This window comes from Candidatus Eisenbacteria bacterium, assembly GCA_016235265.1.
GTDB lineage: Bacteria > Eisenbacteria > RBG-16-71-46 > RBG-16-71-46 > JACRLI01 > JACRLI01.
The window spans coordinates 114,261-229,603 of record JACRLI010000004.1; the positions used below are offsets into that span (position 1 = coordinate 114,261).

Genomic DNA, 115,343 nt, shown 5'->3' on the forward strand with positions numbered 1-115,343 from the left:
CGCGCGCCGTAGGGCACATGCCCGCACCAGGCGTGAATTCGGTGCGGCGCAGCAGGCAGGACGGAGCGGAGGTGGAAGTTGGTGGCTGACTCGAAACTGGTGGAAACAATCGTGGCCGAAGTCCTGCGGCGCATCGGCCCCATGGCCTCGCAGAGCAGCTGCTCCGATTGCAGCGCCTGCGGCCAGTGCGTGCTCAAGCGCCCCGACGCCGTGCGCGGCATCGTGGACAGCGGCGCCAGCCGCATCGGGTGCGGCCCCGGCGTGACCTCGTGCGACATGGCCCCCACGCTGGCGTCCATGATCGACCACACGCTGCTCAAGCCCGACGCGGTGCAGTCCGACTTCGAGAAACTCTGCGCCGAGGCCCGCAAGTTCAGCTTCGCGTCGGTGTGTGTCAATCCCGGCTGGGTGCCTCTGTGCCGGCGCCTGCTGGACGGCGCCCCGGTGAAGGTGTGCACCGTGATCGGCTTCCCGCTGGGCGCCACCACCACGCAGACCAAGGCGTTCGAGTCCCGCCGCGCCATCCTGGACGGGGCCACCGAGCTGGACATGGTCATCAACGTGGGCCGCCTCAAGAGCGGCGACAATGAGTACGTGGAGAAGGACATCCGCGAGGTGGTGGAACAGGCGGGCCCGCGGGTGCTCACCAAGGTGATCCTCGAGACCAGCCTGCTCAGCGACGAGGAGAAGATCCGCGGCTGCCTGCTGTCCAAGGCCGCGGGCGCGGACTTCGTGAAGACCTCCACCGGCTTCAGCACCGGGGGCGCCACCGCCGCCGACATTCGCCTGATGCGCCAGGCCGTGGGCGGCAAGCTGGGAGTGAAGGCCTCCGGCGGCATCCGCGACCGCAAGGCCGCCCAGGAGATGGTGGAGGCCGGCGCGTCGCGCATCGGCGCATCGGCCAGCGTGAAGATCGTCACCGAAACGGTGGCCGCCCCGGCCAAGCCGGTCACGGAAAGCTCCCCGCCGAAGCCGTCCATGTACTGATCCGGGGGGGACTCCACCGCTCCGTCCCCCGGCCGGGAAGCGCCGGCCCCCCTCCCCGATTCCTGCGCCAGCAAGAATCCAGCCTGTTTCCTCCGAACGTGCTAGAGTGGGGTCGAGCCCGGAGTTCCTCGGGCTCGATTCCGCGAGGTGCCCCATGGGGGACAAGTCTCCGAAGTCCTTCGACCGCAAGAAGAAGCAGGACGAGGCCGCGAAGAAACAGAAGCAGATCGCCGCGAACGCCAAGGCACACCCCGTCCCGATCGCGCCACTCCAGCACTTCGGCCGGAAGGGTAAGTAGCATCTCCTTCCAGCGCGCAGCCCGTTGCGAAAGGACCCCCGGCTGATGGCCAGCACCCGGTCCGTGCCGTTCCGCGCCCGCCCGTCGAACGGGGCGGCCCGCAGGCTCATCGGCCTCGACTCGAGCCCCCTGCACGGGGAGCTCCTGGGTGTCGAGCGCCTCGAGGAGCGGGCCCGGGCGCTGGCCGCGGAGTTCACGCTGTCGCGAAACCCGCAGCGCGGCCCGCCCCGGCTGCTGCGCCGCCTGGCGGATGACGCCCGGGTGCTCCGCGTCGCCTACCGGGTCCTCGCCGGCGACGTGCGCCGCGGCGAGCCGGTTCCGCCCGCGGCCGAATGGCTCCTCGACAACTTCCACCTGGTCGAGGCCGAGATGCGCGAGATTCGCCGCCATCTCCCCACCCGCTACTACCGCGAACTTCCGAAGCTGACCACCCGCGAGCTCGCCGGCACCGCGCGCGTGTACGCCATGGCCGTGGAGCTCCTCCGCTACAGCGACGCCCGCCTGGACGCCCGGCGCCTGGAGCGCTTCGTCTACGCCTACCAGACGGTGGCGCCGCTGAGCATCGGCGAGCTGTGGGCCTGGCCGAGCATGCTCAAGCTCGCGCTGATTGATCACCTGCGCCGCCTGTCCGAAGAGCTCATCGAGAGCCGCACGGGCCGGCTGGAGGCGGACCGCCTGTTCGCGGAGTTCGAGGGCGGACCGGACCGGGAATCCCCGCCGGGCCTCCCACCGCGCCCCCACGTGGCCTTCGTGGACCAGCTGCTGCAGCGCATGCGTGAGTTCGGCGCCGGCGCGGCCGGGCTCAGGAAGCGGCTCGAGGAGCGGCTGGACGCCTCGGGGACCACGGTGGAGGAGGCCGTGCGCGCCGAGCACCAGCGGCAGGCGATGAATCACGTCTCGATGGGCAACTCCATCACCAGCCTGCGGCTGTGCTCCACGATCGACTGGAACGAGTACGTCGAGGATGTCAGCCTGATCGAGCGCATCCTCCGGCGCGACCCCTCGGGCGTGTATGGCCGCATGGAGTTCATGAGCCGCGACGGTTACCGCCACGCGGTGGAGGAGCTGGCCGATCCCACCGGGGAGGCCCAGGTCCGGGTCGCGCTGCGGGCCGTGGAAAGCGCCCGCCAGGCCGCCGAGGAACTGGGCGCCGATTCCAGGGAGGCGCACGTCGGCTACCACCTGGTCGGGGGCGGGCGTCGCGAGCTCGAGCACGACGTGGCCCACCACCCCCCGCTTCGGCGGCACGTGAAGCAGCTGATCTTCGAGCATGCCACGCCCATCTACCTGGGCTCGGTGGCGCTCCTCACCGGGCTCGGCGTGGCCGCGGCGTGCGCGGCGGCCGGGGCGGCGCACGCGACGGGCTGGACGCGGTTCTGGGTGGGCCTGCTCACGCTGGTCCCCGCCAGCGAGTTCGCGGTGGCGCTGCTGCACCGGGTGGTGCACCGGGTGGCGCGGCCGAAGCTGCTGCCGCGGCTCGACCTGCGCGGCGGCATTCCCGAGCCGGCGCGCACCATGGTGATCGTGCCCACGCTGATGTCCTCGGTGGAAGGGGCCCACACCCTGCTGGAGCACCTCGAGGTGCATGCCCTCGGCAACATGGATCCAAGGATCCACTTCGCCCTGCTCACCGATTTCCCGGACGCGGCGGCGGAGCACGTGCCCGGCGAGGAGGAGGTGCTGCAGGCGGCCCGCGAGGGGATCGAGGCGCTCAACGCGCGCTACGCGCCGGGCACGGGAGACCGCTTCCACCTGTTTCACCGCGGTCGCCGCTGGAACGCCAGCGAGGGCGCCTGGATGGGCTGGGAGCGCAAGCGCGGCAAGATCGAGGAGTTCAACCGCCTGCTTCGGGGCGCCACCGACACCAGCTTTACGGTGCGCGTGGGCGCCCCCGGGATCCTGCCGCAGGTGCGCTACTGCCTGACGCTCGACAGCGACACCCGGCTTCCGCGCGACGTGGCGCGCCAGCTGATCGGGGTGATCGAGCATCCGCTCAACCGGCCGCGCTTCGAGCCGCGGCTGGGCCGGGTCGTGGAGGGCTACGGGATCCTGCAGCCCCGCGTCAGCGTGACCATGGCCAGCGCGGCCGGCTCGCTGTTCGCCCGGGCGTACGCCGGCCACACCGGGGTGGATCCGTACACCACGGCGGTGTCCGACACCTACCAGGACCTGTTCGGCGAGGGCAGCTTCACCGGCAAGGGTCTCTACGACGTGGATGCCTTCACCGCCGCGCTGGAGGGCCGCGTGGCGGAGAACGCGATGCTCTCGCACGACCTGTTCGAGGGCCTGTTCGCGCGCTGCGCGCTGGTGTCGGACGTGGAGCTGGTGGACGACTTCCCCTCGAGCGTGCTGGCCCACGCCCGGCGCCAGCACCGCTGGGTGCGCGGCGACTGGCAGATCCTGCTGCACCTGCTGCCGCTGGTGCCCACGCGGCGCGGCCTGGAGCGCAGCCGGCTGCCGCTCATCAGCCGCTGGAAGATCCTCGACAACCTGCGCCGCAGCCTGGTGGCGCCCGCGCTGGTGGCCATGCTGGCGTCCGCGTGGACGTGGCTCCCCGGCTCGCCGCTGGGCTGGACCCTGGCCGCGCTCGCGGTGCTCGGCTTCCCGCTGCTCCCGCCGCTGGTGCACCTGGCCCGCGGCCCGGGCGCGCAGCAGCCGTTCGGCGTGTACCTGCGCGACGTGTGGTCGGAACTGGAGACCGCGGGCGCCCAGGTGCTGCTGCAGGTCATGCTGCTGGCCAGCCACGCCTACGAAATGGTGCACGCCATCATCCTGACCCTGGTCCGGATGGTGATCACGCAGCGACGGCTGCTGGAGTGGGAGACCGCCGCGGCCACGGCGGCGCGCTCGGCCGGCCTGCTGGCGCGCCAGGGCCCCCGGGTGTTCGTGGTCGAGATGTGGGCGGGCCCGGCCGCCGCCCTCGCGGTGCTGCTCGGGGTGCTGCCGCTGCGGGCCACCGCGCTGCCGCTGGCGCTCCCGTTCCTGGCCGCGTGGCTGGCCTCCCCGATGGTCGCGTGGTGGCTGAGCCGGCCGGTGGTCCCGCGGCGGCTGGCGCTGGGCGCCGCGGACGCGGCGCAGCTGCGCCGGATCGCGCGCCGCACCTGGCACTACTTCGAGCGGTTCGTCACGGAGCAGGATCACTGGCTGCCCCCCGACAACGCCCAGTTCGCGCCGGACCTCCGTGTGGCGCACCGGACCTCGCCGACCAACATCGGCATGGGGCTCCTCTCGACGCTCGCGGCGCACGACCTGGGCTACCTCGGCGACACGGAATTGGCGGACCGCGTGGGGAACACGCTCGCCACCGTGGAGGCGCTCGAGCGCCACGAGGGGCACCTCCTCAACTGGTATGACACGGAGAAGCTCGCGCCCCTCCTGCCGCGCTACGTCTCGACCGTGGACAGCGGCAACCTGGCCGGTGCGCTGATGGCGCTGTCGGCGGGGCTGCGCGAGATCGCGGACGGGGCGCAGGGGCGGGCGCCGGGCGGGGCCACGGACGGAGTGCCAGGCGGGGCCACGGACGGGGCGACGGCGCGGGCGCCAGGCGCCGACCGCAGGCGCGCGGGCGCCGCCGACGCCGCGGGCGTGCTCTCCGAGGCGCTGCTGGCGCTCGAGCACCGGGCGCACGCGGGCACGTCGCACCGCGAGCGCTGTCACCGCGCGCAGCGGGAACTGGACGCGCTGCGCGCGACGCTGGACCCGGTGGGTGCGGTCAGGGAAGGCGCCGGAGCCGATACCGTGGCAGAACGCGCCGGGCGCCTGCGCGCCGCCGTTGGGCAGGCCCTGCAGGGCGCACCTGCGGGCCCCGAGTCCGAGGCGGTCGAAGGGTGGGACCGGCTGCTCGCGGAGGAGCTGCTCCGACTGGCGGAGCCCGTGAGCGGATCCGGGTCGGTGTCGCCGCGGCTGCAAGAGCTCGCCCGCCGCTGCGAGTCCCTGGCCGACGCCATGGACTGGAAGTTCCTGTACGACCGCGCCCGCGGGGTCTTCTCGATCGGCTACCGCCTGGCCGACGCCGAAGGTCCCGGGCGCCTGGATGCGTCCTACTACGACCTGCTCGCTTCGGAGGCCCGGCTCGCGAGCTTCATCGCCGTCGCCCGCGGCGAGGTGCCGCAGGAGCACTGGTTCCGGCTCTCGCGGGCGCTGGTGGGCGTCGAGGGCTGCACCACGCTGGTGTCGTGGAGCGGCTCGATGTTCGAGTACCTGATGCCGCTGCTGCTGCTGCGCAGCCACCCCGAGACGCTGCTCGAGAACGCCTGCCGCGCGGCGGTGCGCGCGCAGATCCTGTACGGGCACCGGCAGCGGGTGCCCTGGGGCATCTCGGAGTCCGCCTACAACGTGGTGGACCCCCACGGCAGCTACCAGTACAAGGCCTTCGGTGTGCCGGGCCTGGGGCTGAAGCGCGGCCTGGCCGAGGACCTGGTGATCGCGCCGTATGCCACCGCGCTGGCCGCCCTGGTGGATCCCGGCGCCGCCGCCGCCAACATCCGCCGGCTGGGGCGCGCGGGCGCCCTGGGGCGCTACGGGTTCATCGAGGCGCTCGACTACACGCCGCGCAAGGCCGACGCGCCCGAGGGCGAGCCCGCGACCGGCCATGCCCGCGTCCGCGACGTCCGGGCCTTCTTCGCGCACCACCAGGGCATGAGCCTGATCGCGCTGACCAACGCGGTGCTCGGCGCCCCGATGGTGCGGCGCTTCCATTCGGATCCCCGGGTGCGGGCCACCGAGCCGCTGCTGCAGGAGCGGGTGCCGCGCTTCGTGCCGGTCACCCGGCCGCGCCCCGCCGAATCCACGCGCGTCGAGCCGCAGGTACCCGCGGCCGCGCCGCGCCGCTTCCGGTCGCCGCACACGCTGTATCCCAGCACCCATTTCCTCTCGAACGGCCAGTACACCGCGATCGTCACCAACGCCGGCGGGGGCGCCAGCACGTGGCGCGGGCACGCGGTCACGCGGCAGCGGGACGATCCGACGTGTGACCCGGGCAGTCAGTTCCTGTACCTGCGCGACGTGCGCAGCGGCCTGCTGTGGTCCGCCGCCCACCAGCCGGTGTGCCGCGAGTCGGAGCGCTACCGGGTGACCTTCCTCGCGGACCAGGCGCTGTTCGAACGCACCGACGACGGCATCGAGACGCGGCTGGACATCGTGGTGTCCCCCGAGGACGACGTGGAGGTGCGCCGCATCTCCCTGACCAACCACACCGGGGTGCTGCGCGAGATCGAGGTCACCAGCCTGGTCGAGATCGTGCTCGCGCCGCCCGGCGACGACCTCGCCCACCCGGCGTTCCTCAAGCTGTTCCTCGAAACGGAGTACCGTCCTGAGTGCACCGCCCTGCTGTGCGGACGCCGCCCGCGCTCTCCCGACGAGGTCACCCCGTGGGCGGTGCACGTCCTGAGCGCGGAGGACGGCGCCCAGGGCGCGGTGGAGTGGGAGACCGACCGGGCCCGGTTCCTGGGCCGGGGGCACACGGCCGAGAACCCCGTCGCACTCGATGGGCGGGCCCTCTCCGGCACCACCGGGGCGGTGCTGGACCCGGTCCTGAGCCTGCGCCGGCGCGTGCGTATCGCTCCCGGCGGGCAGGTGCGGCTGGCGTTCTCGACGGGTGTGGCCACCAGCCGCGCCGCCGCGATCGCGCTGGCGGAGAAGTACGACGATCCCGCCTCGGCCGCCCGCACCTTCGCGCTGGCCACCACCCAGACGCAGATGCGGCTGAGTCACCTCGGGATCTCCACCGCCGAGGCGCAGCTCTATGAACGGCTCGCCTCGCACGTGCTGTGGACCGACGCCACCCTGCGCGCCTCCCCCGGGTTCCTCGCCGGCAACACGCTCGGCCAGGCCGGCCTGTGGGCGCACGGCGTCTCCGGCGACCTGCCCATCCTGGTGGTCCGGGTGGTCCAGGACCGCGACGTGTCCCTGGTGCGCCAGGTGCTGCGCGCACAGGAATACTGGCGACTCAAGGGGCTCAGCGCCGACGTGGTGCTGTTGAACGAGTACCAGCGGAGTTACCTCGAGGAAATGCAGGAACAGCTCCTGGGCGTGCTCGAGAAGGGCACCTGGGCCGCCTGGCGCGACCGGCCCGGCGGGGTGTTCCTGCTGCGCGGGGATGGCATGCCGGAGGCCCACCGCGTGGTGCTGCTGGCGGCCGCGCGCGCGGTGCTGGGCGGCGAGCAGGGCGACCTGGAAGACCACCTCCGTCAGCCGTACCCGCAGCCGGCGTGGTCCCCCGCGCACGCGGGGCGCGCGGTGCAGGCGGCCGCGCACGCGGGCGAGGCCGCTCCCGAGACCCCGGCTCCGCCGCTCACGCACGCCAACGGGCTCGGGGGATTCGCCTGCGGCGGGCGCGAGTACGCGGTGGTGCTGCGGGGCGGAGCCGACACCCCCCAGCCCTGGGTGAACGTGATCGCCAACGAGCGCTTCGGCACGGTGGTGGGAGCCACCGGCGCGGCCTGGACCTGGGCCGGCAACAGCCGGGAGAACCGCCTCACCCCGTTCGGCAACGATCCGGTGAGCGAATTCAGCGGCGAGGCGCTGTACCTGCGCGACGAGGACCGCGGGGAAGTCTGGGGCGCCACGCCGGGCCCGCTGCCGCGCCACGGCGACGAAGGCCGCTGGGTCACGCGCCATGGCGCGGGCGTCACGCGCTACGCCCACGGCGCCCACGGCATCACCTGTGAGCTGGCGGTGTTCGTGCACACCGAGGAACCCGTGAAACTGTCCCGGGTGAGGCTCACCAACCACTCCAGGCTCCCCCGGCGCCTGAGCCTGTTCGCCTACAACGAGTGGGCGCTGTGCCCGCCGCGCGCCGGAGATCACCGCTTCGTCATCACCGAGCAGGACCCCGGGACCGGCGCGGTGCTGGCGCGCAATCCCTACAACACCGACTTTCCCGGACGGGTGGCGTTCGCCCACGCCAGCGTGAGGCCCAGCACGGCGACCGGGGACCGGCTGGAGTTCCTGGGGCGCAACGGCTCGCTGCGCCGTCCCGCGGCCCTGGCCCGGGAGAACCTCGGAGGGCGCTTCGGCGCCGGCCTCGACCCGTGCGCGGCGCTCCAGCTCCGCGTGGACCTGGAGCCCGGCGAGACGCGCGAGGTGGTGGTGCTGCTGGGCCAGGGCGACGACCACGCGCACGCGCTCGGCCTGGCCGCCCGATTCGCCAGCCCGGAGGCCGCCCGCGAGTCCCTGGAGCAGGTCGAGGCGCGCTGGGAGGCGATCCTCGGCACGGTGCAGGTGGAGACGCCGGACGATTCCTTCGACCTGGTCATGAACCGCTGGCTGCTGTACCAGTCGGTGAGCTCGCGGCTGTGGGGCCGCACCGGGTTCTTCCAGCCGGGCGGAGCCTACGGCTTCCGCGACCAGCTTCAGGACGTGATGGCGCTCACCTTCGCGCGGCCGGACCTGTTCCGTCTTCACCTGCTGCGCTGCGCCGCCCGCCAGTTCGTGGAGGGCGACGTGCAGCACTGGTGGCACGGGCACACCGGTCGCGGCGTGCGCGGCCGCTGCTCCGACGACCTGCTGTGGCTGCCGTACGCGGTGGCGCACTACGTGAAGTGCACCGGCGATCACGCGATCCTGGACCTGCCGGTGGAGTTCCTCGAGGCGCCCGCGCTCTCCGCCGGCGAGCTGGAGGCCTACGGCCAGCCAGCGATGTCGGGGCAGACAGGGACGCTCTACGAGCACTGCGTGCGGGCAGTCGAGCGCCGGCTGACCATGGGTCGCCACGGCCTGCCGCTGATCGGCGCCGGGGACTGGAACGACGGCCTGAACCGGGTGGGGCACCAGGGGCGCGGGGAGAGCGTGTGGCTGGGCTGGTTCCTCTCGAAGATCCTGCACGACTTCGCCGTGGTGGCGGAGACCCGCGGGGACGGGGAGCGCGCCGCGCGCTGGCGCGCCGAGCGGGAGCGCATGGGCACGATGCTCGAGCAGGCCTGGGACGGCAACTGGTATCGCCGCGCCTACTTCGACGACGGCACGCCGCTGGGCTCCGCGCAGGCGCAGGAATGCCGCATTGATTCCATATCGCAGAGCTGGGCGGTGCTGTCCGACGCCGCGCCCCGGGAGAGGGCCGAGCGCGCCCTGGACGCGGTCCGCGTGCAGCTCGTGCGCCGAGACGCGGGCGTGATCCAGCTGCTCGCGCCCCCCTTCGACCAGGCCCCGCTCGACCCCGGCTACATCCGCGGCTACGTGCCGGGCGTGCGCGAGAACGGCGGCCAGTACACCCACGCCGCGGTGTGGACGGTGATGGCCATCGCCCACCTGGGCAACGGGGACGAAGCCGTGGAGCTGTTCCACATGCTGAACCCGGTCAACCGCACCCGCACCGCCGCCGACGTGGAGCGATACAAGGTGGAGCCCTACGTGGTGGCGGCCGACGTCTACACGCACCCGGCGCACATGGGCCGCGGCGGCTGGACCTGGTACACCGGCTCGGCGGCCTGGATGTACCGCCTGGGGCTCGAGTCGATCCTGGGGCTCAAGCGCCGGGGCCGCCACTTCGCCGTCCAGCCCTGCATCCCCGGCTCGTGGAGCGGCTTCGTGGTGCGGTGGCGCCACGAGAAGGACCTCTACGAGATCCACGTGGAAAACCCCGGACGCAGGAACCGCGGCGTGTCGGAGGCGACGCTCGACGGCGTGCGAGTGGACCACCGGGCCATCCCGCTGTCGGGTGACGGCCGGACGCACCAGGTGCGCGTGGTGATGGGCGACCCCCCTCAGGGTCCCGCGCCCGCCGGGGTGGAGCTCGGCGTGGTCTCCCTTCCCCCCTCCCTTCCCCCTTGACGCTTCCCCCGCCGGGTGCCAGCCTTGCTCCGGCCGCTCCTACCCCCCACATCCGGACCTCCCTCCCCAGGACGGTCCGGGCTCCGTGACCCTCCCCGGACTCCCACCGGGTCGGAATTTCTCCTCAAGGACGCAGGAGGCTATCCATGCCGCAAGCGGCACGCATTTCCATTCGGCGCGCGGCGCCCGCCATGCCTGTCCCTGATCGGAGGGCCTTCAAGACCTCGATCGGGGCCATCGGCGCGCTCGCGCTCATCCTCGCAGCCGCGGCCGCTCACGCGGCGGGCACCACCACCGGGGCGTTCTCCGGCGGGGTGCAGCAGCACCCGGTGAACGGACCGATCATCTCCATGCCCCCGCTGATCCACCCCACCTCCGGAAACAAGTGGTGGGTGCTGTGCTTCACCATGTGCCCCGAGTACATCTGCTCCAGCGGCGCCGGCGGCGCCGGTTTCCGCACCATTCCGCGAACCCTGGCCGGGCCCATGGCCCCGGACAACGGCGTGGTGGTGGCCCTCACCCTGCCGGAGAACACGCACCTGCGCGGCCTGACTCTGCTGCCGCACGGCAGCGTGGTGAATCCCATGGACGATCCGGCCCCCTGGACGGCGGCCTACCCGCCGTCCACGGGGATGAGCCCGTTCGTGCCCGCTCCGGGCACGGAGTACGTGGAGACCTACGCCGACCTGGGGTCCAATTCCCAGGTCTTCGAGAGCGCCGGGCCGGCGGTGATTTCCGATAGTTTCTTCGATATCTTCTGCCTCGTGGAGACCTCGGACTCGCTCCAGCGGGCCAGTTTCGAGGTGCCCGGCCTGCTGGGGCTGTACGCGGTGGACTACGCGTTCCAGGCGCTGGCGCAGATCCACCTGTCCTCCAACCCGGCCGATCCGTGCACCGGGGGAGCCCCCCAGCTCCTGGCGTATCAGCTTCAGGTGTGCGGAGCTACGCCGGTTCAGCCGACCACGTGGGGCAGCTTGAAGCGGGCCTACGGCCCGGGTCGGGCCGCCACCAAGCCCCCTCCGGGACGCCCGGCGCGGCGGTAGGCGGCCCCGCGGCCGCTCCCCCCCGGCCGGCGCCGGAAGCACCCGGCGCCGGCCGCCCCGCGGGGCTCGAGAACTCGCCCGGCTGAGAACCGGCAATCGGGTGTCGTTTGGTTTGTTAGGCCTTCCCGCCAGGGGCGCTCCGGTCCCCCCGGGCGGGTGATCCACTCGCGCATTGCCACGGACCCGATCCATGGCCTACACTGCGGCGACCCTTCCTCACGAGAGTGCCATCACGCGTGAGCGAGTTCCCGAGCCAATCGGAAACGGCAGCGTGCAGAGCACCGGCAGCAGGGAGCCCCGCGAGCGCCCGCCAGTGAATCCGACGGAGATTTCCTATCCCCGAGCGTAGCCGCCGCCCGGAACCACGGCGGACCCTGCCCGGCGGAATCGTCCCGACGACCCGAACCCGAGGCAACCAGACTCGCATGAAGGTCCGCCGCTTCCTCGTCGCCGTGCTCGCCCTGCTCCCGTTCGTGGTGACCCCGCAGTCCGCGTCCGGCGCGGATGACCGCGGCACGCTGGTCGGCAAGATCACCGACCAGGACGGCCGCGCGATTCCCTTCGCCAGCGTGGGCGTGACCACGGCCCGCACCGGCGGCCTCTCGGACTCCGAGGGGCAGTACCGCATCACCGGCATCACCCCCGGCAAGCACTCCCTGAAGGTCAACTTCATCGGCTACGAACCGGTGACCGACGAGGTGACCATCGAGGCGGGCAGGAACACCACCCGCAACTTCCGCCTCAAGCAGATCGTGGTGCGCCGCGAGAAGGAGATCACGGTCACCGCGGAGCGGCCGCTGGTGGAGGTGCGCTCCTCCTCCACGGTGCGCGCGGTCAGCAGCGACGACATCCGCAAGATGCCGGTGCAGACGCTCGACCAGGTGCTGGAGCTGCAGACCGGGGTGAGCAAGACCAACGACGAGCTCCGGATCCGCGGCGGCCGGACCGACGAAGTGAGCTACATCGTGGACGGCGCCAAGACCCGCGACCTGGTCTCCGGCAAGGGCACCGCCGGCAAGCTGAGCGCCGGCTCGGTGGCGGAGGTGGGCGTGATCACCGGGGGCTTCGACGCCGAGTACGGCCAGGCTCTCTCCGGCGTGGTGCAGGTGCGCCTCAAGGAGGGCTCCGAGCGCTTCCACGGCCTGGTGGAGTTCCGCACCGACCATTTCCTGGGCTTCGAGGGCCCGTTCAACTTCCTGGGCAAGGACGGCAAGCTGCACGCGCGCTCGTTCAACACCGACGGCGCCACGGTGCAGGTGGACGGCCCCGAGCCCATCTCGAAGCTGCTGGGGCTCAACCACGATTCGAAGCTCACCTTCCTGGCGAACGTGAGCAGCGAGTTCAGCAGCACCTACCTCACCAACATCGACCAGAAGCGCGGGCCGGGAGGCGAGAAGCTGCAGCTCCGGCCGCGCTACCAGGACTCGTTCCTGGGCGCACTGTTCACCTACCCGGGGCTGTTCTCCCCGCGCCAGGACAACGGCTGGTCGGGGCTGTACAAGCTCTCGTACAAGCCGCGGCCCGGCGACAAGATCTTCGTCTCCATGAGCAAGTCGCTGCAGATTGACCAGGGCTTCGGCCGGCACCTGGCCAGCGACATCTCCGACGACCGCAACACCTACCCGTTCCAGTGGATCAACCGCATGGACCACGCCGCCGTGGACGTGGAGGACAACAACACGCTGGCGGCCAACTGGACGCACGTCTACGGCACGCAGATGGTCCAGCAGATCCAGGTGTCGCGAAACGTGAGCCTGCTTCGCGTCGGGGTGCAGGGCAAGAACGGGGTGGACGCCCCGTGGCGCGAGTACGAGCAGCCCAACGACGACATCTTCAAGACCATCGGCGCGGGCACCGCGGACACGCTGAAGGCCTACGACATCTTCCGCGACACCGGCGACGACTCGATCTTCGAGGACCGCTACAGCCGCGAGCTTTCGCTCTCCTACTCGATCAACCGCACCAGCCGGCACCACGACCTCAAGCTGGGCGGGGAGCTGAACCTCCAGGAGGTCCAGTTCATCGACATCGAGAATCCCTGGGACGCCGACCCCGACACGCTGGGCAGCAAGCACGACATCTTCCACGTGCGCCCGGCCTCCGCGGTGATGTTCCTGCGCGACAAGATCGACTACGAGGGCTTCGTGGCCGACGTGGGGCTGCGCTGGGACGTGTTCGTGCCCGGCTCGGAGGCCGACGCGTCCATTGACACCGCGCTGATGGACATCGACAGCATGGCGGTGAACTCCTCCTACCTGGCGCGGCGGCCCAACATCTCCGCCACGGTGGCCACCGGCTACCGCGACAACACCTTCAACTTCTTCGGGCGCCGGGCCAAGGGCCACCTCTCGCCGCGCATCTCGGTGTCGCACCCCATCACGGACCGCGACAACTTCTACTTCAACTACGGCGAGTTCACGCAGTGGCCGGCTTACTTCTACGTGTTCTCGAAGATGGGCTCGCTTTCCAGCGAGAACTTCCCGCAGATCGGCAATCTGAACCTGGACCCAACGGTTTCCATCCAGTACGAGCTGGGCGGGCGCCACCAGATCTCGGAGCACCTGGCCGCGAACGTGTCCTTCTACCAGAAGGACACCTACGGCTACCCCACGCTGGCGCGCTCGCAGCGGGTGCAGGGCACCTCGCTGGCGCCGTTCGCCATCTACCTGAACAGCGACTTCTCGCGCTCGCGCGGGATCGAGCTGGAGCTGGAGAAGCGCCGCTCGAAGTTCTTCTCGGCGCGGGCCACCTACGAGTACTCGACCATCCGCGCCAAGTCCTCCACGCCCAACCAGCTCAAGATCATCCAGGACCTGGGCGGCGACACGCGCGAGGCGCGCGTGGGCGAGGAGGTGGCGTACTGGCACCGCCCGCACCAGTTCCGCGCGCGGCTGGGCTGGTCCACCCGCGAGGAGCGGGAGCGGCCCTCGATCCTGGGCCTGGTGACGCTGCCCCGGAACTTCAACTTCTCGGTGAACATGGGCCTGCGCTCCGGCCGCGCCTACACCCCCAGCAAGGTGACGGTGGTGTTCGGCGACGTGAAGAAGGACAGCACCGTGATCGTCCGCGCCGACGCCATCGGCAAGGCCAACTCGGCCAACGCGCCGATGGAGTTCACGATGGACCTCAAGCTGGACCAGGAATTCAGGCTGTTCGGCAGGAGAATCCGCGCCTCGCTGACGGGGAGCAACGTCCTCAACAGCGGCCTGGCGAAGTTCATCGACCCCACCACGGGCCGCGGCTACGAGGACGGCTACGGGCTGTGGGGCAACTACGAGCGCACCGACGTGCAGAAGTTCCGCCACCAGCAGATCGTGAGCAACCCGTCGGTGAAGAACGCCCCGGCCAACTACCGCCTGAGCCTGTCCTATGACTTCTAGACGCAACGGCGCGCCACGCGCGTGGGCCCTCGCGGCCCTGCTCACCGCGGCCCTGGTCCCGGCCCTCGCCCTCGCCCAGCAGCAGGAGCTGGGAGGACAGCGCCGCGGCACGGCCTCCCTGGAGTTCCTCAAGATCGGCATCGGCGCCCGCGCCGAGGGCATGGGCCAGGCGTTCGTCTCGGTGGCGAACGACCCCAGCGCCGTGTACTGGAACCCGGCGGGCATCGGCGCCATCCTGCGCCGCGAGGTGCAGGTGAACACCGCCGACTATCCCGCCGACATCCGCTACAACCACATGGTGGTGGTGCTGCCCTCGCCGAAACTGGGCGGCTCGCTGGCGATCCAGCTGGGCGGCTTCGCGGCCGAGATGGCCGAGACCGACGAGTACCACCCGTTCGGCACCGGGCGCACCTTCACCTTCACCGACTTCGTGGCCGGCGCCACCTATGCCCGCCGCTTCACCGACAGGCTGCTGATCGGCTTCGGGGTGAAGTACGCGCGCGAGGACTTCGGCACCCAGATTGACGCGCCGTCCACCGGCGCGCTGCTCTTCGACATCGGCTCCATCTACTACCTGGGCTGGCGGAGCCTGCGGGTGGGCATGTCGCTCACCAACTTCGGCGGCGAGGCGGGCCCGCGCGGGCAGTTCGTGTCCGGCAACACCGGCGACACGCGCTCCTACGACGCCTTCTCGCCCCCGACGATGTTCCGCTACGGCATCGGGTTCGAGCCCATCGAGACCGACAAGTTCCGCTGGACCACCGCGCTGGAGGCCTCGCAGGCCTCCGACAACGCGATCGAGTACCGCGCCGGCACCGAGATGCTGATCGTGGGCCACCTCGCGCTGCGCTCCGGCTACCAGATCCGCAGCGACGCGTTCAAGTTCAGCGCGGGCGCGGGCTTCCGCGGCGAGATCGCGGGGCTCAGCGGCCAGGTTGACTACTCCTACACGGACGCGGGCCCGCTGGGCCACGTGAACCGCATCTCCCTGCAGGCGGCCTTCTGATGATCAAGTACACGAGGACTCTCACCATCCTGGCGCTCGCCGCAACCCTGGCGGCCGCCGCGACCGGCTGCAGCCGCCGCTTCACCGAGCCGGTGCAGTCGCCGCGCCAGCCGTACATCCCGCCGCCCGCGACATTCATCCAGGTGGCGGGCTGGACCCAGCCCGACTGGAACCCCACGTGCGTGCTGCTCACGCACAGCGGCATCCTGCTGGTGGCCGAGGACAGCGCGCGGGTGCAGAACTACGCGGCCCTGGGCGTGAACCGCCAGGCCTTCCGGGTGAACACCTACCGTTTCGACGGGCTGGTCCGCCCGGTGCAGGTCAGCGAGGGCGGCGGGCACATCTTCGTGGCCGACCTGGGCGACGGCACCCGCAACAACCCCGTGGCCATCAAGGGGTTCAACCCGGCCCTGGGCCTGGACGATCCCATGGCCGTCCAGTTCTCCGTGTCCGACACCGACTGGGTGCGCATCAAGGGCATCACCGCGGACCTGCAGCGCAACCTGTACGTGTCGTGCGACGCGAAGGTGACCGTGTTCCAGCCGCCCAACCCCGCCGAGGTGGACACCCAGGCGGTGATCTACCGCTACCGGGCGCCCGCCTACACGGTGCGCGACACGGTGGCCGAGCAGGGCACCGGCATCGGCACGGTGGAGGACGCCCACGCCATCGTGTTCGGCGGGGAGCGCATCTACGTTGCCGACACCGGCAAGGACTGGGCCCAGCAGCTGGACCCGATACGGAAGAACCTCGGCTACTTCAAGGTGGACGGCTCGGAGGCCGACACGGTGGGCACGCTGCGCGGCCCGCTGGGCGTGGCGGTGGACGAGGGCGGCTACTTCTACGTCGTGGACACCGGCAACCGTCGCGTCCTGCGCTACTTCCAGGACGGACGGTTCGACCAGGTCGTGAACCAGGTGGGCCCGGACGGCATGCTCGGCCCGGTGTCGGCATCCGCCGGGCTGGTCCAGGCGAACCTCTACATCTACGTGGCGGACCCGCTTTCCCACCGCGTCAACGTCTACAGGTTCCAGCGATGACCCTCAAGAAGACCGCGCTCTTCGCGCTGTGCCTGCTCGCCCTCGCGGCGGGCCCGGCGGCCCGCGCCGCCGACCACGACTTCCCGGTCTCCCCTCCGTGGCGGCCCGCGGCCACCGACCCCAACCTGGTCGGCCGGTACGGGTACCTGACCACGAGCAACAACCTGCTCAACATCACCTTCACCAACTACGGCTCGTGGGGCCTGGGCTACACCAGTTCCGTGACCCCGAACTTCACCTACCCGGCCGGATCCACCAACGAGCACATGGTGCGCGGCGGGATCTGGATCGGCGCCAAGACCGTGTGCGACACCTGCGCCGACCAGAGCCGCGTGGCGGTTTCGTTCGGCTCGCAGGACCAGAATGGCTCCATCGGCACGCCCTACAGCGAATTCACGCCCCTGCCCAACAAGAAGGGCGCGCTGCTGCAGGTGATGAGCAGCCTGGAGACCAGCGACATCTACAACCCCAGGGCGGTTTCGGAACAGGACATCATCGCGCGGTTCGGCGACAACCCGGGCACCCAGGTGGGCGACGAGTTGCACTTCCCGCTGAACGTGCAGGTGACCGAGTCGATCTACAGCTGGTCGTTCGGCTTCGCCGAGAACTTCATCATCCAGCACGTGGTGATCAAGAACACCGGCGACCTGCTGCGCAACGTGTTCGTGACCCACTACACCGAGATGCAGAGCCTCAACAAGGCCTCCTACCCGTACTACCCCTCGCTCACCGGCGCGGCCCCGTACAGCAAGAAGCTGATCACGTATACGCCCTCGCTGCGGCTGCTCACGGAGCGCTACTGCGAGTCCACCCAGGGCTGCAAGTACGACCGGGTGCCCGCGGTCGTGGGCGTGGCGGTGCTGGGCACGCACCCGGACACGCTGGGCACCCCGTACGCGCACGGCGACAGCCTGCGGGCGCGGTTCCTGACCCACAAGTACTCCGGCGGCCTGGGCTTCGACGACCCCGCGTACGCGCGCGGCAGCGACGACCAGAAGTACACCTTCATGCAGATCCCCACCGAGATCGAGCCGCAGGAGGCCGGCACCAGCGACCCCTCGCAGTGGATCACGGTGGGGCCGTTCCCGGTGCTGCAGCGCGGCGACTCGATCACCGTGGACTTCGCATTCGTGGGCGGCGCCTCGGGCGACCCGCAGCACGCGCAGGAGCTGGCCGAGCTGGCCACCCGCAACGCGCAGCTGGCGTTCAACCTGAACTACAACCTGCCCACGCCGCCGCCCTCGCCGCGGCTGTACGCGCGCCCGGGCAACAACGCGCTGGAACTGCTGTGGGAAGGCTCCGCGGACAACACCGTGGACCTCACCGGCCCGCCGGGCACGGAGCACGACTTCGAGGGCTACCGCGTGTACTTCGGGGAGTCCGCCAACAACATGCACCTCGTGGCCCAGTTCGACCGGGACGACACCACCGGCTTCAACACCGGGCTGGACTCGCTCCGGCTCCCGGACGGTTCGCCGGTCACCTTCGAGCGCGTCATCCGGCGCCCCACGGGCGACTCCACGGGCGTGGACACCATGAAGTACCACTACGTGATCCGTGGCCTGCGGGACGGCTTCAAGTACTTCGCCTCGGTGACCTCCTTCGACAGCGGCAACCCGCGGGTGGACCCGCTGGAGAGCGGCAAGACGCAGAACCGCATGATGGTGGTCCCCGGCCCGACCGGCGCGCAGACCACCAACCTGGGCGTCACGGTGTTTCCCAACCCGTACCGGGTGGAGGCGCGCTGGGACGCCAACCTGTTCGCCAAGGATCACTACCTGTGGTTCGCCAACCTGCCGGCCCGCTGCAAGGTGCGCATCTACACGCTGGCGGGCGACCTGGTGTACGAGTCGGACTTCGATTCCTCCACCTACCACGGCGCCAACGCCCGCGGGGTGTACTCCGAGGGGCGTGACTTCCCCATCAAGCCGCCGATCCTGTCGGGATCCATGTTCGCCTGGGACCTGATCTCGCGGTTCAACCAGGCGGTGGGCACCGGGCTGTACCTGTACTCGGTCGAGGATTCGAAGAGCGGGAAGCGGCAGGTGGGCAAGTTCGCAGTCATCAAGTCCGACCGGGAGGAGCAGTGAGCACGCACACGAGCCGCGCAATCCGGGCCCTCCTGGCCCTGGCCCTGCTCGCCGCGCTGGGCGCGGTGGGCTGTTCGAAGACCACCACCCCGCGCAAGCCCAACCAGCCGCCCCTGACGCAGGTCTTCCTGCAGGGCCCGATTGACACCATGAGCTACCGGGTGCGCCTGCACTGGTCGGGCAACGACCCGGACGGCGACGTGACGGGCTTCGAGATCCAGTTCACCACCAACGGGCTGGCCCCGGCGGACACGGCGTGGAGGTTCACCACCATGGTGGACAGCATCTTCGCGCTGCCCATCCCGGACCGGGCCGCCGAGTTCACATTCTGGGTCCGCGCGGTGGACAATGCCGGCGCGCGCGACCCGCACCCGGCCAGCCTGCACCTGGACCTCACCAACCATCCGCCGCAGGTGGACTTCTACAATCTGCCGCACCGTAGCCACGGCGGCATCTACCACTTCATGCCGGTGGTAACGCTGCAGTGGCGCGGCAGCGACCCCGAGGGCGAGCACACCATCCGGAACTATCACCTGTGGCTCGACGACGGCGCCGCGGGCGGCGGCTTCGACACCCTGCTCTCGCAGGCCGACACGGTGTTCACGCTGCGCATGGAGCACTTCGGCGACGTGTCCACCACGCGTCAGCACACGGTGCACCTGTCGGTGGTTGACGAGGCCCAGGCCCAGGGCAACACCGTGAGCTTCACCTGGCAGGTGGACGCCTACGTCACCAACGGCACCCGGGTGCTCCTGATCGACGACTACAACAAGAGCCCCAGCGTCATGGACAACACCAGCCCCATGGACAGCATGTACCGCAACACGGTGAACGAAATGACCGCGGGGCGGTACACGCTGTACGAGACCTTCGACCACGACAATTTCCGCTTCGCCGCGGACGCGGAGGAGTTGTTCCGGCACTACGACCTGATCGTGTGGTACAACGAGGCCACCGCGCTGCCCACCAACCTGAACGTGTGCGCCGACGCGGTGCGCCACTTCCTGGAGCGGGGCGGCCGACTGTTCTTCTCAGCCCTGTCGGTGGTGGGCCAGGACCGCATCCTCTCGGACGACTTCCACAAGTACTACCTGGGCGTGGGCCAGACCTACTGCGCGCACCCCAGCCCGCCGACCGACTGCAACTACACGCTGAGGAGCAACCAGGTGCTGAAGTCCGGCAACCCGGCAGTACCCGGCGACAGCCTGGCCATCCCCGCCAGTTTCCTGGGCTTCCTGGACTTCTTCGTGCCGGCCGACTCCACGGTGCAGGAGTTCTACCTGCCCTACCAGAAGGCCGGCGACGATACCCTGGAGACGGGCTACGTGAAGGGCAACCACGTGGGCGTGGCGACGCGCACCGTGGCCGGGGGCGGACGGACCACGTTCTCCTCGGTTGCCCTGCACAAGATGACCAGGTTCGGCAACCGCGACGCGGTGCTGCGCCGGCTGCTGCAGAATCTGCAGGCGGGCTACATCCGCCGCTGAGCCGGATGCAGGCGAAGATCCCCGCGCCGGCCGGGCCACCGGCCCCAGGCCGGCGACGAGAGGCTTGAAGGCCTGACCAGAGGTTCCTGACCTCGGCGCCCCACCCGGCGCCGGGGTCTTTCTTTCGCCCCATCGCTGCACCTCGATCGGTGATCTGTGCCTCTCAGAAGATGTAAACTTGTGTGAAATGCACCGTTACGTGCCACTTGACGTTTCTGCAATGGGTTACGGGATTTCGGGTGGGGAACCTAGTCAAACCCCTCACTTGACTATAAGTTGAAAATCGGCTAGTATTTATGCGGGTAAGCCACGTACAACGAGTGCCGGTGACACTCGGGGTTTTTTGAGGGTAGTCGTACCTCATCTGCACGGGGAGGTGCAGCGCGCGTACAGCCTACAGGTGACTCGCATCCTTCCGCGCTATCCGACGTCCGAATCCCGGCCGGGTATGTACCGGGCATCGGATCGCGGGCCGCAACCGATGGACATCCTTTGGAGGGACTTCGATGAAACGGCTTCTCGCTCTTGGCGCCCTGCTTGTCGCGCTGTGCAGCCTGTCCGCCCCCGCGTTCGCTGCGCATGGTTGGGGAACCGGTGGTGACAGCACCCTGGCCGCCACTACCGTGTACGACGTGCAGCAGTACGGCACTACCACCGGCAACGCGCTGATCACCGGTCACCCGGTGGCCGGCGACACGCTGCGCCTTTCCGGGCTCATCGTCACCGCGTTCGACCTCAAGCCCACCACCTACGGCTTCTGGGCGCAGGAGCCCGGCGGCGGCCCGTGGTCCGGCATCCTGTGCTACACCGGCGCGGACAACCCGACCGCTCCCCCGGTTCCGGCCAACGGCTATCCGCACGACGCCATCGCCCTGGGTGACATCGTCACCGTGCAGGGCGTGTACGCTGAGTTCGGCGCCGCGGGCGTGACCCTGTCCGAAATCAACATCGGCAAGGGCCTCAACGGGACCTTCCCCTACTACGTGCAGAAGACCGGCCACACCGCCGTGCCGAGCCCGGTGCGCCTGGTGACCGGCGCGTTCCGCTTCACCGACGCCACCTGCGCCGAGCAGTGGGAAGGCGTGCTGGTGGAGCTGGACTCGGTGCAGATCACGCAGGGCTACCCGTTCACCGAGGGCGGCCTGCAGCAGATGGAAGCCAACACGCCCCCGGCCTGCATGGGCGCGGGTGTGGACACCTGCCGCATCGACGACAAGATGATCCCGGGCACCCCGTCCAACTCCAGCACCTACTGGGTGGCGGGCACGCAGTACCGGACGGTGGTGGGCATCGCCAACCAGGAAAACGGCGGCTACAAGATCATCCCGCGCAGCCTGACCGGCGACCTGACCTACATCGGCGCCGAGCCGCCGCCGAACCTGCTCCGCGCCTACTCCATTGACGCGACGCACGTCGTGGCCCTGTTCGACAAGAAGATGGACCCGGTGACCGCCACCGACCCGAACAACTACGCCATGCTGAACACCAACCCGTCCGGCGCCGGCACGCTTTCCACCGACTCCACCAGCATCACGTTCCTGGTCTCGCCGGCGATGGTCGGTGGCTCTGCCGAGACGCTGTACGTGGCCGGTGTGAAGGGCGTTCCGCCGCTGGGCACCGCCATGGTCGGCACACAGAAGAAGGGCTTCCGCGGCGGCATCACGCCGATCACCATGATCCAGACCCCGGGCTCGCAGCACGACTCGTCGGCGATCATCAACGAGTGGGTGACGACGCAGGGTGTGGCCACGGTGGGCAGCAGTGAGTACCGCAGCGGCGGCGCGATCTTCATCCAGGACATGTCCCTGGCCTCCTACAGTGGCGTGGAGACCTACTCCCCGCCGATCCAGGTCACCCGCGGTGACAACGTCACCATGGCCGGCCAGGTGCAGGAGTTCAACGGCAAGACCGAGCTGGGGCTGATCTTCTACGCCGTGGTCAACAGCTCGGGCAACACGCTCCCGGCGCCGGTCGCCCTGACCGTGGCCCAGATGAACGGCAGCGCCCCGGCCACGGCCGAGTTGTACGAGGGCATGCTGGTCGCCACGACGGGCAAGGTCGCTTCGGACACGGTCGTTGACCCGACCCGGACCTGGCGCCTGCGCGCCGGTGCCGACACCATCAAGGTGGACCGGAACGCGCTGTACGCGTACACGCCGACTCCGGGCGATGACGTGGCCATGTGCGCCATCCTGGACTACTACAGTGGTCTGTGGACGCTCGCTCCGCGCGCCACGGACGACATGTACTGCGGCCCGTCCGGCCCGCTGGGCGTGGGCGACGGCAAGCTGGCGTTCGCGCTTCGCCAGAGCACCCCGAACCCGTTCAACCGCATGGCGAGCATCCGCTACAGCGTCGCCAAGTCGGCGCCGACGGCGCTCAAGATCTACAACGTCAACGGTCAGCTGGTGCGCTCGCTGTTCGATGGCGTCCGTGCCGCGGGCGACTACAGCGCCACGTGGGACGGCCGCAACGAGAGCGGCAAGTCGGTCAGCTCGGGCATCTACTACTACCGCCTGAGCTCCGGCAACCAGTCGCTGACGAAGAAGCTGGTCCTGTCGCGGTAGTTTCAGCCGCCCCGGAAGTTCGGGGCCGATAGGACAGTCGAACAACCAGGCGGGCGGGACCTTCGAGGTTCCGCCCGCCTTGGTTTTGTGACTCGACCTGCGTGCGTGCATGGCCCCCGCGGTGTGCTATGCTGTTCGTGTCGGCGGGGCCAAGCCCCGCGGCGGGCTCCGTCTCCATCGGGTCCCCTCCTGCCGTGCTCGAGTTCCCCTCCCTGGCTGTTCGCGTCCCGTTGCCCTGTCCCCTCCCTTGTTCCAGCCCCTCCTTGTTGTGGCCACCGGACCCCTCGGGAGAATGCCATGTCGGCTGTTGTCGCTCGGCTGGACGGGTATGGCGCCTCGGAATTGAAGGAGGCTGCGCGGCGGTTCATGACGGCGGGGGCGACGGGATCGGCGGCGGTGAGCCTGGCGCTGGTGCTGGCGGCCCTGGGGGCGCTGGAGCTGGCGCGAAGACTGACGCCGCCAACTCGGTCGCGGGTGATCGTCTACCCGCGCTGGTACGAGGCACCGCCGATCAGGGTTCAGAAGTACACGCCCGAGGTACCGTCCAGGCCGGCCAGCTTCACCAACGGGATCGCCGTGCCGGTCCCCGATGCCACGGCGCCGGCGGACCACACGCTGCCGAGTTCGGAGGAGATCCAGCGCGCGCTGGATGCCGTTCCGGGCGCGGTCGGCGCGTCGGACCGGATCGTGATCGCGCCGCCTCCCGAGGATGCATCCCAGCAGCGCACGGACACTCCGTACTACGACGAGCCGCCCATGGTGTCGCGCGCCGTCATGCCGCGCTACCCGCCGCTGGCGAAGGAAGCCGGCATCGAGGGCCTGGTGGTGCTCCGGGTGTACGTAGGCGCGGACGGGAAGCCGCAAAGGGTGGAGATCTTCAAGGGCGTGCCGGTGCTCAACGAGGCCGCCACGGAGGCGGTAATGCAGTATCGCTTCAAGCCCGCGCTGGTGAACGACCACCCGGTCGCGGCGTGGGTGGAGGTGCCGATCCGGTTCGTGATGAACGGGCCGTAGAATTCGGGCACCGCGCCGGCGCCGGCCGGCCGGCCGTTTGACCTGCCGGGTGCCCCCGGCTAGATTGGCATGGAGATCCGGGGGCCCCGCGCCCCCGGCTCCGGCCGCTCCTTCTCATTCCTGCTGAAGCCCCGACACCTTCCCGGGCCGGCCCTGACCCCCCACGTTCCAATGACCTCTCCGCGACCAAGCCTGCACTTCCAAAGGAGATGGCCGTGAAGAAATGGCAAGTGTGGCTGTTGATCTGCAGTCTCGGGTGCGCTGCTGCATCCTCCCCATGCCCCGGGGCAGAGGCCGGATTCACGGGAGAGATCGCCGGCCGCGTCGTCGGCGCGGAGGACCCCCTCACCGGACTGCGCGGCGCACTGATTGTGGCTAAGTGCCGGCTCGTCGGATGGGTGGACTCCACTCGCACCGATGCGAACGGCCGATTCCACCTTTCACGCGTGCCCCTGGAAGTCGTCGAACTGGAGGCGGTGCTCCCCGGGTGGCAGCAGGACCCGGATCGGACGTACCCGGTATCTCCCGACGCCGCACGCCTGCAGCCGGTCCTGGTGATGTCCCGACTGTGTTCCGTCCAGGGCCGGGTGGTCGATCCCGAAGGGCGCCCCATGCCGGGCGCGACAGTGGAGGGCGCGGCGGCGGGGACTGCGACCACAGACGCGGCGGGCCGTTTTACGATCTCGAACGTGCCCGCCAGCGTGGGCGAGCTGACGGTCCGTGCGGACGGCTTCCTGAGGCGCGGCGCCAGGATTCAGTGCCCGGAATTCGGCGGGTTGGTCGTGCTCCCGGACATCGTGCTCACCCGCGGCCGAACGGTTTCGGGGCGGGTCCTCGGGCCGGATGGTCACCCATTGCCGAACATCTGGGTGGATTTCACGGAGGTCAGGGCGACCACGGATGCGGACGGCAGATTCACCGCGCGCGGCGTGCGCCCCGGCGGCCAGGTCCGTGTGCACGCCTGGGGCATGATCGAAGTGTCGATCCCGCTGCCGGAGGACGCCGAGGACGTCACGGACCTGACGATCCGTCTGCACGGGAAGCCCCCGGAGGCCCCATACCACCGCCCCATTTCGCTGCGCGTGTCGCCCGACGCGGGAAGCCCTTCCGATAGCTTCGAAATCGCCGTCTTTTCGGAGCCCGAAGACACCGTGCGCGTGAGAGTGCTCGACCTGGAGGGACGCGCCGTATTCGACCGTCAGGCGAAAACTGGCGCCCGGTTCATTGACTACCGGGCCTGGGTCGGGCCACTGCCGGGGGGCCAGTACACGGTCAGCGCCGAGGGCAAGTGGGGTGCTGCCCCCCGACAGACGCTCCGGGTGAGTTCCATCGCGCTGGTGTGCGAACTGATGCCGGGCGCATATCGGATTCGCGCGGTCCGCATCGCGGACGGCAAGCCGGTGGCGAGACTGGATCTGCTGGATGGCGAGCGCAGGTTCCTGGGACGCACCGACTCCCATGGGGCGATCGAGACCAACCTGGTCCGAGGCAACGAAATCGTGGTCGCCGACTCGGCGCACGACGCAGTGTGCCTGCGAATCCCAATTCCCCCGCGCCCGCCTGTGATGCGGAGGCTGGCCACGCTGCTGGACCGGCCGATCGTCCGGCCCGGCGGGAAGGTGGGATTCAAGCTGGTCGCCCGCGAGGAGCGCCAGGGGCGTCTGGAGCCCTCGAGCGGCGCCAATGTGGCCGTGGGGCTGAGCGTGGAAGGAACCCCTTGCGGCACCTCGGAGGGGCGCTTCGACAGCACTGGCGTCTACGTGGACTCACTTCGCGCCACGGACAAGATCAGCCTGGGCGACGCAACACTGGCGGTGGGAATGCGCGACATTTCCCAGAAGCGGTCCCTTCCGATCACCGAACGGCCCACGCCCTCCCTTCGAATCGAGCTTTCCGCCGATGCAACACGCGTGTTCGCCGGAGACTCGGCCGTATTCCACGTGAAGCTCCACCGGTCGGACGGCTATCCGGCCTCCGGCGTCATGCTGGCGACGGCGTTGACGATGGACTCGGAAGCGCGCCACTGGGAGAAGCCCGGTCGAGTGCGCCGGCGCGCGTCGACGCCGACGGAGTACGACACGCTCTTCTCGAACGTGGACGGCACGGCGCTGGTGAGGAGGGCCACTCCGGGACTCCTGCCCCGCACGGCACGCGTCACGCTGCGGGTGACCGCCCAGGAGGGCGGCTCCGAACCGGTCACTGCCGAGTCCGCGACCTCGGTGGGTACCTCGGCCTTGACCCTCGAGCTGCTGCCTCACAAATCGGGCACGGCGGAAACCGGTCCGGCGGCGAGGATCCGCGTGACCTCGCCGGCCGGCCCCGCACGCGGCGCCCACGTGTGGGTCTGGCTGCTGCAGGGCGGCCGCCTGCTCGAGAGCGCCGAGCTGGTGGCCGATTCCAGCGGCATGGCGGAGTGGGCCGGCAGGGACACCACCTCCCGCGGGCGCAACTTCACCGTATGTGCCGGGGGGGTGGACGATGCGGGCCGGCCAGCGCTGGTGCGCAGCGAATTGCCCATCCGGGGACCCCTGGTCCCCCCGCCGGGGCAACCTGTGCCTGCTCCGGCCCCGACTCCGGCTCCCGTCACCCACGACGACCGGGTTCCTGGCACGCGGCCTACCCCAACCCCACAGCCGTCCACATTCGGCCTTGAGGCCTGCGCCGACACGGTGCAGGGCGATGGTCCGAAGGCGTGCTTCGCCATCGTGTCGGACCACGAAGGCGTGGCGCACGTCTTTCTCGCAGCAGCCGATCCGATCGAGAAGCTCTCTGACGTGGCCTTCGGCAGGGGGCGAACGCTCTTCACGGTTCCGTCTGCACGATTTGGCGCGGGGGGCTTGAGCGTTGCGGCATACACCTACTGGGAGCGGCGGGTGCTGGAGTCGCACGCGAGCACCGTAGTCAGGCGCCGTGACAAGGAACTCGACGTGCAGGTCCAGCCCGGCCGGACGACCCTGCATCCCGGGGACACTCTGGATCTCACGATCGCGGTGCGCGACTGGAAGGGTGCGGGAGTGCCCGCCGAGGTGCACGTGGCGGTCTATGACAGCGCGCTGGTCGCGTTCGCCCCGGATCGGAACCCGGACCTGCTCCGTAGTTTCTACACCCTGCCACCGATGCCGTTGGTCGTCGCGTATTCGCCACCTGTGCCACCGGCGAGAGGCTCGGGGAGCGCGGGAGGCCACGTGGCGTACAAGTCGCTGGACAACCTGGAACAGCTGATGAGCCCGATGGCCTCCGCGCGCCCGTCAATCGCCCTGGATTCCCCCCCGCGGGTCCGCGAGGACTTCCGCGACGAGGCCCTCTGGATTCCCAGGCTTCAAGCCGGCGCCGACGGCGTGGCGCATGTGGCCGTCCGCGTGCCCGACAACCTGACCGCATGGAGCATCACCGCCCACGCCGTCGGCCCGGGCACGATGCGGGTCACGGTGCGCGAAGCCCCCGGTCAGCCGGCGCGAAGGTTCGACGAGTGGCGCGCACAAGTGGATGGAGGAAGACTCGAGGCGCCGGTCTCGCCGGTCCAGGCCTCCCCGGCCCGTGCAGGCGAAGGCAGGGTCGTCGTGAAGGCAGGCGAGACAGGGTCGCTGCGTGTGGAGATCGCCACCCGGGCCGATTCGGTGGGGGATGCCCTGGCCCAAGTGTACCGTGTGGAGCCGCGGTTCCGGACGGTGTTCGGCCGCGGGCAAGAGCCGGGTGTAGCCTGGGACTCAGTCACCACGAGGCGCTGGGCCGCCCCGGCGTTTGCCGTGGCCATGCGCGATGGGTACGACCGAATCGCGCTTCGGAATGCGTCCGGATCGGTGCGCCTGGCCTCCGTGGCTGCGGTGGAGCGATTGGGTAGCGAGTGGACCGCGAGACTGCTTCCTCGCGGGTTGCTGAGCGCTGTCCGGGCTCTGCGCGAAGTTGCGGCGGACGGGTCGGAACTCTCGGCCACCGCGACGGTGCGTGCATTTCTGTGCGACTCCCTGGACAACCCGGCGCTCTTCACTCGGGCGGATGGCTCTCTTGACGTCCCCGCCGCATGCGACTTCCTGGTGGCGGTCACCGCGGGACGGGATTCGCTGGCGGCCGAAACGGCCTCGCGCCTGGACGCGCTCGCCATGAGGACCGCGCGGGCGGCGCGCGGGCCCCGGACGAGGACGGCCGACGTCGCCTCGGCCCGCCGGGCGCTCGCCGCGCTGTGGCGGCGGTTTGGAACCCCGTGCGATGCCTCCGGCTGGAGCCGGGAGCTGCCCCGGCTGTCGTCTGCGACACGCGTTGATTTCGCTGCGGGCTTCGAGGAGCCCGTGGAAGCTGCGGACCTGTGGGCCGCCGCCGACTCTGTGGTTCTGACTCGGGCGGCGCCCGAGCTTTCCGACACCAGCATCTGGCTCGCATTGCTCGGCGGCCGGGGCCGGGGGCCGCTCCGGACCTGGCCACTGGTGCTCATGTCGCACCTCCGGACCAGCGACACTGCACCGGCAAAGGGACTCGTATTCCCTCCGGGTTGGGCCGGCCGGATCGCGCTTCCGGAGGTGGCTGCCGGACTGCCCGAGCGCGCGACCCCGGGAGTATTGCGAACCGCGCTCCATCGAGGGCACGCCGCGACCTTCGAAGCTCCAGATTCCTCGACGGGCACGCTGACAGTGACCTTCCTCCGATGGGTGTCCGTGAAGAGCCGATGGGCACATGCGGCCCGGGAGCTGGAGGCGGTGCGTGGCCCGCTTCACCTCGGCGAGGTGGTGCGCATGGTGGTGCGCTCCAGCCGTGCGATCGAATGGGACGGGCTCCTCATCCGGGTCCCGATGTGCGGGGCCCTGGATTCCAGGCACGTGGTGGACCAGGCGCGGCGGGAGCAACACGCGGGCATGGGAGCGGCACTCCACGGTGCCGCGCAACTGGAGGGCATCGCGTTGCGGCCGGGATCTGCCGGGTCGGAGGTGTGGTCCGGTGACTTCCGGGTGACCCACGCGGGCCGCTTCACGCTCCTGCCCGTGGTGGTGTACAGCCCGATGAACCCGGATATCTACAGGGTGTCGCCGCCGATGATGCTGGAGGTCGTACAGTAGGAATCGGCCGCCGGGCCGGCGCCGCCCATGCGGGGCCCCGGGTTGGGTCGGGGCATCTGCGGTACGGCTAAGGCAGCAGCACCAGCTTCGAACGCGCCTCGACGGCACCGGCCCGGAAGCGCACCAGGTACACGCCTGCGGGCATGCGACTCGCGGGTTCCCACGTCACCTGCCCGGCCTCCTGTGGGTCCAGCGCGCGCAGGCCCACGCGACGCCCTGCGGCGTCGAAGATCTCGATGCTGCCGCGCTCCGCGTGCAGCGGCACGGCGAACCAGGCCCGGCCGTGCTGCGGGTTGCCCAGCACCTGGAAGCGCGCCGGCGGCGCAGGGCGCTCCAGCGCGGCGCGGTTGACCCTGCCGGCGCCGTCGGCCCACAACACTTCGGTCACGCCGCGCACACCGGAGGGCAGCCGCAGGAAGCGCTCCAAGCCCACCGCGGCCACACCCACCACCGAGCCGTCCACGGCGCGCCACGCGTGCGCGCCTCCGGATTCGCGGCTGGCGCCCCCGCCGGACGTGCCGGATCCGGTCCACTGCACCGCGCGGGCGCCCTCCGGCAGCCGCAGGCCGTGCGCCGCGGCGTCCCAGGTGGCCGAGCCCCGTTCCGCGGAGGCCACCACGGTCCCCGGCGCGGTGGCCCGGGCCGCGAGGTCCACCATGCATACCAGGTCCACCACGTCCACGGCGCCGCTGGTGTCGCAGTCGGAGGCGAACCGCTCGCGCGGGGTGAGCGCGCGGCGGCCCAGGATGGCATCCGCAGCCACGGCCACGTCGGCCAGGGTCACGTGTCCGTCCCCGGTCACGTCGCCCAGCCGGGGTGCGAGGACCTGGAAGAGAACCGGCGGGCTCCACGAGCCGAACGCGGACACGCGCAGCCCCTGCGCCCCCAGCGCCGCGTCGTCGGGAAGGATGAAGTGGGCGGTGAGCGAGTCACCCACGTTCAGCGCGCCGCGGGTCCCTCCCACGCTCACCGAGTCGGCCAGCGCCGAGCCGGGGTCCAAGCCCGTGCCCGTGACGGTGATGCTCACGCCGAACGCCGCGCTGTCCGGAGACACCGAAGCGATCGCCGGCCGCGGCATCACCACCAGCCCGGGGAAGCTGAACGGGATCCCGCGGGGGTTGGTGCCAGTCACCGGGTGCTCGCCCAGGATCGCCGTGGTGTCCACGCTCAGCGGGAAGGCTATGGAATCCGCCAGCGGGAGCGTGGGGGAAGTGGCGGGGCCGTGCACGTCCGCGCCGAAGTCGAAATTGGTTCCCGGCATGAGGTAGATGCCCGCGATGCTCGCGCTGCGGCCCTCCGCACCCCGCCCCAGGTGCCGCGGGCGGACCCGCGGCGTGGCGATCTGGAACGTGGTGTCGCTCACCGAAGCGTGGAACTGGGTCACGGTGACCGGCCGCCAGCCGTTGGACGCCAGCGGCGACACGTCGAACTTCGCCAGCAGCGTGTCGGGGCTCACGTACGTGACCTCGCTCACGGTCACGTCCGATTGCACGTGCACCTGCGCGCCCGGCTCGAAGAAGCGCCCCAGCACCCTCACCGATGACGACGCGCCCGGTCCCAGGAACGGCGGCTGCACCCCGAGGATCCGCGGGGTGGCGGCGTCCACCTGGAACGGGCCGGACTGCGAGGGCGTCAGCAGGTTGTAGCTGGCGGTCAGGCGGTCCGCGGGGGTGCCGCGGCCCACCGTCACCGTTCCGGTCCACGCGCCGGCGGTGAAGGGGCTGGTGGCGGCGCGATCCAGCGTCCCGGTGAGGTCCGTCAGCCCCACGACGCCGTTGAACGTGGGCACCATGTTGTTGTACGCGTCCACCGCGCGCATGGTGACCAGGAAGGGAACGCGCGCCTTCTGCGTGGCGATGGGGGCAAAATCGAAGCCCGCATGCGGGGCGGGCTGCACGGTGAAGGGGGCCGAGACTCCCGTGTGCTTGCTGGCCGGGGGCAGCAGGTCTTCAACATGAATCTTCGTGGTGGCGGCCATGGTGATGGTGCAGTTCACCGTCACCACGCCGGCGGTGAAGGCGCCCGAGTTGAGGGGCGCCAGGGTGCCGCTGTCGTCGGTCATGTTCACGGAACTGGTGAAGTAGGGCGTGGTGCCGCCCAGGTCGTCCAGCGCCCGGATGGTGACCGCGAAGGGGACGCCGGCCACGTACGCCCCGGCGGCCGGCGTGACCGAGAACAGGGCCAGCGACGGCGGGTTCACGTCAATGTAGGCGCTGCTGCCGTGGAACGCGCCGGAGGTGGCGGTCACCTGGTTGAACGCGGTGGTGTCGCTCACCACCACCGTGCCGCTCCACGAGCCGGCCGCGATCGCGCCCGTGGTGGGGGTGATGCGGTGCTTGCGGTCGTCCAGCGTGGCGGTGCCCGCGAAGGAGGAGGTGAGGTTGCCGTAGGCGTCCACGGCGGACACGGTGAGCGGGAACGCCCGGCTCACGACGCGCGCCAGCCGCCGCGACGGGTTCGCCACCTGCGCGGTGTCCGGCGGCGCGGTGACCATGAGCCGCAGCGTCGGGCCCGCCACCACGCTGAACGGCACGGAGAGCCCGGAGTAGCCCACGCCCAGTGCCGCGATCCGGTTCCCCACGCGCGCCCGGGTCACGCGCACGCTGTCCGACCAGATGCCCGCGGTGAAGCCGCCCGTGGCCGAGGGCACGATGGTGCCGGTGCTGTCGCCCAGCTGGACGGCGGTGGTGTAGCTGCCCACGGTGTAGCCGGAATCGTCCACGGCGCGAATCGAGAGCGGGAACTTCACGCCCGCGGTGACGGGGGCGCCGGACACGTTCACGGCGAAGCCGGCCATGTGCTGCGCCGCCACGTGGAAGAGGTTCGAGGAGCCCAGCTTGCCGCTGGCGAAGATCAGGATCGAGTCGGGATCCACGGCCACGGGCACGGTGAACGTCCCCGCCCACACGCCGGCGGTGAACGCCAGCGAGGATGGTGCCAGCAGCCCGCTCACGTCGGTGGCGGACGCGGGCCCCACGAAACCGTCGGCGATGTTGTTGTAGGTGTCGCGCGCCTCCACCCGGCCCGCGAACGGGTGGTTGGCCACCTGGTTCGCCGGAATGGCGCTGAAGACGAAGTGGTGCAGCGGCCCGCCCAGCACCGCGAACGATCCGGAGCGGCCGGTGTGCTGGCTGTCCTGCGCCCGGATGTAGTCGGTGGGCGCCGCGCGCGTGAGCACCGCCCCCAGGAAGATGCCCCGCCCCAGCGTCAGCGCGAGCGGCTGCGAGAGGGTGGCGGTGGAATCCGTGAGCACCACGGTGGTGGCGGTGTCCACGGCGTTCCCGAAGCGATCCACGGCGTCCACCACGAGGTCGAAGGGCGCCCCGGCGGTCTGCGTGCCGAGGACCGCCGGGGCGCTGCCCGACCACCCGCGGACCAGGAACGTGGACACCGCGGTGGAGCGCACCGTGAGGCGCAGCGTGGTGGGAAGCACCGTCGCCGGAACGGTCTTGAAGTTGAGCCCCTGGACCGTGGCGTTCACGTTGCCGGCGGTGGCCGCGCTGACGATGCCGTGCATGTAGAACGTGTCCACCTTGGTGGAGTCCCAGGTGGCCTGCGGCCGGTAGCGGATGCGGATGGTGGTGCCGTTCACTGGATCGCCGGTGATGGAATCGGAGAGGAAGGTGGCCCGGACGCCGGTGACGCTGTCCACCACGTGCGCGCCGGTGGTGGAGAAGCCGGGCAGCGAGGCGTTGCCGCTCCCGGGCAGGAACAGGTGGATCACCACGGTGTCGTTCACCCCCGCGCTGGGCCCCTGCGGCAGGCGCAGGACCAGCCTCCACGCGGCCGTTTCCCCGGCGCGGTTGTTGGTGGTGAGCACGGTGTCCATGGAGAACAGTCGCGCCGGGCCCTGGGCGCGCGCCACTCCGGCCGCGCCCAGCAGGCACGCGAGCGCAAGAAGTGCGGCGATCGCGGGACCGCGCGCGCGCGCCAGGCCCCGCCGCCGGGCGGGCGCCACGCCCCGGTGCGGCCCGCGTGCCGTCGTCCGCAGCATGAGCCGGATCACTTGAACACCACGCTGTCGCCCGCCGCGCTGACGGGCTGGGAGAGGCCGTGGACGCCCGCGGCGGACACGCCCTGCAGGCCCAGCGGCGTCCCGATCAGCGGGGGACAGTCGCCCCCCGGGCAGCTGGCGCGCCGCTCGAAGCGCAGCGTGCACAGGGTCACCGGGCCTCCCGGTCCCAGGCGCTCCCCCGGGGCGTTCCCGTAGAGCAGCACGCGCAGCCGGCCGGGGGCGTTCACCGACCAGTCGAACCCGGCCAGCGAGACGTCGCGGTCGACCACGTGGGCGAAGTCCACCACCACCGGGTTGAAGGTGAGGTCGGCCTGCACCCCGCGCAGCGGGGCGGAGCCGCGGTAGCGCAGCGCCACTTCGAAGGAATCCCCGTGGGCCACCGAGCGGGGCGTGGCCTCCAGGAAGAACTCCACCGAGGGGGCCAGCGTGACGCTCACGCCGATGCTGTCGGCCGGGCGCAGGGTGAAGTAGTCCGAGGTGCCGCGGTAGAACTCGTCGCCGCGGGCGAAGGCGTGCACGCGGATGCGGCGGCCCCCGCCGGCGTGCACGTCCAGGCGGCCGCGGAAGCTGCGGTCCGGGAGGAGTTCCAGGGAGACCGGGCCCGAGAGCACGCCCTCGGCGGCATCCAGGGCCTCCGCGGTGAGGCTGTCCACCATGGAATCGGCCGCGGCCGGCGCGGCCCAGCGCACCGCCAGCGCCACGCGCGCACGGCCCTGGGGCGCGCCCGGGTTGCGGGCGCAGCCGGAGAGTGCGGGCAGCGCGAGGAGCATGGGAATGACGAGGACAGCCAGCCGGGAGCGGATGGAGCGCATGGGACCTCCGGGCCGGATTCAACCCTGTCCCCCCGCCAGTGTCAAGGCGGCCACGGGTGCCGCTTGACGGCCGTGGCACCGGTGAGCAAACTGCCTGCGTACTCCGCGGGCCGACCGCGGGGATCGTCCCACTTCGAAGGAGCTCCCGATGCGCCTCCACCGCGTCCTCCTGTCCGCATGGCTGTGCGCCGCCGCGACAGTGTCCGCCGCGCCGGCAACCGCCGCGCCGGCCGCCACGAAGCCGGCGGGCGACGCCTACACCCGCGCGCGCGACGCCTTCGCCGCCGGACGGGACGCCGAGGTGCTGTCCATCCTCACCCCCGCCGTGGTGTCGAAGCTCAAGTACCGCTCGCACGCCGCGCTGTGGGCGGCCCTGGCTCGCGCGCGCTCCGGGCAGCGTGACGATGCGCTCGCCGGACTGGCCGAGTACCGGGTCACGGGCAAGGAGGGGCCGTTCATAGACCTGGTGGTGGACTTCTACCTCGGCAAGGTCCCGGAGGAGGAGGTGCTGGCCCGCGCGCGCACGGAGCGCACCCGGCTGGAGGCCGACTTCTACCTGGGCGCCTACCACATGTTCGTGGACCCGGTGCCCTCCCGGGCCACCGACCTGCTGTGCGGGGCGGCGATCTCGAAGGACACCCGCTCCAGCGAGGCGGTGCTGGCCCGCGCGCTGGCGAAGGCTCTGCCGGGCGGTCCCTGCGCGCCCGCGACTGCCGCGGCCCGCCGCGACACCACCGCGAAGGCCCCCGTCGCCGCCCTGGACCCCAGGGCTCCGAAGAGGGAGCCCGTGGCGAGACAGACGGCTCCCGCGGCCAAGCCCGCTTCTCCGCCCGAGGCGCCGAAGGAGGGAGCCTCCGAATCGGCAAAGGGCGCCGGGGAGCAGGACGCCGCTGGGACCGGGACACCGGTGGCGACGGAACGCGCGCCCCGGATCACCACGCTGCCCCAGGCAATCGAGGCTGATTCGCTCGTCCACCTCGAGGACGCCATCGCCGGTTACCGCGCCGCGGTCCGGGACGTGAAGGACCCAGAGCTGGCCGCGCTGGTGCGCTCGCGCATCTACGCGCTCACCCGCGACCTCTACGACGAGAGGGCCCGCGCCATGGTGGAGCACGAGGGGCTGCTGGCCCGCGACGCCGGCCCCGAGAACGCCGTCGCCGTGTCGCGGTTCGAGAACCTCTCCGACGAGTCGCGCTGGGCGCCGCTGGAGAAGGGTCTTCCCGCGCTGCTGGCCTCCGACCTGGCCCAGGTGCGCCGGCTCACGGTGCTGGACCGGGTGGAGCTCGAGACCGTGGTGGGCGAGATGAAGCTCTCCCGTGCCGATCTGTTCGACACCAGCAGCGCCCCCCGCATGGGCCGCCTCCTGCGCGCCGGGCGCGTGGTGCTGGGCGCCTACGTGTTCACCGACGACGACCGGGTGCAGATCGAAGCCCGCGTGGTCCGCGTGGCCACCGGCCGCGTGGAGGCCTCCGGGCGCGTGTCCGGGCGCAGCGCGGACTTCTTCAACGTGGAGAAGGAACTGCTGTTCATGCTGCTGGACCGCATGGGGGTGCGCGTGAGCGCCGTGGAGCACGGCACCATCGAGAAGCTGGCGCCCACGCTCGATCTCTCGGCGTTCCTGGCGTACGCCCGCGGGCTGGACCAGGAGGATCGCGGCAGCTGGTCCGGCGCGGCGAAGGCGTATGACGAGGCCGCGGGGCTGGACCCGAACTTCCGGGAGGCTGCCGCCGCGCGGGCCCTGATGAGCCGCGGCGTGGTCACGCGCGAGGACATCGTCGAGGCGATGTCCCGGGCGGCCGCGAAAAAGCCGGTGGCGCACACGGAACCGGACAGGCGCCTGCCCGGGAAAGTGCCCGCCGCACCGGAGACCCACGCGCGCGCCGCCGAGGGCGGGGGGCGCGCGGCCGAGACCGGGGAGCGCTCCGGCGCGGCCGGCGCCGTTTCGCGCGCGCTGGCGCGGGCGTTCGAGACCGACCGCGCCGCGGGATCGGGCCTGCTCCCCAGCCTGGAGACCGGCGAGACCCACGATCGCCGCGACGCCCGCCCCGCGGGCGAGGGAACGGTCATCGTCACCGGGAGGATTCCGTGATGCGCGGCGCGCTTCTTCCGAACTTCGTGGCGCTGGCGCTGGCCGGCGCGCTCCTCTCCCCGCTCCCGGCTGTCGCGCAGATCGCGGTGGAGTCCGCCGACCTGGCGCCGCGCGAGACGCCTTTCCAGGGCTGGGGCGTGTACCGGCAGGTCACGGTGGATTCGGGCGCCACGAAGCTCAGGCTGACCCAGCTCAGCACGCCGGTGAGCCTCAAGGTGCGCCTCGGCGCGCGAGCCTCGCTGGTGCTCTACGGCGCGTACGCGAAGACCGAGGTGGGGCCCGACAGCGGCGGCGCCGCGAAACAGAGTCTCTCCGGCATGACCGACGCGCGCGCGAAGCTGTTCGTCCACTCCGGCGGCACGGTGCTTTCCATAGGCGTGGGGCTGCCCACGGGCAGGCACGCGCTGACGCCAATCGAGGACTTCGTGGCCTCCGTGGCCGCCACCGACCTGTACGGGTTCCGGGTCCGGCGCATGGGCGAGGGCCTGGACGCACAGGCGGGGCTCACGCACGCACGGGAACTCGGACCGCGGGGCGCGGTGGCCCTGGGCGTGGCATTCCTGTATCGCGGCTCCTACAAGCCCTCCCGGGGCGCCGACACGAAGTACCGCCCCGGGGCGGAGGTCTCGGCCAGCGTGGGCTACGACTACAGCACGCCCTCCACCCTGCTGCGCTTCAACGCCACCGGCCGCGCCTACACCAAGGACCAGGTGGACGGTGTTCCGGTGTTCCGCCAGGGCGGCGCGGCGGTGTTCGAGGAGCGCTGGGTGGCGCGCTCCGCCGCCCGGCTGTCCAACGACTTCTCCATGCACCAGGTGCTGAAGGCGGTCAGCGACTTCTACGGGGACGGCGCGGGCAACCCGCTCTCCACCACGGCGGAGAACGGCAGCAGCTTCGGGGCGGCGGAGAGGCTGGAGTTCAACCTGGGCGGTGGCGCGCGCCTGGCGGCGCTGGCCGAGGGGACGATGTACGGGAAGAACGACGCGGGCTTCGAGTCCGCGCACCTGCTGAGCTTCGGTGGCGAGCTGTCCTACGCGCCGTCGGCCCACGCGCTGGCGCGGGTCATGGTGCGCGCGCTCACCGGCGCCGCGGACCCGGGTGACCTGAAGCTCTCGGGGATGGACATCTCGGGCTCGTTGAGAGTGGTGTTCTGACGCAGCACAGGCATCTCCGCCGCCTGCCGCACCTCCCGAAGCAGCGAGGGCCGGGCATCCGCCCGGCCCTCAAGCCATGTCCGCCTTCCCCGACTTCCTCACCCGCCGATGTCGCCGCCACCTCGAACCGGCCAGCACGAGCGCAATCACACCCAGGGCTCCGGCTCCCCAAACGCCTCCGGGGCGCAGCGGGAGTCAGTAGTCGCTGACGCTGAAGGTCCAGACCTTGTCGCCGCCGGGGGTCCCGTTGCCGTCGCCGTCCAGGGTGCGGCCGGAGGCGCTGCGCAGCGTGCCCAGTACCCGCGCGGTCACCGTTTCGCCGGCGGTGAACGGCACGTCCGGGGTGAATGTGAGGTAGCGCCCCACCGCGCTCAGCCGGCCCGCATGCGCGCCGGAAGTCGAGCCCGTCGCCTGCACCGTGTTCGTGCCTACCGAGGTCGGGTCCACGTTCTCGCTCACGTCCACCTTGATCAAGGTCCGCCGCGTGGCCACCGACAGGCTCCCGGGACTCACCGACATCACGCGGAACAGCGCCGACTTGTCGGTCACCGCGCCGGGCGGAGTGGTGTCCACGGGCGGCGGCGGAGGACTTCCCCCGCCGGGCAGCGAGACGCTCCCGACCAGGACCGCGCCCTCGATGTTGCGCAGCGCCACCTGCGTGACGCTGGACCCCAGCGTGCCGTCGTAATTGAGCCGCCGCAGCGCCACCGGCAGGTTCGCCGTGGTGATCGGCGATTCGTTGTCGCTGAACTTCGAGTTCCAGTAGGGCTTGGGCTTCACCAGCACCAGCGCGTTGGTGAAGTAGCGCGCATACACGGTGTACGGCTCGCCGTTCGAGTCCGTGCCGGTCTGGAAGGTGTAGACGCTGTCGTTCTGCGGCGTGCCGAAGTTGTAACCCACCGCCGGCCACCACTGCGTGGACTCCGCCGGGGTGATGCCCTCCACCGACATCCATCCGCAGTAGGCGTTGGGGTTGGCGATCATGCAGAAGTACGCCAGCCCGAACATCCGGTCCCGCTCCTTGGTGATCGTGGCGGGCCCGTAGTCGGCGTTGGCGTAGGACTGGCGGACCAGGAACTCGCCCATGCGCCCGTTGGACGTCTGCTCGCGCGCATAGCGGAACTGCGCGGACGCGCACACGGTGGGCGACTCCAGCCCCCCGCTGCTGATGGTGGTCTTGGGGATGGCCCACGTCTCGCGCTGCACCATGTGGTGCACCGAGTAGGCGAAGTAGCCGCCGCTGTCGCCGCGCACGATCCCGCGCACCGCCTGCGGGTCGAACTGCTGCAGGTGGCTGTCCCCGTAGAACTGCGAACTGTTGCCCTGCAGCCACTTCCCGGCCGACTTCAGGCGCGCGTACACGGTGGAATCGCACACCAGGTGGTCCTGGTGGAAGCGCCGCCCGGGGCCCGCACCGGGGTACTCCAGCACGCTCCCGCCGCTGGTGAAGCCGTAGCTGCCCACGAAGATGGAGTCGGCCAGGTTGCCCACGCCGCCCATCACCGTGATGGAACCGTCCGAGGGGATGCAGTTGTCCTCGTAGATGCCGTCGAGATACTGCCCGCCCGCCACCGGCGTGGTCACCTTCCAGTGGACCCAGTCGGCGCACAGCTGGCGGTACAGGGCGTCGCCCACGTTGGCCGCGTAGCGCTCCGAGACCCAGTAGAACGTGGGGATGCGCGCCTGGGACTTGAAGCGCGCCGAGGCCCCGGGCACCGGCCGCGCCGCGAACTCCGCGTCGCTCACCCAGCCGTCGCCGTTGGCGTCGTTGGCGGCCGCCCAGCCCGGCACGGTGAAGGTGTTGTCGGCGTTCTTCGGCGGGTAGAACTTCTCCTTGCGCAGGTAGCCCCAACGCGGCGCGGTGGCCGGCGTGCGCGTGTTCCGCAGCCGGAGCCAGTACTCGCGCGTGCCGTCCACCGAGAGGAAGCCCCAGTTGGTGGGCGGGGTGAAGCGCACGTGGCCGCTCTGGCGCATGCCGAAGGTGCTGTCATTGACCGAGAGTGCCGCCCACACGGAGTCGCTGCGCAGGTACTCCCACACGGCGGCGAAATCGGCGCTGGCGGCCTGCTTGAGTGAGACATCCACCATTGCGAAGCGGTCGAAGTAGCCCATGTACACGATGTCGCTGGCGCCCTGGAGGAACGCGACGTTGGTGCCCGGATCGCTGCCGTACGCCCAGTAGCTCTGGTCCGTGAGGTAGCCGCCCGAGAACATCACCACGCCCTCGCCCACCGCGCCGCCCAGGCGGTCGTCGAGCGGGGTGTCGTTGTTGAGCGCCACCTTGGTGTCGGTGGAGAAGTGCAGCCACATTCGCTCGAAGTCCTGCCCCAGCGCGGCGCAGGCGTTCTGCAGGGCGGTCCACTTGTCGCGCTGGCCGCCCCGGTTGTTGTTGGTGAAGTTGTCGTAGCGGACGAACTTGAAGTTCGGGTTGTACCTGCGGATGTACTGGGGCCAGTCCTCGTTGCCCGGCTCCACCTCCATGAAGTCGAACTTGGAGGCGAGGATCTGCGCGTCGGCGTCGTTGGCGTTGAACGGCGAGTAGACGATGGTCCAGTTCACGCTGGGGTTGGCGCCCGCCAGCACGGTGGGCGCGCCGGCGACGGCCAGCACCAGGAGCAGGAACAGCGCAAGCGTTCCCGCCATGCGGAAACAGTGGCGCGCTGCGGGCAGAGTGCGGGGCTGGAAGTCCTGGCTGGGTGCGGGAGACATTACACTCTCCATGACGCACATGGTATGCCAGTGTTCCCGCACTCGCAAGAGTCTCGCAAGATGTTGTACTGCAATGGATTATGGTCAGACGTTCGGGGCCAAAAACTGCTCCCTGCCGGCCCTCCGGATGCAAAATGCCCGGGACCGCTCAGGGCCTGATCTCGAAAAACCTCACGCCGGCCGCCTCGAACCCCACGCGAAGGGGATCCCGGGGCACCCGCAGCACCAGCTCCCGGCGCCGTTCCTCCGCGCCGTCCACCCGCAGGGCCTGCTCCTGGATGCCCTCGAGCAGCCGCTCCGAGACAAAGGTCCTCCCCATGCGGCCGCCGGAGGCAGTCCGCAATTCACCCGCGATCTCCGCCTCGCCGTGCGGGCGCGTCCAGATGTCCACCGCGCCGGCGCGGGTGAAGAATATCCACTGGAACGTCCACATGGTCTGCACCGTGCGGTTGAGCTGGCCCTCGTCCAGCTCCCCTCCGAGGTAGACGAGGTCGCCGGGCTGCAAGTGGGGTGCGGCCTCCCGAATCATGCGCATCTGCGGCCGATGGTCCACATTCCCGTTCGGACCGAAGCGGTCCAGGCCGCCCACCACGGGCACCAGCGCGAGCAACGCGGACGCGGCCCACGCGCGCGCGCGACCGCGCGAAGTCCCCAGCACCCACATCAGCGCCGCCGCGGTGAGCGGGACGGCGGCCGCCAGCCACCGCTCCGCATCGTTGCCCTTCCACACCAGCGCGAACAACACCGACGGTCCAGCCCACGCGCCCAGCAGCAGCCAGGTCACGCCCGTTCGCCGCAGCCCCGCGCCGATGCCCAGCGCCAGCAATGCCGCCACGACCAGGTAGGCCGCCACCGGCTTCCACAACCCGTACTCCCACCACACCCGCGCGCTCATCAACTGGTCCCAGCCCTTGCGCTCCGGATCCAGCGCCACGCGCTCCGGCTGCCACATCAGCCGCGTCCAGCCGTAGGCGGCGCGCGCCAGGTTCACCGACGAAACCTGCACCGGCTGCTCGTGCGGCGCCTCCGACATCCACGCGCGGAATCCGCCCGGCCGGGCCGGTTGTACCACCGGCCACGCCGACGCGTACGCCCCGGCGATCAGAGCTGCGCCGACGCCCGCGGCCAGGAGCGCACCCGGAACATGCAAGTGCGTGCGCCCCCCCTGCCGCCGCAGCCCCGCCGCCAGCACCACGGCGGGCGCGGTGAGGATGCCCGGAATCCAGAAGAGAGTCGCCAGCGCCTGCAGCGCCGCGGCGGCCGCGATGCGCGGAGCACGCGTGGGGCGATCCTCTTCGGGCCATGCCAGCAGCATCGCCGCGAGACCCAGCGCGGTGACCACGGTGTAGCCGCACGATCCGTTGGCGTACGACCACCACGCGTAACCCAGCCCGATGGCCGCCGCCCCGAACCCCGCGCCCAATCCGCCGACTCGCCGGCGCAGAAACACCGCCGCCAGCCCCACCCCCACCGCCGACATGAGAATGGTGAAGGTGCGCAGGGGCTGGAATGCCCGGGCCTCCGGGTCGAACAGCCGCGCGGCCTGCCACAGCACCCAGCCCAGCGGCCGCCACAGAAGGTGGCCGGACTCGAAGATCTTGTCCGCGCGGCCGGACTCGATGGCCAGGGCGTAGTGCAGGCTGTCGCCCCACTCTGTGATGGGTGAGAAGAAGTAGACGGCGAGGGCCCCGAGGAAGAAGGCGAGGAACCAGCGCAGGTCCGCGCGGCCGGGCGCCGCCGGGGCCACTTGCGGGCTCCTCGAGGCGCTCCCTCCGAGTACGCTCATCGAGACGTCCCCCCCGCGCGCATGAACACCGCGTAGTCCGGGATGTACTGCAGCCGCCGCGCGGGGCTGCGCATGGAGAGCCGCGTGGCCGGCGAGTCGTCGTGGAAGCCCCGCCGCAGCGCATAGTTCCCGCGGAACCACGGGTCGTCGAGGACCTCCCGGTAGTGCCGCCCGTACAGGCCGATCACGCACACGTCCGGCCGGCGCGCGCGCAGCCAGCCGGCCACGTCCCCGCGGCGGTTCCACGCGGCCGCGTCCGGGGAGACCAGTCCCACCGGGTCCAGGATGCGCCGACCGGAGAACCAGCCGATGTAGCCGATGTCGCCGATGTACACGGAGGCTCCCGCGGCAGTGCTGTCCGCGAGCCAGGTGCCTATGCTCCGGTGAACGCGGTCCAGCAGCTTCTGGCCACCGGCCGCCTCGGCGCGCTGCGCCTCGAGATTGCGGGGGCCGAACGCACACATCGCCCCGAGCACCGCCAGCGTGACGAGGGTCAGCGCGACCTCGCGCGGCCGCTGGCCGGGCGCGCCGAACAGTGCGCCCGCGGCGGTCACCCCCAGGTCGAGGCCCGCCCCCGCCAGCGCGTAAAGCGGCACGAAGTAGGGCGGCAGGTACCACGCATGCACCGGAACGCCGCTGGCCAGGAAGAAGACCAGGTACAGCAGCACCCACCAGGCAACCGGGCGCAGGCCCCGGAGCCAGCCGCCCGCGGCGATCCCCAGCAGGCCCAGCACACCCAGGATGGCGCGCGTGCGTCCCATGTGAAAGGCGCCGAAGATCTCTCCCGGCCCGGCGGCGCCGTACGCGCCGAAGAACGCCCGCTTGGCGGCCACCGAATTCGGAATCGGCGAGCCGAAGTAGATCCACGCGAACACGACCCACGGCAGCACGGTGAGCGTGAACGCCGCCAGCTCCCTCCACGGCACGCGGCCCCGTTCCACCGCGAGCGGCGCGGCCAGCGCAACCAGCAGCAGCGCGCCCTCCGGGTGCGTGAGCGCCGCCAGGCCGGCCACGACGGCCGCGAGCACCGTGCGCCCGCGCGCCTGCAGCAGGAACGCCCCCAGCACCAGGGCCACGTACACGGGCGTCTCCATGCCGCCGATCTCGGTGCCGTACACCTTTGAGAAGGCAAAGAGCTGCAGCACCATGGCGAACACGCCCGCCCACGGCCGGCCCTGGGATTCCAGCAGCGCGTAGAGCAGTGCCGCCGAAGCCAGGTAACCGAGCAGGTCCAGCGGGAAGGCCGCCTGCGGCGCGGGCACGCCGGCGCGCTCCGCCGCGGCCAGCGCCAGCGTGAAGAGCGGCGTGCTGGTGCCCAGCACGCGCTCGCCCGCGTTGTAGGTGAAGCCCTCGCCGGCCGCGATGCGGTGCGCGTAGCGGAAGGTGATGAACGCGTCGTCGTCGGTGAACCGGGGCTCCAGGCGCGAGAGCAACCCCAGGAGCAGCAGGAACATGGCGAGCAGGCGGGTGGATCGGTGCATGGCGCACCGAGGCTAGCACACGCCTCTCGGGGGGCGCCACGAGGGTTCGGTTAGCCGTCCCGGAGCCCGTGAATCCGGATCCGCCGCAGCACGCGCGTGCCTCCCTGCTCCTCGATGCGGTGGGTGGCGCGGGATCCCGGGGCGCGCACGCCCCCGGCCCGCTCCAGCCGGCCGTGGACTTCCAGATCCTCCACGAACGCCGCGGCTTCGGCCTCTCCGCCGGCGCCCGCCGCGAGCGCGAAGCAGGTGATTTCGCCGTCGGCGTGTCGGATGCAGACCTTGCGGAGGGCATGGCCCGTGGAGAGGTCGGCGGCAGCGAGCCTGGTGGCGTCACAGCCGGCCGCACCGGGCTCGGAGGCGCCAGGGTCACCGGAGCTGGTGCCGGCCCGGAGCAACCGGCGCTCCCGGAGCGTGGACTGCAGCGCACCCGCGAACGGTTCCACCCCTCCCAGCGCCGTGAGCCACTCGCGCGCCACCGAATGGAAGAACCGCGGGGCCAGCGGCGCGGTCACGGCCGCCTCCGCCAGTGCGCGCCCCAGCGCCTTCGAGGCGGCATCGAGCCCCGCCTCGCGCGAGACGCCGGTCCCGGCGGCTCGGCCCACGGCCTCGTGGAACGCCCCGGAGAAGATCCGCGCGAACGAGTGCGACTCGCGTGTGAGCTGCGAGGCGGGCCCGCCGGACGGGAGGTCCATCGGCGACAGGTACACGAACGAGTTGGCGGCGTCGCGCAGGCAATCCGGCTCGGAGGCACCCGGGCCGTACAGGTCGAGCGCGGCGCGTCCCAGCTGCTCGGCCAGGCGCGAGACATCGCTCGAGGCGCGGGGATCGCCCTTCTGCTGGGCGGCGGCGAGGGCGCGCAGTCCCGGATGGTCCAGTGCCACCAGGAGCGAGCCGATGTCCGCGAACGCCTCGTGGAAGGCGCCCGCCTCGAATGCGGCGGCGTCCCACAGGTCCGGGCGCAGCGCGTCGAGCACCGCGTGGGCTTCCTCGTGACACGCCACGTCCACGCTCTGCGAGGCGTACACATCCCCGCCGGCTCCGGCGTCGTGCACGTGGCAGAACACCAGCGCGGAGCGGTCGTACCAGGCGTTCAGTTCCTCCCCTCCGTCGGGCACCGCGGGCAGCTCCTCGCGCCCGCCCTGCCAGGCGCGGAAGCGCGGCGACAGCGCGCTCCAGAGGCGCGCACCGCGATGCAGCGCTTCGGCGAGTTGCCAGTAGCGGAAGCCGGGGGTGTCGAGCGGGTATTCCCGCGCGGGGGGCGCTGCGGCAGTCTCGGGGATCACCGAGGCGCGCGGCGCGAGCTTCGCGTCGTCGGGCGCGGGCGGGTGCTCCACCCCGAGCGCGGGCTGTAGCGGGTCGTTGGGGATGAAGCGGATGCGGGGCGCGGCGGCGTGCGCGGGACCATGCTTCGGGCCAGGCGCCGCAACGTGACGATGCGACCGGATCGCCATGCAACCCTCCGGGGTGCGGGCGGCCCGCGGAGCGCGGCCCGGCGCGGGCGATCCCGGGCCGGCCCCGTCCACTCGCGGCCTGGGGCCGTGCCCCGGGCCGTCCTTGGTGAACAGATACGAGGGAAGAGCGATCGGGGTTGCGCGGCGTTCACCGCGGCGGATCCCATGGCGCAGGCGCGCCCCGGGTCCCCGGGTTCCGAAGGCGGCTCGAGGCCTGTCCGGCTAGAACGCCTTCACCGGCGGTGCCTGCTCCGCCCCCACCCGCCCGGTGACGATTTCCGCCACGTAGTAGTTCTCGCCGCTGATGGGCGCGCCGCACATGCGGCGCAGGATGGCGAGCTGGCCCACGTGCGTGAGCGAGTCCGCGATGGGCCCGGCGAGCAGGCGGGGGATCTCCGCGTGGATCGGCGCGTCGGAGGCCAGGTATTCGTCGAGCGTGGCAAGCGCCGCGTGGAAACGCCGCGCCTCCTCGTCCCAGGTGCCCGGCTCGGCGCCTTTCCACTTGGTCTGTCCCTGGCACATCGTCAGGGCCCAATCGAACAGGTCCGAGATGTGGGCGAGGATCTTCAACGGAGTGCTCCCGCCGCCGGTGTCGTGGTTCGCGAAGGAAGCAGGCGCCCCGCGCAGCGTCTTGCCGCCGCGGTAGGCGATCACCGCGAGCGCGTGTCGAAGTAGTTCACGGTCGGTCATGTGGTGCTCCCCGCGGCCCGAAATACCTTCTCGATCTCCGCAATCTCGGCGGGCGCCAGCGGCAGCAGCGGCAGCCGCGGATCGCCCGCGTCGCGGCCCTGCAGCTTCAGCGCGGCCTTGAGACCCGGCACCCCGAAGCGCGACGTGACCATGGTGCCCACCGGCAGCAGGCTCGCCTGGAGCACCGACGCCTCGTCCCACTTCCCAGCGCGGCACAACTCGAAGAGCCGCACGCACTCCCGCGGCGCCACGTTGGCCAGCGCCAGGATGCCGCCGGCGCCGCCCATCAGCAGGCCCGCCGCGAGCACCTTGTCGGAGCCCACCAGCAGCGCGAAGTCCTTCGCGGCTGCGGAAGCGATCTGTGTCAGGTAGGTGACGTTGCCGGAGCTGTCCTTCATCCCGTGCACGTTGGGGTGCTTCGAGAGCCGGGCGACCACGTCCACGTCCAGCGTCACGCCGGTGAACTGCGGGATGTTGTAGAGGTAGATGGGCAGCTTCGCGTCGTCGGCCAGCTCGGAGAAGTGGCGGAAGAAGCCTTCGGGGCGCATGCAGGAACGCAGGTAGTGCGGGGTGAGCACCAGCGCAGCGTCGGCGCCGGCGTCGGCGGCCTGCGCCACGCGGTCCTGTGCGACCCGCGTGGACTCCGCGCCGCAGCCGGCGAGGAACACCTTGTCGCGCGGAATCGCGCGCCGGGCGGCCTTCAGCACCTCCCCGCGCTCCGCGTCGGTGAGCGAGAAGGCCTCGCCGTTGGAGCCCAGGACCAGGAAGCCGGCCAGCCCGGTGGGGACCAACCCTTCGATCAGCCGTTCCAGCAGGTCGAGGCCCGGCTCGCCGCCCCGGAACGGAGTGGGCACGGCCGGGAGAATGCCCTGGATGCGTCGCATGGGGTGTTTCTACCACCGCGCGCGGCCGCGCACAAGGACGTCGCGCCGGTGGTTTGACCCCCGTGAAATGCGGGTGATACTCTCGCCGCATGAGCCCGAAGAAGCCGGAACTCGTGATGTACGCCACGCAGTGGTGCCTGGATTGCACCCGCGCGCGCCGGTTCCTCAAGGCCCGCGGGGTGGAATGGCGCGAGGTGGACGTGGATGAGGACGAGGAGGCGGACGCGCGGGCGCTGGCGCACAACGGGGGGGCCCGGCTGTTGCCGGTGTTCGAGTTCGGCGCGGGCCGCGTCACGGTGGCGCCGTTCGACAAGGCGAAGCTGGCGGCGTGGCTGATCGAGGCCGGCGCGGCCGACCCCGCGAAGCTCAGTGGCGCAGGACCATCTGCCCCAGCGCCGTGATCACCACGATGATGGCCCCGAGGATGTAGATCACCTGGACCAGCGTGAGGTCCGCCACGAACGCCCCGGTGGCCTCCGGGAAGTAGAACTCGATGGCCTTGCCCACCACCAGCGTGGCCAGGCTCATCACGATCAGGAACCAACGCTTGAAGTAGGCCATCAGGCCCACAGCCGCGGCGACCAGCAGCACATTCGGCGCGCGCCAGTCGAGGTCCTGCACGTAGCTACCCAGAAAGTTGAGGAAGTCCATGCCGCCCTCCAGGAGTCCGAAGTCTGTCAGAGGATTATCGGCAGGCCGCCGACGCGACTTCAGCCCCCCGGGGCATGCCCGCACCTGCGCCGAGAGCCGCGTGGACATGGTGGAGTTCGTGCTCCCCAACGACACCAACACCCACGGCAACGTGCTGGGGGGACGGGTGATGCACTGGATCGACCTGGCCGCCGCGCTCTCCGCGATGCGCTTTTCGGGATGCGCGATGGTGACCGCCTCGGTGGATGAACTGCACTTCCTGGGGCCCGTGCATCTCGGTGAGACTGCCGTGCTGCAGGCGGAGGTGACGCAGGCCTGGCACACCTCCGTGGAGGTCCAGGTGCACGTGCACGCGGAGGACATGCGCACCGGGGTGCGGCGCCCCACCACCACCGCCTATCTCACGTTCGCGGCTCTCGATGAGAAGGGCCGGCCCACGCCGGTGCCGCCCATCAAGCTGCGCACGCCGGCGGAGGAACGCCGTTCCCGCGAGGCCGACGTGCGGCGCGCCCGGCGGCAGGAGTCCCGGCGGCGGGTGCTGAAGGAAGCGGGGATCGGGAAGTAGCAGGCGCGCACCGGCGCCAGCGAACGCACACGGCCCGCGGCATCCATGGGACGCCGCGGGCCGCCACGTTTTCAAAGGGGAGTCCCGGGAAAGCCGTCACGCCACCGGAACCGCCATCCCCTTCCCCCGATCATTCGGCAGCAGCACCGCGAGCAAGGCTCCCACCAACGGCAGCGCCGCCACCGTCGTGAGCGCCACGGTGAGCCCCAGGTGGTCGGCGGTCCAGCCGATGGGCGCCAGCAGCAAGGATGACACCCCCCAGGCGAACCCCATCATCAGGCCCGAGACGGTGCTCATCTGCCTCGGCATCAGCTCCTGCGCGTACACCACGTTCACCGGCAGCGACACCTGGAGTATGAGCCCGCTCAGCATCAGGCACGCCCACGAGGCCGCGCCGTGCAGGTGCAGGAACCCCAGAATGCATGGCGCCGTGGGGATCATGGACCACAGGATTACGTTGCGCCGGCCGAAGCGGTCCGCCAGCGGCCCGCCCGCGAGACCGCCCAGCGCGCCCGCCAGGAGATAGAGCGTGGTGGGCACCGCACCGGCCATGGGATCGCCTCCACGGTGCGCCAGCAACAGCGGCAGGAAGTTGGTGAGTGCCTGGTTTACGCCCGAGCGCACCACCACCACGAAGAACAGCATCACCATCGGGCCCAGCACCGCGCGCACGTCCACTCCCCGCGCCGACGCCGCGTGACGGATCTCCGCGCGCTCGCGCAGGAACGCCGGCATGAGCGCCAGCGTGAGCAGCACCCCGGGCAGCGCCATGAGGTAGATGTGCTTCTCCCCCAGCACCCGCAGCGCGGTGGCAACGAACACCGGACCCATGGAGAAGCCGATGGATCCGCCGGTGATGAACAGCGCCATGTCGCGCGCGCGATGACGCCCCGACCAGCGCGCCGCCCACGTGGCCCCCTGCGGGTGGAAGATGGCGCTGCCCAGGCCGCCCACCACCAGCAACGCCACCAGCCAGCCGCGCCCGGGGGCCAGGATCAGGCAGCTGAAGAACATCCCGGTGATGAGCGGCCCCAGCACCACGAACCACGGTCGCCGCAGGCGGTCGGCCAGCGTGCCGAAGAACGGCTGGCTGAGCGAAGCCATGATGGCGCTGGTGGTCGCCAGTCCGCCCGCGGCCGCCAGCGTGAGGTGGAACCTCACCACCAGCAGCGGCATCAGCTGGCCGAGGAAGTTGGAGTAGGCGTCATTGGCGAAGTGGAGCGCGCAGAGCATCCCGAGGCGGCCCTTGCGCTCCTGCTCGGCCTGCGCCGCGGATGCGGGGGGCGGCAACTCGGAATCGAGCGGAGCGACCTCGAGGGACGGGCGGCGCGTGGGATCGGACATGCGGACAGGTTAGCGCAGCGGGGAATCCGTGCCTACCGGGATGCAGATTCCGCCGACGCCGACTGCGCGGAGGCGAGCCGCCACCGCTCATGCAGCTGCAGGAACACCACCCCAGCGAGGATCATCGCGCTCCCGCCGATCTGCACCATCGTCAGCCGCTCCCCCAGCAGCGCGTAGGCGATCGCCGCGGTGAACACCGGCTCGGTGGTCAATACCAGATTCGCCACGCTGGAGGGCAGCAGCGAGAGGCTCACGTTGTACAACCCGAAGCCCAGCAGCGTGGGCACCGCGGCCAGCAGGTACAGGACCCCCCAGCCGGCCCACGCGCGGCCCAGCCACAGGAATTCCTGCGGGCCCGCCACGCCGCCGGCTCCAGCGCGCCCGAGACCAGGAAGCAGCCTGCCAGGCTGAACACGATCGCCAGCAGCATGGCCCAGTCCAGCCGCTCCTTGAGCAGCCAGCAGCCCAGCAGCGCGGGCATGTGGTAGGTCTGCGTGAGGTGCCGGATGAAGATGGCGGTGGTGGAGAGGGTGGCGGAGCTGACCAGCGCGACGGCGTATCCGCGCGCCCGGTGGGAGGATTCCGATCCGTGAATCTTCGCGGCCTGCATCGAGGGACCTCTTGGAGCCCGGTCGGGACCCGCCCCGGGTCAACGGCGCACGGGAGGCCCGGTCATGTCGTGGAACGATCGGATGGATGCAGGATCCAACGGCGGGATCCTGTCCCGGGGCATCGGGTCGCTAGAACGCGAACGCCGCCTGGAACTTTAGCAGATCCGCTTCGTACCCGGTGGGGCTCTGCACCGCCGAGTTTCCGTGGGAAAGGAACAGGGCGAGCGTGAGCCGGTCCATGGGGCGGCCGTCGAGTTCCAGCTTGAAGCTGCGGGTGGTGTCGAGCGGCGGATCGGGGTAGCCCACGGGATCGCGGACCACCTTCTGGGTTCCCAGTGAAGCCCGGCCAACGAAGTGCAAACGGCGGCGCCACAGGGTTCCCTCCACCGAGAGCTCGGCCTCGTCGGAGCGATAGCGCGCGGGCGAGAAATACGGGTGGGTGGCATTCCCGGGCACGCCAGGCCGCGTGTCGCGGAACGCGCGGTGGACGAAGCCGAGACCCGGGATCGGGCGCAGGGCGGCCGCGCGCAGGCGCAGGGCGGCGTACCATGCGCCGCGGCTGTTGTCGTCGTTGAACTGGGCCAGCGATCCGCCGCCTTCGAACTGCATCCAGCGGCTGGGCTTCCACGCACCGTCGAGGCCGGCGGTGGAGAGCGCGATGCGCCGTTCCACCAGTTCCGGGGTCTCGCTCACATACTCTCTCGCCGCCCGCAACGTGGCCCGCCAGGCGCCCGTCTCGGCACGCACCCAGGTGCTGCCGGAGAACCGTTCGGACAATCCGGACATGACTGTTTGCGCCCGCAGCGGATTCGTCCCCGAGTTCCCGCTCGGGGGGACCGGGAGCCCGCGGGACGAGTTCTTGTTCCTGGCGGCCTCCACGGCGCCGGCAGCGGCCACGGTCCACATCTCACCGACACGGGCCACGGCCGACAGTTCCGCACGCGTCAGGTGGTAGCGACTGGATCCATGCAGAGTCGCGCCCGCTCCCGCACTCATTTCCAAGGCCATATCACGCCCAGGCCAGCCCAGCAGCCCGGCCCGGGTCATGGAGTAGACGTTGCCTTCCGAGTCCGCGAGGTATCGCCCCGAGGTGAATGCGCGCGGCGCGGCTTCCAGGTCCGTATCGCGCTTCAGGCGCTCGCCTTCACGCCCGGTAGGCCCCAGCGCCTCCGCGTCGGCAAGCAGCCTCCGTGCCTCCCACGGTCGCCCCTGCCACAGCCGCACCCGCGCCAGGCCCAGCAGCGCCCTTGCGCGCAGCGCCGGGCTCTCCAGCAGCTCCGAGTACTCGCGGGCGCTGCGGTACAACTCGTCCTGCCATGCGTGCACCATCGCCATGCCCAGCAGCGAAGCCGAGTCGCCGCGCGCCGCCAGTCCGCCGTAGAGGCGGCCGGCAAGGCGCAGCCGCCCGGCCCACGCGGCGGTCTCCGCGGTGAGGCGCGCCAGCTCCACGTCGGACGTGTCGGCCGCCCGCAGGGACTCGAGCAGCCTCAGCGCCTCGCGCGGGCGGTCGGCGTCGCGCAGGCGCAACGCCTCGTCCAGGGTACCCGCGGTTGCCGCCGTGGCGCCCTCCGCGGCGCGTCCCGCGCCCGCGGCCACAAACAGCAGCAGGGTGGCGAGGAGCATCGCGGCCAACAGGCGAACCGTGACGCCCGCGTGCACCGGCCCGGCGCTCGCGCCGGACCTTCGCCGCCTGCTCCGCGTCCCGATCACCATTTCCGCCTCCACCCAAACGCCTCCTTGAAGTAGCCGGCCACGCAGATCGGGGACATCAGCACCTGGTAGATCATCACGTAGCCCACCAGCCCCCACGGATTGCGGCGGATCTTGAGGCCCGCCTGGTCCAGGAACCGCTTCTGGCTGCGGAACATCACCAGCACGATCAGCAATGTGATTGGCAGCACCAGCAATGTCAATGGCCCGGCGATGAACCGGTAGCCGAAGCACGCCAGCACCACGCCGGGCAGGAACACGAAGGTGTAGAAGAAGTCTATGAGCGGGAACAGCAGATCCAGCGCCACGAAGAACGCGCTGTAGCTGCGTTGCTTCCAGATGATGTCCAGGTGCGACTTGAAGCCCTCGATCATGCCCCGCGCCCAGCGCTGGCGCTGGCGCGCGAAGCCGCGCAGGTGCGTGGGCACGTTGGTGAAGGAGAACGCGGTGGGCTCGTAGTCCACGCGGTAGCCGCGGCTCAGCAGCGCCCACGTGAGCACGATGTCCTCGCCGATGCGGTCCTGCCAGCCCTTCACCTCGCGCAGGCAGTTGCGGCGGAACGCGCTGAATGCGCCCTGCGCCACCAGCGTGCCGCGAAACAGCCCCTGCTGGCGCTTCACGGAGGCGATGGCCAGCATGTAGTCCCAGCTCTGCAGCCGCGCCATGCGCGAGGCGCGCTCGTTCTTGGCCAGCACGTGCCCGGCCACCGCGGCGTTGTTGGGGTGCGACAGGAGCCGGGCGACGATGCGCTGCACGGCGTTCCGGTACAGGAACGTGTCCGCGTCAATGGTCACCACGGTGTTGAACAACGCCTTCTCCAGCCCCAGGTTCAGCGCGTTGGCCTTGCCGCCGTGGGGTGCCGGCAGCACCTTGAGGTTCGGCGGGCCGAGCTCGCGCGCCAGCTCCACCGTGCGGTCGGTCGAGCCGTCGTCCACCAGGATCACCTCGATCTGGTTGGCGTACTCCTGCTGGCGGATCCCGCGCATGGTGTCGCGGATGCAGTCCTCCTCGTTGTAAGCCGCGATGAGGATGGTCACCGGGGGATAGAGAATGTCGAGCTTCAGCGTATCCTGCCGGTACAGCGCCAGGCTCATCAGCAGCAGCATGTTGAGGTAGCCGGGGATGATGGCGATGAACAGCACCGTGGCCCACGCCGGCACCGGGCCCACGTAGACCGCGAGCTCCTGCGACCAGCGCTGCGCCAGCCACACGGACAGCGCCGCCCAGCCCAGCGCCACGGCGTTGGCCAGCAGGAAGCGGCCGAGGAGCCCGATGCGGTCGGGATTCTCGGGCTTCACGGCGGAATGAGTGCCGACCCCGCCCTCGGGGGTTCCGGGAAAGACCATGGGGTTCCTTCAGGTATTGATACGCGTCGTCCTTCCCCGGCGAAGTCGCCGGCGAGGACACTCAGGCATGTGGAAGCGCCGGCGCCTAACGCGGGGGAACGAACGGGCCGGGTCCGACTCTATATCGGCTCGCGCCAGCCGGATCGCCATGCGCACAGGGAGAAGTGGCCCGAACACGCACCGGTGCGCGCATTCGCAGCCGCGCCCTGCGGCGTCCTATCCGCCGCCATCCCGCCGCCAACCCCACCTTCCCTCTGGACGCCTCCGCCGCGCCGGGGCATGATCGGAGGTCGATTGCTGCGGGGAACCACACGTTGCCCCGCGGATGCGGCCGCGCCCTGCGCGCTCCGCGGATCCTACACCCACGGTCCCAGGCATCGGGAGAATGGCTTGAAGAACATCGTCGTGATTGGCGGAGGCCTCACCGGGCTGTCCGCCGCGTTTCACCTGAAGGAGGACGCCGCGCCGGGCATGGCCCCGCGCGTGGAGCTGCTCGAGGCCGCCCCGCGGCTGGGCGGAAAGGTGTGGACGCTGGAGGAGGACGGCTACCGGGTGGAGTGGGCCGCCAACGGCTGGCTGGGCTCGGCGCGTTTTGCCACGGAGCTGGCGCTGCGCGCGGGGCTGGAGGGCGAGATCGTGGTCGCCGGCTCGAAGGCCGCGAAGCGGTTCATCTACCACGACCGCCGCCTGCACGCCATCGTGCCCGACCCGGTCGGTTTCTTCGCCAGCCCGATGCTCTCCCTGGGCGGGAAGCTGCGGATCCTCGGCGAGCCGTTCATCCCGCAGAAGAAGGATGGAGTGGACGAGAGCGTGGAGGCCTTCGCGGCGCGTCGCATCGGGCCGGAGGCGGCGCGGGTGCTGGTGAGCGCGGCGGTGACCGGCATCTTCGCGGGCGATTCGCGCGAGCTGTCCCTGCCCAGCGCCTTCCCGCGCATGGCGGAGATGGAGGCGGAGTACGGCTCGCTGGTGAAGGCCCTGATCTCGCTGCGCCTCAAGCACGGGAAGGAAGTCACCGCGGCGGGCCCGCGGGGCAGCCAGTTGAGCTTCCGCCGCGGGATGTACACGTGGGCCCGCGGGCTGGCCGAGAAGGTGGGAGACGCCGCGCGGCCCGGCACGCCGGTCGCAGGCCTCGAACCGTACGCGGGCGGCTGGCGCGTGGCGCTGGAGGGTGGCACCGGCCTGGACGCCGACGCCGTGGTGCTGGCCACCGACACCGCGGCGACCGTGCGCCTGCTGCGTCCCCTGGAGCCCGCGGCGGCGGACACACTCGCCACTGTGAGCTCGAGCAGCGTCGCGGTGGTGGCGCTGGCGTTTCGCGGGGAGGCCTTCGGGCACGACGCCGACGGTTTCGGGTTCCTGGTCCCCCGGGGCGAGGACCTGCGCATCCTGGGGGCGTTGTGGGAGAGCAATGTCTTCGAAGGCCGAGCGCCGGAGGGAGACTCTTTGCTGCGCGTGATGATCGGCGGCACGCGCTCGCCCGGGCTGCTGGATCTCGGCGACGACGAACTTCTGCGGATCGCGCTGGAGGACCTCGACCGCGCCTGCGGCCTGAAGGCCCAGCCGGTCCGCCACTGGGTGGTCCGGCACCGGCCCGCCATTCCGCAGTACACCGTGGGCCACGCGGAGCGCATCCGCGGCGTGGATGCGGCCGTGGCGCGCCGCCCGGGGCTGTTCCTGGCGGGCAATTCCTACCGCGGCATCGCGGTGGGCTCGTGCATGGAGGACGGCCGGCGTGGCGCGGCCCAGGCGCTGAAGCACCTGGGCCTGGCCATGCCGGCATAGCTTTCGCGGACCCGGCGCCTGCCCCCGCGGGCGCAGGCGCCACCGCCGTGGCAGCCGCCCTCCCCTACGCGGTCTTCACCTTGCTGTAGTCGCGCGCGCGGCGGAAGAGCGTCAGCAGGAAGCCCACCGACACCATCAGCGTGCCCACCCAGAAGAACGCGATCAGGGGCTTGAGCGTGACCTCCACCTCCAGCGCCGGGGGCACGTCGCCCAGGCCCGGGACGTTGGCCCAGTCCAGCTTGACCACGCCCTCGTCGGCCTTCAGGTCCACGATCTTCACCTCGCCCGCGCCGTCGGGCAGCTTCGCCTTCACCGTCTCGTCGGTCGGCGGCGCGATGCTGATGGCGGGAGCGACCACCTGCGGACGGCCGCCGCGCGGGGTCACCTGGAGATCCGCGAACACGGTGCCGCGACCCTCCGACATCTCCTTCATGTCGGGGATGCGGAAGCCGGTGAACTGCACCGTGGCCGCGCCCAGGTCCTTCACCTCGCCGCGGGTCACCTCCACCTCGCCGGGCGGCAGGCCGGGGCCGCGGAAGCCCAGGCGCACCTTCTTCTCACCCACCTGCATGCCCAGCAACTCCACCTGGCCCAGGCCGCCGGGCATGCTGCCGGGGTGCGACTGCTGTCCCGGCGAGACCTTCAGCGCCGGCGAGACGTGGTGCTCCACGCCGTCCTTGTCGGTGAGCGTCAGGTCGGCGTAGATGGCGCCCGACCCGCCGCGCATCATCGCCTCCTGGTTCTCGGTGCGCAGGCCGTCGAAGCGCGCGCGGTACATGCCGATGTCCTGCACCTCGCGCTCGCGCAGCTCCATCTGTCCCGCGATCAGCGACGGGTTGGTCTCGTCAATGGGGGCCACGTACAGGTCGTGGCCCGGGTAGCGGCGGATCGCGGGCTTGCGCATCACGCCCTGGTTGAACGCGCTGAAATAGATGCGCGGCTTCAGGGTGAACGCCTCGCGACCGTGCTGCACGTCAATCACCGCCATCTGCTTGCCGTCCGGGGTGGGCTTGATGCCCCGGTAGGTCATGTCGTAGCCGAGCATGTGCGCCGCCTGGCCGCGGACCAGCTGCACCCTCGCGGAGGTGGCGTAGCCGTTGCTGAGCACCACGCCGACCAGCACCAGCGCGAAGCCGGAGTGCGCCAGGTACGGGCCCGCCTTCACCGGGTCCTTCTGCTGCCGCCCCAGGTAGGCCCACAGGTTGCTGAAGAGCAGGAACATGGCCGCGGAGCACAGGATCAGCCAGTCGGGCCGGTGCACGCGCCACACCGCCAGGCCGGTGGCGCAGGCGCCGGAGATCACCAGCGGCCACAGGAACTTCCTCCAGACCTGGTTGCCATTGGCGCGCCACTTCAACACCACTCCCAGCGCCGAGCCGAAGGCGGCCAACACTGCGAGCGGCAGCATCACCGTGTTGTAGTACGGGGTCTGCACCGAGCTGGGGGGCCCGAACAGCCGCGAGAGCAGCGGCGAGCTCATGCCCAGCAGCGTCATCAGCGCCCCGATGGCCAGCACGATCACCCCGGCCAGGGTGAAGAACTCGCGCGAGAGCACGGAGCTGTACGCCGGCCCGGCGTCAATGGACCGGAACCGCCACGCGAACAGCCCCAGCCCCAGCACCGCGAAGACCACGATGAAGGCCACCAGGTGGCCGGTGATCCCGAGGTCCAGGAAGGAGTGCACCGAGAAGTCGGCCAGCACGCCGCTGCGCGTGAGGAACGTGCCCCACACCACCATCAGGAACGAGAAGATGGCCAGGAGCAGGTTGGTTCGCTTCAGGGAGCCGTTGGAGCGCTGCAGCATCACTCCGTGGATGAGGGCGGTGTTGGTGAGCCACGGGATCAGCGAGGAATTCTCCACCGGGTCCCAGCCCCAGTAGCCGCCCCAGCCGAGCACCTTGTAGGCCCAGTAACCGCCCATGACCAGGCCGGTGCCCAGGACCAGGCTGCCGAAGAGCGCCCACGGCAGCACCGGACGGATCCAGCCTTCCATGTCGTTCTTCGCCAGCGCGGCCAGGGCGAACACGAACGGCACCACCATGCTGGTGAAGCCCAGGAACAGCATCGGCGGGTGGATCACCATCCACGGGTCCTGCAGCAGCGGGTTCAGGCCCTGTCCGTCGGGGGGCGCCATGGGCGTGGTGAGGAACGGGTTCTTGAGCACCAGCAGCATCAGCAGGAAGCACTGGACCAGGCCCAGGAAGTGCATGGTCCAGGATTCCCAGGCGCGCGAGGTGGCCATGAGCACCAGGCCCACGAAACCGCCGTACATCGCCCACAGCAGGAAGGTGCCCTGCTGGCCGCCCCAGAAGCACGAGATGAGGTAATACAGCGGCAGCTCGCGCGAGCTGTACTGCGCGACGTATTCGACCTCGAAGCGGTGGTTGATGATCAGGTACAGCAGGTAGGCCGCGGAGGCCGCCAGGCACGCCGCCATGAGGCCGAATGCGAAGCGGGCATACCGTCGGAGCGAGTCCTTGCCCAGCCCGGCCCCCAGGTACAGGGCCGAGGCCGCCAGGGCCGAGATGAACCCGGTCCAGGTGAGCACATATCCCAGGATCACGTGTCTTCCTTTCGTCGCCGGACGACGAGGGACCCGCGGCCTGGGTCAACCATTCCGGTGAAAGCGCTACGTTGGGCGAGGCCGGGACGTTCCTTGCCCGGACACAGGGCGGAGCGGCGCCGCCCACACGATCAGACCGGATCTCCCCCGGTCTTCTTCTGCTTGTCCTGCATCTCCTGGTACTTCGACGGGCACTTGATCAGGAGCTTCTCGGCGTGGAAGGCGCCGTCGCGATACGTGCCGATGGCCACGATGTCGCGGGCCTGGTCGAAGTTGCCGGGCTTGACGTCGGTGTACACCACCTGCATCTCGTCCGGGCTCGCCACGTCCTTGATCCGAAAGACAAGTTCCTTGCCGTCGTACTGCGCGGATGCGGGGGCGAGCGTTCCGTGGACCTGCACCGTGCCGCGCGTCTCGCGGGCTTCCTTGAAGCTGCGGTAGGGGGTGAGGGACTTCTGGTATACCGTAAGCCCGACGAGCAACCCGCCCAGCACCAGCGCCAGCCCCAGGGCATGCGTCCATTTCATGACTTGCTGATCTCCTTCGACTTCCGGTCAAGCCGCATCAGGTAGAGGAAGATTCCCAGCCAGACCAGCATGGACGCTGCCATGACCACGTAGTCCGCCTGGATGCGATCGTTCATGGAACGCTGGGCCATCCCCACGTTCAGCGAGTCGGCCAGCGTCACGGCCACCGTGTCCTTCAAGCTACTCCTCCCTCGCCCGGAGTCGGGCCAGCGCCATGCGCAGGTGGATCCGGTACATCCACACGAATATCGCCAGGTAGCCGGCGAAGGAGGCCAGCACGACCTGGAACATCTTCGCCTCCATGAACCGCTTCCCCTGGCTGTTGATCAGCGGGTCCGGGTGCAGCGAGAAGTAGATCCGCGGCACCACGAAGATCAGGAACGGCACCGTCACCACGGCGATCACCGAGTACGTGGCGGACAGCGCCGCGCGCCGCTCATCGTCCTCGATGGCGGTGCGCAGCGTGACGTACGCCGCGTAGATGAGCAGCAGCAGGAAGATCGAGGTCTCCCGCGGGTCCCAGTTCCAGTACGAGCCCCACATGCCCTTCGCGAACACCGCGCCGGTCAACGTGGCCAGCACGCACGCGATCAGCCCCAACTCGGCCCAGATGGCCGCCTTGGCGTCCGCCACCAGGTCGCGATTGCGCAGGTAGACGATGCTCCAGAACGCCGACAGGGCGAAGGCGATCACCGTGATCCACGCCACGGGCAGGTGCGGGTAGATGATCCGGGTCATCTCGAACAGCTTCTTCGCCAGCGGGGCGTACAGGGTGCCGGCGGCGATGGCCGCCAGCATCCACAGCAACAGCCCGTACTTGAGCAGCGTCTTCATCATTCGTTCCACACCGGCTCGATCAGAAACACCGAAACGCCGACCAGCACCGCGTCCAGCGAGGCGAGCATCACCAGGTGCGTGCGCGCGTCGGGCGTCACGCCGAAGGCCGCCTTGGTCCCCCCGATGGCCGCCAGCAGCAGCGGGATCAGCACCGGGATCGCCAGGCCGGAGAACAGCGCCCCGCGCGTACGCGCCTGCGCCACCACCGCGGCCAGCAGCGTCGAAACCGAAACCAGCCCGATGTCCGCCAGCGCCAGCGTGGCCAGCAGAACCGGGAAGTCCCTTACCTTCGGGGCCATCAGGACCAGGAAGAGCGGAACCACCATCAGCTCCACCAGGACCAGCAGCCAGAGATTGAACAGCGTCTTGCCGATCAAAGTTTCGAGCGGCCCCGCCAATAGCTTTAGATGCGGGGCGGTCCGGGAATCGACCTCACGAATGTAGACCCGCGAGAGCCCGGAGAGACCCGAAAAGAGCAAAATGATCCACAATAGGGCCGCCTGCAGCTCCGCCCCCGCTCCGAATGGACCCACGGAAAACGATAGCACAGCGAGCGTTACGAGCGCGAACAGGCCCGTGCTGGCCAGCCCGGACTGCGCCCGGCGCTCCGCCAGCCAGTCCTTGCGGGCCACCCCGAGGCTCCGGGACAGAAAGGTGGTCTTCATGCGGCCGGAAGTACCCCCGGGCGGCTAGCCGCCGACACGGATCTCGCGGACGTCCGCGGGCAGCTCGGACGGGTCGTTGGTGGCCCACATCACGATCCCCCGGGTCAGCTGATCGGCCACCACGGAGCGCACCTTTGCGCGGCCGAGGTCGTCCAGCAGCGCCATGGGTTCGTCCAGGATCAGCAGCGCGGGACGGTGGAGGATGGCCATGGCCAGCTTCAGCCGCTGCTTCATGCCGGAGGAATAACGGCCCGCCTGCACGTGCACGGCCTTCTCCAGGCCCACGGCCTCGAGCGAGGCCAGCAGGTGCGGCTCGTCGTGGGGCGCCCCCCGCATCCGTGCGGCGAAGTCCAGGTTCTCGAGGCCGGTCAACTCCTCGTACGACGAGATCTCGGGGCTCACCAGGCCCAGCGCCACGCGGCGCTCCGGGCCGGGCATGCGCACCCCGTCCAGGATCAGCTCGGAGGTGCCCTTGCTGGGACGGAGCAGCCCCGCCAGGACCTTGAGCAGCGTGGACTTGCCCGAGCCGTTCGGCCCCAGCACCGCCCACGCCTGCCCGGCTTCCGCCGTGAAACTCACGTCTCGCACCACCGCGCGGCGCCCGTAATACCTGGTGAGCCCGCGGGCTTCCAGCCGGACACCCGTCATAGCTCGGCAGTATAGCAGGGCCGGGGCGGCGGCGGCAATTCGCCCGGGGCCGGTCCCGGGAACCCGGGCTGCATTCCATTCCCGTATCTCTCATGGACTTGGACGACGCGAGTGGGCCGGCGGAGGTCCTGGCTCCCGGCGAGAACCGGATCCCATCTTGATACACGAATTCCCCTCAAGCTGCATCCCGGAAGGGGCGAAAATCGAGGTATGAAACGCGCCCCCGCGTCCCTCAAGGCCGCGGTCACTGCCGCTTCCCCGGGAAGCTCGCGGACCGGACGTGGCCTCGGTCGCCGCATATTCCTCTCCACCTCGCTGCCGCTGCTGGCCTTGAGCGCGCTGACGCTCTGGCTGGTGGGGGCTGCTGTCACGCGCCAGGCGGACCGGCAGCTGCGCGAGGACCTGGAGCGCGCCAGCCTGGTGTTCGAGCAGATCCTCTCCGCGCGCGCCGGAGAACTGGCGGCAGCGGGCGCCTCGCTCTCCCTGGATTCGAAGTTCCGCGGCGCCTGGGATGCCTTGCCGGCCCGTCCGGGCAGCGCCGCCGGCGGCGCCGGCGCCGGCGACGACGCCACCGGCCTCGTCCGGGAGTGGAACGAGCACGCGGCCCTGGACATCCTGGACGTGTACGACGCGCGCGGGGTGGAGCGCGTCAACGGCGGCCGGTTCCCGGACGGCGACGTGGAGACCACGGCGCTGGTGGCGGAGGCGCTGCGCGGCCGCACCGCCTACGGCGTGGTCCTGCGCGCCGACTCCCCCTACCAGGTCGCCGCCGTTCCGCTGCTGCGCAACGGCCGCCCCGCGGGCGCGATCCTGTGTGGCGAGCGCATGGGCCAGGCCCTGGCACATCGCCTTGCGGTGCTTACCCGCACCGAGGTCTCCTTCGTGGCCGGCCGCGCCGTTCGCGTGAGCACCCTGGCCGACCTGGGCGACCGCTACCGGCTGGTGCAGGACCTCTCGCAGGCGCGCGCGCGCCACCCGATGGCGCGCGACGCGCGGTTGCTCGAATCGCAGACCTCCCGCGGCCGGGCCCTCACCCTGAGCCGCCCCTTCCCCGGCGCGGGCACCCGCGCAAGCTACGCGCTCCAGCGCTCCGTGGAGGAGGAGACCCTCTACCTTCGCCGCGTGTACCGCGACCTGGCCGGCCTGGCCGTGGCCGCGTTCCTGGCCGCGCTGATATCCGCCTGGCTGGTGGCGCGCAGCATCACGCGGCCCATCGCCCGGCTGGTGGATGCCGCGCAGGCCCTGGAAGGGGGCGACTACGAGCACCCCCTGGACGTGCGGTCGCGCGACGAGATCGGCCTCCTGGCCCGCACCTTCCTCGGAATGCGCCGCCATCTGCAGTGCCAAGTGCAGGGCCTCGAGGAGCTGGGCCGCATCAAGAGCGAGTTCCTGAGCGTGGCCTCGCACGAGCTGCGCACGCCGCTCACCATCATCCAGGGCTACCAGTCGCTGCTCGCCGAGCGCGCGCTGGGCCCGCTCACCAGTCCGCAGGACAGCGCGGTGCTGGCCATCGGGCAGGGTGCCGAGACGTTGCACAAGCTGGCCGAGGACGCCGGTCGCCTGGCGGAGATCGACCAGGTCCAGTTCAAGCCGGACCTGGCCCCCTTCGACGTGAGCGAGATGCTGGCGCGGGCGGTGCGCTGCTCGCTGGAGGCCGGTCCGGGCAGGAAGGTCGCGGTGCGCCACGAGGTGGCCCCCGGCGCCGAATTTGCGGTGGTGGACGGGCCACGGCTGCTGCACGCCATCTCCAAGCTGGTGGAGAACGGCATCCGCTTCACCCGGGATGGAGGCGAGGTCGTCCTGCGCGCCCGCCGCGACGGCGGCCTGCTGCGCGTCGAGGTGCGCGACACCGGCGTGGGCATCCCCGCCGATCAGCTCGAGGGGTTGTTCGACAAGACTTTCGCGCTGCGCAGCTCCACGGAGCACCACTCCTCGTCCACGCTGGAGTTCGGCTCGGCCGGGCTGGGGCTGGGGCTGTGCATCGCGCAGGGCGTGGCCCGCGCGCACGGCGGCGACGTCTTCGTGGAGAGCGAGGTGGGCCGCGGGACCACGGTCACCCTGATCGTGCCCGCGGAGGGGATGCAGCAGGCCGCGTAACGCACGGCCGGCGGGAGTTCGACGTCGGAGTCGCGGCGTCGGGGCGTGCGGCACCGCTCCCGTGACGAGACTCCGCCTCACGTGCCCGGCGCCGCCCCTGGCTCCTACTTCAGTGTCGCCACACTCACCTGCTGCGCCAGGTTGCGCGCCAGGGCCAGGAACGCCTCGGACTGCGGCGACTCCGGATTGCGCTTCACGATGGGGGTGCCGGCGTCCCCGGCCTGCCGCACCGCCGGGTGCATCGGGATCTCCCCCAGCAGCACGATGTCCATCTGCTCGCAGAGGCGCCGGCCGCCGCCGTGGTCGAACACGTCGGTGCGCTCGTTGCAGTGGGGACAGATGAAGTAGCTCATGTTCTCCACCAGGCCCAGGATCGGGATCTGGAGCTTGCGGAACATGCTGGCGGCCTTGGACACGTCGGCCAGCGACACTTCCTGCGGCGTGGTCACCAGCACCGCGCCCGCCACCGGCACCAGCTGCGAGAGCGACAGCGACACGTCGCCGGTGCCCGGCGGCAGGTCCACCACCAGGTAGTCCAGCTCGCCCCACTTCACGTCGCGCACGAAGTTGTTCATGGCCGAATGCAGCATCGGCCCGCGCCAGATCACCGGCTGGTCGGGATCGAGCAGGAAGCCCATGGACATGATCTTCACGCCGTGGTTCTCCAGCGGGATCATCTTCTTGTCTTCCATCATGGGCGCCTCGTCCACACCCATCATCAGCGGCATGTTGGGGCCATAGACGTCCGCGTCCATCAGCCCCACGCGCGCGCCCAGCATGCCCAGCGCCACCGCCAGGTTGGCGCTCACGGTGGACTTGCCCACGCCCCCCTTGCCCGCGCCCACCGCGATGATGTTGGCGACCCCGGGGATCTCCGCGCGGTCGGGAAGGCCCTTCGCGGAGCGCACCCGCGCGGTCATCTTGATGTGATGCGCCTTCAGCCCCGGCACGCCGGCGAGCGCCTCCTCGGCCATGGAGCGCATCTTCTCCTTCAGCGGGCAGGCGGGAGTCGTGAGCTCGTAGTCGAACCACACCTCGTCGTTCTCGATCTTGAGGTCCTTGACCATGCCCAGCGACACGATGTCGCGGTGCAGGTCCGGGTCGATGACGCGGCTCAGCGCCTTGAGGACGGCTTCTTCGGTGACCTGAGAGGACATGGAATCTCCTTGCGGGCAATCGAAACGGCCGGGCTCACGGTCGGCCCGGCCGTCGGAACATGCAGGATACCTGGGATGGCGCGTGGTGCATTCGGGGCGGACCCTGCGGCGATCAGCTTGCCGCCTGGGCCAGGACCTCCGCAGCCGGCTGGGACGCCGCCACGTCTTCGTAGGTGACCGCCTCTTCCGGGCACACGTCTTCGCAGATCCCGCACTCGGTGCAGGTTTGCGCGTCGATCGCATACAACCGGCGGGTGGTTTCCTCGATGGCTTCGACGGGGCAGTCCGCAGCGCAGACGCCGCACCCGGTGCACGCGGAGGTAATTCGGTACATCGAGGCCTCGCTTTCCGGCCACATCCCTGGGGCCAATTCTAAGGATACCTCCGGATGGGGCTAACTCCAAGGGGAAAATGAAGCTGGGTGGGCTCCGGAGGTGGGTTTTCGGGGCCCCTGCGGGAGCTGGTTCTCAGGGCCGCGCGGACGTCCTCCGGGAGGCCGCGATCAGATCCGCCTCCCGCGCGGGGGACAGGGCCGTGGCGGGCATTTCCCGGTCCCGCATCCAGTCGCCCGTATCCCTCGCGGTCACAGCGGGCTCGGTCAGCACCAGGCCCGCCGCGCAGGCCCGCTCGTTGCTCACGTCCATGAGGCCGCTGCGGGGACCCCTCTCCGGCCGGTACAGCGGGAGCTCCAGGAAGGACAAGTTCGCGGCCTCCAGGACCCGGGCGCCCACCCAGGCGACGCGTTCGGCGCCCAGGATGTCCACGAACTCCGCCCAGGTGATCCGGGGGCCCGACAGGTTGTAGGCCCCGCCCAGGCCACCCTCCACCACGGCCCGCGCAAACCGCGCCACGTCGCGCACATCCACGACCTGGACGTGGTCCCACCCGTCGCCGGGCGCGAGCATTTCCCCTCCCCGGGTGGCCCTCTTCACCCAGTAGGTGTAGCGGCCGCTGGGATCCAGCGGCCCCGCGACCACCTGCGGACGCAGGAGGGCGCACCTGCCGGGGAAGAACTCCTCGACCAGGTTCTCACAGGTCACTTTGAGGCGTCCGTAGGATTCCTGGTCCAGCTCGGTCACGTCCTCGGCGGCCGGGGCCACGCGGGGATGGTTCTCGCGGACCGGGCGGAGTTCCGGATCGCCGTAAACGGCGACCGCGCTGATGTAGACGTACCGGCCGACCCGCTCCCGCAGGGCCGTGGCGCTCGCCCGCACGTGCACCGCGGTGTACCCGCTGACGTCGATGCACGCGTCCCAGGAGCGGCCCGCCAGCCCCGCCAGCCCGGCGGGGCCCTGGTCGCGGTCCGCGCGGATGCGCTCCACCCGCGGGGGCAGCTCATCCGGTGACTTCCCGCGGTTGAGCACGCTCACGCCATGCCCGGCCGCAAGCAGGGTCTCCACGATGTGCCGGCCGATGAATTGCGTGCCGCCAAGGACCAGGATGTTCATGGGGAGACGGGCTGGGGCGGCAGCGGGCTCTTCGGATCCGGGGTCGGACCGGGGTCATAGCCCACCCACTCGATGTCCGGCACGCCCCGAAAGCGCCGGGCCATCACCGCCAGGGCCTCGGGGTTGTTGTCCACGAGCAGGAAGCGGCGGCCGAGCTCCAGCGCGGCCGCGCCGGTGGTCCCGCTCCCGGCGAAGCAGTCCAGCACCAGCCCTCCCGGGCGGGAGGAGGCCTGGACCACGCGCCGCAGGATCCCCAGCGGCTTCTGCGTCGGATAGCCGGTCTTCTCCGGGCCGTTGGTGGGCACGATGGTGTGCCACCAGGTGTCCGTCGGGAGCTTGCCGCGAGCGGCCTTCTCCGGGCCCACCAGGCCGGGTGCCATGTACGGGATGCGCTCGATCTCCTCCGCGTTGAAGACGTGCTGCGAAGGGTTCCGGGCATACAGCAGGATGTTGTCGTGCTTCGGCGGCCACCGGTGCCTGGGCCGGCCGCCGTAGTCGTACGCCCAGATGATCTCGTTGAGAAAACACTCGCGCCCAAAGATGGCGTCGAGGAGCACCTTGCAGTAGTGCACCTCGCGGTAGTCCAAGTGCAGGTACAGGGATCCGTGGGCCGCGAGGACCCGGTGCGCCTCCGCCAGGCGCGGCTCCAGGAAGGCCAGGTAGTCGTCGAACAGGTCGCTGAACCGTATCGTGCCCATGACGACACTCTGGTAGCGGCGGCCCTGGAATCCCGTGCGGTCGCCCTCCGCGGAGCGCACGGTCTTCAGTTGCTTGCGGGTCTGCACCTTCCCGGTATTGAACGGCGGGTCAATGTAGATCAGGTCCACGGAGCCCGCGGGAAGGCTGCGCAGGACGTCGAGGTTGTCCGCGAGGTGAATCGTGCCGGTCACATCGTGCTCCATTGTCTCGCGGTCACGGGGCTTCGGCAGGTAACTGACCTTCAAGGAGTGCGCCCTGCAAAGCTATGCCGCAGGCCTGAGCTCCCAATGATCGGAGCCCTGGACAACTTGGAGCCTGGGCTGTCGAGATCTGGCAATCCCGTCGGCAAGCGTCCAGAAGTTCTTGTCCAGGGCATTCAATCGCTTCATGTGACTGGGAGCAAGGTGGTTCTCGCCAGGCTTCCCTATCAGGTTCATGAACGCACCAAGCAAGATCCGCCGGTAGACGATCTCTGATGCGTACTCCAGGGGCTGTTTGGGACTGGCCTCTCGTTCGGCGATGGTGGCCCGCCGCGGGATTCTGAGTCGCAGAGCCAGGCCCGCCTGTGTGAGCCGGCAAGCAGAACGAAGGAACCTGAGTTCGGCACCGAACAGGTAGCGGGATTCACCCAGCAGATCCAGGGCAATCACCTGAAGAAGCTGCCATTCCTTGAAGATCGTGACCCTTGCAGCCTTGCAGTCGGGGCACTTCGACACAGTGACGCCGCCGCACAAATACACGTTGGTCAGCCCGGCTCCCAGGTAGCGATACTCGCCGGGCTTCCGGACTTCGAGTCTGTCACTACCGCAGGCAGGGCATCTCTTCGTGCTCATGGTCGCCTCGGAACCTCCCTGGTCGGGTCGGCAATGGGGAAGACGGTCGCATACACATTGGGGCCGTCCGGAAGCAGGCCCAGGAGAACGCAGGTCGGTCTGCCGAATGCCAGGCACTTGCCGCGCAGGTAGGCCTTGAAGTTCGCGTGCTTGCCGCTCCAATACGGTGGGTGCTCGAACCTGCAGCTCTGCATGATGGAACGCACGTCATACATGGAGTAGCCATGCGCTTCCAGTTCCTGCAGGAAGTGGAGCGATTGAGAACATGGGACCGTTCCCGCGAGTATCTTCCGAATGATCTCCCTGGCGCCGTCCCTGGTCATGGCCATCTCGGGGGGAGCTCTCTCCACTTGTACGTCTAGCGTACAAGCACCTCGCTCCCGTGTCAACTGCTTCCTTCAGTCCCTCCACCACGCGTTGACCCGGGCGCCCCCGGCACCAGCGCGAACAGCACCCCCGCGGCGACCAGCGCGAACGACGCCGAGCCGACGAACGCCGCGACACTCCCCCAGCGGTCCCACACCGCCCCGAACGCGGTGCTCGCCAGCAGAGCTGCCAGGCCGATGAGCATGTTGTATGCGCCGAATGCCGCGCCCCGGCCGTGCCCGGCGGCCAGGTCGGCGATGAGGCCGCGCTCCGCGCCCTCCACCAGGCCGTGCGAGATCCCGTAGACCGCGGTCAGCACGAACAGCAGCGGCAGGGACTGGACGAACCCGATCGCACCCCACAGCACACCGTAGACGCACCAGCCCAGGACCAGCGCGTTGCGCTTGCCGTACCGGTCGGCCAGCCGGCCTCCTTGGGTGGCCGTGGCGGCCTTCACCAGGTGCAGCGTAAGCCACAGCATGGGCGCGAGCGCCGGTGAGGCGCCGAGTTTCGCGGCTTTCACGATCAGGAATGCGTCGGTGGCGTTGGCGATCGCGAATATGGTCAGGGCCACCAGCGCGCGCTTCAGCGCCGGTGGGAGCGCGCCGGGCCCGCCGGCGGCGGACGCGCTCGCGGACCCGGCGCCGGAGTGCGCGGCGTCGGCATCCGCCTTTGCGGGCGCGGCAATTGGACGCCCTCCCGTGCCGGCCATCGCGCGCGCGGCGGGCTCCGGCGTCAGCGCCAGCGCCAGCATGGCGGCGAAGCCCGGCACGGCCGCCCACAGGAACACCGTGCGCATCCTGGCGGCGTTCTCCGGACCCACTCCCGCGCTGGCGCCCAGCAGCCACAGCAGTCCCGCGGCGAACAGGGTGCCGGCCACGGCCCCGGCGTGGTCCATCGCCCGGTGGAATCCGTAGGCCCGCGCGCGGATCGAAGGGTCCACCACGGACGCGATGAGCGCGTCGCGCGGCGTGGTGCGCACCCCCTTGCCCACCCGGTCCCCCACCCGCACCAGCAGCACGTGCCATGGTGCGGCCGCGAACGCCACCATGGGCCGCACGACGGTGGAAACTCCGTAGCCGAGCAACACCAGCGGCTTGAGGCGCGCGCGCCGGTCGGTGACGCGACCCATGACAAACTTGAGCGTGTTGGATACCAGCTCGGCCGCGCCCTCCACCAGCCCGATGAACGCGCTGGAGGAGCCCAGGGACACCAGGAACGCGGGCAACAGCGGGAAGATGGCCTCGCTGGAGAGATCGGTGAACAGGCTCACCAGGCCCAGGCCGACGACGGTGCGGGGGAGCCTGGGGCCCGGCTTCATCGCTCCGCCATCTTCATCGCCGCCAGCTGTTGAACCGCGAGCACGTCCTTGCGCGTCCCGACCTGGATCCGGATGCCGCGACCCTCGGCGTAGCGCGGCGCCGCGTCCAGCAGCGCGAGGACCGCCGCGGGCAGGCCGGCGTCCTTCGCGGCCTTCGCCGCCTTCTCCCCGAGCACGAGTCCGACCAGAAAGCGACCTTCCTGCGGCGTGAGATACAGGATCACGCGGTCCTTGCGCTTCAGCCGCAGCGACCAGCCGAACTTGGGGGAGGCGAGGTTCCAGACTTCGAGCACCGGCTCGTACGCGCCGCGCGTGTGCGCGACGAGCCCGTGCCAGAGTGGGGCCGACCTGCCGAGCGCGCGATCCAGGTCCGCGGGGCCCGGCTGCCGGGACTTGTCGTCAAAGACGCTGAGGGCCAAGCGAATCTCCGGGTGCCAGGACCGCCGCCGCACCCTCGATGAGGATCTCCTCCATCCTCACCGGTACAGCCTCCGCAGCCTGCCCCAGCTCGGCGGCGAAGCGGGCTGCGGGCCGAATCCCGCGGCGCGGGCCCAGCGGGACGCCATCCCGCCTGTGACCGCCCAGGTGGCGCGGCGGACACCGGGGCTGTTCGCGTCCGGGAACTCGCTCCACTCCGCCAGCTTCCACGTCCCCGTCCAGTCCGGCATGTACGTGAGCCACGCGGCCGTGAGCGCCTCGACCCGGCTGCTGTCCCGGAACGAAATGGAGAGATAGGTGTGCGTGGCGCAGCGGACCCAGCCTGCGTGACCCGGCCGCGGATCGGACTCCTCGCGGTGCACATCGAGCTCGGCCGTCACGCGGACGGCCTGGGGAAGCCCGTTTGCAGGCTTGCCGCGGAGCAGCAGGTTCCAGCCGAATTGCACCTCGTCGTCGTAGTCCAGGGAATCGGACTGGCCGGGCACCTTGTCGCTGTCCTGGAAGCGGAACTTGAACCCCGGGGCCAGCAGCTGCGGGTAGAGCTCCGGGTTGCGGCGCATGAACAGCGCGGCGATGTTGCGGGTCGCGATGGCGGGCGAGGTGGGCCGGCGGTAGTCGAACGGCAGCGCCACCGTGAGGCTCCGGATGTCGTAGCGGGCGATCGTGAAGGTGATGGAAGTGTCGGCGTAGCCCGGAAGGGACAGGGTGACGCGGTGCGGTCCCACCCGGAGCGAATCGAAGAGATGGGGCGTGGCCCATTGGACGGGGCTGTCGTCCATCGTGACCGCTGCACCGGATGGCACCGACACGAGATTCAGCGTGCCGATGCCCGGCGGGCCGGTGGCTTCCTCGACGCAGCCTGAAAGCAGCGCCGCGGCGAGGGGGAGCGCCGCGAACGCGGCGCGAGCGGCGGGTGCGTAAGGCCGTTCCGCGGGAACGGAGTGCGCAGCGGCCGTGCCGCGCGGGAACTTCCGGGTCGGGCTCATGGATCCTCCTCCCCCGCGCGGTCTGGGAGGGTCGTGGCGCGGCCTGGGACGTCTACCGGTAGAGAATGCGTAGGTGACCCCACGTGGTCCTTGCAGCAGGCAGCGGCCGCAGGACTTGGGATGACGCCGCCTCCAGCGGAATTCGCTCCGCGGCACCGGCCGGCTGATCCACCCACTCCGCGAGCACCCAGGTACCGTCACCCCGGGGCTTGAAGTAGAGCACGACCGGGGAACGGACGCCCATCTGGCTTCCGTCGCCGAAGGTCACCGACAGCTCGGACGACATCCGGTACATTCTCCAGCTCTCATGTCGCGGGCGCGGGTCCGGACCGGAATCGAGGGTCATGAACGCCAGGCCGATCCGGCTTGCACGGGGGAGTCCCTTCCCCGGAACTCCCATCTCGAAGAGGTTGCTCGCGAACGTGAGTTCCTGGCCCAGGACCATCGAGTCCGGTGACCCGCCGATGACATCGGCTTCCTGGAACCGGAACACGAACTGGGGGGACAGGTACTGCCGGTATTGTTCTGCATTCATCTGCCCCCACGCCTTCTGGATCTTGGCGATCGCGTATTCCGGTGTCGTGGGCTGGATGACCTGCGCGGCCGGGACCAGCTCGGCGGCGTGCCGGGTCAGGCTGTCCACGAACACCGTGACGCGCTCCACCGATTCCAGGTCGACGGGAGTCAGGATCGCGCACCGCACCGTGTGCGTTCCCACCGCGAAGGAACCGAACTCGTACGGTGTCCGCACCCCCATGTCCCGGCCATCAATGTAGATCTCGGCATGCGTGGGAACGGAAGTGATGCTCAGCATGCCATGCTCTGTGAGAGGCTCAACGATCGGGTCGCCGCAGCCGCCGACGAGCGCGCCGAGAAACAGCGCGGCGGAAAGAAGCCCACCGGCTGTCGCAGGACCTGCGGGACTGCGGAAGGGCAGGAAGACGCGGCCGCACGACATGGCTGCCTCCGGGGAACCCTGGTCGCGCTTGGCGGGCCCGGCGGGTGGGGCCCGCGGGGGCTACAGTTTCTTAAGCCTCTGCGCGGCCAGCCGCGCCTCCTCGGTGCCGGGATACTCCTGGCCCAGCCGGCGCAGCGTGGCGCGCGCCTCCGCCCGCTGGCCCAGCGCGGCCTGGCTCAGGCCCAGCTTGAGCATCGCGGCGGGGCACTTGATGTTGTGCGGATACTTCTCCAGCACCGCCTGGTAGGCCGGGGCTGCTTCGGTGAAGCGACCCTGCTGGTAGAACGTCTCCCCGATCCAGAACTGCGCATTGCCGGCCAGTTCGGTGGAGGCAAAACCGGTCACGTACTGCTGGAACCCGGCGCGGGCCAGGTCGTACTTGCCGTTGGTGTAGTCCGCATAGGCGGCGTCGTAGAGCGGCTTGGGGTCGCGCAGCTCGGGCCGCGCGGAGGAGTCGGCGGACGAAGTGTCCTGGAAGGCCGGCGCGCGGGAGGCGTCAATCTTCTGCAGCACCTCCGCGAAGCGCTGGTTGCTGTCCTCCAGCTTGCCGATCACGGTGTCCAGCCGGCGCGCCATCTCGGCGATGCGCACGTCGCTGTCGGCCTTGGTGGAACGCAGGAAGTCGTTCTGGGACGAGACCTCCTTGCGCAGCTTGGCGGTCTCGGCGAGCTGGATGCGCTGGAGCGAGTCCAGCGCCGCCGCGCGCAGCTCGAGGCGCTGCACCGCCTGGAAGGTCTTGCCACCGTAGCAGCCCGCCAGCAGCGGCAGGGCCAGCGCGACCGGCAGCAACGCGATGACGCGACGCGCGGCCCCGTGTCCGCGCGTCGCCCTCAGTTCAACGGTGCGCATGGCGCTCCCGCCGGCCTCACCGGACCACGAAGTGCGCGCGGCGGTTCTTCGCCCACGCGGACTCGTCGTGGCCCTGGTCCACGGGCTTTTCCTTGCCGAAGCTCACGGTGGTCAGGCGGTTGCCGCCGACGCCGTAGCTGACCAGGTACTCCTTCACGCTGTTCGCGCGCCGCTCGCCCAGCGCCAGGTTGTACTCCACCGAGCCGCGCTCGTCACAGTTGCCCTGCACTTCCACGCGCACGTCGTTCTTGGACATGTGCGCCCCGGTGCGCGAGAGCACGCCGCGCGCCTCTTCGGAGAGGGTGGCGTCGTCGTAGGCGAAGTACACGTCCTTGTAGGTGAAACCCGTCTCGTCCTGCGACGACTCGGGGCCGTCGGTCGGCTTGGTGGTCTCGGGCGGGTTCGTATCGGTGGCGGGCGGCTTCACGACGTCGGTCGTCGGGCCCTCGGACTCCACGGATTTCCGCGAACATCCGGTCACGGCCAGCTGGCTGAGGACGAGCGCCGCTGCCACGATCAACATCCACACGGGGCGTCTCATGGTACAAACCTCCCAATGGAATCAAAGAAGGAAGCCCGGGGGTCTTCGACGAATCCTACCACAAAACCACTCGGCTGACCGCCCGCCGGCTGACACTCATCCGGGGGCCGATCCGCACCTCGCTGCTGTCCGGGGGCACGGACCCGCACCTCGCACCCGTCCCACCACATGAACCCTATCGCGACCAGGCGGGGGTCTGCACGCCCTCCGCGGGCGGCAGCGCGAACGTCTCCCCGCTGTCGGTGTTCAGGATGTGGAGCCGCGGCCGCCCGTCCCGGTTGGACACGAACACCAGGTGCCGGCCGTTGCCCGCCCAGTGGGGGCTCTCGCTGCTGCCCTTGCCCTGGGTGAGGTTGTACACCTGCCCGCCGGACGCGTCCGCCATGCACACGTCGTAGCCGTTGCCCTGCCGGGCCATGAACGCCAGCAGCGTGCCCTTGGGCGACCAGCTGGGCGCCTCGTTGCGCGCCTGGTCTCGGGTGACGCGCCGCGGGTTGGACCCGTCGGATTCCATGACGTACACCTGCGCCGAGCCCGCCCGGTCGGAGCAGAAGGCGACCTGGCGACCGTTGGGTGAGTACGAAGGCTGCACGTCGATGCCCGGGCTGTGGGTGAGGCGGCGCAGGCCGGTGCCGTCGCGGCGTATGGCGTAGATCTCGTGGTTGCCGTCGCGGCTGGTGGCGAATGCCACCTCCTCCCCGTCCGGCGAGAACGAGGGCGACAGGGCGCTGCCCGAATACGAGGCCAGCACCTTCTCGCGCATGGTGCCCAGCTCCAGCAGCACGATGGCGAAGGTGCGCCCGCGCAGGGAGGTGAACGCCAGCGTGCGCCCGTCGGGCGAGAACGCGGGCGAGAAATCGAGGTTGCGGTCGCGGGTCACCTGGCGGGCGCCGTAGCCGTCGTAGTCGGCCACGAAGATCTCCTTGGCGCCGCCCACTTTCTGCGCCCACGCCAGCTGGCTCTGCGCGATCCCCTTCTCCCCCGAGAGCTGGAACACCACGTCGTCGGAGAGCTGGTGCGCGGCGCGGCGCAACTGCACGTCGCTGGCCCGGTAGCTCTTCTCCGAGATCAGGCTCCGGCCCGGCAGCCCGTAGAGGCGCGCCTGGACCTCGAAATCGCTGCCGTGCGCGCGGATCTCCACCGCCAGCTCGGCCTGCTCGGAGAGCCCCGAGAGGGCGGCGCTGTCGGTCACCGCGGGGCCCTCGGTGAGCGTGAACAGGCCGCTGATGGTGAGGTCGTTCTTCACCACCGCGCGCGCCTGCTGCGCCGCGGTCTGCGAGGAGGCCAGGTCGCCCGAAGGCACCCACTCGTCCAGCCGCAGCGCCAGCCGAGTGATGGACCCGCGCTTGATGCGGATGCGCACGTCGGGGGTCTGCGCCGAGGCCGGCGCGGGCGTGTCCTGCGCGACCACCACGGCCAGCAGCAGCGCGGCCGCGGCCAGCGTCCGCTCAGCGCGTGACTTCAAAGTCAAAATGGACTCCCAGTTGGTCGGACTTGAAATCCGCCGGCAGCCGCGGAAGGGGGGACGACGCCAGCACCGCGCGCAGCGCGGCCTGGTCGAAGAGGGGCACGCCGGAGGGGGTCTCCACGCGCGCGTCCTCCACCGTGCCGTCGCGACGGATGCGGAATGCGATGGTGGTGCGGGTGCGCCGCGACACCCCGGGCTCGAGCCAGTTCCGCCCGATCACGTTGCGCACCGAAACCAGATAGTAACTGAAGGGGAAGTCGGAAGCCACACCGGGCGCCCCCGAGAGCCCGATGCGCGCCTCCGGCGTGGCCGGCGTGGCCGGCCCCGGCGGGGCGTTGGGCACCGGCGGGCGCTGGGTCTGCGCCGGGGGCGCGGGGGCCGGCCGGGCCACCGGCCGGACCTTCTTCGGCGAGGCCACCACCTCGTCGCGCGGCACCGGGATCGGCGGTCCCGTCACCGGGGCGGGCGCGACCGGTTCGGTGGCGCCGCCCACGAGGTCCACCGTGTAGCTCCCCGGCAGGCTCACCTCGATCACCTGCGGCTGGTGCAGCCACAGCCACGCCAGCACCGTGACATGCAGCACGGCGGAGAGGATCAGGCTGGCGCGGAAATCCCACGCGGGACGCGTGCGGGTCATGATTCGACTATAGAAACCGTCCCGAAACGTGTCAAACTGGCGGACTCATGGGGAATCTCGTCGCCTACGCGCTGTGCGCGCTCATCTGGAGCTCCACGTGGCTGTTCATCAAGGTGGGGCTGGAGAGCGTGACCCCAATCACCTCGCTCGCCGTCCGGTTCCTGCTGGCCGCCCCGGTGCTGTGGATCATGGCCCGCCGTGGGGGCGAGCCCTCGCCCCGCGGCGCCCGCGAATTCGCCACGCTGGCCTTCCAGGGCTTCGGCATGTGCGCCCTGCCCTACTTCCTGGTGTACTGGGGCGAGGCGAAGCTGCCCAGCGGCCTCACCGCGGTGCTGTTCGCGGTGCACGTGGTGACCGTGCCGGTGCTCGCGCACTTCCTGCTGACGCACGAGAAGTTTCGCCTCGGGCAGGTGGCGGGCATCCTGCTGGGGTTCGCGGGGGTGGTGATCGTGTGCTTCTCGAGGCTGCACGGCGCGGCGGACTGGGCGGGCGCCGCGGCGGTGCTGGTCGCGGCGGTGACGCAGGCCTACATGGCGGTGTTCTCGCGCAAGCGGCTGGAGAAGAAACCGCCGCTCACCATGCTGGCGTGGGCCAACCTGTTCGGCGGGCTGATGCTGGTGCCCTTCGCGCTGCTGCTGGAGCCCCACCCCATCCGCCGCATGGACCCCATGGGCCTGGTGGCGATCCTGTACCTTTCGTGGTTCGGAACGGTGATCGCCTTTGCGCTGGTGTTCCGGCTGTTCCACAACTGGGGCGCCACGCGCACGTCCACCATCTCGCTGATCACGCCACCACTGGCGCTGCTGTGGGGCTGGATATTCCTGCACGAACAGCTCGGGCTGAGCTTCCTGATCGGCGGCGCGCTGGTCTCGGTCGGCGTGTGGCAGGCCAACCGCGAGGCTCACTCCGCCAGCAGCTCGATGCCCGCCGCTTCCAGGTCGCCCTCGAACTCCAGCGAGTAGTCCTTCGGCACGCGGAAGTACCACCACTGGCGCACCTGGTCCCAGTGGTGGTCGGTCGCGATGTCGTCGCCCCACAGGCAGGTGCCGCAGGGGACGGTGGCCTCCAGCATCCGGTTGTCCGCCAGTCCCAGGCGCGGGCGCACCCGGGTCCGCGTTCCGGCATCCAGGGCCTGCAGCGCCCCCTCCAGCAGCTCGCGGCCATCCATCTCGCCCAGGTAGGCGCTCAGGCTGAGGACATATCCCGAGTCGGCCACCTCGGAAGTGAGCGCCTCCCAGTCCGCGAGCAGGCCCTCCAGGCCGCGGTCCACGGTGGCCTCGTCACACCCCCGGCTGGCCAGGAAATCGCGCACGGCGTCGGTGCTGTGGATCATGGGGGTCTCCTTCGGTGCGCGCGGCGCGCGGGGGCCTGCGGGCGGCCGCGGACGTGCGGCGGCGTGCAGGCACCCGTGGACGTGCGGTGCCTCAAGCTCCGCGCTTCGCGCGGCGCTCCATTTCCTCGAAAAGCGCCTCCAGCCCGCGGGCCGGGACGGTGATCACCTTCGGCTTGAAGTCGCGGGTGTAGACGGCCGTGTCCTTGTGATTGATCTGCGTGGTGGCCAGGATCGCGATGGCCTGCGCCCGGGCGCCCCGCGCCCGCAGGGCCCGCGAATCGTGCGAGCGGCCCTCGTCCAGCACCACCTCGAGCTCCGGCGCGCCGTCCAGGTAACTCAGCAGATCCTGCCGGTAATTCGGACTGCCGCCCACCACCAGCCAGCGCACCAGGCCCGAGTCCACACACGCGCGTCGGGCCCGCTCGAAGGCGCGCCGGGAATTCGAGCCCACGCAGAAGGCGCACGCCTCGCGCCGCGCGGTGGCCACCACCTCACGCCCTCCCGCGGCTTCCTTCGCGAACCGAGCGCAGTCCTTGTCCGGGCAGTGCACCGCGAACGCCGCGCGCAACGCCTCCGCCGCGCGCCCGAGCTTGTCCTCGGAGATGTTCACCCGAGGCCGCTCCCCGATCACCCCTCCCGCCTTCAGCGCCGCCACCGCCCGGGCCCGGAGCCTCGATGTGTCGAAGCCGGACTCCGCCAGCCAGGTGTCGAGGTTGACGTGACCGTCAGGCAAGGGGCCTCCAGGGCCGGGAGGTGCCGAAATCGCGGGTCAGCAGACCTTGCCCACCCTGCCTTGAGGGTACCACGTAGCGCTCCGGCGTTGTAGGGCAAGCATTTATGGCTGCCGGCCCGGGGCCTTTGCCCCGTGCCCCTGCCCTAGGCGCCCACTTCCAACTCCAGCATCTCCACCAGCAGGTCGGCCATCGTCACGAGGTCCAGCATGTTGTGGTGGAAGACCGGGACCAGGGGGTAGGGGTCTCCGTTCTTGACGTAACGGTGATAGCGGCCGGGGATCTCCGAGCCGGGGACGTCGCCCATCCGGCGCCGGCCGACCACCTTCCACTCCAGCGTCTGCAGGCGGCAGTTCTCGAAGTGGCCGCGCCAGTGGCGGCGGGAATGCGGAAGCAGGTCCACGTGGAACGGGTCGGCCGGCACCTTGAGCCGGTGGTACGCCGCCCGCGTCTTGATCATGGGCCAGTCGAAGCTGCGGCCGTTGAAGGTGACCAGGTTGGGGCGCTCGTCCAGGAGGTCGATGGTGGCCCGGATCAGCGCCTTCTCCTCGGCGTAGTGGCGGGCGAAGTACTGGCGCAGAATCCAGTCGTTGCGGCCCGCCACCATCACGCCCGTGAGGAACACCGGGCACTGCACCAGGCCGGCGGTCTCGAGGTCCAGGAACAGCGCCTTGCCCAGGCCGTCGTCCAGCAGCTTCGCCAGCTGTTCGTGCAGGTCGAGCTTCAGGGCCCGCTTGCGCGCGGCGTCCAGCCGGCGCAGGAACCGGGCGGTGAACTTGTCCAGTTCGGAGCGGCGGCGCTCGTGGAGGAACAGGGGACCGTGCGCGGTGTCGATCTCGCCGCCGGGCAGGTACACCTCCACGCCCACGGGCTCGATGTGAACCTCACTGCGGGCCACGGAGGCGCCGGCGGAGCCCGCGCGGCGGGCGGCAGCGGGTCGCTTTGCAGCGTTGGCGCGTGCCGGGGCGCGGGCACCCGGGCGCGCCGCGCCGGTGCCCCCGGCGCGCGCCGCGCCCGCGCCGCCCGCGCCCCTCGTGCCCCGCTTGAGCGCCTGCAGGCGCTCCTTCATACGCTCAGACGCCACCGAGGATGCTCCGCAGCAGCGTGCGGGTGGTCTCCTTCTCGGGGATGGGCCAGCCGTGCTGCACGTCGGGGTCCTGCTGCTGCGCCGGGCGCAGGATGGGCAGCCCCACGCACGAGGGGCAGCCGGCGGCGCAGGGGCATTCCTCCAGCAGGTCGCGCGCGGCGCGCAGGGCGTCCTCGAAACGCTGGAAACCCTGCTCGGCGAAGCCCAGCCCGCCGGGATAGCGATCGTAGAGGAACATGGTGGGCTTGCCGAAATTGGCGGAGTCCACGATGCCGCCCAGGTCGGAGCGGTCGCACATGGACATCAGCGGCACGATGGTGATGAGCAGGTTGCGCAGCCCCACCAGCCCCTCCACCGGGTTGCGGCCCTGGCGCACCACGTCCAGCCACGCCCGATCCGAGGGGCGGAACCACATCGCCTGGGTATCCAGCTTGAGCCGCGGCAGCTCCAGCGCGCGGTAGCCGATGGAATCCAGCGAGTGGAACTTGATCTTCTTGAACCCCACCGTGGCCCACGAAACGGTGGCCTCGCCGGTGCGCGCCATTTCGCCGGGAAGGAACTCGCGCTCCGCGCCCTGCCTCGTCACGCGCAGGTTGGAGTCCAGCACCGCCTGGGTGTAGTAGTCCACCTGGCGCTTCTCCACGTAGGCCACCTTCTGCGCCAGGTCCAGCTCGCGCACGAAGAACGTGTCGCCCTCGTGCAGGTAGATGGCCTCGGGGTAGACCAGCTCCGGTGCGCTGATGGCGTCCACCGTGGCCAGCACCGCGTTCTCGCGCCCGGAGTCCACGATGGTGAAGGTGTCGTCGGAGATGGTGCGCAGCGGCGTGCGCGCGGCGGGGAACTCGGTGCTGGACCAGTACCACGCGCCCTCGAGCTGCTTGAGCTGCCCCTCCTCCTCCAGGATGCGCGCCACCTCGCCCGCCAGCGGCCCGAACCACTCGTCGTCGCCGGGACGGATGGGCAGCTCGTAGGCCGCGCACGCCAGGTGCGAGGCCAGGATGTGCGGGTTCTCGGGGTCAATCACCGCGGCCTCGGGCGAAGCGGCGAAGAAATACTCGGGGTGGCGCATCAGGTACTGGTCGATGGGGTCGTTGTACGCCACCAGCACCGCCATGCTGGGGTGCCGCCCGCGCCCCGCGCGGCCCGCCTGCTGCCACGCGGAGGCGATGGTGGTGGGAAAGCCCACCAGGATGGACGCGTCCAGGCTGCCCACGTCGATCCCCAGCTCCAGCGCGTTGGTGCTCACCACGCCCTTGAGCTCGCCCGAGAACAGCCGGCGCTCGATGTCGCGCCGCTCCTCGGGCAGGTAGCCGCCCCGGTAGGGGCTGACCGCCTCGGCCAGGTCGCGCCGGTCGCGCGAGAGCGCCTCGCGCGCGTAGCGGTAGATCAACTCCGCCGTCACCCGCGCCCGGGTGAACACGATGCTCTGGACGTCGTCGCGCACCAGCGAGGTGAACAACTCCTGGCCCTCGACGTTGCTGCTGCGCCGCTCCATCTTCGCGTCGTCCAGGAACGGCGGGTTCCAGAACACAAAGTGCCGCGGCCCGCGCGGCGAACCGTCCTGGTCCACCAGGTCCACGGGCATGCCGAAGAGCGCCTCCGCCAGCTCCGAGGGGTTGCGGATGGTGGCCGAGGAGGCGATGAACACCGGGTCGGCGCCGTAGTGGCGCGCCACGCGCCGCAACCGGCGCAGCACGTGGGCCACGTGCGAGCCGAAGATGCCGCGGTAGCTGTGGATCTCGTCCACCACCACGTAGCGCAGCGAGGCGTAGAAGCGCGCCCAGCGGTCGTGATAGGGCAGCACCCCCTGGTGCAGCATGTCGGGGTTGGTGAGCACCACGTTGCCGGTGTCACGCAGCTTCTTGCGCGTGTGCGGGGTGGTGTCGCCGTCGTAGGTGCCGGCGCGCACCAGGTCGCCCAGCTCCGGCGCGCCGTCGGCCAGCCTGCGCAGCGCCTTGAGCTGGTCCTGCGCCAGCGCCTTGGTGGGGAAGAGGTAGAACGCGGTCGCGCCCGGCTCGGCCATCAGCCGCTCCAGCACCGGGAGGTTGTAGCACAGCGTCTTGCCGGAGGCCGTGCCGCTCACCACCACCAGGCTCCTGCCCTCGCGCGCCAGGTCCACGGCGCGCGCCTGGTGCCGGTAGAGCCGGGTGATCCCCGCGCGCTCCAGCGAGGCCGCGAGGGGCGCCGGGAGCGGCGCGGTGGGTTCGGCCCAGGCGGCTTCGCGAGGCGGGATGCGCTGCACGTGGACCACCTGGCCCGCGTAGTCGCGGCGGTGGGTGAGCTCCGCGAGGAAGCGGTCGAAATCGAACGACGGGCGGGCCGCGCGAGGGTCGGAGACGCGCGGCTTCCCGGGCGGATTCGGGAGCGACGCGGGGTCGTGACGCGTGGCCGGCACCAGCCCGAAGTCGGCGAAGAGGTTCTCTGGCGGCGGGCGGTGCGAGCCGGGATCCAGCACGCCGCCGTTGCTGCCGTCGAACTCGCCGCGCTTCACCGGTGCGCACCCCGCGCGCGCTCCACCGAGCCCACGCGCCAGCGCGAGCCGTCGAAGTGCATGCCGAAGCGGAAGGTGTCGGAACCGAGCCGGCTGGCCAGGAACACCGAGTCGGACTCCGTGTGGCCGGCCTGCAGCCGCCAGGACCCCTCGGGCAGCACCGCGTCGAGGCGCTGCGCCTCGGCGGCGTCCATCACGGCGGCGTCCCACGCGAAGCGGGACGCCTCGTCGCGTCCGCGCGGCAGCGATTCCAGGAACCCGGCCAGCGCCGCGTAGGGCGAGTCCTCCGGCTGCTCGGTCACGAACGTGAGGCTCCCCGCCCCCAGGCGCCAGATGCGGCTCACGTAACGCCGCGGGCACGCGGCGCACTCTTCAAACGGACCGTGGCCCACCGGGCGGCGGATCACCAGCAGCGGCGCGGCGCCCGGCTGTTCCACGAATCCGGGGTCCAGCCCGGCCGTCACCTCCCCGGTGATGGCGGCCGCGCCGGCCAGCGAGTCCGCGGGTGGCAGCGAGTCCCACGACGCCCATCCCCCCCTGCCCTGCAGGTCCAGGCCGTCGAATGCGAAGCGCGGCCCCTCGGCGGTGGAGATCACGCCGGCCGCGGCGGCGTGCAACCCGTCGTGGGTGAACCATGCGGCGGACGCGACGCGCGTGGGGTTGCTGATCTGCAGCGACACCCAGCCGATGCGCCCGCCCAGCCGGTAGAAGAGGTAAGGCGCGCGGTAGCGCACCGCCGCCCGCGGACGGAAGGTGACCAGCACGGCCCGGGCGTCGCCCGGCGCCCGGGCCAGCTCCGCGGGGACACCCATCGAGTCCAGCAGCTTGCGCAGCACCGGCAGGCCCGGCATGGAGTCCGCGGACGGCGGCGCCATGGAGGACAGCGCGCGCGCCCAGAGGTCGAAGCCGCGGCGCATCGAGGCGGGATCGGCGCCGGGATCCACGCCCAGCAGCGAATCGCCGCTGTCCAGCCAGGTTCCCGCGGAGTCCGGCGCGGGTGGCGGCGGAAGCTGGGCCGCGGTCTGCGGCCCGCGCGGGCCGCGACGCAGGCAGCCCGCGCGCTCGGCCACCGCCAGCAAGCCGCCCACGCCGAAGATCATCACCACCAGCAGCACGCCGACGGCGATGCGCAGGCTGGGCGGGCCGGGCAGGCGGGAGGGGCCATTCCCGGGGGCGTTTCCGGGGACGTCCGGGGACCCAGGGGAGCCCGGCGCGCTCATGGACCGGTCTTCCCGGGCTTGCGCTCAGCCTCGCCTGCCGGGCCCGAGCGCTTCTTCGATGGTGGCGTGTGCCGCCTCTCCGGAGCGGGCGGGGTGGAAGTGTCCACTTCGTAGCCGAAGTACGCCCAGCGCCGGTCGCGCTGGCCGCCGAAGACGCGCAGCCGGCCCACCGCGGGATGCGAGACGGTCATGGTGTCGAAGCGCGCGCCGAAAGACTCGAGCCTCCAACCCGAGGAGGCCTTGTCCCAGGGCAGGGCCGCGATGCTGTCCAGGGCGGCCGCGCTGCGCGCGTAGGGCAGCGCCCATTCCTTGTGCCCGCGCGCCAGCGCTTCCATCACCCAGGACGAGGGGCCAAAGGAGGACGGGTCCAGGCCGCGGGACCTGGTGTGCAGGGAATCGGCGTGCACTTCGTAGCGGCTCCGGAGCAGCACGTTGGTCTGCGTGGGCGGGTTGCTGAAGAGGTTCGATACCTGGATCTGGATCACGTCCAGACGCGGGAACTCGGAGGTGGGTGAATCCAGTCCGACGGTGGCGTTGCGGCCGAACCTGGATTCGTCGTACGTCGCGACGGGCTTCCAGCCTTCCGGATCGCGCCGCAGCACCTGCAGGCTGTAGCGGGAAACTGCCGAGCCCACGCCCTGGAGGCTCATGATGGCATAGTCCCGGCCGCCTTCCGTCCAGGCGCGGACGGCCTGCCCGGAGAAGCAGCACGGGTCCGGGGACGGCAGGCGCACCGAGCCGACGCCCGTCGGAGTCCTGTCCATGAGGTACAGGGCGGTCTCATCGGGACGCATGCCGTTGTAGAAGGTGACGAGGATCGGGAAGCCGCGCTGCTTCGAGCGCTGGACGTTGGCGCGCAGGCCGTGGTCGGTGAGGTACTGCGGGCCGCGGGAGTCTTCGAGGACGCGGTCTCCCAGGGCCACCACGAGCACGTGCAGCGCTTCGATGAAGCACTGCCAGGCCTTCGGGTGGTCCAGCGCGGGGCCGGTGTACTTCGGATCCGTCTCGCGAATCAGGAGCGTCTGGCCCTGCGAGACCAGCTGCAGCACGCTGTCCTCCACGGCGCGGGGCAGGACCAGCGGGCCCGTCTCCTGCGGGGCGTTCTCCTCGGCGGCGGTGGCGGCACCGGCGGGAGCGGCACCGGCGGGAGCGGCACTGGCGGGAGCGGCGCTGGCGGGAGCGGCACCGGCAGGAGCGGCGGGGGCCACGCCCGGACCGGTGATGAGTCCGAGTGCCAGGGCGAGGCCGGCGAGCCACACCACCCAGGAGCGGCCCGAGTACCACCGCACCGGGGCGCAACCGACGGGCCACCGCGCCGGGGCGGAACCGGTGAGGCACTGCGCCATGGCGGGGCGGCATGCCACCGAAGGGGACGGTCGCGCGTCACGGATCATCGGGTTCCTCCCCTGCGCCCGGGCGGACCGCCCGTCACAGGGCCAGTCCGTCCCGCCGGAGCATCTCCTGCATCAGCATCGCGTTTGCGGCCGCGTGCCCGGCGTGGCAGTTGTTGAAGAAGACGTAGGTGCGGGCCGCCTGCGAAGCCAGCTCGCGGATTCTATGGAGCCACTCGCGCAGCTCCGCCTCGTTGTAGTCGTAGTCGTAGCGGTCCCCCCCGCCCCGGCCCCACCAGTTGGCGGCGTTGCGGCCGTGGAGGCGGACGTAGCCCGTCCCGGTGGTGGCGACCGCACGCGGCGGCACCAGCCCCGGCAGGGCGGGCTCATCCACACAACAATAGCCGATTCCGCGCTCTCTCAAGAGGCCGAACACGTCGGGCCGGTCCCACTCGTCGCGGCGGAACTCCACGTGGAGCGGATCGTCCGGGAAGGCGTTTCGCAGGAAGTCCAGGTGCCGCAGACTCTCCGGGGCATATCGGAACGCCCAAGGGAACTGGGCCAGCAGACCCTTCAGCTTTCCGGACTCCCGCAGAGGCTCCAGCGCCGCGAGGAACTCGCGGTACAGGGAGGGGTCGGTGGAGCCCCTGTGGGTCATGTCCTGGTGGAGCTTCACCATGAACTCGAAGCCCGGGGGCGTCTTGCGCTCCATTTGCTCCATGGTGCGCGGGGGCGGGATGCGGTAGTAAGTGGCGTTCACCTCCACCACCGGAAACTGCCGGGCGTAGTGCGGGAGCATGGCGGACTTGGGGGTGCCCGAGGGGTAGAACGGACCGAGCCAGTCGGCGAAGGAGTAGCCGGAGGTGCCCACGACGACGGGGGAAGTGGCGGAGGGGTGGACGACGGGGGGCGCGGGCGCGGCGTCGGAACCTTCGGAGGACGCGGCCGGACCATCCCCGGGCGCGGGCTGCCGCGAGGACTCGGACTGCGGCACGGGTGCGTCCTCAGCCCACAGGCAGGGCTGCGAGTCCGACTTGCGGCTGCGGCGGGAAGGTGGCATGGCGCGGCCCCGTTCTCAGTCCCTGCAGATCATCGCGCCCGCGCGCACCAGCACGTCTTCCCCCAGGCGGTCGCGCAGCGCGTCCACGGCCTCGATCATGATACGGGAGCGCCGCTCCACCGGGAACAGCAGCTGCTGAGGGTCCGGGGACATCCGGGTGAGCTCGGACAGGGAGACCCCGAGCAGGCGGACGCCGCGGTGCCTGCGGCTCGCGAGCGAGGAGACGTCCCGCGCCTCCGTGGCGGTGTTGACTTCCGCCTCCTGCAGCCGCCGGAACAGCGCCGCCGCCGCCCGGTAGATCTCCAGCCCACCGCTCACCCAGCTACCCAGCCGCTGCTGCCCCTGCCGGGTGGTGAAATCCCCCTGCCGCACCTTCACGCTCACCACGCGACCGGCGAAGCCCTGGGCGCGCGCGCGGCGGGCCACCTGGTCGCTGAGGCGCAGCAGGTGCGCGTGCAGCCTCTCGGGATCGGCTTCGTCGCGCGCCAGGGTGTGCTCGTGGCCGATGGACTTGGCGTCGGGCGACTGGTCGTAGGGCACCACCGGCGAGTCGTCCTCGCCGCGGGCCACCAGCTTCAGCCCCGGCCCCACCACGCCGAAAGTCGCGGAGAGGATCTCGCGGGGTGCGGCCGCGAGCTGGTTCACGGTCAGGATGCCCAGCGCGTTCATGGCCTTCGCGGTGGCTTCCCCCACCCCCCACAGTTCCTGGACCGGCTGGGGGCCGAAGTGCCTTCGGAAGTCGGCCTCCGAGAAGCAGGTCAGTCCCTCGGGCTTGTGCACCCCGGAGGCCATCTTGGCCACGAACTTGTTCGGCCCGATGCCCACCGAGGCGGTGAGGCGCAGCTCGTCACGGATGCGCCGCTGGATGCGCGATGCCAGCGCCAGCATGCCCGGCCTGCCCCGCACCTGCCCGGTAAGTTCCAGGAACGCCTCGTCGATGCTGAATGGTTCGACGGTGGGGCTGGCCGAGCGCAGGATGTCCAGCACCTCCAGGGAGAGGTGGATGTACTTGGTCGGGTCCCCCTCCACGAACTCGCCGTGGGGACAGAGCCGGCGCGCCTCGGCCACCGGCATGCCACAGCGCACCCCGAAGGGCCGGGCCTCGTAGGAAGCGGTGGCCACCACCCCGCGCCCCTGGGTGCTGCCGCACACCATCACCGGACGGCCCCGCAGGCGGGGGTTGAAGAGCTGCTCCACCGAGGCAAAGAAGGCGTCCATGTCCACGTGGAACACCACGCGGCGGAGCGATGGCTCCCCGGGGGAGCGGGAAACGGGCTCCACTCTCATCGTGCCTGCTCGCTCGTCTGCAGACCGCCCATTGTCCGAGCCTTCGTCTGCCGACTGAGCGGCCCCGGTGCGGGGTGCTGTTCTGCCTGCTGCAGTCCGTTCCGCACCGGGACCGGGATTTGGGTCAGGGGGCGGAGCCTGGAGGCCGCGCCGAAGCCGGTCTCCGGGTCGCCCCCCGCGGGCGCTGCCCCTCGGGAGTGCGATCACCCCGGGAGCCGGCCGGCCGGCCGCTCCCGTTTCCCGCGGGGCGCTGCGCGCCCGGAATTCAGGTGGCTGGATGGAATCGTGGGGCGTGATCGTGACGGCGTTTCCGCCGGGTTCCTCTCGATTCGATGCCTCCCTCACGCTCCATCCAGCCACACCTTTGCCAGGGTCCACTGCATCTTGCGGGCGTCGTATGCCAGTTCGAAGTAGTCGGAGGTTTCGCCCAGCACCGAGTAGTAATGGATGCGGGCATCCCCCTCCTTGCGAACCCACTCCCCGGTCACCTTCGAAACCTTCACCACGCGGGTGCGCCACTTGAATCGGAGCGGCTGCGCGTGGCCCTCGGAAAAAACGGAGATGACTTCGATCGGTTCCTGGACCGACTGGATCACGGGGCCCCTTCCAAAGGGCGGCGAGCGGCCACCCACCAAGCGGTTCTACAGGCGATCCTCGTCCCAGAGCCGGTTCGAGCGGAGCTTCAGGCGCAGGGCCGGGAACGCCTGCATGAGTCGCAGGCTGGTGAGCCCGCGCACCTCCCGGGTCACGGACTCGGGGCGGTGCAGGCCGTCCAGCTCCACCAATACGTCCAGGCGGTCGGGGTTGGTGGCCACCGACACCAGCCGGTAGCCGGACTGCTCCGACAGTTCCTCCAGCGCCTGGTTCAGCTCGAACGCCACGTCGCCCACCAGCACCGGCTTGCGGCCCACGGTGAACAGCGAGACCAGGTGCAGGCATTCCAGCGCGACCATCTCCACGGCGCGCTTGCCCTGCGCGGTTCCCGCGGCCCCGGCCCCGGCGCCGGCTCCGGCCGCGCGCCTCACGGGCAGGGGGGTGATGCGCGCCGGGGACGAGCCGGGAGCTCCCTGTGAAGTGCGGGCGGCCGGACGATCGAACCTCGGAAATGCGGTCGACATGGCATGACTCCTTGCGCAAATGTGCAGTTCAGGGGTGCACCTGCCCCACCGCGATGCGCGTCGGGGGGCCCTACGCACAGCGCGCGAGATGTTGATTCTTCGGCCCGGCCGCGCCGGGACTCAAGGTGGGAGCGAACGAACCGGCGCTTCGCCGGACCGATCTCCGGGCTGCGCCCGGCTACTCCACCTTCCGCAACACCGCGACCACCTTGCCCAGCAGCACCAGCTCCTGGCGCGCGGCGATCTCGATGGGTTCAAAGGCGGCGTTGGCAGGCTCGAGGACGATACCGCTTCGCTTGGCTCGGTAGGTCTTCACTGTGGCCTCGCCGTCCACCAACGCCACCACGATGTCACCGGAGCGGGCTTCGCGCTGCTCCCTCACCACCACCACGTCCCGGTCCAGGATGCCCGCGTCCTTCATGGATTCCCCGCGCACGCGCAGGGCGAACACCTTGCCGTGCCCCGCCATGCTGGGGTCGAGGAGCAGCGTATCCTCCACGTTCTCGTCGGAGAGAACCGGAAGACCGGCAGCCACTCGACCCAGCAGGGGGACAGAAACCGGCTGCGGCGCGGACGCCGCGAGAGTGGGACTGGACGGGGCATGGGTCAGCTCGATGCCGCGTGAGAGGCCCTGGCTGCGCCGCACATAGCCCTTGGCTTCGAGGCGCTCCAGGAAGTAGCGGACCCCGTTCGTGGAGCGGATGCCCGCGGCCTCCCCGATCTCGCGGATGGTGGGCGGAAAGCTCCGCTCCTCCGTGAGCCGCACGATCAGGTTCAGCAGTTCTCTCTCTCGGTCCGTCAGCATGTCGTCCCTTTCTTCGGTCTCCGGACCGGGGCGCAGAATGCCCGGCCCGGGCCGAATGGCCCTGGTGAGGGCGCGTCCCACGACCTCACGAATCGAAGAGTACTGCACGGAAGGGCAGGAATCAAGTGGAAAGTGCCCGGATGGGCAGGAAACAGACAAAGAGGCGGTAACTTGTTGTAATATTGCGTAATACCATCGGTGATGGTGGGCTTGACCGGGAGTGACCGGACGCGGAGGCAGCGCCAGCCGACTTCTTCGCCTCCATTTGCCCGCTCGCACCCAGGTTGACGGAAAACCAAGCCCGAACGTACCCTCTTGGCTCCATCGCGAACTCCCGCCGCAGGTTGGGAGAGAATGTACGTCAGGTCGTGCGAAGCCAGCTTCTCGTGAGATCCCAACCCGGCCGCATGAGCGGTCGGGCGAGCCCTGACAGGAGAAAGCCCGATGACCGCCCAGCCCGCAAGCCCGAGCCCGGCCGCGCTCCCGAGGCGCATCTTCCTCTATCTCCCATCCGCCCTCCTGCTGCTGCTCGGAACGATGGCGCTTCTCGTCACCTACGGCTGCGGCGATCACGACCCGCACAGCATGGGCATCTGCGAGCGATGCAACACCGACGTGGACTGCAAGGAGGGGCTCACATGCGAGCTGTATGGGAACAGCTCCCTCCTGGTCATGTACTGCACCGACGGCAGGGCCGAATGCGCGCCGGTATCGGGCCCGCCCAGTGCGACCATGCTGATGGCTCCCGTGAGCCATTGAGCGCGGACCCGCCCGTCGGCGCGACGTGGTAGGGCAGCGCAGGGACTGGCTGCTCATCGGGCTGTCCACACTCGGGACAGCCCTTGCGCTTGTGGCCACGGTTCAGACTCTTCAACTCCAGGTGGACGCCTCCCGGGCCCTGCTCTGTGGCTCCAGCACCTGGTTCGACTGCCGCACCGCCCATGCTTCGAGCTTCTCGCACTTCCTCGGAATCCCGATCGCCTGGTACGGAGTGCTGCTCTTCTTCTGGGTCACGGTCGCGCTGGCCTGCGGGGAAGCTCTGGGACTTTCCCGCGACGCCGTGCGCTTCACCTGCCGGATCACACTCCTCGGGGCGCTCCCCGTCTGCGCGGCGGAAGCGTATGCGATGCTCTTCCTGCTCCGGGTCGTGTGCCCGCTGTGTGTTTCCATTGACCTGGTGGTTCTGTTGTTGTTTCTCGGGCTGGCAACGGGACGTCGGCAGGCCGGGGTGGGGATCATCAAATACTGGCGCGGCTTCCGCGAGCGCGCCGCGAGTGGTCCATCCCTGAAGGCGCAGGGGGATATCCGGTGGTGCTTCGGCTCGCTCCTCATGCTCTTCGCGACCGGCCTGGTGGCCATGTCCGTCGTCAGCAACGTGGTCTTCCGAGTCGGCAAGGTGGACGTGGCGCGGGAGGCACGCGAGCATTTCCTCCAGGCGCCCACCAGGCTGGTCGTGCCGGGGGATGCTCCCAGCTGGGGGAGCCCTGGGGCAACCGTGGAGATCGTTGTCGCCAGTGATTTCCTGTGCCCGATCTGCAAGGAGTCCGGATTGGTGCTCCGCGGGCTGCTCGCGGAGTACGCGGGCTCGACGCGCCTTCGCTTCCTCAACTACCCGCTGAGCACGCAGGTGAATCCGTACGTGAAGCACGACATCCATCCCCTCGCGGGAATGGCCGCCTCCGCGGCCCTCAGCGCCCAGAAGATGGGAGGATTCTGGTCCTTCCATGACGAGATGTTCAGGAACCAGTCCGGCATCTCGAAGCAGCGGATCCTCGACCTCGCGACGCATCGCGGGTGGGACGCCGGGAAATTCTGGGAGGAGATGGGATCCCCCAGGACTTCCAACCGCCTGCGTCAGGACATCGAAGCGGCGCACTCGGCAGGCGTGCTGGGGACGCCGACCGTCTGGGTCAATGGCCGGGTGGTGCGGCGGTGGTCCACCCCGCCCCTCCTGAGGAGGATCCTGGACGCGGAACTCGACCGCCGGGGCTCCTCGGCGACGGGGAGGCCGCGCCAGGCGGCCCGCCGTCCAACCGGACCGGAACACCCGCCCTTCAGCTTTTCCGCCGCCGGGACCGAGGCAGGGATGCGACCGCGAATGGTCGAGATTCACACCCTGCGGCGAGAACCCCCCGTCCCAGGTGGCACTATGCGTCGACGATGACTTTGAAACCTCCGTACATCATCCGCTTCACATCGAAGGGCATCGCCTTTGACTTCATCATGTCCGCAATTCGCGGATCCTTCATGACCCTGGCATTCACTCGATCGCGATGCGCGCGAGACTTGAACACGATCCACGAGAACACGACGGTTTCACCCGGCTTCAGTCGAATGCCTCGAGGGAACGATTGCCCAAACTTCACCTTGAGATCATCGCCTACGCACTCGAGGTATTCCACGGCGCCATGGTCGCGCCATACCCTTGCGCCCAACCGTGCCATTTCAAGATAGCTCGCGAGGTTCTTCCTGGGCATGGGTAGGACGAACCCGTCTACGTAGCGTGGCATGGTTCCCTCCTGCGAGTTGCTGTGAGATTCAGGCTTGTTCGACGGATGAAGCAGCGGTCATTCTGGCAATTCTCAGCGATCGGGCCAAGTCGGCCGCAGACACGACGTTGAAAAGCCGGCTCTTCCGGGAATCGCGTGAGTGCATTCAGCGCCTCAACGCGGCGCCGGCCGGATGGGGGCGAGGTCGACCGGGAAGAGCTAGTGCGGCGGCCCATCCCCCGGCCGGTCGCCGTGCTCTCCCCGCCACATCCCCGGCATCCGCGGCATCCTCCCGCCCATCATCGGCCGGATCGTATAGGTGAACGTCAGCATCACGTAACGACCCAGCGCCCGGTTGCGCGCGTCCTCGACGTAGTTGCTGGTCACGGTCCGGCTGGTGCTCTGGTTCTGGTTCAGCAGGTCGGTGGCGGAGAGGCGCAGCTCGCCGCGGCGCTCCTTGAGGAACTTCAGCCCCACCCCCGCGTTCCACATCAGGATGTCCTGGTTGTAGCCGCTGGTGAGGCCGCTGGTGACGTTGCTCGCGAGTTCGTTGCGCACCACCACGTCGCTCCACAGTGTCAGATTGAGTCTCACGGACGCGGCGTGGCTGTAGTAATCGTTGTCGAGAGAGGTCTGCAGCGTGTTCCGGGCAACGTTGTAGCGCCCCATGTACGAAACCGTGAAGTCCAGGTTCTCGCTCCTGTTGCTGCTGAGCACCGCGCCGCCGCTGAAGGTGCTGGTGCCCGCCGAGTTCGGCGCCCCGCCGATCAGGCCCGGAGTGCGCGTGTAGGCGTACCCCGTGCTGAGGTTGAGGATCCCGCCCAGCAGACCCGTGGGCAGGCTGTAGGTGGCGAAGGAGTTCACGTTCCAGTGGCCGTCCAGGTTCACCGGGTACGCCAGCTGCGCGCCCTTCTTGAGCACCACGCCACCGGTGAGCACGCTGTCGGCGGCGGCGGTCACGGTGGAGGTGGCCACGTAGTCGCGCGTCCTCTGCGCCGAGAGCACCAGGAAGAAGCTGCGCGAGCGCGCGGGGTCCGCGGTGGAGTAGCGGGAGACGAACGTGTGCGTGTAGGACTCGTTGAGCCGCGGGTTGCCGCTGGTCAGCAGCAGCGGGTTGGAGTTGTCCACCACGTCCTGCAGCTGGCTGATGTCCGGCGCGGACGCCGACGTGCGGTAGAACACGCGCCAGTAGGCGTGCTGCGCCAGCGTGTACTCGGCGTTGAAGGAGGGCATGACTTTGTGGAAGTCCCGGTCCACGACGGTGTTCACCGGAAAGGTGCGCTCCCCGTGCAACCGGCTCTTCCGGTACGCCAGGTTGGCCGAGAGCCGCACACTGCCGAGGCGCGCCAGGTAGCCCAGCCCGGCGTCGTGCACGGTGTTCCGGCTGCTGTAGGTGTTGGAGAGCCCGGTGTCGGTTTCGGTGTAGGCACCCGCAAGCGGGTCCAGCAGGTGGACGCGGTTGTCGGCCTCGGTGTAGCTGAGCGAGGGCGCGTAGTGGAATTCGAGGATTCCCTTCGACCCCACGGGCTCGGTGTACACCAGCCGGGTGGAGAGCGAATAGCCGCGGGTGAGGATGTCCGTCTGCTGGTCCAGCGTGTCGCTCACGCTCCGGCCGGGTAGGAAGTAGTCCGCCACCGAGCGCAGGCTGCTGGAGCCGTCCCTGTGATTGGACCCCAGCCCGAAGTCGGCCGACACGGTGCGCCCGCGGGTGGCGAATTTGTGCCGGAGCACGGCATGGCCGGAGAGGTTGTTGCCCGCGGTGGCGGAGTTGGAGGCGCTGACAGCCTGTCCCAGCAGGGCCCCGTCCGCGGCGGAATTGGACGCGGAGACGGATCTCGACGAGTGGTTGCTCTGGAAGAACAGCCGCGGCGTGAGCACCAGCGAGTTGGAGGAATCAGCCGTGAGCTCCACGCGGGACTCGAACCGGTGATTGTAATTGCGGCCTTCGGAGTCGGTGGCCTGCCCGTAGAGGCTCACCGAGTCGGGGCGGTCGGCGTACTGGCGCGCGAGGGATTCGGTGTTGCGCGTGTCGGTGGTGTTGAAGAAGTAGCTCTGGTTGAACTGTAACGCGTTCCACCAGCGGTCGCTGTAGTTGCCGCCCAGCACGTGTGTGGCGGTGAGACCGCCCGGCTGGCCGATGAGGAAGTTGCCCAGCAGCCCGGGACCGTCGGGCCCGCCTCCGAACCCGCCGCCCACTCCCCCGCGCCCGCCGCCGGGCCGCCGGCCGCCGCCGAACATCCCGCCCCTCTGCCCCGGCGCGTTCAGCACCCCCAACAGGTCCTGCGCCGCGAAGTTCTGGAGGTTCACATTGTTGGAGAGCTCCACCACCGAGAGCCGGCGGTCGCCGTGCATCATGTTGAGATTGCCGCCCGCGGTGTAGAGGCCCTGGTCCCCGTGGCCCGCCGCCACCTTGCCGAACTCGCTGTCGCGTCGCTCGGGGCGCAGCTTGAAGTTGATGGTCTTCTGCGCCTGGCCGTCGTCGAAGCCGGTGAACTCGGCCTGCTCGCTCAGCTTGTCGAAGATCTGGATCTTGTCGATGGCCTCGGCGGGCAGGTTGTGCAGCGCGATGTTGGGGTCGCCGCCGAAGAACGGCTTGCCGTCCACCAGCACCTGCTGGACCGTCTCGCTGTTGCTCTTCACGGTGCCGTTCTCGACGGTCACGCCGGGCACCTTGGCCAGCAGCTCGCCGGCGCTGGCGTCGCGGTTGGTCCTGAACGCGCCGGCGGCGAACTCGGTGGTGTCGGCCTTCTGCCGGGCCGGCGGCGGGGTGCCGGTGACGTCAATCTCGGGCAGTTCGATGGCGTCCTCGGTCATCACCAGGTCGCCCGCGTCGAAGGAGGCAGCGTTCACGCGCACCGTGCGGCGCAGGGGGGCGTAGCCGACGCGGGTGGCCTCCAGCCGGTAGGCGCGCCGGCCCAGGCCGGAGACCTCGAATGCGCCCTTGTCGTTGCTGACCGCATGGCGCACCACGGCGGTGTCGGCGGCATCCACGAGCCGCACCAGCACGCCGGGAAGTCCCCCACCCGCCTTGCGGTTGACGATCCGGCCGTGGAGCGTGGACGTCTGCGCGCGGGCAGGCAGCGGCAGCAGCGCCAGGAGTGCGAGGCACAGCAGGAGCTTCTTCACCTTGGCCAGATTCCCGGAACCGCGCGACGGTAATCCTCAAACTCCCGGCCGAACGCCTTGCGCAGCAGCTCGTCCTCGATGCGCGCGCGGTACGCCGCCACCGGCCACCACGCCACCGCCACCACCGCCGCGGGCCAGGAGAGCGCCGCCAGCGCGGAGCCGGCGAATAACAGGCCCAGGCCGAAATAGATGGGATGGCGCACCATGTTGAATGGGGGCTCGCGGATCAGCTTGCCACCCCAGTCCACGCGCGCCAGCACGTGGCCGGCATGGCCCAGCACCAGCACCGACCACACCAGGAGCGTGAGCGCCACGAAGCACATCAGCGTGCCGAGGGCCGCCAGCGGAGCGGCCACCGGCTGCGGCAGGTACTTCCCCACCGCGCCCCAGTTCATCTTCACGCACACCGGCACCAGCGCCCCGAGCACGAAGGTGGCGATCGCCCCCGGCCACGAGCGCCGGTCGCGGTGGGTGGCCGCGCGGCGCGTGCCTTCCACCCGGAACAGGTGCCACAAAACGCCGAGGGCCAGCGCCGAGAACACGAGCAGCACCGTGATCCGGCCGGTGACGATGAGTGAGTAGACGAGCACCTGCGTGAGGGACATGCAGGGAAGGTATCACCCGGCGGGTGCGGGGACCAGCGACACCGCCACCGCCGGCTCGCCCACGACTTCCGTTCCGGAAACCGCGTCCACCTGCGGGGCGATCAGCTTGTACATCACCGGCGTCAGGATGCGCGCGAGCAGCGTGCTCGAGATCAGCCCGCCGATGATCACCCACGCCAGCGGGGCATACATCGCGCTGCCCTGGAGCGCGATGGGCAGCAGGCCGCCCGCGGCCGTGAGGCTGGTGAGCACGATGGGCAGGAAACGCACCTCGCCGGCGCGACGGATGGCGTCCTCCATGGGCATGCCCTGGGCCCGCAGCTGGTTGGTGAGGTCCACCAGCAGGATGCTGGTCTTGATCTCGATGCCGATCAGCGCCACGAACCCGATGGTCGCGGTGAACGAGAGTGTCTGCCCCACGAGGAACAGCGCGGCGATGCCCCCGGCGATGCCCAGGGGGATCACCGACGCCACGATGGCCGTGGAGCGGAAGGTGCGGAACTCCAGCACCAGGATGGCGAGAATGCCGAAGATGGCCACCAGGATCGCGCCGCCGATGCCGCCGAAGCTCTCCTCGCGGCTCTCGATCTCGCCCGCGGGCACGATCCGGTAGCCCTCGGGCAGGCGGAGCTTCGCCACCCGGGCCAGCGCGTCCCGCGTCACCCGGTCGGTGATGTGGCCGGTGAGCACCGCCGCGCCCACCGTCACGCTGCGCACCCGGTCGCGGCGCTGGATCTCGGGCACCGCGCGCTCGAAGCGCACGCGCGCCACCTGGCCCAGCGGTGTGAGCTGTCCGGCCGCGCCGCTCACGTACAGCCGCTCCAGGTCGGACGGGCGCGGCCGGCTGGCGGGCGCCAGGCGCAGCACCACGTCGCGCTCGTCGCCGGCCCCCTCGCGCAGCGTGCCGGCCTGCAGGCCCGAGAGCGCCAGGCGCACCATGCGGTCGATCTCCAGCGGCGCCACGCCCAGCAACCCGGCCTTGCCGCGGTCAATGTCCACGCGCAGGTCGCTGCGCGCCAGCCGCAGCGGGTTGTTGACGTACTGCGTGCCCGGGGTCCGCTTCAGCGCCTCCTCGACGCGCGCCGCCAGCACGCCCAGCGTATCCAGCGAGCTGCCGGTGATGCGCATCGCGACCGGCGCGTCCACCGGCGGGCCCTGCTCGAACTCCCGCACCGCCAGCTCCGCCCCCGGGAAGCGCGCCAGTTCGGCGCGCAGCGTGTCGAGCATGCGCGGCGTGCCCTTCTGGTCGTAGTGGTCCAGCAGCACGAACAACTGCCCCACCCGGGGGTTGTCCACGCGCGAAGTGACGTTGTAGTACACCGCGGGGTTGTCGTGCCCCACCGAGGTGTACACGTTGGTGATCCCCGGGTGCCGCGCCAGCACCCGCTCGGCGAAGCGCGCGGCCGAGTCGGTGACGGCGATGCTGGCGCCCTCCGACGACGTGATATCAATGTGGAACTGCGGGGTCTCGGCCTTGGGGAACAGCGAGAACCCCACCACGGGCACCAGCGCCAGGCTGCCCACCACCACCGCGACCGCCAGCCCCACGGTGAGCATCGGCCGCCGCAGCGCCTTGTCGAGCACCGGGGCATAGGTGACGTGGATGCCCCGGTCGAACGCCCGCAGCACCCGGTTGCCGTGCGCCGCGGGCTTCTTCCCCAGCAGCAGCGTGGTGAGCCACGGGATGATGGTCAGGGAGACGAACAGCGACGCCAGCACCGTGACCACCACCGCCATCGGCAGCGAGCGGATGAACCTCCCCGGGCCGCCCGGCAGGAACAGCAGCGGCAGGAACGCGAACAGCAGCGTGGCGGTGGCCCCCAGCACCGCCACCCAGATCTGGCTGGTGGCGCGGATGGCGGCCTCGCGCAGCGGCACGCCTTCCCTTCGGAAGCGGGTGATGTTCTCGACCACCACGATGGAATCGTCCACCAGCAGCCCCAGTGCGATCACCATTCCCACGATGGTCATCTGGTTGAGCGAGTACCCGAGCCAGTACAGCCCCGTGATGCCGATGGCCAGGGAGAGCGGGATGCTGATCATCACCACCAGCGCGGCGCGCAGGCCCAGCGGGAGCAGCGTGAGCAGCACCAGCAGGATGGCGATCCCGAAGTCCTCGCCCAGCCGCGCCAGCCTGCGGTTGACGTTGCGGGCCTGGTCGAACGCGAACTCCAGGCGCACCCCCGCGGGCAGCGCCTTCTGGAAGCGCGCCAGCTCGGCCGCGATCCCGTCGCGCACCGACTCCACGGTGGTGCCGCGCTGCTGTTGCGCGGTCACGAACACGGAGCGGCGGCCGTTGAAGCGGGCGCGGTAGGTGGAGTCGGCGTAGCCCCAGCTCACGTCGGCCACGTCGCGCACCCGCACCAGTCGCTCGCCCGAGCCGCGCACCACGGTGTTGCGGATCTCATCCAGCGTGGCGTAGCTGCCGGAGGAGCGCACGCTGAACCGGCTGGCGCCGGCCTCCACGCTGCCCGCGGGGATGTCGGCGCTCTCCCCGCCGATGGCCTGCATCACCTCGCCCACGGGCATGCGCAGCGCCGCCAGCCGGGCGAAGTTCACCGCCACGTCCACCTGCCGCTTCGGCGCGCCCCAGCGTTCGGAGGCGCGCACGCCGCGGACCGAGCGCAGCCGGTCGCTGAGATCCTCGCCCAGTGAGTCGAGCGTCCGGTACGAGGCCGCCGCCGAGACCAGCGCCACCTGCGCGATGTTCACGTTCAGCGTGGAGCCCTTCTGCACGTCGAAGCGCACCAGTTCCGCGGGCAGGCCCGGGCGCAGCACGTTCATCTCGCGCACCACTTCGTCGTACTTCCTGTCGGGGTCCTTGTCCGGGCGGAACTCGACGCGTGTGACGGCCACGCCGTCGCGGATGCTGCTGGTGAGGCTCTTCACGTCCTCCAGCTCGTACAGCCGCTTCTCCACCTCGTTCACCACCAGCCGCTCCAGGTCGGTGGGGCTCGCGCCCGGCAGCACCGAGATCACCGAGAACGTGGGGAAGTCCAGTGGCGGGTCCTCGAAGCGCGGAATGTTGTTCCACGCCGCCATCCCCAGCGCGGCGAGCATCAGGAACAGGACCACCGTGAACTGCCAGCGCCGGACTGCGAATTCAGTCAGTTTCATTTCATCACCTCCACGCGGTCGCCCGCGCCGATCCTGCCGGCGCCCTCGGTGACCACCAGGCGCGCGCCCTCCAGGCCGCTGCGGATCGCGGCGCGCCCGCCGTCCAGGAAGGCGAGTCTCACCTCGCGCCGCTCGGCGCGCCGGCCGTCGGGGGCCAGCGTGTACACGGTGGCGGCGTCGCCGTCCGCCTCCAGCAGCGCCTCGACCGGCACGAGCGTGACCGCCGACTCCGCGCGCGGGCGGATCTCGACACTGCCCACGAGTCCGCTCGCGAGCGCGGCCGCGCCGGGCAGCGAGACTTCCACGCGGTAGGTCCCGGTGGCCGGGTCGGATGCGTTGCCCAGCTCGGTGACGGTGCCCTGAAACTCGCGACCGGGGATCGCGTCGAAGCGCACCGTGGCGCGGTCGCCCAGCCGCACGCGCACGAAGTCGCGGTCGGCCAGCCCGGCACGCAGCACCTGGCCGCGGGCGTGGCTGCCGAAGGCCAGCACCGGCATGCCCGCGGCCACCACCTCGCCGGGCTCGGCGAGACGGCGGAGCACCATGCCCGAGGCGGGGGCCACGATGACGGCGTGGCTGCGGTTGAAGCGCGCGGCCTCGTACTCGGCCCGCGCCGCGTCGCGCGCGGTGCCGGCGTCCTGCAATTGCGACAGCGTGGCGACGCTGTCGGCGTAGAGGCGCTCGAGCCGGCGGTGGTCGCGCTCGGCCTTCTCCGCGGCGGCCGCGGCGCGCGTGACGCCCGGCTCGATCTCGCCGAGGTCGAGCTGGGCGAGCAGCTGCCCCGCGCGCACGCGGTCGCCCTCGTTCACCAGCACCCGCGCCACCAACCCGCCCACCTTGAAGCTGAGGTTGGCGCCGTCCTTGGGGACCAGGGTTCCGGTGGCGGTCACCGGCAGGGCCAGCTTCACCGCGGTGACGGCGGCCACGCGCACGGCCACGGTCTCAGCCGGGTGGCCCGGGGCCGCATCGGTGCGGGTGCACCCGGCCAGCGGGAACACCAGGGCGGGAAGCAACAACAGGAGGTGGCGGTTCATCGGAGGTCTCCCTTCTCGGCGGGCAGGTCCCGCAGCGCGGCGGCGCGCTCCAGGTCCACCCGCAGGATCGCGTAGCGGTACAGGGTGAGCACGCGGTTGATCTCGGCGGTGGTGAGCTGGGTGCGCGCGGCGGTCAGCTCGAGGGGGCTGGCCGTGCCCTCCTCGTACCGGCGGCGCACCATGGAATAGGTGTGACGGGCGGCGTCGGCGCGCGTGTCCGCGGTGGCCAGCGCATCGCGGCCCACCCTCGCGGCCTCGTGGGCGTTGCGCACCTCCACGGCGATGCGCTCCGCGGCGTCGCGGCGATCCAGCTCCGCGCGCTCGGCGCCGGCGCGCGCGGCCGCGCGGCGCGCCAGGTCGCTGCCGCCGCGGAACAGGTCCCACGAGGCGACCAGCGAGGCGCTCCAGGAGCGGTCCTTGGAGCGCAGCCCCCAGCGCTCCCCCTGGTACGCCAGGTCGAACGCCGCGGAGACGTTCGGCAGGAATGTCCCGGTGGCGGCGCGCACCGCGGCCCGGGCCGCGCGCGAGCCGGCGTCCGCCTGCGCCAGTTCCTCCCGGCGCGTCAGCGCCGAGCGGACGGCCTCCTCGGCACCGACCCCCAGGGGCAGGTCGAAGGAGCTGTCCGGCAGGTCCTCCACCGGCGCTCCGTCCGCGCGGCCGGCGACGCGGTTGAGCTCGCGCGCCGCTGCGGACGCACGCACCCGCGCGTCGTCGAGCTGCTGCGCCACTTCCGCGCGGTCGGCGCGGGCGCGGTGCACGGCCTCCGGCGTGGCCCTGCCCGCGGCGAGCAGCTTTCCGGCTACGCGCTCGTTCTCCTGCACCAGGTTGAGCGCGGACTCCTCGATGCGCACCACCCGCAGGGCCGAGGCGTGCCGCAGGTAGGCGATCTGCACCTCCGCCGCCAGCCGGCGCGCGGCCGCGCCGCGGGCGGCGCGCGCGGCGTCGCGGCCCGCGCCCGCGATCGAGACGCTGGCGCGGAGCGGTTCGTGGATGAGCGGCTGCGTCACGCGCAGGTGCGACTCGTACTGCCGCGGCAGCGTCAGGCTGAGGTCGGTCGGGAAGTCGCGCGTGCCGGTAAGTCGGTTCAGCGCCTCGTAGGCCGGGTTGATCAGCGCACCCAGGTCCTGCACGTCGTCGAGCTTCGAGGCTCGCGTCTCCAGGCGGACCGACGGCAGCCACTGCGTGCGCGCGGCCGTGAGCTCCGCGGACGCGCGCCGCTCGGCGAGTCGCGCCGAGGCGAACTCGAGATTGTTGGCGAGCGCCTCGGAGACCAACGGCGCCAGGGGGTCGCGCGCGAGCGGGCGCTCCGCACCCGCCGGGGCGGGCGCGGCCTCCACGGCGCGCGCGGACTTGGGCTGCTCCGCGCGGGCAACTGCCGGCGGGAGCGAGATGGCAACCGCCAGGGCGGTCACGATCCGGGAGATCCTCAGGACCAGGTTGTGAGTGCCTATCATAGTTACTTCTCCTAACGGCGTTAGGTATGGGCCGAAAAAAAATGGCCGGCTGATCAACAGCCCTTCAGGATCCCGCGCATGAGCGCGGCCAGCATGAGCCGAACCGTCTCGCGCAGGTCTCTCCAGGGGATGAAGCTCTGCTCGTGCTTGGCCACCTGCAGGGCGATGATCCCGTGGATGGCGCCCCAACACATCTGCGCGATCTGGTCGGGGTCGTTGTACTCGGGCCGGAAGCGCCCCTGCTCGATCGCCTCGGAGCACGCCTGGCGCAGGAAAGCGTAGGCGCTCCGCTCCGGGTTGTTGTGCTCTTCCGCGAAGCAGGTGTCCTCGACCTTGATCGGGGGCAACACGGTCATGAACATGAACCGGTACTGGCTCGGATACTCGAGCGCGAAGCGCAGGTAGGCTTCGCCGACCGCAAACAGCCGCTCGACGGGGTCGGACGGCGCCACCGTGGTCCGGAAGTGCCGCCCGAGCTCGTCGAAATCCCTCTCGCACAGCTCCGTGAGCAGCGCGTGCTTGCTCGGGAAGTGGTGGTACAGCGCCGTGGGTGTGTACTCGATGTGATCGGCGATCGCGCGCATGGTGACGGCGTCGTAGCCCTTGGTCGCGAACATCTCGCGCGCCGCCGCGAGGATCTTCTCGCGGGTGTCCATGCGCTCGCGTTCGCGTCTTTCCTTGGTGCCCATCTCGTCCCCCTGTTGACTTCACTATCGTCAGAATACCTAACAACGTTAGGTCGGTCAAGAGGAAAGATCACGGGTCGCCGAAAAAATGTTCGGCCGTCCGGAGGGGAACCCAACGGACGGCCTAACATGAATGAATTCAATTAGTTGCGCCGAAACTCGTGAGTCTACGCCCGCCCGATGAACGAACCGTCCCGGGTGTCCACCGACACCTTGTCCCCCACGTTCATGTGCTGCGGCACCTTCACCGTCAGACCGGTGGTGAGCTTGGCGGGCTTGGGGCTGCCGCTGGCGGTGGCACCCTTAAGCGGCGGATCGCACTCCACGATCTCCAGCGTCACCGAGAGCGGCAGCTCCACGCCCACCGGCTTGCTCTCGAAATAGTCCACGGTGATGTCCATGTCCTCCACCAGGTAGAGCGTGGCGTCGCCCAGCACGTCGCGGGCGATCGGCACCTGCTCGTAGTTCTCGGTGTTCATGAACACGTACTCGTTGCCGGCCTGGTAGAGGAAGCGCATCTCGTGCGTCTCCATCTCGGCGCGGTCCACCTTGTCCTCGGAGCGGAAGCGGTGCTCGGCGTTCGAGCCGGTCTTGATGTTGACCATCTTGGTCTGCACCATGCCGCGCCAGTTGCCCGGAGTGACGTGGACCACCTGGGTCACGCGGTGGGGCTGGCCGTTGTAGATGATGGTCATGCCGACCTTGACCTGGGTGGCCGGAATGGGCATGGGACAAACCTCCTGAGGAATTCGTGAGACACGCCCTTGCCGCGGCGGGTCCTTCCAATAAGCCCCTGTCGAAACAGGACTTGTGAGGAGACCACGATGGGCGGAAAACGCGCGGGGCGGGCTCGGGACGGAGCCGGCCCCTGGAAACGCAGCTCAGCGTGGGAAGTGTACCAGAATCGGCGCGGGGCAGGCAAACACGGGCGTGCAGCGCGGGCAGCGGGCGTGCAGCGGGTCGTTGCTGTGCTACATGATTCTGTCACCCCCCTGCCGCGGCGATGGGAGGCATCCGCGTCGGTCCCGGCACGGCGGGCTCCGCTACAGAATATCCCGCAGCGTCACCTGCACCACCTTCTCCTCGCCGGCGCGCTTAAGCCCGAATGTGAGCTTCGTGCCGGCGGGCTGGTCGGTCACCTTGCGCAGCATCTCGCCGGTGAGCCCGTGGATGTCCTGGTCCTCGAGGGTCATGAGCAGATCGCCCTCCTCCACGCCGGCGTCCGCGGCGGGGGTGCCCGGGGCCACGCCCACCACGCGCAGCTGACCGTCCAGCTTGGCGACCTGCCAGCCGAGGCGTCCCACGTTCATCGCTTCGCCGAACAGCCTGCCCGGCTGCAGCCACAGCTTCCTGCCCTTGTAGTCCAGTGTCAGGCGGAACTGCTCCAGCAGCCACCCGCCGATGTTGCCCGCCAGCTCGGAGCTGCCGCCGGTCACGCCCCGCTGCGAGCTGGACAGGCTGACCAGCGGGTTGGCCAGGGTGAACCCGCCCAGCTCGAAGCTCTTCATGCGCACCGTGGTGTTGGTCTCCTCGCCGCCCGCGCCGCGCACCCGCACCTGCAGCTTGCGGGCGGTGTTTTCCATGAGGCGGTGTTCGCGCACGAACGGGCCGTGCAGCAGCAGGCTGCCGTTGTTGCCGGTGTCCACGACGAAGCGGCCGGGGATGCCGTCGCAGGAGGCGGTCACCACGGGAACGTTGTGCACCAGCTCCATGGCCACCGCGTGCGCGCTCTCGGGCGCCTGCCACGCGGCGGGGTCGGAGAACGTGACCTGCTTGCCGGAGTAGTCCACGCTCACCGCGAAGCGCGACAGGAAGTCGTAGCCCAGGATGCCCGCGAGGGGCCGGTCCAGGAGCGCACGGATCCCGGGCAGCGCGATGGCGATGATCCGTTGCGAGCCGATCTTCACCCCGCCCACTACCAGCGAGTCCACCTGGGTGAAGCCGAAGTCCGTGGTGCCCCCCACGCCCTGCGCGCCCAGCTTGCCCTCGGTCTTGAGTCCCAGGGAATCGGCCACCGAGCGCTCCACCACCGTGGCGCCGGCGCCGGAGTCCAGCAGGAAGTACATCGGCGGGGAGGCGTTCACGCGGCCCTGCACGAATACGTGGTGGTTGACGATCTCGGCCGGCAGCGTCACGGAGCCGGCGCCGCCCGCCAGCTCCCAGTCGCGGGCCGAGGCGCCCGGCCGCCGCCACAGGGTGTCGGGCAGCGTGGGCACCGCCGCCGACTTGTCGGTGGTCACCGTGATGGCCCGCGTGGCGTCGCCGCCCAGCATCTGCACGGAGCGGAAGGACATCTTCACGCCGGCCACTTCGCGGTAGTCCGAGAGATACGTCTGGGCCTCGCCCATGGCCGACACCTGGATCATCTTCCGGGGCAGGTAGGTGACCGGATCCAGGCACAGCCGGACCGGCTTGCCGCCCGCGGGCACCACGTCGAGGTTGATGTACTGCGCGCTCTCGGGGGTCGCGGTGGAGAAGCGGACCGTGGCTTCGTCCGGGGCCAGGAGGTACCGGTACGCGGAGACGCAGCGCTCATCCTGGAGGTTGCGCAGCTCCTGGCCGGTCATCTCCTTCACCTGGCCGTTCTGGTCCACCATCCACGCCGAGCCGCCGTCCTGGACCACCACCTGGCGCAGGGACGCGATCTGGAACTCGTTGCGCATCCGCCCGGGAAACTCCATGTAGGCGCGCAGCGTCCCGTTGAGGCCGCCCACCGAGATGGTGCCCTCGCCCCACACGCACTTGAGGGCGCGGAGCTTCTCCAGCCCCCCCAGCGCGTCGGCGTGACGGCGCAGGACCTGCTGGAGGTCGGGATTCGTCTTTTCCGGGGCGTTCCGGACGGCGGACGGGGCGGCGTTCGCGCCCGGGGCGGCGGAAAGGGCCAGCGCCAGCGCGGCGGCAACGATCCTGGTTCGGCGGGTCATGCGGGTCTCCCGTGGGGCTAGGTCAGCAGCTTCTCGGTCCGCGCTTCCAGCGTGCGGCGCTTCACCTCCGCCAGCCCGAGGCCGGTGCGCGCGGAAGTCAGGATGCAGTCCGAATGACGGGCGCGCACGAACAGGCGCGCCTCCTCGTCCAGCCGGTCCACCTTGTTGAGCAGCAACAGCCGCGGCGTCTGGTCCGCGCCCAACTCGTGGAGCACCTGCTCCACCGCCTCCAGGTGGTCGGCCAGCGCGGGGTCGGCGGCGTCGGCCACGTGATAGAGCAGGTCCGCCTCCAGCACCTCGGAGAGCGTGGAGCGGAAGGAGGCCACCAGGTGGTGGGGCAGCTTGCGGATGAAGCCCACCGTGTCGGTGACCAGCACCGGGTGGTCCTTGTGCCCGATCTTCAGGCGCCGGGTGGTGGAGTCCACGGTGGCGAAGAGCCGGTCCTCGATGAACACGTCGGCGGAGGTGAGCGCCTTCATCAGGGTGGACTTGCCGGCGTTGGTGTAACCGACGATGGCCACGCGGTAGGAGCCGGTGCGGCTTTTGCGCTGCACCTGCCGCTCGGCCTCCACCTTCTCCAGCTGCTTCTTGAGGTTCGAGATGCGCGTGCGCACCAGGCGGCGGTCCGTCTCCAGCTGGGTCTCGCCGGGGCCGCGGGTGCCGATGCCGCCACCCAGCCGCTCCAGGTGCTTCCACATGCCGGTCAGTCGCGGCAGCGAGTACTCCAGCTGCGCCAGCTCCACCTGCAGGCGCGACTCGCGGGTGCGGGCGCGGCGCGAGAAGATGTCCAGGATCAGCTCGCTGCGGTCAATCACCTTGGCGTCCACCGCCTTCTCGAGGTTGCGGATCTGCGCCGGCGACAGGTCCTCGTCGCACACCAGCAGGTCCGCCTCGTGCTCCTTGAGCAGCGCGGCCGCCTCCTCCACCTTGCCCTTGGTGAGATAGGTGGACGGCGACGGCTTGCCGCGCTTCTGGCGCATCTGGGCGCACACGTCGGCGCCGGCGGTGTCGGCCAGCAGCGCCAGCTCTCGCAGGGAGACCTCGACGTCCACGGTGGCGTGGAAGTCGAACCCCACCAGGACGGCGCGCTCGCGCCGTCCGGAGGATCGGGTGTCATAGAAGGCTCGGGTCATCGGGGTCCTTCGCGGTGGCGCGGTGGCGCTGGCAGGTCAGGCATCCATGCCTGGCCTACACCACCTCCATGTCGTACGGGAAATCGGTGAGGTTCTCGAACGTGCCGTCGTCGCGGGCCACCAGGACGTCCTCCAGGCGGATGCCCATGCCACGCGAGGGGTAGTACAGCCCGGGCTCCACCGTGAACACCGTGCCGGGCAGGATCACGTCGGCGTTGGTCGGGGTGCTCGCGAAGCGCGGGCGCTCGTGCAGCTCCAGCCCCAGCCCGTGGCCCAGGGAGTGCACGTAACCTTCCTCCAGCTTGTCGTCCTGGCGCAGGGTGCGGTGGCCCTTCGACTCGAAGAACTCGCACACGGCGTCCTGGTAGGAGCGCGCCATCACACCCGCAGCGAAGCTCTTCAGGGACAGCAGGTGCGCCTCCTTCACCGTCTCGAACAGCTCGCGCAGCTCCGGGCGGGCCTGGCCCACGCAGAAGGTCCGGGTCATGTCGAAGTGGTACCCGCCCCCGATCTGCTGCGGGTAGATATCCACCACGATCGGCTCCCCGGCGCGGATGGGCTGGGCGTCGTCGCCATGGTTGTGCGGCACGCCGGCGTCGCGGCCCTGCGCCACGATGGAGCCGTGCGGCTCCACCAGGCCGTGCTCGATGAACCCCACGCGCAGCAGCGTGCGCAGGTCGCCCAGCAGGGCCGGCGTTCCGTCGGGGCGGGCGAGGCCGTCGCGACCCGGCTTGAGGGACTTCAGGCAGGCGCGCAGGCGGCCCATCACCTTGCAGGTCACCTTTCCGAGCTCCCGGGTGGTGTCGATCTCGCTCTTGTCCTTGGTGTAGCGGATCTCGTCGGCCAGCGGGAGCTTGTCGTCGGCCACCACGGTGCAGCCAAACTCGCCTTCCAGCGTGCGTGCCAGCTCCACCGACTCGCCCGCCGGCGCGGAGCCGTACAGCGCCACGCGCCCGGACACGCCCATGGCCTTCAGCCGCTCCCCCACCATGCGCGCGGAGGCGTGCGCGTTGGAGCGCGAACTCTCCAGCAGCGCCCGGAAGTTGTTGGCCGCCGGCGTGGACATCTCCACCCCGACCTTCACCGCGTCGTCGCGCTCCATGGGGTTGTGGATCAGGTGCGCGCGGCCGCCCCGGCCCCCCAGGTACCACGAGATGCCCAGGTTGGCGCCCTTCAGGAAGTACCACAGCGCGGGCGAGTGGACCGGGTTGCCGAACGCGACGAACCCGTCGAGTTCGCGCTCCTGCAGCAGGCGTTCGAGATCGTTGCGCATATCCCATCCCATCCGGGGGCGCACGGCGCCCCGAGCCCTGACTGGAACCCCGGGTCTACTTGGCCCGGAACATGACCTTTTCGTTGCTGAACAGCCGCACGGCGACCGCGATCGCCAGTGCGGCCAGCACCACCGAGGATACCACGGCGATCGCCAGGTGGGCGGACTTGGCCTCCCCCAGCAGGATCTCGCGCTGCGCCAGCGCGGTGCCCAGGATGGGGATGGCGAAACTCCGCGGCGTGGGGTCGGTCTGCTGCACCATGGAGCTCAGGCCGCCGAAGATCACCAGCATCTGCAGCCACACCGAGGTCATCTGGCCCTCGCGCGCGCTCTTGGCGAAGCAGCCCAGGGCCACCAGCAGCGCGGAGATGAGGACCGCCATGGGCAGCGCCACCAGCAGCACGCCCAGCAGCGCCGGCACCGACACGTTGATCGCGCCGTTCGCCTCACCGCGGCCGAACGAGAGCATGCCCATCGCGAACGTGACCCCGATCCCCACGCAGCTGGCCAGCGTGGAGGTGAGTGCCACGGTGACCACCGCCAGCAGCTTGCCTACCACGATGTCGGTGCGGCCGGCGGAGCTGACCAGGATCGTCTCCAGCGTGCCGCGGTCCTTCTCGCCGGCGGTGGTGTCAATGGCCGTGGTGACCGCGCCGCTGACCACCGCGATGGCCAGGAAGTACGGCAGGAACAGCGCCAGCATGTAGCCGCTCTTCTTGGCGGGAGGCGCGGCGTCGCGCTTTTCCAGCTCCACGATGCGCGCCAGGTCCGCGGACACGCCGCGCGCCGTGAGCGCCCGGGCGGTGGCGCGCTGGCCGAAGCGGCGCGCCAACTGCTCGGCGAGCCCGCGCGCGTGGCGGCTGATCTCGCGGGTCTCGTCGGCGTACAGGGTGAGCTTCACCTGCCGGCCCTCCGCCAGCGCCGCCGCCGCGTCGGCCGGGACCACCACCGCGGCGTCCGCGCGGCGGGTGCGCACGTCGGCCTGCGGGTCGGTGGTTTCGACCAGGCGCGCCTTGGGCAGCGCCGCCAGCGAGTCGGACAACTCCGGCAGGGCCTTCATGTTCTGCACCGCCAGGGTCAGCGCCGTGTTGCGGACCGCCTTGTCCTCCTTCTCGGCCATCATGGCCATGCCGCCCATCAGCGCGGGGTACAGCACCAGCGGGAACACGATCATGAAGAACAGCGTGCGCTGGTCGCGCAGCGCATCCCGCATCTCCTTCACCCACACCAGGCCGACGTTCTTCACGCAACCTCCTTGACCAGCTTGAAGAAGACTTCCTCGATGTCGTTCTCGCGGTAGGTCTCCTTGAGCTCGTCCAGCGTCCCGGCGGCCAGGATGGCGCCCTTGTCGATGATGGCGACGCGGTCGCACAGCTTGTCCACTTCCGACATGATGTGCGTGGACAGCAGTACGCAATGGCCGGCGGCCCGGGCGCGTTTCACGAACAGCACCACTTCGCGGGCGGCCATGATGTCCAGGCCCACGGTGGGCTCGTCCAGGATCAGGATCGGCGGGTTGTGCACCACCACGCGGGCCAGGGAGATGCGCTGCTTCTGCCCGCCGGAGAGCTTCGCCACGCGGGTGTCCATGAACTCGGTCAGCGCGAACTCCCGTCCCAGCGCCTCGGCGCGCGCGCGGGCTTCGTCCTTCGACATGCCCTGCAGGCGGCCGTAGAACTCCAGCGACTCGCGCCCGGTCAGCCGGTCGTAGAGCTTGGTGTCGCTGGTGTGGAAGCCGATGCTGCGGCGCACCTCCGCGGGGCGCTGCAGCAGGTCGTGGCCGTTCAGGACTGCGGTGCCCTCGTCCGGCTGCAGGATGGTGGAGAGGATGCGCAGCGTGGTGGTCTTGCCCGCCCCGTTCCGGCCCAGCAGCCCGAACACCTGCCCGGCCTGGGCCTGGAAGGTCACCCGGTCCGCGCCACGGATCTCCCCGCGCTTCTTGTCGTGGAACTTCTTGGTGAGGCCTCGGACATCGATCAAGCATGACCTCCGGGTCGTTGTGGACACGCGCGCCGGGTGCGGCCCCGGGCGGGGGATGAACGCAGAGAGTAACCCGGCCGGGCCTTTCGGCCAACAGGGGGTGTACGCGGGTGCGGGGGTGGCGGTTGCAGCCTGGCGCAGCGGGGCCGGGCGCGAATGCCCGTCCCGCGAACCTAGAAGAAGTCCCGCATGCCCGGCAGGGGCACCCGGAATGCCCGGTCCAGCTCGGCCAGCACGTCGTCGCCGCGCTGCACGAACAGCTCCTCGCGCGCGGCCACGGACCAGGGCAGGTAGCCGAAGAAGCACTGGCTGAACAGGTCCACCGGCAGCGTGATGGAGGCGCGCAGCGAGGCCCCCCGCCGCAGCGGGGTCACCTTGGCGGGCGCGCCGCCCTCGGCACCCAGCGTCAGCACCGAGCGCACCGCCCCGCCGGGCACGCTGGGGTCCTTCACGGTGAACGCCGCCACCAGCGGCAGGCACGGGTGGTAGTGGCGCTGCGCCAGCGCGCGCTGCACGTCCAGCACGCGCGCCATGTAGCCGAACGCCAGCCGGCCGGCGACGCTGAAGCCGTACCAGGCTCCCATCTCGTTGCGCAGCGGCGCCTCCGGCTCCACCAGGCGCGCCGCGAAGTGCTCGTCGGGGGCGGCGAAGATGCGCACCATCCACACCTGGTCGCGCAGCGAGGACAGCAGCCCCAGGATGGCCTGCAGCGCGGTCTCGCCCTCGGCGGCGTAGTCGGTGACTTCCAGGCCCGGCCGGCCGTCGAAGTCGCGGTTCTCGCACACCGCGTAGCCGGCCAGCTCGCCGTCGTCCTCGCCCTCGCGGTGCACGCCGTAGACGCGGGTCTCCGCGGCCTTGAGCCGCTTCTGCCACATCTTGCGGGTGCGCTCCAGCCAGCAGTGGTTCTCCTTCATCAGGCGCGCGTAGCACTCGTGCACCCGCGGGTACTCCTCGCGGCGCAACACGCGCACGTGGCGGCGCGCCTCGTGCAGCGGCAGGGATGCCGGTGGCACCTCGAAGATGTGCCGCTCGCCCACCAGTCCGTAGCCATGGCCCCGGTAGAAGTCGTGGCGGAAGGGATAGAGCATCGCGATCGAGTCGCCGCGCGCGCGCATCTGGCGCAGCGACTCGTTGAGCAACGCGGCGGCCACCCCCTCGCGCCGCGCGTCGGGCGAGACCGCCACCGCCGCGATGCCGCCCACCTGGAAGCGCGCGCCCGCCAGCCACACGTGCAGCGGGATCATGGCCAGGGTGCCGGCGGGACGGCCGTCCAGTTCCAGGAACAGCCGGTCCTTGAGGTCCACCAGCGGGTGGTCCTTCAGCAGTTCCTCGCGCTTGGAGATGGGCAGGTTGGGCATGGGAAACGAGTCGTACGACAGCCGCGCCAGGGTGGGGACGTCCCGGGGTCCCGGGCGGCGGATTCGAATCCTGGGCATGGCGCCTCCGTGGGCCGGGCCGGCCCGCAAAGCGTTCCGGCGGGCGCGCTTGCGCGCCCGCCCGGTCGTTGACGGTATTCCGATGGCTGTGCCATTCTAGCTCAAGCTGCCGCGGGCAGCGAATCTTCGCGTGGAATGCGGGCATCTACCATGGCGAAGGGACGTGCCCCCGATTGGGTCCTCCCCCCCGCAGATGTGCCATCGAAAGGAGCAGGTGAAGTCATGTCCAGTGTTGCCGCGGTCAGCGATACCACCTTCGAGCAGGAAGTCCTCAAGTCGGGCACCCCGGTGCTGGTGGACTTCTGGGCCGAGTGGTGTGGCCCGTGCCGGGCCCTCGGGCCCACCATCGACGAGATCGCGCGCGAGAAGGCCGGATCGCTGAAGGTGGTCAAGATGAACGTCGACGAGAACCCGTCGATCTCGGTGCAGTTCGCCATCCGCAGCATCCCGACCCTGCTGCTGTTCAAGGACGGCAAGGTGGTCGAGCAGCTGATCGGCAACATGCCCAAGCAGGCCCTGCTCTCGAAGCTCACGCCCCACCTGGGCTAGCGCGCCGCGCGGTCCCCGCCAGCGGAGCGCGGGCACTCCCGGGACATGGAATCCGCGAAGTAAGGAAGGCTGGGTCCGCGCGGACCCAGCCTTCATGCTTCGCATCGTCCTTGTGCAGTCCCGTGTCGCGGCCTCGGGAGGCTCGTACGAGGGTGGCGGTGCGGCATCCTTGCCGCGCCCGCCACCAAGGGGCGCGTCCCGAACTGTTCCTCATGACCCATTCGAGACGACGTCCACACTCGTGTATCGAGCGAACGGAGTATTGCACCCGCGTAAACACACTCACAACGAATTTCTGTTCCGCCGCGCGAAAAAGTCGCGCGTCGCGCCCATGCGCGACGCGCGCACTCCTCTTCCGAAGTTATCCACAACGGGATCGCACACTCCTCGAATGCTCCGCGCGGCACCGGCGGAAGCGGAAGCGCGCGCGTACCGGCGCGCACACGCGCGAGTTCCGGTGGGCGCCGAGTTATCCACAGCCCGGGCGCCGCGGGCCGCCACCATCGTGAACGGACTCCGCGGGAGAACTGGCTCGGGCTATGCTCAGCGCAGGATCTTCGCGGGCCTCGGGCACTCGGGCGCCAGCGCGCCGATCACCCCGCACGGCTCGCGGTCGGCGGGACCGCCGGGCCGCGGGTGAAAATTGCCGTTGAGGTAGTTGCAGAACCCGGGGTCTTCCTCGATCTGCTGGCCCGCGCCGGGGATTTCGCCCGGCGGCGAGGAGCCCGGGATCTCGGTGGGATTGGCGGCGTAGTAGAAATTCTCGGGTGTGTTGTGCCAGGCCAGGTTGCAGCGCAGATCCGGGTAGGCCGCGCGCCCGGCCACCAGGCCGCCGCCCTGGTTGGCGCTGATGTTCTCGGCGAGCAGGTTGCGCACCACCAGCGGGCGGCAGTTCAGGAAGAACAGCCCGCCGCCCCAGTGCTCCACCCGGTTGGCCACGATGGTGTTGCCGCGCACTTCCACGCGCGTGAGCGTGCCGATTTCCGCCCCGCCGCCCCACCCGGCGTCGTTGCGGTCCATGACGTTGGCCTCGAGCAGGCCCTGGGTGCGGAAGTCCAGGAACACCCCCCCGCCGTGGTAGTCGGCGTGGTTGCGCAGGAAGCGGTTGCCGCGGATGGTCACCAGCGAGCAGGCGCGGGCGTAGAGGCCGCCGCCGTTGCTGGCGGAATTCCCCTCGAAGGTGTTGCCCTCCAGCACCGCGGGCGACTCGAACAGCGCCACCGCCCCGCCCACCCCCTTGCCGATCTCCAGCACGTTGTCCACGAAGATGTTGTCCCGCACCCGCACCGCCGCCCGGAAGGCCAGCAGCCCGCCACCGCCCTCGCGCGGCGTGTCCGGCAGGTACGTGCCCCGGCCGCGGGTGACGGTGAATCCCTCCACGCGGGTGAGGCTGTCGGCGTCGCGGACCAGGATCACGGAGCCGCGGTAGTCGCCCAGGATCCGGGTGGACAGGGCGCCGTCGCGGCTGCGCAAGGTGACGCCCGAAGGCAGGACCAGCCGTTCCTCGTAGTCACCCGGCAGGACCAGCACGGTGTCGCCGGGCTGCACCCGGTCCAGCGCCCTCTGGATGGACCGGCTGCCGGCCACCGGGGCCACCTCGACCGTGGCCGCCGGCGCCGGGGACGGGACCGGCCACGCACCCGTGACCAGCGCGCTCAGCGCGCCGGCGAAGATCGCGGCACGGAAACGGATGCACGGGCGGGTATTGGGCGCGGCCGGAGGGGTGGTCGGACGGTGGCGGTACGACATGGTGGGATACTAGCACGCCCGGGGAGTGGACTCGTAGGGTTGGGCTCAAACCTCTCCCGGGGCGCGGGCGTCCCGGGAGAGATCTCCGGGGACGCCCCTCACCCCAGGGCCGCCCTGCAGCTGCGGGCCTATCCGCGGAGCCAGGTGAAGCGCCGGGTGATGCGGGTGCCCTGGGCCTCCAGGCGATAGAAGTACGTTCCGGAGGCGGCCCGGACGCCGCTGGCGCCGCGGCCGTCCCAGGAGACGGTGTGGCGACCGGCGTCCTGTGGGCCGTCCACCAGCACCCGGACCAGCTGGCCCGAGGCGTCGAGCAGTGCCATGCGCACCGTCCCCCGTGCCGCCAGCTCGTAGGCCAGTTGCACCCGCCCACGCGCCGGGTTGGGCCGGGCGAACAGCAGCCGGGTCGCGATCGCACCGCCGCCTTCCACCCCCACGGCCGCGCCGACCGTCACCGTGCCGACCATGCTGAACGAGTGGACGGCGCAGAAGTACTGCTGCGCCCCGCCGACCATCATGGGGATCGCGGCGCTGGCATTGTGGCCCAGGAAACCGGTGTCCCACGTGCCGTTCTCGATCCCGCCGCTGCCGCTGGTGCTGGTGTGGGTGAACGTCCCGCTGTTGAACCACACCACCGTGTCCCCCAGCGTGACGTTCAGGGTGGCCGGATTGAACGAGAAGTCCTTGATCGTGACCACTGCGCGCGTGACGCGGATGATGCCCCGCGTGGCGGGGTTGAGCGAATCGAAGTAGCGGAACGGGCCCATCAGCGTGAAGGCGCGCTGGTAGGTCGCGGCGGGGGCCAGCGTGGGCGAGGCGAACTTGCCGTCGGGAGTGGGTGAGATGCCACTGGTGACATTGTGGCTCGAGGCCGACTGGTTCACCCAGCGGATGGTGTCCCCCAGGGTGGCGAAGACCGTCGAAGGTGAGTACTCGAATCCGCCGCCCACGTCCACGATGTTGACCACCCGCACCGTGGCGCGGGCCGGCGTGGCGAGCGGCAGGGCGGCGGCGAGGAGCAGCAGGGCCAGCGCCGCGCGGCGGCCGGCGGACGGGGTGGCGGGAGTCGTCGCGGTGACAATGCGCTGCATGGCTGGGCACCTCCGCTGTGGTTCGCGGGCATCGGACCAGCGAAACGACGGACTGGGAGGGAGCCGTCGGCGCACCTGGGCGAGGCCGGACTTCGGGACGGTTTCCGACGGCGCGGGCCTGGGGGCGCGACGCGGGCGGATCTTCGCCGGGTCCATCGCGGACGGGTCGGTGCCGGGACGGCAGGGAGGCGAAGCAGCGGCTACTGTTTGGATGCGGACGGAGGCGGGTCGGTGCCTATCGGGAACCGGATCTCACGCAGGTGACCCGGGCCCCGGCAGCCACCGCACGGTGGCTAGAACCGGCGCTCGGCGCGGCCCAGCAGCATGGTGGGCGAGACGATCCCGCCGGAGAGCACCAGCTTGAGCCCCTCTTCCACCGAGATGTCGAGCGGGTGCACCTGGTCCACGGGCAGCAGGATGAACATGCCCGAAGTGGGGTTGGGGGGATGCGGGATATAGACGTTCACCAGGGGATCCACTTCGCCGTCCGGCCGGCGATAGTCAATGCGATTGGTGACGAAACCGACCGAGTACATCCCCAGCCGCGGGTACTCCACCAGCAGCACCTCGCGGAAGATGATGGACTTGTTGGCCCCCGAGAATGCCTCCATGAGCTGCTTGGCCGCGTGGTAGATGGTCTTCACCACGGGGATGGACAGCAGCAGGCTCTCCACGCCGCGCAGCAGGAACTTGCCCACCAGGTTCCGCGCCAGCAGGCCCAGCAGGAAGATGGCGACGATGGCCGAGATGAAGCCCAGCCCGTAGATCAGGGCCACGCCCTGCAGGAAGATGTTGCGGATGCCGCCCCAGAAGCCGGGGTGCTTCTCCTCGTCGGAGAGCTTCTTCTCGATGTCGCTCACGCGCGGAGCTTACAGAGGGCCGGGCGCGTTGTCCAGAAGCGTTGAGGCACGGGCGCGGGCCGGTGGGACCGCGGGCACGCTGGGGGCGCGCGGCGGGGGCGTGCGCCGGGAGCGCGCGCCGGGAGCGCGCGCCGGGCGCGCGCGGCGGGAGCGCGCGGCGGGAGCGCGCGGCGGGAGCGTGCGCCGGGAGCGCGCGGCGGGAGCGCGCGGCGCCACCGGCCACCCGCTCAATGCGCCTCCGCGGCATCGTCCCACACCGGCCCGAAGAGGCCATCCAGGACCGACGTGTTCGCGTATCCGGGCACCACCCGCGAGAGGATGTCGTCCGAGAGGTCGGACAGTTCCGGCCGCAACCCGCCCCAGGTGAGCAGCGCCATCACCCCCACCGGCGGCGTGGCCAGTCCCGCCTGCACCGCCAGCACGCCCAGGAGGTCCAGGGTGGTCTCCCCCAGCAGGACGCTCTCCGAGGCCAGGCGCGCGTTCTCCACCTGAACCGGGGTCAGGCCTCGCGCGTTCTCGAGGGCCATCTGGACGCGAATGCCGGCCACCAGCTGGTGGCCGATCATGGCGCGGTCCAGCGTGCGCGTCGCGGGCACCTTGGTCACGGCCCCGCGCACCACGGCCCGGGTCACCACCGGGCACACCCGGCCCAGTCCGGCGACCACGGAGAGGGTCGCGTCCTTTCCCGGGAACGTGAGCAATCCGTCGTGGATCGAGCGCGCAGCACGGGTGACGGCCAGGTAGGCCTGGTAGAGCTTGCGGCCCTGCTCGCCCGCCCGGTCCCCGCCCACGGTCTTCAGCAGGCGGATGGCCAGGAGCAGCTTGTCCGGCACGCCGATGGTGCCGCGCACGATCACCGGGGGCAGGATGTAGCGCGGCGCCAGCCCGGCGGGCGCGTCCACCGGGGAGCCGGCCAGGCCCTCGGGGTCGGCGTAGGTGAGCGGATCGCCGAAGGCGTAGCCGTACGGCGGGGCGCCGGAGTCCCGGAGCGGATCCGGTGAGACGAAGCGCGCGGTGCCCGGGTCATAGAAGCGGTTCACCAGGTAACACCAGCCGGTCTCCGGATCCTGCTCCGCCCCCAGGAAGCCCAGCGTGGGGCGATCCGCGCCCTCGAAACGCGACAGCTCGCCGTAGGGCAGGAACTCCTGCTGGAAGCGGACCGCCCCGTCTTCGTCCACGCCCAGGCGCACGGAACCCAGCGCGTCGCAGAGATAGGCGACGAAGGCGCCGTCGCGCTCGACGGTGCCGAGCAGCCGGGCCCCCGCGCGCACGTACTCGCGGAGCACGCGGCCCGAGGAATCGGCCTCCGCCAGCAGCGTGCCATCCTCGTCGCGCAGCTGGAACGTGGTCACGCCGCCCACGCGACGGCGGGTGCGCCAGCCGCGCGCGTCGTATCCATAGACGGCCGAGTCGGTGACGTCGGCGGCCCGCCCGGCGACCGTCACCAGCCGCCCGGCGGACGACCAGGCGAGCGTGAGGGCGCCGAGGGTGTCCGAGCCCACCAGGCGGGTGCGTTCGGCCAGCGCGCCGCCGGCGTCATAGGCGAATTCTTCGCGTCCGTGCGGCGCCCGGCGCACGCGGGAGAGGCGCGGCCCGTCCAGGTCGAAGGCCGCCGATTCGAGGTCACTGCCCACCGAGTCCAGCTCCCCGCCGGGGGCGTGGCGGTAGGTGACGGCGGGAGAGCCCGGTTCGCTGGAGAAGCGCACCGAGGCGAGACGCCCCGCCGGATCGCGCGCGAAGTCCCAGCGCACTCCCCCGGCGGCGGCACGCGCGGCGCACCGTCCGTCCGGGTCGCGCTCGTGGAACTCCTGGAACAGGGTGCGCCCGCGCGACTGTCCCACCTGGGAGACCGGCGCACCGCCCGCGTCGCGCTCCCAGCGCTGCTCCAGCGCACCGGCACGCTGCGCGGCGACGCGGCCCGCGGCGTCGCGGGTAAAGGCCGCCAGCTCCCGCCCGGAGCCGTGCTCCTCGAGCCGAGCCACGCGGCCAGTGGCGGGATCGTAGTAGTGGTTCACGCGCCGGCCGTCCGGGTAGATGATGGAGGTGACGCGGTCCAGGCGGTCGTATTCGAACTCCAGCGAAAGCGGACTGGCCACTCCCGCGAAGTGGCAGGTCTTGCGGACCACCCGGCCCCGGCCGTCGCAGTCGAGTTCCACCACATCCACGGCGCCTCGCTCGTCGCGTGTCTCCACCCGGGTGAGGGAGCCGGGCGAGGCGCTGCCGTCGTACGAGTAGCGGGCAGTCCAGCGGGAGTCTGCGGGCAGCGCGCCGGCGTCGGCCAGGGCCTGCGCGGAGGCCTCCGTGAGACCCGCGGAGGTGGCTTCCTCCAGCAGCCGGCCCAGCGCGTCGTAGCGCAGGCACGTCCAGCCGGCCCCGGCCGCGCCACGCTCGTCGCGGGTGAACACCGGGCGTCCGGCGAGGTCCCACACCGTCACGCGGCGTGAACCGTCGGGGTTCTCGACCAGCAGGCGGTGGCCCGCGAGGTCGTGGTGAAACCGGGTGACGTGCCCGCCGGGTGCGTGCCACGCGGTGACCCGGCCCGCGGCGTCGTATTCGTAGTACCGGGTCTCGAAGGGAACCGATGCGCCGGCGGCGTACTCCGCGGCGGCCAGCAGCAGCCCGCGCGCATCCCGGGCGCGCAGCGAGGAGACTCCGCCGGGGTGCCGGGCGATCTCCACGGCGCAGAACCCCGGCGTGCCGCCCGGCCGGCCCAGGCCGAGAACCTGGAGATCCGGGACGGTGCGGTGCTCGACCCGGGTGGTGCCGGCCGGCCCCGCCTCGGCCGTGGGGCGCCCCAGCTCATCGTGGGTGTAGGTCACGCCGGCAGCTCCAGCCCTCCCCGCCTGCACCAGGCGTCCGAACGCGTCGTACGCGTACTCCATGGCGGCGCCAGACTCCCCGGCGCGGCGCAGGCTGCGCGGGCGGCCCAGGCCGTCGAGATGACACACCGCCAGCAGGCTCTCCAGCATGGCCGGATACAGCGCCGCGTAGTCGGTGGCATACCCCGCACCCGACGTCCGGGTGAGCACCCGCGACGGCCACACCGTGAGGTCGTAGGGCGGCAGCAGCGCCCCGCGCGGCGCGACCGGCGACCTGGGAGTCGGCGGCGGAGGGCCGGTCATCACGTCGCCGGGCAGCGCGCGGGTGCGCTCGCGGCCTTCCGCGTCGTAGCCGTGCGAGGTGAGGTGCCCCGCGCCGTCGGCCTCGCGCAACAGCTCCCCTTCCCAGCCGAACGACTGGTAGGCCTGCAGGCTGCTCCCGGCGTCCGGGTGCAGCGTGATCATCACCGGGTAGGCGCCTCCGGGGCAGTCGGCAAAGGCGATGGTGTTGGGGATGGGCCGCGGGTCGTACTCGAACTCCACCGCCTCCCCCAGGGGGCCCGTTGCGCGCACCATCCGCGAGGGCTCGGTCTCGCTCCAGCTGAAGGTCCGCGTGGCCACGCGCGCGTCGTCGAGCCGGATGTGCTCGGCGGTGACGCGGCCGTAGGCGGGCTCCCGCTCGTACCAGGTCTCGGAGAGGAGCGCGCCCGTGACCGGGGCCAGCCGGCGCGCGCGCGCGGGGAGCTGCACCGAATAGCGCCCCGTTCCGCTCCAGGGCTGGTGCAGCCCGGGCGCGTCGAAGTACTCCACTTCGGTGCGCACCCCGGCCGCATCGGTGCATGCCGTCACCCGCGCGAGGCTGTCGTAGGTGGTGGTGGTGGTGTAGCCGCCCAGAGGCGCGCCCGCGGAGGTGGCCCGGAAGGTCTTCGAGGCCGGCAGCAGCGTGCCGGTGTAATGGTCGCCTTCGGGCACGGCGTCGTAGTCCATGGCCAGGGCGTGCGTCTCGCCGCAGGCGAGGCTCACCGAGGACTCCACCAGCCGGGCGGCCCAGCGGCTGCGGGTCGGGCCGCCGTGCGTCTGGGGCAGGCACGGGTACTTGCGAAAGGTGTGCACCATGCGGAACCCGGACGCCAACGCGGCGGCCCGCGCGGCCTCGCGCGACGCGACCGGGGCGCCCGGCCCGGGGGCCCCGGCGGGAAGGCTCGACGCGCCCGGCGCGCCTCCTGCCGGCGGGGACGGCGACAGCGGCGGCCCGCCGTCGTAGTCCACGTTCGTCAGGTACCGGTACGCGTCGGACTCGAACGGCGCGCCCACGGCGGGCCGCTCGCTCCAGTCGTAGGCGAGGGCGACCACCTGCACCGGGGCCTGCCCCGCAGCCTCGCGGATCTCCACGCGCGAGACCATCGGCGCCAGGCACGGCGAACGCCCGGTGGCCCGCCACGCGCCGTCCTCCCCGCGCAGCGTGGGGTCCGGGCAGGCGGGACGCGTCGCCGGAAGCGGGACGAAGCCGTAGGTGGAACTGCCGCCTTCCGGGTAGTCCACGCCGGCAAGCCGCATGGCGCGCACGTCCGCGCTGTCCGAGCAGTTCGTGAGCCACGCCTCGGAGCGGTCGTCGGGCTCGTGGCGGAAGCCGGTCACCCGGCCGGTTCGGTCCGTGAAGTGGTCGAGATAGTACAGGTACGACCGGCGCGGCCGGGCCGCGCGGTCCGTG

The 115,343-nt window shown here is 70.7% G+C and carries 85 protein-coding genes (2 of these 85 cut by a window edge); 23 read left to right on the forward strand and 62 right to left on the reverse strand.

The genetic code is table 11. The features are described from left to right. The 13 genes from rpiB to HZB25_02565 form a co-directional block, all read left to right on the forward strand. Positions 1-12 carry the final stretch of a ribose 5-phosphate isomerase B gene (gene rpiB / locus HZB25_02505; protein ID MBI5836094.1) on the forward strand. It extends 642 nt beyond the left edge of the window, so the window shows 12 of its 654 coding nt (coding positions 643-654); the start codon falls outside the window, past its left edge; its stop codon occupies positions 10-12. Positions 13-276: 264 nt separating this feature from the next. After that, positions 277-987: a deoxyribose-phosphate aldolase gene (gene deoC / locus HZB25_02510; GenBank protein ID MBI5836095.1), complete on the forward strand. Its 711-nt coding sequence runs from the start codon at positions 277-279 to the stop codon at positions 985-987. Between the two features lie 154 nt (positions 988-1,141). Further along, complete coding sequence (locus tag HZB25_02515; protein ID MBI5836096.1) at positions 1,142-1,285, forward strand: hypothetical protein; 144 nt, start codon at positions 1,142-1,144, stop codon at positions 1,283-1,285. Positions 1,286-1,330: 45 nt separating this feature from the next. After that, positions 1,331-10,054 (forward strand): hypothetical protein, encoded by an 8,724-nt coding sequence (locus tag HZB25_02520; GenBank protein MBI5836097.1) that lies wholly within the window; start codon positions 1,331-1,333, stop codon positions 10,052-10,054. Between the two features lie 191 nt (positions 10,055-10,245). After that, positions 10,246-11,097, forward strand: a complete 852-nt coding sequence (locus HZB25_02525) for a hypothetical protein (GenBank protein MBI5836098.1) — start codon at positions 10,246-10,248, stop codon at positions 11,095-11,097. 425 nt (positions 11,098-11,522) lie between these two features. Further along, the gene (locus HZB25_02530) at positions 11,523-14,477 is read left to right on the forward strand and encodes a TonB-dependent receptor (protein ID MBI5836099.1); all 2,955 of its coding nucleotides are present in this window, start codon (positions 11,523-11,525) and stop codon (positions 14,475-14,477) included. Next, positions 14,467-15,483 carry a PorV/PorQ family protein gene (locus tag HZB25_02535; protein MBI5836100.1) on the forward strand — a complete coding sequence of 339 codons (1,017 nt, stop codon included), beginning with the start codon at positions 14,467-14,469 and terminating at the stop codon, positions 15,481-15,483. Before HZB25_02530 ends, HZB25_02535 begins: the two co-directional genes overlap by 11 nt. Next, a complete protein-coding gene (locus tag HZB25_02540; GenBank protein MBI5836101.1) occupies positions 15,483-16,523 on the forward strand; it encodes a hypothetical protein in 1,041 nt (346 codons plus the stop codon). Before HZB25_02535 ends, HZB25_02540 begins: the two co-directional genes overlap by 1 nt. Further along, a complete protein-coding gene (locus tag HZB25_02545) occupies positions 16,520-18,613 on the forward strand; it encodes a hypothetical protein (protein ID MBI5836102.1) in 2,094 nt (697 codons plus the stop codon). Before HZB25_02540 ends, HZB25_02545 begins: the two co-directional genes overlap by 4 nt. Continuing rightward, entirely contained in the window at positions 18,610-20,100 is a 1,491-nt protein-coding gene (locus HZB25_02550; protein ID MBI5836103.1) for a hypothetical protein, read from the forward strand. Before HZB25_02545 ends, HZB25_02550 begins: the two co-directional genes overlap by 4 nt. A gap of 506 nt (positions 20,101-20,606) precedes the next feature. Continuing rightward, positions 20,607-22,667: a T9SS type A sorting domain-containing protein gene (locus HZB25_02555; protein ID MBI5836104.1), complete on the forward strand. Its 2,061-nt coding sequence runs from the start codon at positions 20,607-20,609 to the stop codon at positions 22,665-22,667. Positions 22,668-22,964: 297 nt separating this feature from the next. Then, positions 22,965-23,681 carry an energy transducer TonB gene (locus HZB25_02560; protein ID MBI5836105.1) on the forward strand — a complete coding sequence of 239 codons (717 nt, stop codon included), beginning with the start codon at positions 22,965-22,967 and terminating at the stop codon, positions 23,679-23,681. 446 nt (positions 23,682-24,127) lie between these two features. Further along, positions 24,128-28,729 (forward strand): carboxypeptidase regulatory-like domain-containing protein, encoded by a 4,602-nt coding sequence (locus tag HZB25_02565; protein MBI5836106.1) that lies wholly within the window; start codon positions 24,128-24,130, stop codon positions 28,727-28,729. Positions 28,730-28,796: 67 nt separating this feature from the next. Here the strand turns inward: HZB25_02565 and HZB25_02570 are convergent, their stop codons facing one another. Further along, positions 28,797-32,723 (reverse strand): hypothetical protein, encoded by a 3,927-nt coding sequence (locus HZB25_02570; GenBank protein ID MBI5836107.1) that lies wholly within the window; start codon positions 32,721-32,723, stop codon positions 28,797-28,799. Positions 32,724-32,731: 8 nt separating this feature from the next. Beyond that, a complete protein-coding gene (locus HZB25_02575; protein MBI5836108.1) occupies positions 32,732-33,556 on the reverse strand; it encodes a hypothetical protein in 825 nt (274 codons plus the stop codon). Positions 33,557-33,704: 148 nt separating this feature from the next. Between HZB25_02575 and HZB25_02580 the strand changes: the two genes are divergently transcribed. Further along, positions 33,705-35,645 carry a hypothetical protein gene (locus HZB25_02580; GenBank protein MBI5836109.1) on the forward strand — a complete coding sequence of 647 codons (1,941 nt, stop codon included), beginning with the start codon at positions 33,705-33,707 and terminating at the stop codon, positions 35,643-35,645. After that, positions 35,645-36,799, forward strand: a complete 1,155-nt coding sequence (locus HZB25_02585; protein MBI5836110.1) for a hypothetical protein — start codon at positions 35,645-35,647, stop codon at positions 36,797-36,799. Before HZB25_02580 ends, HZB25_02585 begins: the two co-directional genes overlap by 1 nt. A 195-nt stretch (positions 36,800-36,994) precedes the next feature. Here the strand turns inward: HZB25_02585 and HZB25_02590 are convergent, their stop codons facing one another. The 6 genes from HZB25_02590 to HZB25_02615 form a co-directional block, all read right to left on the reverse strand. Continuing rightward, on the reverse strand, positions 36,995-39,508 hold the full coding sequence (locus tag HZB25_02590; protein ID MBI5836111.1) for an Ig-like domain-containing protein: 2,514 nt from the start codon (positions 39,506-39,508) through the stop codon (positions 36,995-36,997). Between the two features lie 148 nt (positions 39,509-39,656). Next, on the reverse strand, positions 39,657-41,255 hold the full coding sequence (locus HZB25_02595) for a hypothetical protein (GenBank protein ID MBI5836112.1): 1,599 nt from the start codon (positions 41,253-41,255) through the stop codon (positions 39,657-39,659). A 35-nt stretch (positions 41,256-41,290) separates the two neighbouring features. After that, positions 41,291-42,775 (reverse strand): hypothetical protein, encoded by a 1,485-nt coding sequence (locus tag HZB25_02600; protein MBI5836113.1) that lies wholly within the window; start codon positions 42,773-42,775, stop codon positions 41,291-41,293. Positions 42,776-42,825: 50 nt separating this feature from the next. Beyond that, positions 42,826-44,226, reverse strand: a complete 1,401-nt coding sequence (locus HZB25_02605; protein ID MBI5836114.1) for a hypothetical protein — start codon at positions 44,224-44,226, stop codon at positions 42,826-42,828. A 222-nt stretch (positions 44,227-44,448) separates the two neighbouring features. Continuing rightward, positions 44,449-44,916, reverse strand: coding sequence for a hypothetical protein (locus HZB25_02610; protein ID MBI5836115.1), 468 nt, complete (start codon positions 44,914-44,916; stop codon positions 44,449-44,451). After that, on the reverse strand, positions 44,913-45,800 hold the full coding sequence (locus HZB25_02615; GenBank protein ID MBI5836116.1) for a dihydrodipicolinate synthase family protein: 888 nt from the start codon (positions 45,798-45,800) through the stop codon (positions 44,913-44,915). The genes HZB25_02610 and HZB25_02615 overlap by 4 nt, the downstream gene beginning before the upstream one ends. An 89-nt stretch (positions 45,801-45,889) precedes the next feature. Between HZB25_02615 and HZB25_02620 the strand changes: the two genes are divergently transcribed. Beyond that, positions 45,890-46,201, forward strand: coding sequence for a glutaredoxin family protein (locus tag HZB25_02620; protein ID MBI5836117.1), 312 nt, complete (start codon positions 45,890-45,892; stop codon positions 46,199-46,201). Here HZB25_02620 and HZB25_02625 read toward each other — a convergent pair. Then, positions 46,167-46,451 carry a hypothetical protein gene (locus HZB25_02625; protein ID MBI5836118.1) on the reverse strand — a complete coding sequence of 95 codons (285 nt, stop codon included), beginning with the start codon at positions 46,449-46,451 and terminating at the stop codon, positions 46,167-46,169. The two genes, HZB25_02620 and HZB25_02625, sit on opposite strands and share 35 nt — an antisense overlap. Between HZB25_02625 and HZB25_02630 the strand changes: the two genes are divergently transcribed. Beyond that, positions 46,450-47,016 carry an acyl-CoA thioesterase gene (locus tag HZB25_02630; protein MBI5836119.1) on the forward strand — a complete coding sequence of 189 codons (567 nt, stop codon included), beginning with the start codon at positions 46,450-46,452 and terminating at the stop codon, positions 47,014-47,016. The two genes, HZB25_02625 and HZB25_02630, sit on opposite strands and share 2 nt — an antisense overlap. A gap of 96 nt (positions 47,017-47,112) precedes the next feature. On the opposite strand, the gene HZB25_02635 is transcribed toward HZB25_02630, so the two are convergent. The 4 genes from HZB25_02635 to HZB25_02650 all read right to left on the reverse strand — a co-directional run bounded on the left by HZB25_02635 (position 47,113) and on the right by HZB25_02650 (position 52,027). Further along, positions 47,113-48,360 carry an MFS transporter gene (locus HZB25_02635; protein MBI5836120.1) on the reverse strand — a complete coding sequence of 416 codons (1,248 nt, stop codon included), beginning with the start codon at positions 48,358-48,360 and terminating at the stop codon, positions 47,113-47,115. Positions 48,361-48,392: 32 nt separating this feature from the next. Further along, positions 48,393-48,824, reverse strand: a complete 432-nt coding sequence (locus HZB25_02640; GenBank protein MBI5836121.1) for a DMT family transporter — start codon at positions 48,822-48,824, stop codon at positions 48,393-48,395. A 276-nt stretch (positions 48,825-49,100) separates the two neighbouring features. Further along, positions 49,101-50,594 carry a hypothetical protein gene (locus tag HZB25_02645; GenBank protein ID MBI5836122.1) on the reverse strand — a complete coding sequence of 498 codons (1,494 nt, stop codon included), beginning with the start codon at positions 50,592-50,594 and terminating at the stop codon, positions 49,101-49,103. A gap of 83 nt (positions 50,595-50,677) precedes the next feature. Then, a complete protein-coding gene (locus HZB25_02650) occupies positions 50,678-52,027 on the reverse strand; it encodes a glycosyltransferase family 2 protein (GenBank protein MBI5836123.1) in 1,350 nt (449 codons plus the stop codon). A gap of 390 nt (positions 52,028-52,417) precedes the next feature. Between HZB25_02650 and hemG the strand changes: the two genes are divergently transcribed. Further along, positions 52,418-53,809 (forward strand): protoporphyrinogen oxidase, encoded by a 1,392-nt coding sequence (hemG, locus tag HZB25_02655; GenBank protein ID MBI5836124.1) that lies wholly within the window; start codon positions 52,418-52,420, stop codon positions 53,807-53,809. A gap of 64 nt (positions 53,810-53,873) precedes the next feature. Here hemG and HZB25_02660 read toward each other — a convergent pair whose 3' ends face one another. From HZB25_02660 to HZB25_02685, 6 genes are all read right to left on the reverse strand, one after another. Next, the gene (locus HZB25_02660; GenBank protein ID MBI5836125.1) at positions 53,874-56,372 is read right to left on the reverse strand and encodes a heme lyase CcmF/NrfE family subunit; all 2,499 of its coding nucleotides are present in this window, start codon (positions 56,370-56,372) and stop codon (positions 53,874-53,876) included. A 131-nt stretch (positions 56,373-56,503) separates the two neighbouring features. Next, entirely contained in the window at positions 56,504-56,899 is a 396-nt protein-coding gene (locus tag HZB25_02665) for a cytochrome c maturation protein CcmE (protein MBI5836126.1), read from the reverse strand. Then, positions 56,896-57,078: a CcmD family protein gene (locus HZB25_02670; GenBank protein ID MBI5836127.1), complete on the reverse strand. Its 183-nt coding sequence runs from the start codon at positions 57,076-57,078 to the stop codon at positions 56,896-56,898. The genes HZB25_02665 and HZB25_02670 overlap by 4 nt, the downstream gene beginning before the upstream one ends. A gap of 1 nt (position 57,079) precedes the next feature. Next, positions 57,080-57,733, reverse strand: coding sequence for a cytochrome c biogenesis protein CcsA (gene ccsA, locus HZB25_02675; protein MBI5836128.1), 654 nt, complete (start codon positions 57,731-57,733; stop codon positions 57,080-57,082). Then, positions 57,733-58,401: a heme exporter protein CcmB gene (locus HZB25_02680; GenBank protein ID MBI5836129.1), complete on the reverse strand. Its 669-nt coding sequence runs from the start codon at positions 58,399-58,401 to the stop codon at positions 57,733-57,735. Before HZB25_02680 ends, ccsA begins: the two co-directional genes overlap by 1 nt. Before the next feature lie 24 nt (positions 58,402-58,425). Beyond that, a complete protein-coding gene (locus tag HZB25_02685) occupies positions 58,426-58,980 on the reverse strand; it encodes an ABC transporter ATP-binding protein (GenBank protein ID MBI5836130.1) in 555 nt (184 codons plus the stop codon). A 279-nt stretch (positions 58,981-59,259) separates the two neighbouring features. On the opposite strand from HZB25_02685, the gene HZB25_02690 reads away from it, so the two are divergent. Next, a complete protein-coding gene (locus HZB25_02690) occupies positions 59,260-61,146 on the forward strand; it encodes a HAMP domain-containing histidine kinase (protein MBI5836131.1) in 1,887 nt (628 codons plus the stop codon). A 104-nt stretch (positions 61,147-61,250) separates the two neighbouring features. On the opposite strand, the gene HZB25_02695 is transcribed toward HZB25_02690, so the two are convergent. The 14 genes from HZB25_02695 to HZB25_02760 form a co-directional block, all read right to left on the reverse strand. Then, positions 61,251-62,303 (reverse strand): Mrp/NBP35 family ATP-binding protein, encoded by a 1,053-nt coding sequence (locus tag HZB25_02695; protein ID MBI5836132.1) that lies wholly within the window; start codon positions 62,301-62,303, stop codon positions 61,251-61,253. 112 nt (positions 62,304-62,415) lie between these two features. Next, entirely contained in the window at positions 62,416-62,637 is a 222-nt protein-coding gene (locus HZB25_02700; protein ID MBI5836133.1) for a 4Fe-4S binding protein, read from the reverse strand. A 133-nt stretch (positions 62,638-62,770) separates the two neighbouring features. Beyond that, positions 62,771-63,751 (reverse strand): NAD-dependent epimerase/dehydratase family protein, encoded by a 981-nt coding sequence (locus HZB25_02705; protein MBI5836134.1) that lies wholly within the window; start codon positions 63,749-63,751, stop codon positions 62,771-62,773. Then, positions 63,748-64,653, reverse strand: a complete 906-nt coding sequence (locus tag HZB25_02710; GenBank protein ID MBI5836135.1) for a site-specific DNA-methyltransferase — start codon at positions 64,651-64,653, stop codon at positions 63,748-63,750. Before HZB25_02710 ends, HZB25_02705 begins: the two co-directional genes overlap by 4 nt. A gap of 60 nt (positions 64,654-64,713) precedes the next feature. Then, the gene (locus HZB25_02715; protein ID MBI5836136.1) at positions 64,714-65,283 is read right to left on the reverse strand and encodes a hypothetical protein; all 570 of its coding nucleotides are present in this window, start codon (positions 65,281-65,283) and stop codon (positions 64,714-64,716) included. Continuing rightward, positions 65,280-65,612: a hypothetical protein gene (locus tag HZB25_02720; GenBank protein ID MBI5836137.1), complete on the reverse strand. Its 333-nt coding sequence runs from the start codon at positions 65,610-65,612 to the stop codon at positions 65,280-65,282. Before HZB25_02720 ends, HZB25_02715 begins: the two co-directional genes overlap by 4 nt. A 56-nt stretch (positions 65,613-65,668) precedes the next feature. After that, complete coding sequence (locus tag HZB25_02725; GenBank protein ID MBI5836138.1) at positions 65,669-66,970, reverse strand: MFS transporter; 1,302 nt, start codon at positions 66,968-66,970, stop codon at positions 65,669-65,671. Further along, positions 66,967-67,389: a DUF3788 family protein gene (locus tag HZB25_02730; GenBank protein ID MBI5836139.1), complete on the reverse strand. Its 423-nt coding sequence runs from the start codon at positions 67,387-67,389 to the stop codon at positions 66,967-66,969. The genes HZB25_02725 and HZB25_02730 overlap by 4 nt, the downstream gene beginning before the upstream one ends. 57 nt (positions 67,390-67,446) lie before the next feature. Continuing rightward, complete coding sequence (locus HZB25_02735; protein ID MBI5836140.1) at positions 67,447-68,394, reverse strand: PEGA domain-containing protein; 948 nt, start codon at positions 68,392-68,394, stop codon at positions 67,447-67,449. Positions 68,395-68,446: 52 nt separating this feature from the next. Continuing rightward, positions 68,447-69,352 carry a PEGA domain-containing protein gene (locus HZB25_02740; protein ID MBI5836141.1) on the reverse strand — a complete coding sequence of 302 codons (906 nt, stop codon included), beginning with the start codon at positions 69,350-69,352 and terminating at the stop codon, positions 68,447-68,449. A gap of 60 nt (positions 69,353-69,412) precedes the next feature. Continuing rightward, positions 69,413-70,201 carry a tol-pal system protein YbgF gene (gene ybgF, locus HZB25_02745; protein MBI5836142.1) on the reverse strand — a complete coding sequence of 263 codons (789 nt, stop codon included), beginning with the start codon at positions 70,199-70,201 and terminating at the stop codon, positions 69,413-69,415. A 16-nt stretch (positions 70,202-70,217) separates the two neighbouring features. Further along, positions 70,218-70,742 (reverse strand): peptidoglycan-associated lipoprotein Pal, encoded by a 525-nt coding sequence (gene pal / locus HZB25_02750; GenBank protein ID MBI5836143.1) that lies wholly within the window; start codon positions 70,740-70,742, stop codon positions 70,218-70,220. A gap of 175 nt (positions 70,743-70,917) precedes the next feature. After that, positions 70,918-72,207 carry a PD40 domain-containing protein gene (locus HZB25_02755; GenBank protein ID MBI5836144.1) on the reverse strand — a complete coding sequence of 430 codons (1,290 nt, stop codon included), beginning with the start codon at positions 72,205-72,207 and terminating at the stop codon, positions 70,918-70,920. Beyond that, positions 72,191-72,847, reverse strand: a complete 657-nt coding sequence (locus HZB25_02760) for a TonB C-terminal domain-containing protein (protein MBI5836145.1) — start codon at positions 72,845-72,847, stop codon at positions 72,191-72,193. Before HZB25_02760 ends, HZB25_02755 begins: the two co-directional genes overlap by 17 nt. A gap of 47 nt (positions 72,848-72,894) precedes the next feature. On the opposite strand from HZB25_02760, the gene HZB25_02765 reads away from it, so the two are divergent. Further along, positions 72,895-73,809: a DMT family transporter gene (locus tag HZB25_02765; protein ID MBI5836146.1), complete on the forward strand. Its 915-nt coding sequence runs from the start codon at positions 72,895-72,897 to the stop codon at positions 73,807-73,809. On the opposite strand, the gene HZB25_02770 is transcribed toward HZB25_02765, so the two are convergent. From HZB25_02770 to lexA, 11 genes are all read right to left on the reverse strand, one after another. Then, positions 73,749-74,180 (reverse strand): hypothetical protein, encoded by a 432-nt coding sequence (locus tag HZB25_02770; protein ID MBI5836147.1) that lies wholly within the window; start codon positions 74,178-74,180, stop codon positions 73,749-73,751. The two genes, HZB25_02765 and HZB25_02770, sit on opposite strands and share 61 nt — an antisense overlap. A gap of 91 nt (positions 74,181-74,271) precedes the next feature. After that, complete coding sequence (locus tag HZB25_02775; GenBank protein ID MBI5836148.1) at positions 74,272-74,913, reverse strand: hypothetical protein; 642 nt, start codon at positions 74,911-74,913, stop codon at positions 74,272-74,274. A 143-nt stretch (positions 74,914-75,056) separates the two neighbouring features. Next, a complete protein-coding gene (locus HZB25_02780) occupies positions 75,057-75,995 on the reverse strand; it encodes a ribonuclease H-like domain-containing protein (GenBank protein MBI5836149.1) in 939 nt (312 codons plus the stop codon). Further along, the gene (locus HZB25_02785; GenBank protein ID MBI5836150.1) at positions 75,985-78,489 is read right to left on the reverse strand and encodes a DEAD/DEAH box helicase; all 2,505 of its coding nucleotides are present in this window, start codon (positions 78,487-78,489) and stop codon (positions 75,985-75,987) included. Before HZB25_02785 ends, HZB25_02780 begins: the two co-directional genes overlap by 11 nt. Then, complete coding sequence (locus HZB25_02790; GenBank protein MBI5836151.1) at positions 78,486-79,709, reverse strand: hypothetical protein; 1,224 nt, start codon at positions 79,707-79,709, stop codon at positions 78,486-78,488. The genes HZB25_02785 and HZB25_02790 overlap by 4 nt, the downstream gene beginning before the upstream one ends. Continuing rightward, the gene (locus HZB25_02795; GenBank protein MBI5836152.1) at positions 79,706-81,103 is read right to left on the reverse strand and encodes a hypothetical protein; all 1,398 of its coding nucleotides are present in this window, start codon (positions 81,101-81,103) and stop codon (positions 79,706-79,708) included. The genes HZB25_02790 and HZB25_02795 overlap by 4 nt, the downstream gene beginning before the upstream one ends. 34 nt (positions 81,104-81,137) lie before the next feature. Continuing rightward, the gene (locus HZB25_02800; GenBank protein MBI5836153.1) at positions 81,138-82,034 is read right to left on the reverse strand and encodes a DUF72 domain-containing protein; all 897 of its coding nucleotides are present in this window, start codon (positions 82,032-82,034) and stop codon (positions 81,138-81,140) included. Positions 82,035-82,115: 81 nt separating this feature from the next. Further along, entirely contained in the window at positions 82,116-83,387 is a 1,272-nt protein-coding gene (dinB, locus tag HZB25_02805; protein MBI5836154.1) for a DNA polymerase IV, read from the reverse strand. 341 nt (positions 83,388-83,728) lie between these two features. Beyond that, positions 83,729-83,983, reverse strand: a complete 255-nt coding sequence (locus HZB25_02810) for a hypothetical protein (GenBank protein MBI5836155.1) — start codon at positions 83,981-83,983, stop codon at positions 83,729-83,731. Between the two features lie 45 nt (positions 83,984-84,028). Beyond that, positions 84,029-84,505 (reverse strand): transposase, encoded by a 477-nt coding sequence (locus tag HZB25_02815; protein ID MBI5836156.1) that lies wholly within the window; start codon positions 84,503-84,505, stop codon positions 84,029-84,031. Between the two features lie 178 nt (positions 84,506-84,683). Next, on the reverse strand, positions 84,684-85,310 hold the full coding sequence (gene lexA / locus HZB25_02820; protein MBI5836157.1) for a transcriptional repressor LexA: 627 nt from the start codon (positions 85,308-85,310) through the stop codon (positions 84,684-84,686). Between the two features lie 444 nt (positions 85,311-85,754). Between lexA and HZB25_02825 the strand changes: the two genes are divergently transcribed. Together HZB25_02825 and HZB25_02830 are read left to right on the forward strand one after the other, a co-directional pair. Continuing rightward, on the forward strand, positions 85,755-86,069 hold the full coding sequence (locus HZB25_02825) for a hypothetical protein (GenBank protein MBI5836158.1): 315 nt from the start codon (positions 85,755-85,757) through the stop codon (positions 86,067-86,069). Between the two features lie 25 nt (positions 86,070-86,094). Further along, positions 86,095-87,474 (forward strand): thioredoxin domain-containing protein, encoded by a 1,380-nt coding sequence (locus HZB25_02830; GenBank protein ID MBI5836159.1) that lies wholly within the window; start codon positions 86,095-86,097, stop codon positions 87,472-87,474. Here HZB25_02830 and HZB25_02835 read toward each other — a convergent pair. The 14 genes from HZB25_02835 to HZB25_02900 form a co-directional block, all read right to left on the reverse strand. After that, positions 87,458-87,820: a DUF1428 domain-containing protein gene (locus tag HZB25_02835; GenBank protein MBI5836160.1), complete on the reverse strand. Its 363-nt coding sequence runs from the start codon at positions 87,818-87,820 to the stop codon at positions 87,458-87,460. The two genes, HZB25_02830 and HZB25_02835, sit on opposite strands and share 17 nt — an antisense overlap. A gap of 198 nt (positions 87,821-88,018) precedes the next feature. After that, the gene (locus HZB25_02840; GenBank protein MBI5836161.1) at positions 88,019-90,925 is read right to left on the reverse strand and encodes a TonB-dependent receptor; all 2,907 of its coding nucleotides are present in this window, start codon (positions 90,923-90,925) and stop codon (positions 88,019-88,021) included. Then, positions 90,922-91,530 carry an isoprenylcysteine carboxylmethyltransferase family protein gene (locus tag HZB25_02845; protein MBI5836162.1) on the reverse strand — a complete coding sequence of 203 codons (609 nt, stop codon included), beginning with the start codon at positions 91,528-91,530 and terminating at the stop codon, positions 90,922-90,924. Before HZB25_02845 ends, HZB25_02840 begins: the two co-directional genes overlap by 4 nt. Positions 91,531-91,542: 12 nt before the next feature. Then, a complete protein-coding gene (locus HZB25_02850) occupies positions 91,543-94,647 on the reverse strand; it encodes an efflux RND transporter permease subunit (protein ID MBI5836163.1) in 3,105 nt (1,034 codons plus the stop codon). Continuing rightward, the gene (locus tag HZB25_02855; GenBank protein ID MBI5836164.1) at positions 94,644-95,681 is read right to left on the reverse strand and encodes an efflux RND transporter periplasmic adaptor subunit; all 1,038 of its coding nucleotides are present in this window, start codon (positions 95,679-95,681) and stop codon (positions 94,644-94,646) included. Before HZB25_02855 ends, HZB25_02850 begins: the two co-directional genes overlap by 4 nt. Continuing rightward, on the reverse strand, positions 95,678-97,135 hold the full coding sequence (locus HZB25_02860) for a TolC family protein (GenBank protein MBI5836165.1): 1,458 nt from the start codon (positions 97,133-97,135) through the stop codon (positions 95,678-95,680). Before HZB25_02860 ends, HZB25_02855 begins: the two co-directional genes overlap by 4 nt. A 53-nt stretch (positions 97,136-97,188) precedes the next feature. Further along, complete coding sequence (locus HZB25_02865; GenBank protein MBI5836166.1) at positions 97,189-97,824, reverse strand: TetR/AcrR family transcriptional regulator; 636 nt, start codon at positions 97,822-97,824, stop codon at positions 97,189-97,191. 164 nt (positions 97,825-97,988) lie between these two features. Beyond that, complete coding sequence (efp, locus tag HZB25_02870) at positions 97,989-98,549, reverse strand: elongation factor P (GenBank protein ID MBI5836167.1); 561 nt, start codon at positions 98,547-98,549, stop codon at positions 97,989-97,991. Positions 98,550-98,864: 315 nt separating this feature from the next. After that, positions 98,865-100,745, reverse strand: coding sequence for an aspartyl protease family protein (locus HZB25_02875; protein MBI5836168.1), 1,881 nt, complete (start codon positions 100,743-100,745; stop codon positions 98,865-98,867). Between the two features lie 17 nt (positions 100,746-100,762). Further along, positions 100,763-101,878 carry a GTPase HflX gene (gene hflX / locus HZB25_02880; GenBank protein MBI5836169.1) on the reverse strand — a complete coding sequence of 372 codons (1,116 nt, stop codon included), beginning with the start codon at positions 101,876-101,878 and terminating at the stop codon, positions 100,763-100,765. 55 nt (positions 101,879-101,933) lie between these two features. After that, on the reverse strand, positions 101,934-103,151 hold the full coding sequence (locus HZB25_02885) for an aminopeptidase P family protein (GenBank protein ID MBI5836170.1): 1,218 nt from the start codon (positions 103,149-103,151) through the stop codon (positions 101,934-101,936). 55 nt (positions 103,152-103,206) lie between these two features. Further along, a complete protein-coding gene (locus HZB25_02890) occupies positions 103,207-104,397 on the reverse strand; it encodes an ABC transporter permease (GenBank protein ID MBI5836171.1) in 1,191 nt (396 codons plus the stop codon). After that, complete coding sequence (locus tag HZB25_02895) at positions 104,394-105,131, reverse strand: ABC transporter ATP-binding protein (protein ID MBI5836172.1); 738 nt, start codon at positions 105,129-105,131, stop codon at positions 104,394-104,396. Before HZB25_02895 ends, HZB25_02890 begins: the two co-directional genes overlap by 4 nt. A 173-nt stretch (positions 105,132-105,304) precedes the next feature. Further along, positions 105,305-106,567, reverse strand: a complete 1,263-nt coding sequence (locus HZB25_02900) for a GNAT family N-acetyltransferase (GenBank protein MBI5836173.1) — start codon at positions 106,565-106,567, stop codon at positions 105,305-105,307. Positions 106,568-106,789: 222 nt separating this feature from the next. Here HZB25_02900 and trxA point away from each other — a divergent pair, with 222 nt between their 5' ends. Next, entirely contained in the window at positions 106,790-107,116 is a 327-nt protein-coding gene (trxA, locus tag HZB25_02905) for a thioredoxin (GenBank protein MBI5836174.1), read from the forward strand. Positions 107,117-107,659: 543 nt separating this feature from the next. Here the strand turns inward: trxA and HZB25_02910 are convergent. The 4 genes from HZB25_02910 to HZB25_02925 form a co-directional block, all read right to left on the reverse strand. Beyond that, positions 107,660-108,865, reverse strand: coding sequence for a right-handed parallel beta-helix repeat-containing protein (locus HZB25_02910; GenBank protein ID MBI5836175.1), 1,206 nt, complete (start codon positions 108,863-108,865; stop codon positions 107,660-107,662). 128 nt (positions 108,866-108,993) lie between these two features. Next, positions 108,994-109,953, reverse strand: coding sequence for a T9SS type A sorting domain-containing protein (locus HZB25_02915; protein ID MBI5836176.1), 960 nt, complete (start codon positions 109,951-109,953; stop codon positions 108,994-108,996). A 293-nt stretch (positions 109,954-110,246) separates the two neighbouring features. Next, positions 110,247-110,813: a DUF502 domain-containing protein gene (locus tag HZB25_02920; GenBank protein ID MBI5836177.1), complete on the reverse strand. Its 567-nt coding sequence runs from the start codon at positions 110,811-110,813 to the stop codon at positions 110,247-110,249. Positions 110,814-111,040: 227 nt separating this feature from the next. Beyond that, positions 111,041-115,343 carry the 3' portion of an RHS repeat-associated core domain-containing protein gene (locus tag HZB25_02925; GenBank protein MBI5836178.1) on the reverse strand. 1,004 nt of this gene lie beyond the right edge of the window, so only the last 4,303 of its 5,307 coding nucleotides appear in the window; its start codon lies off the right edge, out of view; the stop codon is at positions 111,041-111,043.

Bases quoted from the DNA above. Each gene is read 5' to 3' on its own strand.
- HZB25_02575 (MBI5836108.1), bottom strand. From the start codon at position 33,556: ATGCGCTCCATCCGCTCCCGGCTGGCTGTCCTCGTCATTCCCATGCTC.
- HZB25_02735 (MBI5836140.1), bottom strand. From the start codon at position 68,394: ATGAGCCCGACCCGGAAGTTCCCGCGCGGCACGGCCGCTGCGCACTCC.
- HZB25_02555 (MBI5836104.1), top strand. From the start codon at position 20,607: ATGAAACGGCTTCTCGCTCTTGGCGCCCTGCTTGTCGCGCTGTGCAGC.
- HZB25_02560 (MBI5836105.1), top strand. From the start codon at position 22,965: ATGTCGGCTGTTGTCGCTCGGCTGGACGGGTATGGCGCCTCGGAATTG.
- HZB25_02620 (MBI5836117.1), top strand. From the start codon at position 45,890: ATGAGCCCGAAGAAGCCGGAACTCGTGATGTACGCCACGCAGTGGTGC.
- HZB25_02615 (MBI5836116.1), bottom strand. From the start codon at position 45,800: ATGCGACGCATCCAGGGCATTCTCCCGGCCGTGCCCACTCCGTTCCGG.
- efp (MBI5836167.1), bottom strand. From the start codon at position 98,549: ATGCCCATTCCGGCCACCCAGGTCAAGGTCGGCATGACCATCATCTAC.
- HZB25_02910 (MBI5836175.1), bottom strand. From the start codon at position 108,865: ATGTCGTACCGCCACCGTCCGACCACCCCTCCGGCCGCGCCCAATACC.
- HZB25_02610 (MBI5836115.1), bottom strand. From the start codon at position 44,916: ATGACCGACCGTGAACTACTTCGACACGCGCTCGCGGTGATCGCCTAC.
- HZB25_02590 (MBI5836111.1), bottom strand. From the start codon at position 39,508: ATGTCTCCCGCACCCAGCCAGGACTTCCAGCCCCGCACTCTGCCCGCA.
- HZB25_02515 (MBI5836096.1), top strand. From the start codon at position 1,142: ATGGGGGACAAGTCTCCGAAGTCCTTCGACCGCAAGAAGAAGCAGGAC.
- HZB25_02545 (MBI5836102.1), top strand. From the start codon at position 16,520: ATGACCCTCAAGAAGACCGCGCTCTTCGCGCTGTGCCTGCTCGCCCTC.
- HZB25_02795 (MBI5836152.1), bottom strand. From the start codon at position 81,103: ATGATCCGTGACGCGCGACCGTCCCCTTCGGTGGCATGCCGCCCCGCC.
- HZB25_02875 (MBI5836168.1), bottom strand. From the start codon at position 100,745: ATGACCCGCCGAACCAGGATCGTTGCCGCCGCGCTGGCGCTGGCCCTT.
- pal (MBI5836143.1), bottom strand. From the start codon at position 70,742: ATGAGACGCCCCGTGTGGATGTTGATCGTGGCAGCGGCGCTCGTCCTC.
- HZB25_02770 (MBI5836147.1), bottom strand. From the start codon at position 74,180: ATGATCCACAGCACCGACGCCGTGCGCGATTTCCTGGCCAGCCGGGGG.
- HZB25_02520 (MBI5836097.1), top strand. From the start codon at position 1,331: ATGGCCAGCACCCGGTCCGTGCCGTTCCGCGCCCGCCCGTCGAACGGG.
- ybgF (MBI5836142.1), bottom strand. From the start codon at position 70,201: ATGCGCACCGTTGAACTGAGGGCGACGCGCGGACACGGGGCCGCGCGT.
- HZB25_02740 (MBI5836141.1), bottom strand. From the start codon at position 69,352: ATGTCGTGCGGCCGCGTCTTCCTGCCCTTCCGCAGTCCCGCAGGTCCT.
- HZB25_02570 (MBI5836107.1), bottom strand. From the start codon at position 32,723: ATGCTGCGGACGACGGCACGCGGGCCGCACCGGGGCGTGGCGCCCGCC.
- HZB25_02885 (MBI5836170.1), bottom strand. From the start codon at position 103,151: ATGCGCAACGATCTCGAACGCCTGCTGCAGGAGCGCGAACTCGACGGG.
- HZB25_02765 (MBI5836146.1), top strand. From the start codon at position 72,895: ATGGGGAATCTCGTCGCCTACGCGCTGTGCGCGCTCATCTGGAGCTCC.
- HZB25_02700 (MBI5836133.1), bottom strand. From the start codon at position 62,637: ATGTACCGAATTACCTCCGCGTGCACCGGGTGCGGCGTCTGCGCTGCG.
- HZB25_02845 (MBI5836162.1), bottom strand. From the start codon at position 91,530: ATGTCCCTCACGCAGGTGCTCGTCTACTCACTCATCGTCACCGGCCGG.
- hflX (MBI5836169.1), bottom strand. From the start codon at position 101,878: ATGACCCGAGCCTTCTATGACACCCGATCCTCCGGACGGCGCGAGCGC.
- trxA (MBI5836174.1), top strand. From the start codon at position 106,790: ATGTCCAGTGTTGCCGCGGTCAGCGATACCACCTTCGAGCAGGAAGTC.
- HZB25_02855 (MBI5836164.1), bottom strand. From the start codon at position 95,681: ATGAACCGCCACCTCCTGTTGTTGCTTCCCGCCCTGGTGTTCCCGCTG.
- HZB25_02585 (MBI5836110.1), top strand. From the start codon at position 35,645: ATGCGCGGCGCGCTTCTTCCGAACTTCGTGGCGCTGGCGCTGGCCGGC.
- HZB25_02900 (MBI5836173.1), bottom strand. From the start codon at position 106,567: ATGCCCAGGATTCGAATCCGCCGCCCGGGACCCCGGGACGTCCCCACC.
- HZB25_02695 (MBI5836132.1), bottom strand. From the start codon at position 62,303: ATGTCCTCTCAGGTCACCGAAGAAGCCGTCCTCAAGGCGCTGAGCCGC.
- HZB25_02630 (MBI5836119.1), top strand. From the start codon at position 46,450: ATGCCGCCCTCCAGGAGTCCGAAGTCTGTCAGAGGATTATCGGCAGGC.
- HZB25_02815 (MBI5836156.1), bottom strand. From the start codon at position 84,505: ATGTCGACCGCATTTCCGAGGTTCGATCGTCCGGCCGCCCGCACTTCA.
- HZB25_02835 (MBI5836160.1), bottom strand. From the start codon at position 87,820: ATGCCACGCTACGTAGACGGGTTCGTCCTACCCATGCCCAGGAAGAAC.
- HZB25_02825 (MBI5836158.1), top strand. From the start codon at position 85,755: ATGACCGCCCAGCCCGCAAGCCCGAGCCCGGCCGCGCTCCCGAGGCGC.
- HZB25_02850 (MBI5836163.1), bottom strand. From the start codon at position 94,647: ATGAAACTGACTGAATTCGCAGTCCGGCGCTGGCAGTTCACGGTGGTC.
- HZB25_02605 (MBI5836114.1), bottom strand. From the start codon at position 44,226: ATGGCGATCCGGTCGCATCGTCACGTTGCGGCGCCTGGCCCGAAGCAT.
- HZB25_02665 (MBI5836126.1), bottom strand. From the start codon at position 56,899: ATGAAATGGACGCATGCCCTGGGGCTGGCGCTGGTGCTGGGCGGGTTG.
- HZB25_02725 (MBI5836138.1), bottom strand. From the start codon at position 66,970: ATGAAGCCGGGCCCCAGGCTCCCCCGCACCGTCGTCGGCCTGGGCCTG.
- HZB25_02540 (MBI5836101.1), top strand. From the start codon at position 15,483: ATGATCAAGTACACGAGGACTCTCACCATCCTGGCGCTCGCCGCAACC.
- HZB25_02760 (MBI5836145.1), bottom strand. From the start codon at position 72,847: ATGACCCGCACGCGTCCCGCGTGGGATTTCCGCGCCAGCCTGATCCTC.
- HZB25_02720 (MBI5836137.1), bottom strand. From the start codon at position 65,612: ATGGCCATGACCAGGGACGGCGCCAGGGAGATCATTCGGAAGATACTC.
- HZB25_02915 (MBI5836176.1), bottom strand. From the start codon at position 109,953: ATGCAGCGCATTGTCACCGCGACGACTCCCGCCACCCCGTCCGCCGGC.
- ccsA (MBI5836128.1), bottom strand. From the start codon at position 57,733: ATGAAGACGCTGCTCAAGTACGGGCTGTTGCTGTGGATGCTGGCGGCC.
- HZB25_02645 (MBI5836122.1), bottom strand. From the start codon at position 50,594: ATGCTCCTCGCCACCCTGCTGCTGTTTGTGGCCGCGGGCGCGGGACGC.
- HZB25_02860 (MBI5836165.1), bottom strand. From the start codon at position 97,135: ATGATAGGCACTCACAACCTGGTCCTGAGGATCTCCCGGATCGTGACC.
- HZB25_02625 (MBI5836118.1), bottom strand. From the start codon at position 46,451: ATGGACTTCCTCAACTTTCTGGGTAGCTACGTGCAGGACCTCGACTGG.
- HZB25_02525 (MBI5836098.1), top strand. From the start codon at position 10,246: ATGCCTGTCCCTGATCGGAGGGCCTTCAAGACCTCGATCGGGGCCATC.
- HZB25_02690 (MBI5836131.1), top strand. From the start codon at position 59,260: ATGAAACGCGCCCCCGCGTCCCTCAAGGCCGCGGTCACTGCCGCTTCC.
- HZB25_02580 (MBI5836109.1), top strand. From the start codon at position 33,705: ATGCGCCTCCACCGCGTCCTCCTGTCCGCATGGCTGTGCGCCGCCGCG.
- HZB25_02790 (MBI5836151.1), bottom strand. From the start codon at position 79,709: ATGAGCGCGCCGGGCTCCCCTGGGTCCCCGGACGTCCCCGGAAACGCC.
- HZB25_02705 (MBI5836134.1), bottom strand. From the start codon at position 63,751: ATGAACATCCTGGTCCTTGGCGGCACGCAATTCATCGGCCGGCACATC.
- HZB25_02680 (MBI5836129.1), bottom strand. From the start codon at position 58,401: ATGAAGACCACCTTTCTGTCCCGGAGCCTCGGGGTGGCCCGCAAGGAC.
- HZB25_02635 (MBI5836120.1), bottom strand. From the start codon at position 48,360: ATGTCCGATCCCACGCGCCGCCCGTCCCTCGAGGTCGCTCCGCTCGAT.
- HZB25_02865 (MBI5836166.1), bottom strand. From the start codon at position 97,824: ATGGGCACCAAGGAAAGACGCGAACGCGAGCGCATGGACACCCGCGAG.
- HZB25_02530 (MBI5836099.1), top strand. From the start codon at position 11,523: ATGAAGGTCCGCCGCTTCCTCGTCGCCGTGCTCGCCCTGCTCCCGTTC.
- HZB25_02715 (MBI5836136.1), bottom strand. From the start codon at position 65,283: ATGAGCACGAAGAGATGCCCTGCCTGCGGTAGTGACAGACTCGAAGTC.
- HZB25_02710 (MBI5836135.1), bottom strand. From the start codon at position 64,653: ATGGAGCACGATGTGACCGGCACGATTCACCTCGCGGACAACCTCGAC.
- dinB (MBI5836154.1), bottom strand. From the start codon at position 83,387: ATGAGAGTGGAGCCCGTTTCCCGCTCCCCCGGGGAGCCATCGCTCCGC.
- lexA (MBI5836157.1), bottom strand. From the start codon at position 85,310: ATGCTGACGGACCGAGAGAGAGAACTGCTGAACCTGATCGTGCGGCTC.
- HZB25_02600 (MBI5836113.1), bottom strand. From the start codon at position 42,775: ATGCACCGATCCACCCGCCTGCTCGCCATGTTCCTGCTGCTCCTGGGG.
- HZB25_02650 (MBI5836123.1), bottom strand. From the start codon at position 52,027: ATGGTCTTTCCCGGAACCCCCGAGGGCGGGGTCGGCACTCATTCCGCC.
- deoC (MBI5836095.1), top strand. From the start codon at position 277: ATGGCCCCCACGCTGGCGTCCATGATCGACCACACGCTGCTCAAGCCC.
- HZB25_02535 (MBI5836100.1), top strand. From the start codon at position 14,467: ATGACTTCTAGACGCAACGGCGCGCCACGCGCGTGGGCCCTCGCGGCC.